Source organism: Erwinia artemisiae (genome assembly GCF_051400835.1).
GTDB lineage: Bacteria > Pseudomonadota > Gammaproteobacteria > Enterobacterales > Enterobacteriaceae > Erwinia > Erwinia aeris.
On the sequence record NZ_JBLFFM010000002.1, the window covers coordinates 547,337 to 658,875 of the forward strand.

The window sequence follows — 111,539 nt, forward strand, 5'->3', positions numbered from 1 at the left end:
CGCAGCTGATTGCGCTGGCTGGCGCGCTGCTGATGGTATTGGTTGCTAAAAAACTCCGTATTTAAATCGGGAGAAGAATATGTCGCTGGAAAGCGCGCCAGAAGAAGTAAAGCTGGCTGTTGATTTGATTATGCTGCTTGAAGAGAACCAGATCGCGCCGCAAACGGTACTGGCTGCTTTAGCTATCGTGCAACGAGATTTTGAGAAAAAGGCGCGCGGCGAAAATCCAGGCGCCCTTCCCTAGCAGGCGGCCTTGCGGAGCGCCGGGCTGTGCATGACGGTATCAAGCAGCACCTCTACCAGCTGCGGCGCATCCGAAGCCAGATCGAAGCTTTCCGGCATAAACAGCCAGTTTTCCATAATACCGGTTATATAGCCGCGCATGACCACGGCCGTTCGCCGCGTATCCAGCTCGCCCGGCAGCTGCTGCTGCGTCATGCACTGCCGCAATACATCTTCAATTTTGTCGTAACATTCCAGATATAACGTTTGCTGCATCATTTGCAACGTGGTCATTTCGCCGACAAATTCGCATTTATGAAAGATAATTTCCATCAGCGCACGCCTGCGCGTATCCCTTACCGTAGCTTCAAGGACATAAGTCAGCATGGCGCGTAAAACAGAGAGTGGATCGGATGGGTATTTTAATTGATACTCAAGCTCTATATTCTCCAGTCCGGTCTCGGACTGCGCCCATATTTCATTGAGCAAATCGGTTTTGTTTTTGAAGTGCCAGTAAATTGCGCCACGCGTTACGCCGGCAGCGGCGGCGATGTCGGCCAGAGAAGTTTTCGCTACACCATGCTCGGAAAACCTGGCGATAGCTGCGTCAAGGATATGATTTCGTGTTTCTAACGCCTGCTGTTTGGTTTTTCGTGCCATAGGGGGATGTTAACAACCAGGGTGCACTTACATACATTTGCGAATGTATGTACCATAGCACGACCATAATTTAAACGCAGCAATGGGTTTATGGATTTTGTGATCCATTGAACAATCGATATCGGACACTCGAGGTTTATTTATGAACAAAAACAGGGGGTTAACGCCTCTGGCGGCCGTTCTGATGCTTTCAGGCAGCCTGGTGCTAACGGGATGTGATAACAAAGACGCACAACAGGGCGGTCAGCAAAAAGCGCCGGAAGTGGGCGTACTTACCCTGAAAAGCGCACCGCTAACCATTACGACCGATCTTCCGGGTCGTACTTCCTCGTTCCGTGTTGCAGAAGTTCGCCCTCAGGTTTCGGGCATCATTCTCAAGCGTAATTTTGTGGAAGGCAGCGATGTAAAAGCCGGTCAGTCACTTTATCAGATTGACCCGGCGCCTTATCAGGCGACCTACGACAGCGCAAAAGGGGATTTAGCTCAGGCTCAGGCCAACGCGCAAATCGCCGCGCTGACCGTTAAACGCTATAAGCCGCTGATGGGTACCAAATATATCAGTCAGCAGGACTACGATAACGCCGTATCGACGCAGAGCCAGACCGCCGCAGCCGTACAGGTGGCAAAAGCCAGCGTAGAGACTGCCCGCATCAATCTGGCCTACACCAAAGTGATTTCGCCTATCAGCGGTCGCATTGGTAAATCTGCCGTGACCGAAGGCGCGCTGGTTCAGAGCGGCCAGACCACTGCTCTCGCCACAGTTCAGCAGCTTGATCCTATTTACGTCGACGTCACGCAATCGAGCGAAGATTTCATGCGTCTGCGTCAGGAGCTGAACTCTGGCAAGCTGCAGCAGGCCGACGGTAAGGCAAAAGTGAAACTGTTATTACCGGATGGTAGCGAATTCGCGCAAAGCGGAACATTGGAATTCTCCGATGTGACGGTGGACGAAACGACCGGTTCCATTACGCTGCGCGCCGTGTTCCCTAATCCGGATCATTCGCTGCTGCCCGGTATGTTTGTGCGCGCTCGCCTGGAAGAAGGCACCAATCCTTCCGCGCTGTTAGTGCCGCAGCAGGCCGTTACCCGCACGCCAACCGGCCAGGCTACGGCAATGGTCGTGGGCGCGGACAATAAAGTGGAATCCCGTAATTTGACCACGGAACAGGCAGTTGGCGACAAGTGGCTGGTTACGGCAGGTCTGAAAGAGGGCGACCGTGTCATCACCACCGGTGTACAGCGAGCCAAAGCGGGCGCCACTGTGACTCCGCAGGAAGTGAGTGCAGACGACGTGACCAAAACGCAGTCTGACCAACCGAAGTCTTAAACAGGAGCCGCTGATACATGGCTAAGTTCTTTATCGATCGCCCCATCTTCGCATGGGTCATCGCCATCATTATTATGCTGGTGGGCGTGCTGTCGATTCTAAAACTGCCGATTGAGCAATATCCTAATGTTGCGCCACCGGCCGTACAGATTCGCGCCACCTATCCGGGTGCCGATGCTAAAACGCTGCAGGACTCGGTAACGCAGGTTATCGAGCAGAACATGAACGGGATTGACGGCCTGATGTATATGTCGTCAAACAGCGATTCATCGGGCACGCTGCAGCTGACCCTGACCTTTGAGTCAGGTACCGATCCGGATATCGCGCAGGTTCAGGTGCAGAACAAACTGCAGCTGGCCACGCCGCTACTGCCGCAGGAAGTTCAGCAGCAGGGTATCCAGGTACAAAAATCCTCCAGCAGCTTCCTGATGGTGGCAGGTTTCGTCAACGAAGACGGCACCATGACGCAGAATGATATTGCGGACTACGTGGCGTCAAATATCAAGGATCCTATCAGCCGTACTACCGGCGTAGGCGATACCCAGATATTTGGTGCTCAGTATGCGATGCGTATCTGGATGGACCCGCACAAGCTGAATAACTATCAGCTGACGCCGGTTGACGTCATCAGCGCTATCACCGCGCAGAATGCCCAGGTGGCCGCCGGTCAGCTTGGCGGTTCGCCGCCGGTGCCGGGCCAGCAGCTTAACGCCTCTATCATTGCGCAGACCCGTCTGACCTCTACCGACGAGTTCGGCAAAATCCTGTTGAAAGTCAACACGGATGGTTCTCGCGTGCTGTTAAAAGACGTGGCGAAAATCGAGCTGGGCGGTGAAAACTACGAGGTTGTCGCGCGTTATAACGGCAAACCGGCCTCCGGTATCGGTATCAAACTGGCTACCGGCGCTAACGCGCTGGACACGGCGGCAGCGGTCAAAGCGGAGCTGGGCAAGCTGGAACCGTTCTTCCCGGCCGGCCTGAAAGTGGTTTATCCGTACGACACTACGCCGTTCGTTAAAATCTCCATCATGGAGGTGGTAAAAACCCTGATCGAAGCGATCGTGCTGGTCTTTATCGTCATGTATCTGTTCCTGCAGAACTTCCGCGCCACGCTGATCCCGACGATCGCTGTGCCGGTCGTATTGTTGGGGACCTTTGCCATTATCAGCGCCTTCGGCTATTCGATAAACACGCTAACGATGTTCGGGATGGTGCTCGCCATCGGCCTGCTGGTGGATGACGCCATCGTGGTGGTGGAGAACGTCGAACGCGTGATGGCGGAAGAAGGTCTGCCGCCTAAAGAGGCTACCCGCAAGTCCATGGGGCAGATCCAGGGCGCGCTGGTCGGTATTGCGCTGGTGCTGTCGGCAGTATTTATTCCGATGGCCTTCTTCGGCGGCTCTACCGGCGTTATCTATCGCCAGTTCTCCATCACGATTGTTTCCGCGATGGTGCTGTCGGTTATCGTAGCGCTGATCCTCACGCCTGCGCTGTGCGCAACGTTACTCAAGCCGATCAAGAAAGGCGACCACGGTAAAACCACCGGCTTTTTCGGCTGGTTTAACCGCATGTTCGACAAAAGTACCAACCACTATACCGACAGCGTTGGCCATATCATTCGCAGCACCGGCCGCTATCTGCTGATCTATCTGGTGATTGTGGTCGGCATGGCTTATATGTTCGTGAAGCTGCCAAGCGCCTTCCTGCCGGAAGAGGATCAGGGGCTGCTGCTGGCTCAGGCTTCGCTGCCTGCCGGCGCGACTCAGGGCCGTACGCAGAAGGTGCTGGACCAGGTAACGGACTACTTCCTGACCAAAGAGAAGGATAACGTGCGTTCGGTGTTTACCGTTAACGGCTTCGGCTTTGCGGGACGCGGCCAGAACACCGGTATCGCCTTCGTCAGCCTGAAGCCGTGGGACGAGCGCAGCGGGTCGGAAAACAAAGTGGAAGGCATCGCCGGTCGTGCCATGCAGGCTTTCGGCGCCATCAAAGATGCGATGGTGATCCCGTTTAACCTGCCGGCGATTATCGAACTCGGTAACGCCACCGGCTTTGACTTTGAGCTGATTGACCAGGGCAACCTGGGCCATGAAGCCCTGACCAATGCCCGTAACCAGCTGCTCGGCATGGCTGCCCAGCATCCGGATACGCTGGTAGGTATGCGTCCAAACGGTCTGGAAGATACGCCGCAGTACAAGCTGACTATCGACCAGGAAAAAGCGGAAGCGCTGGGCGTGTCTATTTCTGATATCAACACCACGCTGGGTGCGGCCTGGGGCGGCTCTTACGTCAATGACTTCATCGATCGCGGTCGTGTGAAGAAAGTTTACGTGATGGGACAAGCCGATGCTCGTATGCTGCCTGGCGATATCGATAAATGGTACGTGCGCGCCTCAAATGGCGAAATGGTGCCGTTCTCGTCCTTCGCCAGCGCGAAATGGCAGTACGGTTCACCACGTCTGGAACGCTATAACGGTCTGCCTTCTATGGAGATCCTGGGTCAGGCTGCGCCAGGCAAAAGTTCGGGCGACGCCATGAACCTGATGGAAGAGCTGGCCTCGAAGCTGCCGAAGGGCATTGGCTACGAGTGGACGGGCATGTCCTATCAGGAACGTCTCTCGGGTAACCAGGCGCCAGCGCTCTATGCTATCTCGCTGATCGTCGTGTTCCTGTGTCTGGCAGCGCTGTATGAGAGCTGGTCGATTCCGTTCTCGGTTATGCTGGTTGTGCCGCTGGGCGTTATCGGCGCCCTGCTGTTCACCACTATGCGCGGCCTGAGCAACGACGTGTACTTTGTGGTAGGCCTGTTGACCACCATCGGGCTGTCGGCGAAGAACGCCATTCTAATCGTCGAGTTCGCCAAAGATTTGATGGAGAAAGAAGGCAAAGGTCTGATAGAAGCGACGCTGGAAGCGGTACGTATGCGTCTTCGTCCTATTCTGATGACCTCGCTGGCCTTTATCCTGGGCGTACTGCCGCTGACCATCAGTACCGGCGCAGGCTCCGGTGCGCAGAACGCGGTAGGTACCGGCGTAATGGGCGGTATGGTAACGGCAACTATTCTGGCTATCTTCTTCGTGCCTGTGTTCTTCGTGGTGGTTCGCCGCCGCTTCAGCAAGCATAAAGAGGATCTGGAACCGCATCATACGGACCGTCCTCACTAAGGCATCCCGCTTGATCTTTAAGAGGCCGCTTTTGCGGCCTCTTTTTTCTTCAGGTGCCGGTAATGCCTGTTTTTGTGACCGTCTCTGGCAGCGCACGCGTCTTCTTCTTCCAATCATCTTCCCGCCATACTTTTTTGTTCTCTGTTTTCGTACCCTGCTACCTTGTTCCCTTATTCCCCTGCTCGCCTGCTCCCTTGCTCCTTTGCTCCCTTGCTCCCCTGTTCCCCTGCTCTCCTGCTCTCCTGCTCTCCTGCTCCCCTGTTCCAATGTTTTTCTGCTCCGGGGCTCTCTGTTTCTGTGTTCCGTTATCGTTGCTGGTCTGCGTGCCTCCTTTACGCTTGCATTTTAAAATCACGGCGCGCATAATTATTGTTATGTTATAACATACAAAATCAGGGGATTTTATGAAACAAGCAATCCATCCGGCTTACCGCACTGTCGCTTTTCACGACACCAGCGCCGACACCTTTTTTGTCGTCGGCTCTACCATTAAAACCGACCGCACAATCGAGCTGGACGGTAAAACGCTGCCTTATGTAACACTGGACGTCTCTTCGGCTTCCCATGCTTACTACACCGGCAAACAAAAAGAGTTTGCCAAAGAAGGCAGCGCGCACCGCTTTAACCAGCGCTTTGGCCGCTTTTTTAGTAAGTAAGGAGTGAAAATGCAGGTGCTTAACTCGCTGGCTTCGGCCAGAAAACGCCATAAAGACTGCAAGATCGTGCGTCGTCACGGCCGGGTTTTTGTGATTTGCAAAAGCAATCCGCGCTTTAAAGCGGTTCAGGGCAAAAAGAAAAAGCGCTGAGGATATGCAAGCGGCATCAAAGCCGCTTTTGCCATAAAGAATATCGTGCGCGTTCTCTTCCGGTACCGTATCCACCACGTACTCTATTTCTGTCGATTAAATGCCGGGAAAAAGCAACCGGCATGAAGTCTGCTTTTGCCATAAAAAGCGTCTGAAGAATGCGATCCGCCAGAAGGCTGCTTATGCAATAAAAAGCGCTGAGGAATGCAGTCCACAAGAAGGCTACTTTTATCTGGTCAGGAGTATTTATTCAGGCGGGCCGGTTATCGGCCCGCTTTTTTATTTCATGCTGGCCAGCATCGCCGTTACGTTATGACGAAAAGCCGCTTCCAGAGAATCAGCCGCACCGCCTTTTTCCGTCAGCGCTTCCGGGTAGAGCTCGCCACCGGGCCGAGCGCCGGTTGCCGAAGCGATCTGCTGCACCAGGCGAGGATCGGTCTGGTTTTCAATAAAATAGCTGTGGATATGCTCCTTTTTCAGCTGGGTAATCAGCCCCGCCACGTCGGCAGCGTTGGCCTCAGATTCCGTAGAGAAGCCGACTGGCGACATAAAGGTTACGCCATAGCGCTGGCCAAAATAGCCGAAGGCATCGTGACTGGTCAGCACTTTACGTTTCGCCGCCGGGATGCCCGCAAACTGGTCAGCGGCCCATTCGTCCAGCTTTTGCAGTCGGGCAATATAGGCCGCGCCGCGCCGGCGGAAGTCGTTTGCATCCTGCGGATCGGCAGTAATCAATGCGTTCATCACGTTGCTGGCATAGATTTCGCCATTTTTCATGCTGTTCCAGGCATGCGGATCGGTAACCGTTTTCCCCTCCTCCTCCATAGTGCGCGTCGTAATGCCTGCTGAAGCGATAACGACATGGCCTTTGTATTCCGAGGCTGAAATCAGGCGGTCCATCCAGCCTTCCAGCCCCAGGCCGCTGACGAATACCACATCCGCTTTAGCCAGCGCCTGGCTGTCCTGCGGCGTCGGCTCAAAGCTGTGCGGATCGCCATTCGGCCCGACAAGGCTTTTTACCTCTACATGCTCGCCGCCGACCTGCTTAACGATATCGGCCAACACCGTGAAGCTGGCTACCGTCTCCAGCGTTTTCGCCATCGCCAGCGGCGTGGCACACAGGGCGGCCAGCGCCAGCACAAGGGGTAACTTTTTCATCTTTTTTCCTTATCAACAGTAAAAAAACGCGCGCGCAATATTCCGCCGCATGGCCCTACTAAAATCGAGATAAAGAACAGCAGCGCGGCACAGAGCACCACGGCGGGCCCGGCAGGCAGCGCCAGGTAGAATGAGGCCGACAGACCGCTGAAGCTGGCGATCAGCCCCAGTATCATGGCGATGCCAATCATGCCGGGCAGTTCTTTACGCCAGAAGCGGGATGCCGCTGCGGGCAGCATCATCAGCCCCACGCACATCAGCGTGCCGAGAACCTGAAAGCCTGCCACCAGGTTGGTCACAACCAGTATCAGAAAAAGCGCGTGTACCAGCGGTGCAGCCCAGCGGCTCTGCGCGCGTAAAAAAGCAGGGTCGAAGGCATCGATCACCAGCGGACGATAAATCAACGCCAGCGCCAGCAGCGTCACTGACGCTATCGCGCTGACCAGCAGAAGCGAGGGATTATCAACGGCCAGCAACGAGCCGAACAGTACATGCAGCAGATCGACGCTGGAGCCGCGCAGTGAAACCAGGGTCACGCCCAGCGCCAGCGAGCCGAGATAAAAACCGGCAAAACTGGCGTCTTCACGCAGCGGCGTATAGCGGCTGACCGCGCCCGACAGCAGCGCTACCGACAGCCCGGCGATAATGCCGCCAATGCCCATTGCGACCAGCGAAAGGCCGGAAATCAAATAGCCGATAGCCGCGCCGGGCAGCACCGCATGGGAAAGCGCGTCGCCGACCAGGCTCATGCGACGCAGCAGCAAAAAGACGCCCAGCGGCGTGGCGCTGAGCGAAAGCGCAATGCAGGCAACCAGCGCGCGGCGCATAAAGGCGAATTCGATAAAAGGCTGTAAAAGCGTCATGCTGACTCCAACACGATCGGTTCCGGCGATTGCGTGATCCATTCCGCCTGAGTGGAGTCCAGCCGCAGGATCTGCGGGAAGGATCGCGTAACCATTGTCATATCGTGCAGCACCACGATCAGCGTGCAGCCAGCCCGATGCCGCGCCTGCAGCAGCGCCAGCAGCAGACTGGTCGTTGCCGTATCGATGCCGGTAAAAGGTTCATCAAGCAGCAGTAGCGAAGCATCCTGTACCAGTAGCCTGGCAAAAAGCACACGCTGCAGCTGTCCGCCAGAAAGCGTGCCGGGCTGCGCGGCGGCGAATTCAGCCATATTGACCTCTTCCAGCGCCGCCATAATCCGCTGCCTTTCAGGTCGACCGATAGCCCCAAACCAGCCGCAGCGTCGCCAGCAGCCCATCGCCACCAGATCGGCTACGCTGACAGGGAAATTTCTCTCAATTTCGGATTGCTGCGGTAACCATGCTGTATCCTGCGTCAGGCAGCTGAGTTGACCACTTACGGGCGGCAGCAGGCCCGCGAAGGTTTTTAGCAATGTGGATTTTCCACAGCCGTTTGCCCCCACCAGCGCGGTCATTGACCCCGGCTGGAACGTCCCGTTAAGGGACGGGGTAACGGCGCTCCCGCGATAGCCGACCCGGAGATCTGTTAGCGTAATCATGGGGATACCGCCCATCCGCTCAGCGCCAGCAAAGCCAGCACGGCGATCAGAGCAAAAAGTAAACGTGCTCGGGCTGATTGCATCAGTAATGTGGGACGAGAAGAAGCAGTAAAACTTAACATGGCAGCACTATAGTTACGTTATAACATAACAATAGCATATTACGATGATGGAAAGCGCGCTGAACTAAAATGTATCTTTTTATTTCCACAAAAAGTAATAAAAAGAGATGCGGTTATATAAAATTTCTTCACCTTAATCGGGTTTTTCTATCGCAGAAAGCGGGATCCTCTACTAAAATAATTAACAGTCAAATCATCAAGATAGTTTTTTCTCTTTTTAAGCGGCTTGATTATTTTAAAGCTAACAACAATTATCTGTATAAGCGTTTATTAACTCTGTGGAGAAAAAATGCGCAAACGTATTCCTGTCTCTTCAGCGCCTGATGAAGAAAATGAGTCCGAATGGATTAGCCTTATTCAGCGGATTATTCCCAAAATAGAAACCGAGTTAACTGGCTCACTGTTATGGTATTCACAAAATGCGCAATATGTTCCGGGAAGTGTGAAAATTATTTCAGTTGAACAAACGGCGCCGTCGGGTTACAAAATGACTTACAGTTTCTGCTGGAACGTTTTCAACGCCTGTCTTGATATCGATGCAGATGAAACGACCACCCAGTCAGTAAATTTTGAAAGCCAGCCCGATGCGCTGATATTTGATTTTATTGATACGGAACGCGCCGCAGCCGCGGATGAATTGTAATTTTTAGTAATAGTACTCAAAATACAATTTAAGAGAGTTATATTTATTAAAGCACTCGCACGAGATTCAATATCGCTTCCTGGCACCCCGCTCGCAGAAAGCCTGCGGTATACCATTTTTCACTGGCTATGGAGGGGAAAAAGATGGACGAATACTCACCGAAAAGGCATGATATTGCCCAGCTGAAATTTTTGTGTGAAAACCTGTATGATGAAAGTCTGGCCACGTTAGGCGATAGCCATCACGGCTGGGTTAACGATCCAACTTCAGCAATTAACCTGCAGCTTAATGACCTGATTGAGCATATTGCCGGGTTTACCATGAATTACAAAATTAAGCATATTGAAGACAGCGAGTTGATTAGTCAGATTGATGAATATCTTGACGATACCTTTATGCTTTTCAGCAACTACGGTATTAATGGCCAGGATCTTCAGCGCTGGCAGAAATCAGCGAAACGGCTGTTCAACGTTTTTACAGAGGAATGTGCTGTCGTTACCGCACAGACAAGCCATTCATTTTAGTAACCTTTATTTTTTCAATGGTTTAATAATGACAGATAAACTACTTACGAAAACTGATTATCTGATGCGTTTAAGACGATGCCGTTCAATTGACACGCTCGAACGCGTTATCGAAAAAAACAAATACGAATTATCTGATAATGAGCTGGCCGTATTTTATTCAGCGGCGGATCATCGGCTTGCCGAACTGACCATGAATAAGCTTTACGATAAAGTGCCGGTTTCTGTCTGGAAGTTTGTACGATAAGAGATGAAGCGGTGAGGGTTCCCCGGAGGAATTGGGTGGGGGCCCTGCCAGCTACATCCCGGCACACGCGTCACATGCTGCGGCTGCTTCCTTCCGGATCTGACCGAGTTCACAAGTTAGCGTTGCGGGAGAACCAACCGGGCCCCCATTGATTGCCCCATGTAATGGAGCGAGGGCATTATCAATGAACCCCTGGGCAATTGCAAGCCCGCGCCCGACGACCGTTGTTTTCTTGCACAACATTGCCCTTTCCCCTGCTATTATCCGCCACATCCCTCCAGCTTAAGACCGCTTTCGATTACTTTATTTGCAGTAACGGGGAGCAGAGATGACTGAACAAGACACTTTTCCACGCCGTATCTGGCAAATTGTTGCCGCTATTCCCTACGGTAAGGTGACCACCTATGGCGATATTGCCCGGCTGGCGGGTTCGCCGCGCGCCGCGCGTCAGGTTGGCGGCGTATTAAAACGGCTACCGGCAGGCAGCAAGCTTCCATGGCACAGAGTCATTAACCGGCTGGGTGAGATTTCGTTAACGGGCGGCGATCTCGATCGCCAACGCCAGGCTTTATTGGCAGAGGGCGTAGAAGTGGATCATAACGGAAAAATTGCGCTGGAGCGCTACCGCTGGCAGGGATGAACCGCCCCCGTAAAGGGGCGGAAACCATTACAGTGAAGTTGGCGCAGGCACGGTTGAGGTCGGCGTCACCAGCGTAGGTGAAGTCGAGGGTACCGCCACAGGCGCGCGTTGAGCCGTCGGTAGGGCTTTCGCCGGCACGGCCTTCAGGTTAAGCGTCTGGTCTTTTGTACCGCCGCCGTTAATAACCGGCTTAATAGAATCGGCTATTAATACGACGTTGCGATCGACAATTACCGCTGCACTCAGCAGGATCCTGGCGTTAGGCTGAATGTCCGCCGGATTGAAAGGCAGGATAAATTTGAACGGCGCCTGTTTGCCATCGGTCAGCACTACGCGCTGTGAAATCACTTTTGCCGGTGCGTCTGACAGGGAAGCATCAGAAAGCATCACGGTTAATGAAGCATCAGGCGGCAGGCGCACGTTGGCCGGAAGCGTAATGGTTCCGCTAACGTGCGGCTGGCGCAGCGTATCTGCTTCCCCCGCGACTTTGGAAGCCAGCGTCGGCGTGGGGACATATCTACCTTTATCAGCACATCCGGAAAGTGCGACCGCCAAAGCGGCGCCGGTCAATACAGGCCAAAGTTTCATTGATTTATTCTCCTTGCGATCAATGCGGGACATAAGGGACAGCAAGCCTGCCCCGTAAGCCTTAATTCTGGCACAGGTTATTGATTTTCGCCTGTAAGCCAAATAAGGAACGCGTGCGGAAGAATATTTTTCCCCGACGTTGACGGCAGCGGGTTCGGTTTCGCAAACTGAAAGGGAACCGACTATTGAGGAAGCCGCCATGAGTCAGGCACTGCACGAACTGTTAAATTTAATGAACCTGGAAAAGCTGGAAGAGGGCCTGTTTCGCGGCCAGAGCGAGGATCTCGGCCTGCGTCAGGTTTTTGGCGGTCAGGTGGTCGGCCAGGCGCTTTATGCCGCCAAGCAGACGGTCCCGGCGGAGCGCATTATCCATTCGTTCCACAGCTACTTTTTGCGGCCCGGCGACAGCCAGAAAGCCATTATTTACGACGTAGAAACCCTGCGCGACGGGCACAGCTTCAGCGCCCGCCGGGTCAGCGCCATCCAGAACGGCCAGCCTATTTTTTATATGACCGCCTCTTTCCAGGCGCCGGAAACAGGTTTTGAGCATCAGAAACCGATGCCGGACGTCGCTGGCCCGGAGTCCCTGACGACGGAAGGCGAAATCGCCAAACAGCTGTCGCATTTTATCCCTGAAAAGGCGCGTGAAAAGTTCCTGTCAGAAAAACCGTTTGAAATCCGCCCGGTTAAATTTCACAACCCGCTGAAAGGCCACGTTGATGAACCGGTGCGCCATGTCTGGCTGCGGGCTAACGGCCCCATGCCGGACGACAGGCGTATACACCAATACCTGCTGGGCTACGCCTCGGACTTTAACTTCCTGCCGGTCGCGCTCCAGCCGCACGGCAAAGGATTTCTGGAACCGGGAATGCAGGTCGCCACTATCGATCACTCGATGTGGTTTCACCGCCCTTTCGACCTGAATCAGTGGCTGCTTTATAGCGTGGAGAGCACGTCGGCATCCGGTGCCAGAGGCTTCGTACGCGGTGAGTTCTTTACTCAGGATGGGATACTGGTCGCTTCAACGGTGCAGGAAGGCGTGATGCGCCTGCGTCAGTAGCTGAAATAACAAACCCCGCAGAGCGCGGGGTTTGTTAGCGAGGGCGGCTCCTGCGAGTCGGCTTACTGGTTATAAGCGTTTTCGCCGTGGCTGTTCACATCCAGACCTTCACGTTCGTGATCCTCGGTTACGCGCAGGCCGACTGTCATATCCGCAACCTTAAAGGCGATAAAGGCGACCACGCCCGTCCAGACCACCGTAATGCCTACGCTATAGAGCTGCACCCAAATCTGATGCCCCATCGTTACGCCAGAGGCATAGCCGACGCCGCCCAGTGAAGAAGAAGCGAAAACGCCGGTCAGGATGCAGCCTACAATACCGCACACGCCGTGCACGCCGAACACGTCACAGGGATCGTCAACGCGCAGCCATCTTTTCAGCACGGTAACGCCCCACAGGCCCGCCAGACCGCCGATAATACCGATAACCAACGCGCCGCCGACGCCAACATAGCCACAGGCTGGCGTAATCGCCACCAGACCCGCGATCGCACCGGAGCAGACGCCCAGCAGCGAAGGCTTGCCGCGCAGCGCCCACTCGCCAAACGTCCAGCTCAGCATCGCGCCTGCGGTCGCCATAACGGTGTTCAGGAATGCCAGCGCCGCGATTTCGTTAGCCGCGCTCGCCGAACCGGCGTTAAAGCCGAACCAGCCGACATACAGGATCGCCGTGCCGGTGAAGACCATCGGCAGGTTGTGCGGTTTAAAGGCTTCTTTGCCAAAGCCCGCACGCTTGCCGACCAGGTAAGCGCCGACCAGACCGGCAACGGCGGCGTTGATATGCACCACGGTGCCGCCGGCAAAGTCCAGCGCGCCGTCCTGCGCCAGCAGTCCACCGGACCAGACCATGTGCGCGATGGGCAGATAGGAGAAAGTGACCCAGATAGCCACAAAGATCAGCACCGCAGAGAAACGAATACGCTCGGCCAGCGCGCCAACGATCAGGCCGACGGTAATACAGGCAAATGAAGCCTGGAACGAAACGTGAATATACTGGTAGAAGGTTCCAACCAGCGCCGTCAGCTGAATGTTTTTCAACATCGCCATGCTGAAGTCGCCAAAGAAAGCGTTGCCCGTGCTGAAGGCCAGCGAATAGCCGTAGAGCATCCAGATAACGCACACCATCGCAAAGGTCACGGAAACCTGAGTCAGCATGGACAGGACGTTTTTAGCCCGGATGAGGCCGCCGTAGAAAAGCGCAATGCCGGGTAGCGTCATAAACAGCACCAGCGCGGTGCAAATCATCATAAAGGCGTTATCGGCCTTGTCCGCCACGGCTGGCGGTGCCGCCATCGCAAGCGAGGGCAACAGGCTGAGGCTGGCGAGGCCGAAGGTAGTCATTTTTCTCATTTTATCCCATCCCATCACAATTCTTAGCCCCGAGATCAGAGTGCGGCTTCGTCCGCTTCGCCGGTGCGAATACGGATAACCCGCTGTAGTTCAGCGACAAAAATCTTGCCGTCGCCAATTTTGCCGGTATAGGCGGCCTTGCTGATAACGTCGACAACCTCGTCCAGCTGGTCGTCCGCTATCGCCACATCGATTTTAACTTTTGGCAGGAAGTTCACGCTGTATTCAGCGCCGCGATAAAGCTCGGCATGGCCTTTCTGGCGACCAAATCCCTTGACTTCGGTGACGGTCAGGCCCTGAATGCCAATGGCAGAAAGCGCCTCACGCACGTCTTCTAATTTAAACGGTTTGATTACCACGGTAACCAGCTTCATACGATCCCCTCCAGCTAAAGAAAACGGTGATTCCGCCCTGCGTTAACCAAAGCAAAGGCTGTGCCATAAATCAGAAACGTGCGTTTTAAAAGGCGCGGCGGCAGATATTGCGTACGCGTGGCGGCCTGATGATGACATTAAGCATAGAGGGAAAAAGAAAACGCACCATTAAGGTGCGTTACGCGTCGAAATTGTGCATCGCTGCTGTTTTATCAGCTCGGCCGCCTGCTTTTAGTGCAGCGAAGCGGTGTTACGTTTCTTCCAGCTCTTCGCCCGCCAGCTGGAGCTGATACATCTGCCAGTAACGGCCCTGTTTCGCCAACAGCTGCTGATGGTTGCCCTGCTCTACCGCATGGCCTCTGTGCAGCACCAGAATGGTATCCGCATCGATAATAGTAGAGAGTCGGTGAGCGATAACCACCAGCGTGGTTTGCTGACGAACGGCCTTAAGCGCTTTCTGGATCGCCTGCTCCGTGCCGGAATCAATATTCGCCGTCGCTTCATCCAGGATCAGAATTTGCGGCGAGGCGACCAGCACGCGCGCCATCGCCAGCAGCTGCTTCTGACCCACGGAAAGATTGTTACCCTGTTCGCCCAGCCGCGTATAGATACCGTCGGAGAGCGAGCGCGCCAGTTCGGCAAGCTGAACGGTTTCCAGCGCGTGCCAGACCGCCTCTTCGCTTATCGAACGCCCCAGCGCCACGTTAGCGAAAAAGGTGTCGGCCAGCACCACCGGATCCTGCTGCACCATCGCCACGCCTTCGCGCAGCACGCCGTGGCTGAGCCCGGTCAGCGGCCTGCCGTCCAGGCGAATTTCACCCTGCTTCACAGGGTAATAGCCCATCAGCAAGTTAGCGAGCGTGCTTTTCCCGCTGCCGGTATGGCCGACCAGCGCCACAAAGCTGCGCGAAGGCACGCTAAGGTTGATATCGTTGAGCACGTTGCGATCGTCGCGATAGGCGAAGCTCAGATGTTCAATCTCAATGCGCCCCGAGGCCAGCGGCCGACTATCCTGACCATAGTGCTGGCGAGGCGCGTCCATCAGTTCAAAAATGCGCTCGCCAGCCACTACCGCCTGTTGCAGCATCGACTGCTGGGTGGTCAGCTCAATCAGCGGCTCGTTTAGCCTGCCCAGGTAGTTAATAAACGCGTAAAGCACGCCAACCTCGAAGCTGCCGCTGGAGGAGAAGCCAAACAGCAGCATCAGCCCGCACAGGATCATGGCGGAAAACAGGCTGAGCAGCGGCCGGAGCAGAAAGCCATCCAGCCGTAGCGTTTCCATTCTCGCCAGATAGTGCGAGCGGCTCGCTTCGCTCATCCGCTCACCAAAGCGCGCCTGCTGACGAAACTGCTGGATCACGCTCATGCCGCTGATCACTTCATTAAAGCCGTTGTTAATATCGGCCAGATAGCTACGCACTCGCCGTACGATAGGCGTACTGTAGCGCTGATAAATCAGCATCACGGTCAGTACGGCCGGAAAAATCATTATCGCCACCAGCGCCATGCGCCAGTCGAGACTGAACATCGCCACCAGCATGGCACCGATCAGCGCCGCGCTGCGCAGCACGGTGGCTACCACGGTGACGTAGAGATCGCGCACGACTTCGGTGTCATTGGTCACGCGTGAAATAATCTGGCCAACGGGCTGGGTATCAAAAGCGCTCAGCGGCTGGCGCAGCGCGGCGTCCATGACGTCCGTACGCAGCCGCTGCACTACGCCTACCGCCGCCTCGTTAAACAGCAGCGACTGCCAGTAGTGCAGCGCGGCGGCCAGGATTTGCAGCAGGAGAAAGCTGACGGCCAGCCCGGTGACCAGACCCAGCGGCATGGAATGCTTCGCCACCATGTTATCGATAAAATAGCTGACCAGCACCGGGCCGAGCACTTCCGCCACCGCCGCTATCCACAGCAATACTATCGCCAGGCCAAGCGATTTCCGCCACGGCGAACCGTAGCGCAGCAGGCGTTTCAGCGTGGGCCAGAGCTGATTAAGATTCGCCATGCGGCACCCCTTTCGCGATTTCGTCCTCGTCCAGCGCGGCTTCCAGCTGCTGATAACGATACATATCCTGATACCAGCCGTCCTGGGCAATCAACGCCTCATGCTGCCCGCGCTGGGCCACCGTGCCCTGCTGCATCACCAGGATTTCACTGGCTTCCGTCAGGGCGGACAAACGGTGCGCGCTGATAATCACGGTTCTTCCTGCGCCCCATTTTCTTAAATTATGCAGTATCTGGTGTTCTGTACGGCCGTCGACCGCCGACAGCGCATCGTCCAGGATCAGGATTTCCGCGTTCAGCAGCAACGCCCTGGCAATAGATATACGCTGTTTCTGTCCCCCGGAAAGCATCACCCCGCGCTCTCCAACTTCGGTATCGTAGCCCTGGGGCAGCCGCAAAATATCTTCATGTACGCAGGCGAGCCGCGCGGCGCGCTCAATATCGCTCTGCTGCGCGGTAGGCCGACCCAGCGCAATATTGTTGGCGATGGTATCGGAAAAAAGAAACGGCGTCTGGCTGACGACCGCCATGCGGCTACGCCAGCTGTCCAGACGCAGCTGCGGCAGCGGAATACCGTGATAGCGGATGTCGCCCTGCGCAATATCGAAGTGCCGCTGGATCAGGCTTAACAGCGTGCTTTTCCCGGCGCCTGTCGGCCCGCACAGCCCCAGCATCTGGCCGGGCTTAAGGTTAACGTTGATATGGCGCAGCGAGGGCTGCTGCGCGCCAGGATAGCAAAATTCCCTGATAGCGATTTGCAGCTGGCCGCGATCTTCCGGCAGCGTTTTACTGCCGTCCTCAACCGCCGGCGCCTCTGCCAGCAGCGAGCGAATGCGGCTCCAGGCCGCGCTGCCGCGCTCGACGATATTGAACATCCAGGCCAGCGCCAGCATTGGCCAGATCATCAGGCCAAGGTACATGACAAAGCTGGTCAGCTGGCCCAGCGTCATCTGACCGTGCCAGACCAGCCAGCTGCCGCCGCCGATCGCCAGCAGGTTCGACAGCCCGATGGCAATATAAATAGTAGGATCGAAGCGGGCGTCAATCCGCGCCACGCGCAGGTTTTTTTGGCCCGTGTCGCGGGCGATATCGGCGAACTGTGCGGACTGATGGTCTTCCAGCCCAAAGGCTTTGATCATACGAATGCTGGTCAGGCTCTCCTGCGTTCTGTCGTTAAGCGACGAAAAGGCGGCCTGAGCATGCTTAAAACGATGATGGAGCTGGTCGCCGTAGCGTTTGATCACTATCGCCATGACCGGCATCGGCAGCAGCGCCAGCAGGGTCAGCTGCCAGCTAATCTGCGTGCTCATCACCACCAGCACCGCCAGCCCCATCACCAGCGAGTCAACCAGCGTCAGCACGCCTTCTCCGGCGGCAAACACCACGCGATCCACATCGTTGGTGGCGCGGGCGATCAAATCACCGGTACGGTGACGCAGGTAAAATTCGGGATGCTGACGGCTAAGCTGACGATAGAAGTCCTGCCGCAGCTCGACGGCAAGCTGATAGGAGGCGCCGAAAAGCAGCACGCGCCAGACGTAGCGCAGCAGATAGACCACAATAGCCGTGAGCAGCATCACGCCCACCCACATCAGCAGGCGCGAAGCACTCATCTGCTGATGGGAGACGCCGTCCACGATAGTACCGACAAGCTTCGGCGGCAGCAGCTGCAGCAGCGCAATGATAATCAGCAGAAAAACGGCGCCAAGATAGCGGCGCCATTCACGCATAAAGTACCAGCTCAACTGGCTGAAAAGTCGCACAATAAACGTCCTGGTCAGGTTCGGGCGAGCGCCGTGGTTCAGCGGCAGCGCCAATGTGTATTTATTTCTCTGGACCGCCGCCATCAGCGCGACCCGGCCGCGAATATAGCCTTCCTGTTCCGGCCATTTCAAGCGTTTCCGGCATGTCGGAGTAATGAGAGACGCGGCATCCTCCATAATTTACGGTGGCCTTGTTCCGCTATCGGGTGCCGTAAAAACAGCCTGGACCCTGTTTTATCTTTTGTATGCGCCTGCAGAAGAATAAATCTCCGTTGCCCCTGTAGTTTACAGGGAATAGCGTAAATGATTTTCCCGTAAATGCGTTACGTTCAGCCTGTTGTTACCTGAAGAAACAGCGTTTTGTTCACGAACCATTGGCACGCATGACCGTAACGACCCGAGCCGCCAGGGCGTTGCCGTCAGGTTTATAGCCATGTTGTCAGCTTCCGCGCGGGCAACACAACGCCGTGCCGGGCTTCGCCTGGCTAACCAACATGCGCGGCTCCTGCCCCTGTTTTTATGCCACGTCAGGCAGTACCATACGCCCCAACAGATTAATGAGGTAAAAAGTATGAAACGTGCAGTAGTGGTATTCAGCGGCGGACAGGATTCAACCACCTGTTTGATCCAGGCTTTGCAGCAGTATGACGAAGTGCACTGCCTGACCTTTGACTATGGTCAGCGGCATCGTGCAGAGATCGATATCGCTCGCGAGCTGGCGCAGTCGCTGGGCGCAAGAGCGCACAAAGTGCTGGACGTCACGCTGCTTAACGAGCTGGCCGTCAGTAGCCTGACCCGCGACAGCATCCCCGTTCCGGCCTGGGATCCCGACGCCAGCGGCCTGCCAAGCACTTTTGTGCCGGGACGTAATATCCTGTTCCTGACGCTGGCCTCGATTTATGCTTACCAGGTTGAGGCCGAAGCGGTAATTACCGGCGTTTGCGAAACCGACTTTTCCGGTTACCCGGACTGCCGCGACGAATTTGTTAAGGCGCTGAACCATGCCGTGGAGCTGGGTATGGCGCGTCCGGTTCGCTTTGAAACGCCGCTGATGTGGCTGAACAAAGCCGAAACCTGGGCGCTGGCGGACTACTGGCAGCAGCTGGCGCTGGTGCGCAACGACACGCTTACCTGCTATAACGGCATCAAGGGCGACGGCTGCGGCGAATGCGCTGCCTGCCATCTGCGCGCCAACGGCCTGCGCGATTACCAGATTAACAGCGCTACGGTGATGCAGGAGATGCAGCGCAAAACCGGGCTACGCTGACAGCATCTCTTCCAGCCGCTGCTTCAGCTCGCCGACGATCGGCTGCGCTTTTTGCGTGCGCAGATCGATGCAGACAAAGGTCAGCGTCGCATCGGCTATTGCTTCCCCCTCCGGCAGCAGCGTGATGGTCTGGCCGATAACGCCACTTTTCCCGCCCAGCTGCACCAGATGGCTGGCAATCGCCAGCTCGTCGCCCAGCACCGCCGGGCGACGGTAGTTAATGTTAATATTGACTACGATAAAAGCCAGCCGGTTATCATTCATCCAGCGAAAGGCGGCCAGTTTTTCCAGCCAGGCCCAGCGCGCCTCTTCCAGAAATTCTAAATAGCGCGCGTTGTTGACGTGTTGGTAAACATCCAAATGATAACCGCGAACCTTAATCGTAATCTGCATAATCTTCTCCCAAAAAAGGCCATACCGACTGGTATGACCTCTTTCAGCGTAGCAGCCCGTACGCCACGATGCGTGGGGCCGCAACGGCAAGTCGAGAAAGCGATCACAGTTTCAGTTTGGTCAGGTTCCTCTCTACCAGCGCATTACCAATACCGGGCACTTCTTTTAGCTGCTCTATCTGCGTAAAAGGGCCGTATTGCTCGCGATAGCTGATAATAGCCTGCGCCTTTTTTAGCCCTACGCCGTTCATTACGGCGCTCAGCTCTTCGGCCGTGGCGTGATTAATACTGACCGATTCGCTTTGCGGCGGTTTCTTTTCCTCGCTCGGCTGCGCGCTGGCCTGCGGCGCGCTGACGTTATCGATGGCCGGCCCGGCGTACAGCGGCGAAGCGCCGCCCAGCAGCAGGGTAAAACATAAAGCCTGTAAGGTTGTTTTCATGCTGTTCTCCTCCATGTGTTTGACAGCAACGTCAGGCTACGCCCAACCAACCGGCGCCACAAACGGCAGATGACAGAAATGGAAAAGGCCGCATAAGCGGCCTTTGGGTTTGCAATAATTTGCAGGATTTTTGCGAGGCTTATTGCGCCTGCGCGGCTGCGCCGTACTTGATCTTGCCTTCTTTGCGCAGGTTGCTCAGCAGCGCTTCGAAGGCGATCTGCGCATTGTTCTGCGTGATGCCCTGCACCATCGCTTTCTTCTGCGCTTCCGGCAGCGTGCCGCTGCGTACCTGATCCAGCGCCAGCAGCACAACGTTGCCCTGCCCGTCCTCGCTGATGCCGTACACAGGCTTGTCTTTGGTCGGCTGCGCCAGCGCGAAGGCGGACTGCGTTATCGCATCCTGACCGCTGCGCGTCAGCGTTTTCTGCTCGCTAAAGCTAAGATTAGCCGCCTTCATGGCATCCATACCCTTGCCCGCCTGCAGATCGGCCAGCAGTTTTTCCGCCTGGGCCTTCGCTTCCGCCTGCGCCTTCTGGTTTTTCAGCGTGGCTACGATTTCGGCACTGACCTCGGCCAGCGGCTTAACCGCTTCCGGCTTGTGGGCAGCGATACGCAGCACAAAAGCACGATCGCCATCAACCGTGATGATATCGGAGTTGCTGCCCGGCGCGCCGTTATCCCCCAGCAGACCACCGTTAAAGATCGCCTGCTCTACCGCTCTGAAATTCAGCTCGGCCGGTGGATTGTCGTGGCTGAACCAGTCCGTTTCCACCGCTTTTACGCCTGCCGCTTCTTCCGCGCTCGCCAGCGACTCGTTGTCGTTGCTGGCCGCGTCGCTCACTTTCTGCTGCAGCTTGTAATAAGCGTCGACGGCCGTTTCGTGTTTCACCTTAGCGGCGATGTCGTCGTGTACGGCCGCCAGCGGTTTGATCTGCTGCGGCTGAACGTCATCAAGACGAGCAACGATAAAGCCGACGGAGGATTTGATCACGCCCGACAGCTGACCTTTCTGCGTCAGGTTAGCGCTTTTCAGCTCGTCCGGCGTGGTATCCGGCTCCAGCCAGCCCATATCGCCGCCTTTACGGGCAGAGATAGGATCGATGGATTTCTCTTTCGCCAGCGCGGCAAAATCGCCACCTTTTTTCAGCGCGTCCAGAACCGCCTGCGCATCGGCTTCGGTTTTGGTTTGGATCACGCTGAAACGGCTGCGCTGCGGCTGGGTATAGTCCTGCTGATGGCTGTCGTACCAGCTTTGAATATCGCTTTCGCTCGGTGCTTTCTGCAACGAGGCCGCATCCAGCTTGATATAGCTGACGCGGAACTGCTCCGGCGCCATAAAGCTGTTTTTATTCTGCTCGTAGTAGTTTTTGACTTCTTCGTCGCTGACGTTCTGCTTCGCTGCCAGCGCCGCGACGTTAATAGTCGCTTCACGCACCAGGCGCTCCTGAGAAACCAGCGCGGCCAGCGATTCAGTTTCGCCCGGCAGCATAAAGTCTGTGCGGGTCACCGCCGCAATCAGCTGCTGCGTGGTCAGCTGCTTGCGCAGCGCCTGAGCGTACTGATCGGCAGTGAGATTCATCTGGTTAATAATCGCCAGATAACGGGCGTTATCGAATTTGCCGTTAGTCTGGAAGGCCGGCTGGTTGAAAATAGCCTGCTTGATCTGATCGTCGCTAACCGCCAGCTGCAGATCTTTCGCATACTGATCCAGCAGCGCTTCATCTACCAGCTGAGAAAGCGCCTGCTGGCGGATCTGCTGAAGATAAGCGGGATTGCTGGCCAGCTGTGAGAACTGCTCGCCCAGCATTTCCTGCTGACGCGAACGTTCGTTGCTGAACGCTCTTTCCAACTGGGCGCGACTGATTTCCTGGCCATTGACCTTAGCTGCATAATCTCCATTGCCGCCGATCAGGTAGTTGCCCACCCCGGTCAGAACAAAAGAGAGGATGATCAGACCCAGTATAATTTTGAGCACGACATGGTTCGACGCCGCGCGTAAATTGTCCATCATGGTGTGACAACACTCCGCTGTATTATGAATGTAAACCCTTGCGCTTGCTTCCCACGTTCCCGGGGCGCTCCACGCCGCTGCGTATCAGGCTCTTGCGACCGTTGAAACAAAAAAGGCACATCATAGTGTGATGTGCCTCGTATGGTACATGAGAACGTCAGGACAGTCCTCATTCCACCGAAGAAATTGCTTGCCTGACGTTAATTAACCGCGTCTTTCAGCGCCTTACCGGCGCGGAATCCCGGGACTTTGCCCGCAGGAATAGTAATTTCTTTACCGGTTTGCGGGTTGCGTCCGGTACGCTCTGCGCGCTCACGCACGGAAAATGTGCCAAACCCTACCAGCGCCACTTCGTCGCCCGCTTTAAGAGAGTCGGTTACCGCTTCCATAAAAGCATCCAGCACGCGTCCCGCCGCTGCTTTAGAGATATCAGCGTTTGCAGCAATGTTGTCGATCAACTGTGACTTATTCACTCAATCATCCCCTCTTTATTATTTACTTCGCAAACGGGCTTCCCCCCGTTACGAGCACGCATCAATTATCGTTGTTTGTCGAGTCGTAAAAGCAGGGCCTGTTCAGACCTTCACCGGCTTAACAGCCCCCTAAATTAACGGCACAAAAAAAAGCTGGCAAGTACGAATTCGTCTGCCAGCTCTGGATTTAGGGTCTTTTTGTCTTATATCACTATTTCGCCGTGGCAACCTGCATGCCGTATGGGGCATTTTGCAGGGCCAGGGTCAGCACTTCTTCGATACGCTTCACCGGGTGGATATCCAGATCGGCAATTACGTTGTCCGGAATTTCTTCCAGATCGCGCTTGTTTTCATCCGGGATCAGCACGGTTTTGATGCCGCCGCGATGCGCTGCCAGCAGCTTCTCTTTCAGGCCGCCGATAGGCAGAACCTGGCCGCGAAGCGTGATCTCGCCGGTCATCGCCACGTCGGCGCGCACCGGGTTACCGGTCAGACAGGAAACCAGCGCCGTACACATAGCGATACCCGCGCTTGGGCCATCTTTCGGCGTGGCGCCTTCCGGCACGTGCACGTGGATGTCGCGTTTTTCGTAGAAGTCGCCGTTAATGCCCAGCTTCTCTGCACGCGCGCGTACCACGGTCAGTGCCGCCTGGATGGACTCCTGCATCACCTCGCCCAGCGAGCCGGTATAGGTCAGCTTGCCTTTGCCCGGCACGCACGCGGTTTCGATGGTCAGCAGATCGCCGCCCACTTCCGTCCATGCCAAACCCGTAACCTGTCCTACGCGGTTTTCGCTGTCGGCGCGGCCATAGTCGAAACGCTGCACGCCCAGGAAATCCTTCAGGTTATCGGCATTGATTTCGATATGGGTAACGCTCTTATCCATCAGCAGCGTTTTCACTGCTTTACGGCACAGCTTAGACAGCTCACGCTCAAGGCTACGCACGCCCGCTTCACGGGTGTAATAGCGAATGATACCCACGATGGCGCTGTCGTCTACGGTCAGCTCGCTCGCTTTCAGGGCGTTACGCTCAATCTGCTTCGGCAGCAGGTGCTGTTTGGCAATATTAAGCTTTTCGTCCTCGGTATAGCCCGACAGACGGATCACTTCCATACGGTCCAGCAGCGGTGCCGGAATGTTCATGGAGTTAGACGTCGCTACAAACATCACGTCGGAAAGGTCGTAATCGACTTCCAGATAGTGATCGTTAAAAGCGATGTTCTGCTCGGGATCCAATACCTCCAGCAGGGCCGATGCCGGGTCGCCGCGCATGTCCGAGGACATTTTATCGATCTCATCCAGCAGGAACAGCGGGTTCTTCACGCCAACCTTCGCCATTTTCTGGATCAGCTTGCCCGGCATAGAACCAATATAGGTACGACGGTGCCCACGGATTTCCGCTTCGTCGCGCACGCCGCCCAGCGCCATACGGACATATTTACGGCCGGTCGCCTTAGCGATCGACTGGCCCAGCGAGGTTTTACCCACGCCCGGCGGTCCCACCAGGCACAGGATCGGCCCTTTGATTTTGCTGACGCGGCTCTGCACCGCTAAATATTCCAGGATACGGTCTTTCACGCGCTCCAGGCCAAAGTGATCGGTATCCAGCGTTTCCTGCGCCTTCACCAGATCTTTCTTCACCTTGCTGCGCGCGTTCCACGGCACCTGGACCATCCAGTCGATATAGCCGCGCACCACCGTTGCTTCCGCCGACATTGGCGACATCATCTTCAGCTTCTGCAGCTCGGCTTCGGTTTTATCGCGCGCCTCTTTTGGCATTTTCGCCGCGTCGATTTTGCGCTTCAGCGCTTCGTTTTCGTCCGGCGCGTCGTCCATTTCGCCCAGTTCTTTCTGAATCGCCTTCATCTGCTCATTCAGATAGTACTCGCGCTGGCTCTTTTCCATCTGCTTTTTCACGCGGTTACGAATGCGTTTTTCCACCTGCAGCAGATCGATTTCCGACTCCATCATCGCCATCAGATATTCCAGACGTTCATTGACGTCGGACATCTCCAGCACGGACTGTTTGTCGGCCAGCTTCAGCGGCATATGGGCCGCGACGGTATCCGCAAGACGCGCGGCGTCTTCAATGCTGTTCAGCGAGGTCAGCACTTCCGGCGGGATTTTCTTGTTCAGTTTGATATAGCCTTCAAACTGGTTAATCGCCGTGCGGACCAGCACTTCCTGCTCGCGTTCGTCAATTTCAGGCGAAACCAGATAGTCCGCCTGAGCCGTAAAATGGTCACCGTTATCGGCGAGCGTAGTGATATGCGCGCGCTGCAGCCCTTCGACCAGCACTTTTACCGTGCCGTCAGGCAGCTTCAGCATCTGTAAAATTGACGCTACGGTCCCTACAGAGAAGAGATCGTTAATGCCAGGTTCATCCGTTGAAGCCTCTTTCTGTGCGACCAGCATGATCTTTTTGTCATGATCCATGGCGGCTTCAAGGCAGCGAATCGATTTTTCACGGCCTACAAACAACGGAATTACCATGTGCGGATAAACCACTACGTCACGCAACGGCAACACAGGGATTTCAATGCGTTCAGAACGCTCAGGATTCATAGAGCTCTCTCTTAGTTTAATTTCCGCCAGGGTGAGGGGAACCGCAATCGTCAGGCATGCAGTTTTACCCACAGGTAGTTGAGTATATGGGGATGAATGTAAGACATTCAACGTTATGTGCGAGAGAAAAGTAAATGGGGGAAAAATTTCCCCCATTTGCGCTAACCGGTTGGAAAGATGTGGTTATTTATTCGCCAGATGCCTGCTGCGCCTCGCCCTTGCCGTAAATCAGCATCGGATCCGATTCGCCCGCGATAACCGACTCGTCGATCACCACTTTTTCCACGTCGTCCATCGACGGCAGGTCGTACATCGTGTCCAGCAGCGCGCCCTCCACGATTGAGCGCAGCCCGCGCGCCCCGGTTTTGCGCGACATCGCCTTGCCCGCTATCGCCTTCAGCGCCTCTTCCCGGAACTCCAGCTCCACCCCTTCCAGGCTGAACAGCGCCTGATACTGCTTGGTCAGCGCGTTCTTCGGCTCGCACAGGATCTGGATCAGCGCTTCCTCGCTCAGCTCGGTCAGCGTCGCCACCACCGGCAGACGACCGATAAACTCCGGGATCAGACCGAACTTAATCAGGTCCTCCGGCTCCACCTGCGCCAGCAGCTCGCCTTCCGTCGCCTTCTCCGCCTTGCCTTTTACCGTCGCGCCAAAGCCGATGCCCGAGCCGGTATCCACGCGCTGCGAGATAACCTTGTCCAGCCCGGCAAACGCGCCGCCGCAGATAAACAGGATTTTCGAGGTGTCCACCTGCAGAAACTCCTGCTGCGGATGCTTGCGCCCGCCCTGCGGCGGCACCGCGGCGACCGTGCCCTCAATCAGCTTCAGCAGCGCCTGCTGCACGCCCTCGCCCGACACGTCGCGCGTGATGGACGGGTTGTCCGACTTGCGGGAAATCTTGTCGATTTCATCGATATAAACGATGCCGCGCTGCGCTTTCTGCACGTCGTAGTCGCACTTCTGCAGCAGCTTCTGGATGATGTTTTCCACGTCCTCGCCCACGTAGCCCGCTTCGGTCAGCGTGGTGGCGTCGGCCATGGTAAACGGCACGTCCAGCAGGCGCGCCAGCGTTTCCGCCAGCAGCGTCTTGCCGCTGCCGGTCGGGCCAATCAGCAGGATGTTGCTTTTGCCCAGCTCGATGCCGTTGCTGGTGTCGCCGTTGCGCAGGCGCTTGTAGTGGTTGTAGACCGCCACCGCCAGCACCTTCTTCGCCCGCTCCTGGCCGATAACGTAGTCGTCCAGATGCTCGCGGATTTCGTGCGGCGTCGGCAGCGAACTGCGCTCGCGGTGGGGCGCGACTTCTTTGATCTCTTCGCGAATAATGTCGTTACATAAATCGACGCATTCGTCGCAGATATAAACTGACGGGCCGGCAATCAGCTTGCGGACTTCATGCTGGCTCTTGCCGCAAAAAGAGCAGTACAGCAGCTTCCCTGAACCGTCTTTGCGCTTATCTGTCATCAGTTAACCTCATGGCTTATCAGCGGCCCTTACAGGCTGTGTTCATTAATGGACCAGATCCTAATATAGCGCATTTCAGGGGCGTTTTGGCAGCAAAACCGGGACGCGCTGCGCCTGTCGGCCGCCGTGATTTTTTATCAGTATCCGGTAAGGCAGCGGGCGCCAGGTGATGAAAAGTAACGGGAACGGCTAATAAGCCGCTGTTTTGGCAGGCAATCATTCAGCGCCGCCACAGTTGATTTAGCTGTTGAATGGATTATGCTAAACTCTTGTCACTTATACAGATCGTTTCCTATGGAGTCTAAATAATGTCTCAGGAGCCAAAGAAAGAGAGCCCGGAAGAGAAATCCTCTCTGGCGCTTAACAAGTTACTGCAAGCCCGATCTGTGATCATTTCTGGCGAAATCGATCAGGCGCTGGCGGAGAAAGTTACCGCCCAGCTGCTGATCCTGCAGGAAATGGGCGATGAGCCGATCAAGCTGTTTATCAACAGTCAGGGCGGCCACGTCGAAGCTGGCGATACCATTCACGATATGATCAAGTTCGTGAAGCCGAAGGTACAGGTTATCGGCACCGGCTGGGTAGCCAGCGCGGGCATCACCATTTTCCTGGCGGCGGAGAAAGAAGATCGCTACACGCTGCCTAATACCCGCTTTATGATCCACCAGCCGCTGGGCGGCGTGCGCGGCAAGGTTTCCGATATCGAAATCGAAGCCAACGAGCTGCTGCGCGCGCGCGACCGTATCAACCGGCTGATCAGCAAAGCAACCGGCCAGCCGCTGGAAAAAGTGGAACAGGATACGGACAGCAACTACTGGATGGGTCCACAGCAGGCGATTGAATACGGCATCGCCAGCCATCTGATCACCCACTGGGACGAGCTGAAAGGTTAATCCCTTTTCCTTCCTTCTGAAGCCTCCTTAACCGGAGGCTGAGGTTGCTGACAAACTCCTGCCCTTTCATTAAGTCGCGTTCGGGCCGGAGAATAACACCAGAGGCAGATCGGAACACGGACACGCCGTAGATCCGTCCGTGGAGGCTCGGTTGGCGCGTCCATGCGCCAAACGGTCCGTTTGTCCGCTCAGCCTCTGCTGCTACGAAGCTGATGTTTCGCTGTAAAAAACCATTTCGTACAGAGCCTTTAATTTTCAGCAGCCTGAAGCCTCCTTAACCGGAGGCTTTTTTTATTCTGCCTCACTGCCAAATCATAAGTAAAACTAAGCATTATCCGAATCTCCCGCCCAGGAATATGTACCAGCCATAACTCCGTGTATATTCCTTGCCGTTTATGGTTAAGGAAAAGAAAATGATCCGTAAAGAAATCTACAATCTGCAGATTGTCAGGGGGCTGGCCGCGCTGTGCGTGGTGCTGGAGCATCTCTCACCCCGCGCCGTTGCTCACTTCTTCAGTGCAGGTCAGGTTGGCGTATCGATGTTCTTCTTCCTGAGCGGCTATATTATGATGCACACCTTCAGAGAGGATCAGTCAGCGGGCGCCTTTATTAAAAACAGAATAAAAAGGATCTACCCCGCCTACCTCATCCTCTCCATTCCCCTTATCCTATATACGCTCCACAAGACCGGCTCATTAACTTATCTTCTGCATAATCTCTTTCTCATCCCCTGGACGGAGTGGGACAGAGAGGCGTTGCCCTATAACTGGTCGGAATCGATGGCGAATCCGGCGGCCTGGACGCTGGTCTACGAGTTCTATTTTTATCTGCTGCTTTGCGTAGGCAAAACGTTGCTGAATAAAAAAGCCTTTGTTTTCTCCTTTACCACCGTAGCGATGCTCGCCATTCTTATTGCGACCAACATGACCTGGGGTAATGACGGCTATCTGGGCTGGCACGGCGTTACGTTCAAATCCGTGGCGGGCAACCTTGCGCTGCTGTCGTTTATCGTCGGCATGTGCGGACGGCAGCTGGGTTTCCATCACGTGAAAAAAAATCCCGCCGTATTTTTGCTGATCCCTGTCGCTATGCTGCTGCTGTGGCTGATGGCCAGACAGGGCGTAACCAATCTGCAAATCCGCGATCTGCTGGGGTCATGCCTGCCTTCCTGGACCTTTGTGCTGCTGATGGCCAACATGGAGGATTTTAAAGGCTTTGCCTACGATAAACTTCACGCTATCGGCATGTACTCCTATTCGCTCTATCTTTTCCATGCCAACTTTTATACCGCGAAGTGGATTGTCTTTAATAATCTTGCCCGTGTCGGCCTGGATTCTTCCCCGATCAAGGTGGCGGTTCTGCTGCTGTTTATCGCGCTGTCGCTGTTTATTTCAAAACATCTCTACCATTTGATTGAAAGAGGCGGCGCGTGGAAGATGCTGCGGAGCCGTAGCGTCAGAGCAGGCTGAGGGCACGACAGGCAGCAGGCTCCACATCTGGCTTTTCAGGCGGTCAATGGCTGAAGGATCGGGCCGATAAAAAAAGAGAGCCGGAAGGCTCTCTTTTTCAGGGGGGCAGGTCGTACAGAGAACTATTCGCCGGACGCCTGCTGCGCCTCGCCCTTGCCGTAAATCAGCATCGGATCCGATTCGCCCGCGATAACCGACTCGTCGATCACCACTTTTTCCACGTCGTCCATCGACGGCAGGTCGTACATCGTGTCCAGCAGCGCGCCCTCCACGATTGAGCGCAGCCCGCGCGCCCCGGTTTTGCGCGACATCGCCTTGCCCGCTATCGCCTTCAGCGCCTCTTCCCGGAACTCCAGCTCCACCCCTTCCAGGCTGAACAGCGCCTGATACTGCTTGGTCAGCGCGTTCTTCGGCTCGCACAGGATCTGGATCAGCGCTTCCTCGCTCAGCTCGGTCAGCGTCGCCACCACCGGCAGACGACCGATAAACTCCGGGATCAGACCGAACTTAATCAGGTCCTCCGGCTCCACCTGCGCCAGCAGCTCGCCTTCCGTCGCCTTCTCCGCCTTGCCTTTTACCGTCGCGCCAAAGCCGATGCCCGAGCCGGTATCCACGCGCTGCGAGATAACCTTGTCCAGCCCGGCAAACGCGCCGCCGCAGATAAACAGGATTTTCGAGGTGTCCACCTGCAGAAACTCCTGCTGCGGATGCTTGCGCCCGCCCTGCGGCGGCACCGCGGCGACCGTGCCCTCAATCAGCTTCAGCAGCGCCTGCTGCACGCCCTCGCCCGACACGTCGCGCGTGATGGACGGGTTGTCCGACTTGCGGGAAATCTTGTCGATTTCATCGATATAAACGATGCCGCGCTGCGCTTTCTGCACGTCGTAGTCGCACTTCTGCAGCAGCTTCTGGATGATGTTTTCCACGTCCTCGCCCACGTAGCCCGCTTCGGTCAGCGTGGTGGCGTCGGCCATGGTAAACGGCACGTCCAGCAGGCGCGCCAGCGTTTCCGCCAGCAGCGTCTTGCCGCTGCCGGTCGGGCCAATCAGCAGGATGTTGCTTTTGCCCAGCTCGATGCCGTTGCTGGTGTCGCCGTTGCGCAGGCGCTTGTAGTGGTTGTAGACCGCCACCGCCAGCACCTTCTTCGCCCGCTCCTGGCCGATAACGTAGTCGTCCAGATGCTCGCGGATTTCGTGCGGCGTCGGCAGCGAACTGCGCTCGCGGTGGGGCGCGACTTCTTTGATCTCTTCGCGAATAATGTCGTTACATAAATCGACGCATTCGTCGCAGATATAAACTGACGGGCCGGCAATCAGCTTGCGGACTTCATGCTGGCTCTTGCCGCAAAAAGAGCAGTACAGCAGCTTCCCTGAACCGTCTTTGCGCTTATCTGTCATTAACTTGCCCCTCTTGTTTAACGCTGACGGCCCGGGCCGTCAGTCTGCCTTTATGACGGCAGCAATCTCTTTTACCAACCAGCGCCGCTTAACCGCGCTGGTTCAAAATGGCGTCGACCAGACCGTACTCCACCGACTCGCTGGCAGAAAGGAAACGATCGCGCTGGGTGTCGCGCTCGATGGTTTCGACGCTCTGACCGGTATGTTTGGCCATCAGCTCATTCATCATCTGCTTGGTTTTGATAATTTCACGCGCGTGAATATCGATATCCGACGCCTGACCCTGGAAGCCGCCCAGCGGCTGGTGGATCATCACGCGGGAATGCGGCAGGCAGTAGCGTTTGCCTTTCGCGCCGGCGGTCAACAGGAAAGAACCCATTGAACAGGCCTGGCCCATACAGATGGTGCTGACGTCAGGTTTGATAAATTGCATGGTGTCGTAAATAGACATGCCCGCGGTAATTACGCCACCAGGAGAGTTAATATAAAGGTGGATATCTTTTTCCGGGTTTTCTGCTTCCAGAAACAGCATCTGCGCGACGATCAGGTTCGCCATATGATCCTCGACCTGGCCGGTCAGGAAGATAATGCGCTCCTTCAGCAGGCGGGAAAAGATGTCGTAAGAACGCTCTCCGCGAGAAGTTTGTTCAACCACCATTGGCACTAAAGCCATATGAGGTGCTGTTTGTTCACGTTCGCCACTGTATGACATTACCGTCTCCTGGATTTTTCATTTGGCCACACTACCAATTCTACTTGAGAGCGTTCCGGAACACTATGTCCCCAACTTTATTCACCCGAAAGCTATCGGCGATCCTAAAGCCTTACCGTAACTTTACTATCTGGGGATACACCCCCGCTAATTCAAGCATAACAACGTTTTCAGGCGGCTGCTAACCAGGAAAAGTAGCATAGTCGATAATTTGCCGCTTTAATGAGCGAATAAGGCCCATAATGTCACGCCATCCGGCGGATAAAAGAAAAAAGCCCGCGGTCATGATGACCGCGGGCTTTAATTTATCCTGAAAAATCAGACGATCAGGCCGTTTGGGTCTGGTTCATCAGTTCCTGGAAGTTTGTCGCTTTTTCGGTCACTTTGGCTTTTTCCAGCACGGCTTCCACCGCCTGTTCTTCCAGCGCCACGTTGCGCATGTTGTTCATCAGCTCGTTATTTTTGCTGTAGAACTCGATCACTTCAGCCGGATCTTCGTAGGCAGACGCCATCTCTTCGATCAGGGTCTTCACGCGATCTTCATCCGCTTTCAGCTCGTGGCTGCGGATAACTTCGCCCAGCAGCAGACCAACCACCACGCGGCGCTTAGCCTGCTCTTCGAACAGTTCGCGAGGCAGCTCAAGAGCCTGCTTCTCGTTACCGCCGAAGCGCTGTGCAGCCTGACGCTTCAGCACGTCGATTTCGCTGTCGATCAGGGCAGCCGGCACCTCGATGTCGTTAGCGCTGACCAGACCGTCGATAGCCTGAGTCTTCACACGGTTACGCACGGCGCCTTTCAGCTCGCGCTCCATGTTTTTACGCACTTCGGTACGCAGACCCGCTACGGAGCCATCTTCCACGCCGAAACGCTTGATGAACTCTTCGGTGAATTCCGGCAGCTCGCGCTCTTCAACTTTCTTCAGCACGATCTCGAACTTCGCCGCTTTCCCTTTCAGGTTTTCAGCGTGGTAGTCTTCCGGGAAGTTCACGTCGATAGTGAAGGTTTCGCCCGCTTTGTGGCCAACCACACCGTCTTCAAAGCCTGGGATCATACGACCCTGGCCCATCGCCAGTACGAAGTCGGACGCTTTGCCGCCTTCGAACTCTTCGCCGTCTACAGAGCCGGAGAAGTCGATGGTCACGCGATCTTCAGCTGCCGCTGCGCGATCGGTTTCTTTCCAGGTCGCCTGCTGCTTGCGCAGGGTATCCAGCATGGCATCGACGTCTTCGTCGGTCACGGAAACAACCGGTTTTTCAACTTCGATTGCTTCCAGGCCTTTCAGCTCGACTTCCGGATAGACTTCGAACTCTACGGAGAAAGTGAAGTCTTCGCCGGTTTTGTATTCGCCCGGCACGTAATTTGGCGCGCCAGCCGGATTGATTTTCTCTTTGATGATCGCATCAACAAAGTTGCGCTGCATCAGATCGCCCAGCACGTCCTGACGAACAGACGCGCCGTAACGCTGTGCAACCACGGTCATCGGCACTTTCCCTTTACGGAAACCGTCGATACGCACTTTTTTCGCTACGCTGACCAGCTCATTTTTCACCGCGTTTTCGATCACATCTTTAGCAACGGTAATCGTAACGCGACGGCCCAGGCCCTGAGTTGTTTCTACTGAAACTTGCATCTTATTACCTCAAAAAATCACGTGCTCGGTCAACTTCAGACTCGCTCTACCCGTCAGGGCAAAGTAAGACTAAGAACCGGGACGGCCTCTGATGTCAGAACCGCATTCCCTGTTGTCAGAAGCGTCCCGAAGACATTCGGAAAAACAGACGCAGCATTATAGCGGCAACGGCAAAGCGAGTCGAGGCTGCAACGCGCCGCCATTTTGTTAAGGTTCACGCTTTTTGCATCTGAAAGGAGTAAAAGAAAGGGTTAACGCGGTTTTTTCGACCAGAAACAACAAAGCGGCCCGCAGGCCGCTTCAGATTTTCAGAGATTGCCTCAGGCCAGCGTACCGGCACCGCGACAGTTGGGCGAAGCCGGAACCGTGTCCTGTAGCCCTACCCACTCTTTTTCGGTATAGGTATGCAGCGCCAGCGCGTGGACGCTTCCCGCCAGCTCGTCGGCCAGCACGCCATAAATGGCGCGATGCCGCATCAGAAAGCGCTGGTTAAGAAAGCTGTCGCTGACGATAACTATCTTGAAGTGACTTTCCGCCCCTGCAGGCACATTGTGACGATAGCTTTCGTCATGAACCTCCAGGTGCACGGGTGTAAATGCCGTTCTCAACTTTTCTTCTATTTGTTCGCGGATCATAACCACACTCCTCTACGACCTGATGCGCCCCATCTTATTCAATATTAGCCGGATTTCGCCGCCTGCCGATCCGTTTGCGGAAAAATATCCGCCGTTCAGGCGCGCTACTGTGCATTTTCTCGTTGGCGGCTGCAACTGTCCGCGCGCAGAAAGCGCGTCCGACCGCCCGGGTGAAAAGATAAGGTAATGAATTTGCGCGTCGCCGGGGCTTCCTCTTGCTACAGGCAATGTTATGATGACCTCGGTTTTGTCCGGACTACACCCCATAAAATCGAGAACATAAGCATGCTAAAAAAATTATTCTTCCCTCTGCTGGCGGTATTTATGCTGGCCGGCTGCGCCACCAACAGCACCACGCTGAACGTTTCGCCAGTCATCAAACTGCCGCAGCAGGATCCGAGCCTGATGGGCGTCACCGTCAGCATTAACGGTGCCGATCAGCGTAGCGATAAAGCGCTCGCCAAAGTGAACCGCGACGGCCAGCTGGTCACGCTGACCCCGTCCCGCGATCTGCGTTTCCTGCTTCAGGAAGTGCTGGAGAAACAAATGGGCGCGCGCGGCTATATGATCGGCCCGAACGGCGCGGTTGATTTGCAGATCGTGGTGAACAACCTTTATTCAGACGTTACCCAGGGCAACGTGCGCTACAGCATTACCACCAAGGCCGATATCTCTATTATTGCTACCGCAAAAAACGGCAACAAGCAGGTGAAAAACTACCGTCAGACCTACAGCGTCGAAGGCGCGTTTAACGCCACCAACGATAAGATCACCAACGCGGTCAACGCGACGCTGGGCGACGTCATCGACGATATGGCGCAGGACACCAGCATTCACGAGTTTATCAAGCAAAACGCCCGTTAATATAGCCTTGCCCGCCGCGCTGGCGGGCACTGTTTAAGGTTTGTATGCCCAGTCACTATCTGCAAATTTTCACCCGTCGTAACGCCGCCCTTCTGCTCCTGCTCGGTTTCTCTTCCGGTTTGCCGCTGGCGCTGACGTCCGGCACGTTACAGGCCTGGATGGCCGTAGAAAATGTCGACATTAAAACCATCGGCTTTTTTTCGCTGGTTGGGCAGGCGTACGTCTTTAAGTTTCTCTGGTCGCCGCTGATGGACCGCTATACGCCGCCGTTTTTAGGACGTCGGCGCGGCTGGCTGTTGGTGACCCAGCTGCTGCTGATCGTCGCTATTGCGCTGATGGGCTTTATGCAGCCGTCACGCGATCTGACGCTGCTCGCCTCGCTGGCGGTGCTGGTCGCCTTCTGTTCCGCCTCGCAGGATATTGTTTTTGACGCCTGGAAAACGGATATCCTGCCTGCCGAAGAGCGCGGCAGCGGCGCGGCAATCAGCGTGTTCGGCTACCGGCTGGCGATGCTGGTTTCCGGCGGGCTGGCGCTCTGGCTCGCCGACCGTTATCTGGGCTGGCAGGCCATCTGGTGGCTGATGGCCGCGATGATGGTGCCGGGCGTGATCGCCACGCTACTGGCGAAGGAACCGGATGAGGCAATAGTGCAGCCGCGCTCGCTGGAAGAAGCGGTGATTGCGCCGCTGCGCGATTTTTTCACCCGTAATAACGCCTGGCTGATCCTGTCGTTGATTGTCCTTTATAAGCTTGGCGACGCCTTTGCCGCCAGCCTGACCACTATCTTCCTTATTCGCGGCGTGGGCTTTGACGCAGGCGACGTGGGGCTGGTGAACAAAACGCTTGGTCTGTTCGCCACGATTATCGGCGCGCTGTTCGGCGGCGTACTGATGCAGCGGCTGAGCCTTTATCGCGCGCTGATGCTGTTTGGCATCCTACAGGCGCTGTCAAACCTGGCTTACTGGCTGCTGTCGGTGACCGACAAACACCTTTACAGCATGGCGGCGGCCGTCTTTGCAGAGAATCTGTGCGGCGGTATGGGCACGGCGGCCTTTGTCGCGCTGCTGATGACGCTGTGCAACAAGTCGTTTTCCGCCACGCAGTTCGCGCTGCTTTCTGCCCTGTCCGCCGTCGGTCGCGTCTATGTTGGGCCGGTCGCGGGCTGGTTTGTGGCAGGCTGGGGCTGGCCCGCGTTTTACGCCTTTTCCGTCGCGGCGGCGCTGCCGGGGCTGGTGCTGCTGGCGGGCTGTAAGCGCACGCTGGACAGGGCAGAGAAAACGCGCGAGTTCGCTCCCCGCGATCGTTGGCCACAGGCCTACCGCTGGGCTATCCGTCTGCTGCTGTTGGGCTGCGCGCTGGCGGGGATTGCGCTGGCGCTGCTGGCACTGGATGCCCTGGGCGTGGCGCATATCGACCATTTACTCGCAACGCTGTTTGTCGGCGCGGCGCTGCTGGGGTTGGCGGGCGTGATGCTGGGTTCGCTGCTCGATTATCTGGCGCAACGCAGCGCGCAGGACTAAGGTCATTTGCCGTCCGGCAATCGGACGGCGGTTCCTGTTGTCACCCGTCTGTACGGGCCGGGCCGGGCTTCACTCATTGATGTGCGTTTGCCATTGTCAACAACAATTGATAACCAGAGTGAATAGTGTGATAAACCTCACGTAACAAGCTCGCTCACCCGAGAAAGCGGATGCAGACCACCCCGGATTTAAGGCAAACTCAGTGCCGTCTGATTACATCGGGTTAGCATTGAAGAAGCCGGAATACATTAGCAGCGCTGTTCTGTGCACCCTTAACGGCTATTATTTATTGCCCATAGCAGAAAATAAGCTAACAGCAACGTAACAAACGCCCTTTTTTTTCGCTGTAAATAGCGGCAGTGGTGTAGGTAATTTAATCATTTTTTAACAATTCCACCGCTGCGCTTATTTTGCCTCGTCCGTTATTTCCTAAAGATTCTCGTCTTTACATTTACAATAAAACGAGAAAACACAACCGCTACGAAACTATTTTTGTTTATTTGACATAGATCAAATGCTACAGCTATGTTAAATAATTGAGTACCAATTTCGCTGTTTATAGCGACCCTGATTTCTGAAGGGGATTTTCCATCTGTTTTTGTTATATCACCCCCAAAGCCCTGCTATTATTCATATTTTGTCACCCTCCGAAACATGTGTGACAGTGTTTGCAAAAGGTGTCAACACCTCGCTGACACAAGCTGTTGCTGGTTTACAGTACTGAAACGTTCCCGTAAAATGCCGCCACACTTAAACGACAATAGAGCCCTTGTCATTGAGGTCGTTAAATGAGACTCAGGAAATACAATAAAAGTTTGGGGATTCTGTCATTAATCGCAGGCACTGTATTGTTAAGTGGCTGTGATAGTGCATTGTTGAGTCCCAAAGGACAGGTTGCAATGGAGCAACGTTCGCTGATACTGACAGCCTTCGGCTTGATGATGATCGTCGTTATTCCCGCAGTCCTGATGGCCGTGGTGTTCGCCTGGAAATATCGGGCATCGAATACCGAAGCAAAATACAGTCCAAACTGGTCACACTCGAATAAAGTGGAAGCCGTGGTATGGACTGTGCCCATCCTTATCATTCTCTTCCTTGGCGTCCTGACGTGGAAATCAACCCACGCGCTGGAACCAAGCAAACCGTTGGCTTCCAATGTGAAACCCATTGAGATTGATGTGGTGGCGCTGGACTGGAAATGGCTGTTTATCTACCCTGAACAGGGTATTGCAACCGTTAACCAGATTGCTTTCCCGGCCAACACGCCAGTGACCTTTAAGATCACTTCGAACTCCGTGATGAACTCCTTCTTCATTCCTACCCTCGGTAGCCAGATTTACGCTATGGCGGGTATGCAGACTCAGCTGAACCTGATCGCGAATGAGGCCGGCACGTTTGACGGTATCTCCTCTAACTTCAGCGGTCGCGGCTTCTCCGGCATGAAGTTCAAAGCTATCGCCACACCTGATAATGCAGCATTCGATCAGTGGGTAGCGAAAGCGAAAGAGTCTTCTAACCAGCTGATGACCATGGATGATTTCGAGAAACTGGCTGCGCCAAGCGAAAACCATCCGGTGGAGTTCTTCTCTACGGCGAATCCTGATTTGTTCAAGCAGGTTATTGGCAAATTCAAGATGAACCACGGGAATATGGCTATGTCCTCTGAGCATGAAGGCATGGACATGAACGACGCCTCTCACGCGGGAGCCGAGGAATAATACGATGTTGGGAAAATTAACCCTTGATGCTGTTCCGTACCATGAGCCGATTATCATGGTTACGGTTGCCGCCATCATTCTTGGTGGTCTGGCTGTTGCTGGAGCAATCACTTACTTCGGTAAGTGGCAATACCTGTGGACTGAATGGCTGACGTCAGTCGACCATAAAAAACTGGGTATCATGTATATCATCGTGGCTTTCGTCATGTTGCTGCGCGGCTTTGCCGATGCGGTCATGATGCGTAGCCAGCAGGTGATGGCCTCGATGGGCGATCCAGGCTTCCTGCCGCCTCATCACTACGACCAGATCTTCACCGCTCACGGCGTGATCATGATCTTCTTCGTAGCAATGCCGTTCGTTATCGGTCTGATGAACATTGCTGTTCCTTTGCAGATCGGCGCGCGCGACGTGGCCTTCCCGTTCCTGAACAACCTGAGCTTCTGGTTCACGGCTGTGGGCGTGGTGCTGGTTAACCTGTCACTGGGTGTGGGCGAGTTTGCTCAGACCGGCTGGCTGGCTTATCCACCGCTTTCCGGCGCGGAATACAGTCCGGGGGTCGGGGTCGACTACTGGATCTGGAGTCTGCAGCTCTCCGGTATCGGGACGACATTAACAGGTATTAACTTCTTCGTTACTATCCTGAGAATGCGCGCTCCGGGCATGACCATGTTCAAAATGCCTGTGTTTACCTGGGCATCCCTGTGTACTAACGTACTGATCATCGTCTCCTTCCCGGTTCTGACCGTGACGCTGGCGCTGCTGACCCTTGACCGTTATCTGGGCTTCCATTTCTTTACCAACGAAATGGGCGGCAACATGATGATGTACGTCAACCTGATTTGGGTCTGGGGACATCCGGAAGTTTATATCCTGGTTCTGCCTGTCTTCGGCGTGTTCTCCGAAGTGGTTGCAACCTTCTCGAAAAAACGCCTGTTTGGTTACACCTCGCTGGTTTGGGCAACGGTTGTTATCACCGTCCTTTCCTTCATCGTGTGGCTGCACCACTTCTTTACGATGGGTGCCGGTGCGAACGTTAACGCCTTCTTCGGTATCATGACGATGATTATCGCCATCCCGACCGGTGTTAAGATCTTCAACTGGCTGTTCACCATGTACCAGGGCCGCATTCAGATGCACTCTGCCATGCTGTGGACCGTAGGCTTCCTGGTCACCTTCTCTGTAGGTGGTATGACCGGTGTTCTGCTGGCGGTGCCGGGTGCTGACTTCGTTCTGCACAACAGTCTGTTCCTGATTGCCCACTTCCATAACGTTATTATCGGTGGTGTGGTATTCGGTTGCTTTGCTGGCGTGACTTACTGGTTCCCGAAAGCGTTCGGCTTCTGCCTGAACGAAAAATGGGGTATCCGCGCCTTCTGGTTCTGGATCATTGGTTTCTTTGTTGCCTTTATGCCGCTGTACGCGCTGGGCTTCATGGGTATGACCCGTCGTCTGAGCCAGAATATCGATCCTCAGTTCCACACTCTGCTGGTGGTTGCGGCAGTCGGTGCTGCGCTGATCGCTTGTGGCGTCCTGTGCCAGCTTACCCAGTTCTGGGTATCTGTACGTGACCGCGAGCAGCTGCGCGACCTGACCGGTGACCCGTGGGGCGGTCGTACGCTGGAGTGGGCAACCTCTTCACCACCACCGTTCTACAACTTTGCTGAAGTGCCTGTTATCCACGAGCGCGATGCGTTCTGGGAAATGAAAGAGAAAGGCGAAGCGTACAAACGTCCTGCTAAGTATGAAGAGATCCACATGCCGAAAAACAGCGGCGCGGGTCTGGTCATCGGTCTGTTCAGCATGGTGTTTGGTTTTGCCGCTATCTGGCACATCTGGTGGCTGGCTGGTCTCACCTTCCTCGGCATGATCCTTACCTGGATTATCAAGAGCTTCGACGATGACGTGGATTACTACGTTCCCGTTGCCGAGATCGAAAAAATCGAGAATCAGCACTTTGACGAAATTAGCAAAGCAGGTCTGAAAAATGTCAACTGAAACTCTGACTAAGCACCACGACGCCCATGCGGAGCATGGGCATCACGATGCAGGAGCCAATAAGCTGTTTGGCTTCTGGATCTACCTGATGAGCGACTGCATCATCTTCGCCACGCTGTTCGCGACCTATGCTGTTATGGTCAACAACACCGCTGGCGGCCCGTCAGGGAAAGATATTTTTGAATTACCGTTTGTTCTGGTTGAAACCGCCCTGCTGCTGTTCAGCTCCATTACCTACGGCTTTGCCGTTATCAGCATGGAAAAAGGGACTAAGTCTGCCGTTCTCGGCTGGCTGGGCCTGACCTTCCTGTTTGGTCTTGGCTTTATCGGGATGGAAATCTATGAGTTCCATCACCTGATTACCGAAGGCTTTGGTCCGCAGCGCAGCGGCTTCCTGTCGGCGTTCTTCACGCTGGTAGGTACGCACGGTCTGCACGTGACGTCAGGTCTGATCTGGATGCTGGTGCTGATGTATCAGGTTGCCACTAAGGGCCTGACCTCCACCAACCACACCCGCGTGATGTGCCTGAGCATGTTCTGGCACTTCCTGGACGTTGTCTGGATCTGCGTATTTACCATTGTTTATCTGCTGGGGGCCATGTAATGAGCAAGACATTAAGCGATCATGGTACCTCTCACGGTAACGTGAAGACTTATATGATCGGCTTTATTCTGTCGATCATTCTGACTGCGATTCCATTCTGGATCGTCATGGAAGGCGGCGCGTCTAAAACGACGATGCTGGCCGTGGTGGTGATTGCAGCCGTGGTACAGGTGCTGGTGCATCTTTATTACTTCCTGCACCTCAGCACGTCTACCGATCAGCGTTGGAATCTGGTGGCGATAGTGTTTTCCGCCGTCATCATTCTGATTGTCGTAGTGGGCTCTATATGGATTATGTGGAACCTCAATTACAACATGATGGTCCGTTAAAGAGTCGCCTGTGATGATTAAGCAATACCTGCAAGTAACGAAACCAGGAATTATTTTCGGGAATTTAATTTCTGTCATCGGGGGATTTCTGCTGGCTTCTAAAGGCAGCATCGACTATTCCCTGTTTCTCACCACCTTAGTCGGCGTCTCGCTGGTGGTCGCATCGGGTTGTGTTTATAACAACTTTATTGACCGCGACATCGACGTAAAAATGGAGAGAACCAGAAACCGTGTGCTGGTAAAAGGCCTCATTTCTCCGACAGTCTCTCTGGTTTATGCAACCGTTCTGGGTATTGCTGGATTCGCGTTGCTGTATCTCGGAGCAAACCCGCTGGCCATGTGGCTGGCGGTGATGGGCTTTGTGGTTTACGTCGGTATTTACAGCCTCTATATGAAGCGTAAATCCGTCTACGGCACGCTGATTGGTAGCCTTTCCGGCGCTGCGCCGCCGGTTATCGGCTACTGTGCCGTCAGCAACCAGTTCGACGCTGGCGCGCTGATCCTGTTGGCTATCTTTAGCCTGTGGCAGATGCCGCATTCCTATGCGATTGCTATCTTCCGCTTTAAAGATTACCAGGCAGCGAATATCCCGGTTCTGCCGGTGGTAAAAGGCATCTCCGTGGCGAAAAACCATATCACGCTGTATATCCTGGCGTTTATGGTTGCGACACTGATGCTGACGCTGGTGGGCTACGCGGGCTACAAATATCTGGTGGTCGCCGCCGCCGTGAGCGTATGGTGGCTGGGAATGGCGCTTTCGGGCTATAAGACGCAGAACGATCGCGTCTGGGCACGCAAGCTGTTCGTTTTCTCCATCGTCGCCATCACCGCGCTAAGCGTGATGATGTCGGTTGACTTTATGACGCCGGCCTCAAAGGATTTACTGACTTACGTCTGGTAACTTCCACCTCCTCCGAAGGGCGCGATTATCGCGCCCTTTCTTTTTGTTACCACTTCTCGTTAATAATAATTTTACCCACCTTTCCCAACGCCTTAAAATATGCTCACCAGATAAACTGAGGTAGTAATGAACGATAATAAAATGACTCCGGTCGAACTGCGTGCGACATGGGGTTTGGGAACGGTATTCTCCCTGCGTATGCTGGGCATGTTTATGGTTCTGCCCGTCCTGACCACTTACGGCATGGCATTACAGGGAGCCAGCGAAGCGCTGATAGGTCTTGCTATCGGCATCTACGGTTTGGCACAGGCCGTGTTTCAAATTCCTTTTGGTCTGCTTTCCGACCGTATCGGCCGCAAGCCGCTGATTGTCGGCGGACTACTGATTTTCGTGCTCGGCAGCGTGATTGCCGCCAGCACCAACTCTATTTGGGGTGTGATCCTGGGCCGCGCTTTACAGGGTTCCGGCGCGATTGCGGCGGCGGTAATGGCTCTGCTTTCCGACCTGACGCGCGAGCAGAACCGCACCAAAGCAATGGCCTTTATCGGTATCAGCTTCGGCGTTACCTTTGCGATTGCGATGGTGCTTGGGCCGATTGTGACCCATGCGCTTGGTCTGCATGCGCTGTTCTGGATGATTGCGCTGCTGGCGTCCAGCGGCATTGTGATCACGCTGCTGGTGGTGCCTTCTGCCTCTAACCATATGCTTAACCGCGAATCCGGCATTGTTAAGGGCAGCTTCCGCGCGGTGCTGGCCAACAGCCGCCTGGTCAAGCTGAACTTCGGCATTATGTGCCTGCATATTCTGCTGATGTCCAGCTTCGTGGCGCTGCCCGGCGAGTTCGAGCAGGCTGGCTTCCCGGCGGAGCAGCACTGGAAAGTCTATCTGGTCACCATGCTGATCGCTTTCTGCGGCGTGATCCCGTTTATTATCTATGCGGAAGTGAAGCGCCAGATGAAGCGGGTATTTATCGCCTGCGTGGCGATTATCCTGATCGCAGAAATCGTGCTCTGGGGCGCGGGCAACCACTTCTGGACGCAGGTCTTAGGCGTGCAGCTGTTCTTTATCGGCTTTAACCTGATGGAGGCGATTTTGCCTTCGCTGGTCAGTAAAGAATCGCCACCGGGCTATAAGGGCACCGCGATGGGCGTCTACTCCACCAGCCAGTTTATTGGCGTGGCGATCGGCGGTAGCCTGGGCGGCTGGCTGTATGGCCACTTCGATGCCTCCACCGTCTTTGTGGTCGGCGCTTTTATCGCCGTAGTCTGGCTGCTGGTGAGCTGCACCATGCAGGAGCCGCCGTACGTCAGCAGCCTGCGTATCGTGCTGCACGATGATATTACCGACACCGCCGCGCTGGAAAAACGCCTGAGGGCGCAGCCTGGCGTCGCCGCCGTCTTTATCGTGCCGGAAGAGCGAAGCGCCTACGTGAAGATTGACAGCAAAGTCACCAATCGCCCCGAGCTGGAAGCGCTGGTCGGCAGCTGCTGATTATCTGTTAATGGGGCCTGTCGCCCCATTATTTCCGGCCTCGCTCCCCGCCCTCCCCTCTTTGTCGCGCTGCGTAATGCCGTGATAACGCCTTTACGATGACAAAGTCTGGCGGAAGCGGTGGAATTCAGGCGGGGAAAACTGAATAAAAGGGCGATGCATCGCCCTTTTACTATTAATCGCGGAAGTTTTTAAACTGGAAAGGCTGCCCCAGGTCGCCGCCGCGCACCAGCGCCATCGCGCCCTGAAGATCGTCACGGGACTTACCGGTCACGCGCACTTCTTCACCCTGCACCTGAGACTGCACTTTCAGCTTGCTGTCTTTGATCAGCTTGACGATTTTTTTCGCCACGTCAGACGGGATGCCTTTTTTCAGTTTGACTTCCACGCTCCAGCTTTTGCCGCTGTGCTCAATCTCTTCCGGCACTTCCAGCGCGCCGCCTTCAATGCTGCGCTTGAGCAGTTTCTCGCGCAGAATATCGATCAGCTGCTTCACCTGAAAATCAGACTCGCTCAGCACCTTGATCGTTTCGTTTTTCTCGTTCAGCTCATAACTGGCCGTCACGTTGCGAAAATCGAAACGGGTGGAAATTTCACGGTTGGCGTTTTCAACGGCGTTGCGCACTTCCTGCAGGTCGATTTCAGATACGATATCGAATGATGGCATGATTTTTTCTCCTGATTCTGTTGTGACAGGCATAATACCGACTTAGCATCAGTAAAAAAACCATCGGCATGGAAAGCTATAATAAGAACAGCTCTGCCAGCGCGGCCTTCGGCCCGGCAGAATTAATCCAACCCGCTGCGGAGAGGAAGAATGAAGATTACCGTATTGGGATGCGGCGCTTTAGGGCAGATCTGGCTGGCTGCGCTGGACGCTCAGGGCAATGAGGTGCAGGGGTGGCTACGCGTACCGCAGCCTTATTGCTCGGTCAACGTGGTGGATCTTGAGGGCAACATAAGTAACAAAACCTTTATTGCCAACGACCCTGCTTTTTTAGCGGAAAGCGACCTGCTGCTGGTAACGCTGAAAGCGTGGCAGGTATCCGAAGCGGTAAAAAATTTGCGGTTTATTCTGCGTGAAGACTGCCCGATCCTGCTGCTGCATAATGGCATGGGCACGCTTGACGAGCTTAAAATGCTCACGCAGCCGCTGCTGCGCGGGATCACGACCCATGCGGCAAAGCGCGACGGCACCATGGTTATCCATGTTGCTTCCGGCATTACCCACATCGGCCCGACTTCTCCGGACGGCGCCATGCTCAGCAGGCTGGCAGAAACGCTGCAACAGGCGCTGCCGGACGTCGCCTGGCATAACAATGTCTCCTCCGCCGCCTGGCAAAAGCTGGCCGTAAACTGCGTGATCAATCCGCTGACGGTTCAGTATGACTGCACCAACGGCGAGCTGCTTAACCATCCGCAGGAGGTGGCCCTGCTCTGCGATGAAGTGGCGATGGTTATGGAGCGTGAAGGTGAACATACCTCTCGCGAGGCGCTGCTGGACTACGTGAAAGAGATTATTACCGCGACCGCCGCCAATACCTCTTCCATGCTGCAGGATATCCGCGCGCAGCGGCGTACGGAGATTGACTATATTACCGGCTACGTTATCCGTCGTGCGCGGGCGCAGGGGCTGACCACGCCGGAAAACAGCCGACTTTATGAAATGATTAAGCGTAAGGAACAAGATTATGAGCGCGAGCGTACTGGTTTGCCTGGCACCTGGCAGTGAAGAAACCGAAGCCGTTACCACTATCGATCTGCTGGTGCGCGCGGGCTTCACGCTCACTACCGCCAGCGTAACGGATGACGGCAGCAAAGAAATCCGCTGTTCGCGCGGCGTACGGCTGTTAACCGATGCCACGCTGGTTGAGGTAGCCGACAACGATTTTGCCGCCATCGTGCTGCCCGGCGGCCTGAAAGGCGCGGAAGCCTTTCGCGACAGCCCGCTGCTGGTGGAAACGGTGCGGCAGTTTCACCAGTCCGGCCGTATTGTCGCGGCGATCTGCGCAGCGGCCGGCACGGTGCTGGTGCCGCATAAGCTGTTTCCGATTGCCAATATGACCGGCTTTCCCGGCCTCAAGGAGACTATTCCCGAAAGCCAGTGGATGGATAAACGCGTGGTTTGGGATCGCCGCTTCAATCTGCTCACCAGCCAGGCGCCCGGCACCGCGATCGACTTTGCCCTGAAGCTGATCGATCTGTTGGCAGGTAAAGAGAAAGCGCATGAGGTGGCGCAGCAGCTGGTGCCGGCGGCGGGTATTTTTGACTATCGGGAATGGGTGGAATAGATCCGGCCTGCGCGACTACCCGTTTGAGCGGCGTCGCTGACGGGCAAAGGCCTGCTGGCGACAGAGAAGCAGCCAGGCCAGCGCTTTAGCCGGTAACCTGTTGCGAACAAAAGCGGAGTTAAGAGATAAAAAAGGCGCTGAAGCCAGCGCCTTTTACCTTTCCGCTTACGGACGGTAAACCTTAACGTTTTTAAAGCCCTGCTCGTGTAAATAGAGCGCCTGCAAACGGCTCATTACGCCCCGATCGCAGTAAAGCAGCCAGGTTTTGCTCTGATCGAGATCGCCGAACTGGGTGCTGAGTTTATAGAACGGCATGCCTTTTACCTCAACGCCTTCCAGCTCCAGCGGCTTGTCATCCTGCTCGTCAGGCGAGCGGATATCCAGCACCACGTCGTTGTCGCCAAACGACACCACGGTTTCGACTTCCACCACTTCCTGCTCGGTCTCTTCCGCAATCTGACGGATATCGACATTGGTGGCTTCTTCGATAGCTTTCTCCAGCACGGCAAAATCAAAGTTCTGCTCTTCCGCTTCGATTTTCGCCTTTACCGCTTTTACCGTTGGGCTTTTCGAGATCACGCCGCAATACTCCGGCATGGTGCGGGCAAAATCTTCCGTGCCGATATGGCGCGCCAGCTTGATGATGTGCTCTTTGTCATGCGAAATCAGCGGGCGCAGGATCAGCGTATCGGAAGCGTTGTCGATCAGCCGCAGGTTAGTCAGCGTCTGGCTGGAGACCTGGCCCAGCGCTTCGCCGGTCACCAGCGCCTGCACGCCGTAGCGCTCGGCGATAGTCGAGGCCGCACGCACCATCATGCGTTTCAGCACCACGCCCATCTGGCCGTCGTCCACTTTTTCCAGAATCTCGCCAACCACCGGCTCGAAGTTGATAGCCACGAAGCGCACCTTGTGCGAGCGGCCAAAACGGTTCCACAGATAATGCGCCACCTGACGCACGCCGATTTCATGCGCCGCGCCGCCAAGGTTAAAGAAGCAGTAGTGCACGCGGCAGCCGCGACGCATCAGCATATAGCTGGACACGCCGGAGTCGAAGCCGCCGGAGATCAGCGACAGCACGTCTTCCTGGCTGCCGATAGGGAAACCGCCGATGCCTTCATAGCGTCCGGTGATCAGCAGCAGGCGATCGTCTTCGATCTCCAGGTTGACCGTGACCTGCGGATGGTTCAGCTTGACCTGCGCGCTCTGGACGTGCTGATTCAGCCCGCCGCCTACATAGCGCTCAACGTCCTGCGAGCTGAACTCATGCTTGCCGCGACGCTTGACGCGTACGGAGAAGGTTTTGCCTTCGATACGCTCGCGGTTCATCGCCAGCGTCTGCTCAAAAATGTTGTGCAGATCGGTATAGCCGCGCTCTTCGACTTCCAGCACGTGATGAATACCGGGAATGCGCGACAGTTCGTCAATAATATAGCCGCGCTGGCTTTCGTTTTTGGAACGGACTTCGATATGGTCCCAGTGGCGCACCACGGCCAGCGTCTCGTCGCACTGTTTCAATACGTTACGAATGTTCGTCGTTAACATTTTGATAAAACGCAGGCGAACGGACTGGCTTTTAATGGTGATTTCAGGGAATAATTTAATGATAAACTTCATGGTGGCACGGGCTCAACGGGCAATTAAGTGCTGAAATGGAGCGCACTTAGCTGGTAAAATCAGAGAATTGCAAAGTAGCTTACGCCCTTCACATCCAGGGGAGATGAGTGTATCACATCTGCCCGGCGACTGCTTCTTCAACAGCGCCCGGAATCATTATTTTGCTAATCAATTTGAGTCGGCTACCATGAGTGACCTGACAGACTAAAACATCACCGAGCAACCGTTATTATGCCGAAAAAAGCCGAACAGCCCGCCAGTTTTGAAACCTCGCTTGCCCAGCTGGAGCAAATTGTCTCCCGTCTTGAAAGCGGCGAGCTGCCGCTGGAAGAGGCGCTCAACGAATTTGAACGCGGCGTGCAGCTGGCGCGAGCGGGCCAGCAGAAACTGCAGCAGGCGGAACAGCGTGTGCAAATCCTGCTTAACGACGACAAAAATGGCGACCTTCAGCCCTTCACGCCGGAAAACGACTGATGGATTTTAGCGCTCTTCTTACCGCGCATCACGCGCGCGTCAACCAAGCTTTACAACGCTTTATTACCGCGCTGCCCTTTCAGCAGTCTCCGCTGGTGAATGCCATGGAGTACGGCGCGCTGCTCGGCGGCAAGCGCCTGCGCCCGTTTCTGGTGTATGCTACCGGCAAAATGCTTCATGCTGACGATGCCGCGCTGGATGCGCCCGCTGCGGCGGTCGAGTGCATTCATGCCTACTCGCTGATCCATGACGATCTGCCTGCGATGGACGATGACAGCCTGCGTCGCGGCCAGCCGACCTGCCATATTAAATTCAGCGAAGATACGGCTATTTTGGCCGGTGACGCGCTACAAACGCTGGCCTTCACTATACTTGCCGATACGCCTTTGCCTGGCGTAACGGCAGAGTACCGTATTGCGATGATTTCCGAGCTGGCGCAGGCCAGCGGCGTTGCGGGCATGTGCGGCGGCCAGGCGCTGGATCTGGCGGCGGAAGGCCAGCAGGTCGGTCTGCGCGAGCTTGAGCAAATTCACCGTTATAAAACCGGCGCGCTGATCCGTTGCGCGGTTCGCCTGGGCGCTTTGACCGCCGGCGACAGAGGACGCGACGCGCTGCCCGCGCTCGATCGCTATGCCGAAGCCATCGGCCTGGCGTTTCAGGTGCAGGACGATATTCTGGATGTGGTGGGCGACACCGCCATCATCGGCAAACGGCAGGGAGCCGATCAGCAGTTAGGAAAAAGTACCTACCCGGCGTTGATGGGACTTGAGCGCGCGCGGGCAAAAGCGTGGGAGCTCTGTCAGGAGTCGCTCAGCGCACTGGAAATACTTGCCGCGCAAGGCTTTGACACAGCATCACTACAGCTGCTTGCAAGTTACATAATTGAACGCAATAAATAACTTTCACAATGAGTCTCTGATGAGTTTTGATACTGCAAAATATCCAACGCTGGCGCAGGCCGCTTCGGTACAAGAACTACGTTCGCTTCCTAAAGAGAGCCTGCCAAAACTCTGTGATGAGCTACGACAGTATTTACTCGACAGCGTCAGCCGCTCCAGCGGCCACTTTGCCTCCGGACTGGGCGTGGTAGAGCTGACCGTTGCCCTGCACTATGTCTATAACACGCCTTTTGATCATTTGATTTGGGACGTGGGTCACCAGGCCTATCCGCATAAAATTCTGACCGGCCGCCGCGATCGTATTGGCACTATCCGTCAGAAAAACGGCCTGCATCCGTTCCCATGGCGCGACGAAAGCGAATATGACGTGCTGAACGTCGGCCACTCCAGTACCTCGATCAGCGCCGGACTGGGCATGGCCGTTGCCGCAGAGAAAGAAGGCAAAGGCCGCCGCACCGCCTGCGTGATCGGCGACGGCGCCATCACGGCGGGCATGGCGTTTGAGGCGATGAACCACGCGGGCGATATCAAATCCGATCTGCTGGTCGTGCTGAACGACAACGAGATGTCGATTTCGGAAAACGTCGGCGCGCTGAACAACCGCCTGGCGCAAATCCTTTCCGGTAAAACCTACTCGAAGCTGCGCGAAGGCGGCAAAAAAGTGCTGACCGGCCTGCCGCCGATCAAAGAGCTGGTCAGACGCACCGAAGAGCATCTGAAAGGTATGGTGGTGCCCGGCACGCTGTTTGAAGAGCTGGGCTTTAACTATATTGGCCCGGTCGACGGCCACGACGTGCTGACGCTGGTGCAGACGCTGAAAAACATGCGCGATCTGAAAGGCCCGCAGTTCCTGCATATCATGACCAAAAAAGGCAAAGGCTACGCCCCTGCGGAGAAAGATCCGATTAGCTGGCACGCCGTACCGAAATTCGATCCGGCCAGCGGCCTGCTGCCGAAAGCGATCGAAGGTCTGCCGAGCTACTCGAAGATTTTCGGCCAGTGGCTGAGCGAAACCGCCGCCGATGACAACAAGCTGATGGCCGTTACGCCTGCCATGCGTGAAGGCTCCGGCATGGTCAGCTTTTCGCGCGACTATCCGGCGCAATATTTTGACGTGGCGATTGCCGAACAGCACGCCGTCACCTTTGCCGCCGGACTGGCGATTGGCGGCTATAAGCCCGTGGTCGCCATTTACTCGACGTTTTTGCAGCGCGCCTACGATCAGCTGATCCACGACGTAGCGATCCAGAAGCTGCCGGTGCTGTTTGCTATCGATCGCGGCGGCATCGTTGGCGCGGACGGTCAGACGCACCAGGGCGCTTTTGATATCTCATTCCTGCGCTGCATTCCGAATATGGTGATCATGACGCCAAGCGACGAGAACGAATGCCGTCAGATGCTCTATACCGGCTATCACTATAGCGCTGGCCCAAGCGCGGTACGCTATCCTCGCGGCACCGGAACCGGCGCGGAGCTGCAGCTGTTGCAGTCGCTGCCGCTGGGCAAAGGCGTGGTGAAACGCGAAGGCGAGAAGCTGGCAATCCTGAACTTCGGCACGCTGCTGCCGGAAGCCGCCGCCGTCGCGGAATCGCTGAACGCCACGCTGGTGGATATGCGCTTTGTGAAGCCGCTGGACGAGGCGCTGATCGTTGAGCTGGCCGCCAGCCACGAGGCGCTGATCACGCTGGAAGAAGGCGCGATTAAAGGCGGCGCGGGCAGCGGCGTGATTGAAGCGCTGATGGCGAAACGCGTGCTGGTGCCGGTGCTGAATATCGGCCTGCCGGATGAGTTTATTCCGCAGGGCACCCAGGAAGAGATCCGCCACGATTATCAGCTGGACGCCGAAGGCATCGAACAGCAGATTAAGCGCTGGCTGGCGCTGTAATACCGCACGAGGCTCCCCTTCCGGGGAGCCTGTACCTGCTATGCTTAGGCCTTTGCGCCTTTTTAACATCAGCAGGAGCACGCATGAAAACCCTTCCGTTAGGCAATACCGATCTTACCGTTTCCCGTTTGTGCCTGGGCTGTATGACCTATGGCGAACCCGATCGCGGGCGCCACGCCTGGACACTGCCTGAAGAGAGCAGCCGTCCGCTGATCAAACAGGCGCTGGACGCGGGCATTAACTTCTTCGATACCGCCAACAGCTATTCCGACGGCAGCAGTGAAGAAATCGTGGGACGTGCATTGAAAGACTACGCGCGCCGCGAAGATATCGTGCTGGCGACCAAAGTTTACTTTCCGATGAGTAATCTTGCCGGCGGCCTTTCACGCGCCAGCATTATGCAGTCCATTGATGACAGTCTGACGCGCCTGGGCACCGACTACGTGGATTTATTGCAGATCCACCGCTGGGATTACAACACGCCGCTGGAAGAGACGCTGGAGGCGCTGCACGACGTGGTGAAGGCCGGGAAAGCGCGCTATATCGGCGCGTCTTCTATGTATGCCTGGCAGTTCGCCAAGGCGCTCTACACGGCGGATCGTCACGGCTGGACAAGGTTTGTCAGCATGCAGGATCAGTACAATCTGATCCAACGTGAGGAGGAGCGCGAAATGCACCCGCTCTGCCAGGCAGAAAATATCGCCGTGCTGCCGTGGAGCCCGCTGGCGCGCGGTCGCCTGACCCGTCCGTGGGGTGAAACCACCGCGCGTACCGCTTCCGACGAATACGGCAGCACGCTGTATGCCAGAAGCGAAGAGAACGACGGCGTGATTGCGCAGCGCGTGGCGGCTATTGCCGAAGCTCGCGGTGTGAGCCGTGCACAGATAGCGCTGGCATGGCTGTTGGCAAAACCGGTGGTCACCTCGCCGATTATCGGCGCTTCACGCGCAGAGCAGCTGGCCGATCTGGTAAAAGCAGTGGATATTGAGCTGACGCAGGAAGAGATCGCGGAACTGGAAAGCGTTTATCAGCCGCATCACGTGGTGGGATTTGAATAAGCCGCGCCGCTGTTGCGCCAGGACTAAAGCATAAAGCAAAGAGGCCAGCTATGCTGGCCTCTCTTTTTTACGCGGCTTGCTACAGCGCCAGATGGTGCCCGGCATAATAGAGAATACCGGCGGAAATAATGCCGGCGACAATATCATCTATCATAATGCCCATGCCGCCATGGACGTTGCGGTCAAACCAGCGGATCGGCCACGGCTTCCACATATCCAGGATGCGGAAAATCACGAATCCGGCCAGCACCCACTGCCAGCTGTTCACCGGGATCGCCATCAGCGTGATCCACATACCGATAAACTCGTCCCAGACGATGCTGCCGTGGTCGTGCAGGCCCATATCTTTCGCGGTGCGATGGCAGAGATAAACGCCGATGCAGATGCCGAACATCACCAGCAGAGAGTAGATATCCGGCGGCAGAAACGACATCAGATACCAGAAAGGAATAGCCGCCAGCGATCCCATGGTACCGGGCACCACCGGACTTAATCCGCTGCCAAAACCGGTTGCCAGCAGGTGCCAGGGATTGCTCATCTTCAGGCGTTTTTTCGCCTCGTGCTTATCCAAAGTGATCAAATCCTTTCAGTTTGCGCTCGACGGGCCGGTTGTTTTCCAGCAGTACCAGCCCTTCTGACTGCGGCGCCAGCTGGCCTACACAGGTAAAAGGCACGCCATAATGCCCCAGCGCCACGTCCAGCGCGCCGCGATTGATTTCCGGGACGGTAAAGCAGAGTTCGTAGTCTTCACCGCCGCTCAGCGCCCAGCTGATTGCCTGCTCCGGGTCAAAATGGCTTTTCATCACCCCGGAAAGCGGCAGCGCATCCAGATGCAGACGAGCGCCGCAGCCGCTGGCTTTCAGGATATGCCCCAAATCGGAGATCAGCCCGTCGGAGATATCGATAGCGGCGCTGGCCAGGTCGCGCAGCGCCTGCCCTTGCAGAATGCGCGGCATCGGGCGCAAGTGGCGTTTGATTAAGGTTTCATGCGCGGCGGGATCGTTAATTTTGATATGGTGCTGCAACAGCGCCAGGCCTGCCGCGCTGTCGCCCAGCGTGCCGGTAACGTAAATCCAGTCGCCGGGCTTTGCGCCAGACCGCTTCAACGCCCTGCCCTGCGGCACCAGGCCGTGAATGCTCAGCGTCATGCTCAGCGGGCCGCGCGTGGTATCGCCGCCGATCAGCTGCATATTGTAATAATCCAGCAGTTCGAACAGGCTGTCGCTGAACTCTTTCAGCCAGGCTTCGTTTACCTCGGGCAGCGTCAGCGCCAGCGTCAGCCAGGCGGGATCGGCGCCCATTGCCGCCAAATCGCTGAGATTGACCGCCAGCGCTTTATAACCGAGATCGGCGGGATGGATGTCACGCAAAAAGTGTACGCCCGCTACCAGCGTATCGGTGCTGATCGCCAGCGTCTGTTTTTCGGGCAGGTTAAGCAGGGCGCAGTCATCGCCAATGCCTTTTTCCACATCACGACGAGAGCTAGTTATGCGATCAAAATAGCGCGTGATAAGTTCAAATTCGCCACATGCCATAATGCTTTCCAGCAGAAAAAAGGAAGAAGGCCGGATAAGACCGGCCTGAGAGGATTACTTCTTGTTGGGGCGGATATGCGGAGCGGCTTTATCCAGCACGCCGTTAACGAACTTGTGGCTGTCTTCAGCGCCAAACACTTTCGCCAGCTCAATCCCCTCGTTAATAGCCACTTTGTAGGGAACGTCGGAGCGCTTGCTCAGCTCGTACAGCGAAATGCGCAGAATCGCCTTCTCCACCTGACCCAGCTCTTCCAGCTGGCGGGAAAGGTAAGGCTTCATCAGGCCGTCAAGGTACGCGCTGTTGGTCGCAACGCCGCCCAGCAGCTCGCGGAAATAGCTGATATCAACGTCTTTGACGTCTTGCTCCGCCAGAAACTGGTATTCGACATCAGAGATGTCGTTCTTTGACAACTGCCAGGAGTAAAGCGCCTGGACAGCACATTCACGGGCGCGGCGACGAGCAGCAGGTTTCACAAAATTCCCCTTAAAATCAGGCTTTGATGGCTTTCAATACGTTAATCATTTCAAGTGCGGTCAGAGCGGCTTCCGCCCCTTTGTTACCCGCTTTGGTTCCGGCGCGCTCAATGGCCTGCTCGATGTTTTCCGTCGTCAGAACACCAAAGGCAACCGGAATATCGCTGTTCATAGCGACGCTGGCCAGGCCAGAACTGGCTTCGCCAGCAACATATTCGAAGTGGGCGGTGCCACCGCGGATCACGGTGCCCAGTGCCACAACCGCGTCGTATTTGCCGGCGTTCGCCAGCGCACGCGCCGTCATTGGCATTTCATAGGCGCCCGGCACCCAGATAACGGTGATGTTTTCATCTTTTACCTGGCCGATACGCTTCAGCGCATCAAGGGCACCGCTCAGCAGGCTGTCGTTGATAAAATTGTTGAAACGCGCAATAACAATGGCCACGCGCGCGTCAGGAGTAGCAACAGCAGCTTCAATAACGTTCATAATCTTCCTTTCAGGGTTTGTTATGGCCCCGCAGGGGGGCGGATTCTATCATACTCTTTAACGCTCTGCTTCCGCTTTTCTGCAGAGCGCTATCGCGGCGTCAGCGTCAGGCGCAAATCTGGCCCAACCTGACGACTATCGCTGAATATAAACGTCGGCGCTTCAGCAAGTTGTGCTAAAGCGGGCAGATGGCACAAACCGCGTGCCGCATCGCCCAATAATTTCGGCGCAAGATAAACGATCAGCTCATCAACCACGCCCGCGCTCAGCAGCGCACCGGAAAGCGCAGCGCCTGCTTCTACCCAGACGCTGTTGATCTGGCGGCGTCCCAGCAGCATCAGCAGGGAAACCAGATCGGTTTGCCCATTGAGGCGCGGCACGCAAAATTGTTGCACGTTATCCGGCCAGCTTAGCCCGTCGGGCTGCTGACGCGCCAGCCAGGTTTCCCCCGGCTGGGAAATCAGCCGATGCTGCGGCGTAACGCGATTGTGGCTGTCGATAACCACTCTGACCGGCTGGCGTAAATCCTGCTGCGCATAGATTGCGCGCACGTCCTGGTTCAGCTCGTACCAGCGCACGGTCAGCGAGGGATCGTCCGCCCGCACCGTCGCGCTGGTGGTCAGGATCGCGGCGCTTTGCGCCCGCAGGCGCTGCACGTCGCGTCGCGCCTCTGGCGAGGTGATCCACTGGCTTTCGCCGCTTGCCATTGCCGTACGGCCATCCAGCGACGCGCCCAGCTTCAGCTGCACCCAGGGAAAGCCGGTGCGCATCCGCTTCAGAAAGCCGCGATTCAGCGCTTCCGCTTCCTGCATCATCAGCCCGTGGCTGACCTCGATACCGGCCTGCTGCAAGCGGTAAAGGCCGCGCCCCGCCACTTCCGGGTTGGGATCCTGCATGGCGGCGACGACTCGGGCTACGCCTGCGGCAATCAACGCCTCACAGCATGGCGGCGTGCGGCCATGGTGGCTACAGGGCTCCAGCGTGACGTAAGCCGTCGCGCCGCGCGCCTTTTCGCCAGCCATACGCAGAGCGTGAACTTCAGCATGGGGTTCGCCTGCGCGAAAATGGTAGCCTTCGCCGACAATCTCCCCGTCGCGTACAATAACGCAGCCTACGTTCGGATTGGGCGTTGTGGTAAAGCGTCCGCGCCTGGCCAGTTCAAGCGCGCGGGCCATATAGATTTCATCCATGCCTTAATCCTGTAAGCGGGCGATCTCTTCGCCGAATTCGCGGATATCTTCAAAGCTGCGGTAAACCGAGGCGAAGCGAATATAGGCCACCTTATCCAGCTTTTTCAGCTCGTCCATCACCAGATTGCCGATCATCTTGCTGGGTACTTCCCGTTCGCCGGTGGAGCGCAGCTTGCTTTTGATATGGCTGACGGCGTTTTCAACGTCGTCCGAGCTGACCGGCCGCTTCTCCAGCGCCTTCATGATGCCGCTGCACAGCTTGTCTTCATTGAAGGGCTCACGGATATCATTGCTTTTCACCACGCGCGGCATCACCAGCTCGGCCACTTCAAAAGTGGTGAAGCGTTCATGGCACACCAGGCACTGACGGCGACGGCGCACCGAGGTTCCTTCCCCCACAAGGCGGGAATCGATAACTTTGGTATCCACAGCAGAACAGAACGGGCAATGCATGATAATTCCTGGATCCTGGAAAAGTGAACACAGTGTAGCGCGAAGTGGCGAGCAACAAAATATCGGGTTGCCCTTCTTTCCCCCGCCGTATCGCTTTGTCTGGCATCTGACCAGGTATCTCCTCGTTCTTCCGCTATAATGAGAGAACGCTCAGGCGTAACTTTTTTAAAAACAAGGATTAGCCGGAGGAAATATGGGTTTATTTAACTTTGTAAAAGAAGCTGGCGAGAAGCTGTGGGATTCCGTAAGCGGCGCTGGTGAAGACCAGAGCGCGAAGCTGAAAGAATATATCCACAAGCTGGGCCTGCCGGGCAGCGACAAGGTGGACGTTAAAGTGGATGGCGATAAGGCCAGCATCAGCGGCGACAGCATTTCGCAAGAGCTGAAGGAAAAAATCCTGGTAGCGGCCGGTAACGTAGCCGGTATCACCCACGTTGAGGATAATGTGAAGGTGGCTGAAACCGCGACCGAAGCAAAATTCTATACGGTGAAGAAAGGCGACACGCTGAGCGCTATCTCGAAAGAAGTGTATGGCGATCCGAACAAGTACAATCAAATCTTTGAGGCTAACAAGCCGATGCTCTCCGATCCGAACAAGATCTATCCGGGTCAGACCTTACGCATTCCTCAGTAGGCAATTATGGCCGGATACCTGAAAAAGGCCTCGCTGCTGCCGCTGGTTGTTTTGCTGGCAAGCTGCGCCTCACCGCAGCAGCCGCAGATCAACAAGCTGCATAACCAGGTGGGCAAGCTCAACAATGAGATGCAGCAGCTTACCGAGCAGGCAACGGCGCTGACGCGGCAGAATATGCTTAACGGCAATTCTACCCAGGGCGCCTGGCTGCTGCCGGCCACCAATACGGCCGTGCCGCTGCAAAGCCAGCTGGGCGAGGTGAAGCTGTCGCTGAGCCATATAGAAAATGAAGCCAACGGCACGCGGGCGATGCTGCATATTCGCTCTGCCGGCGACAACAATCTGCCTGCGTTCAGCGCAACGGTAGAATGGGGCGAGCTGGATCCGACTACCGGCAAACCGCTACAGGTAAACAGCCAGAGCCAGACCTTCAGCGTGGCGGCCTCGTTGCTGCCTCGTAGCGAAGTCACGGTGCCGCTGCGCCTGAGCAATCTGCCGCCGGAACAGCTGGGTTATGTCCGGGTTCACGACGTTGTGGCCCAGACGAAACCATAAAAAAAGCGCCGCAGATGCGGCGCTTTTTATTTAACAGCGGAAAGCTTAAGGCAGAATCGAAGGCTGATCGGCGCCCTCTTTCTCTACTTTCTGCTGGATCAGATGCTCGCGTTTCATCCCCAGTTTCAGCGCCAGCGCCGAGGCCACGTAGATAGATGAAATTGTCCCGATGGACACGCCGATTAGCATGGTCAGCGAGAAGCCTTCCAGCAGCGCGCCGCCAAAGATAAACAGCATCAGCACCACCACCAGCGTGGTGGCGGAGGTCATAATGGTACGGCTCAGCGTCTGCGTCAGCGAGACGTTGAAGATTTCGTAAGGCGTACCGCGACGGATCTTGCGGAAGTTCTCACGAATACGGTCCGATACCACGATGCTGTCGTTCAGCGAGTAACCGATAACCGACATCAGCGACGCAATAATGGTCAAATCAATCTCAATATGGAACAGAGAAAGAATGCCCATGGTGATAATCACGTCATGCGCCAGCGCCAGCACGGCGCCTAACGCCAGTCGCCACTCGAAGCGGAAACCGACGTAAACCAGGATGGCTATCAGCGCCACCAGCAGCGCCATGCCGCCGGTCTGCGCCAGATCGCTGCCCACGCTTGGGCCAACAAACTCAATGCGCTTCACGGTGCCGTTTTGCGCCGTCGCCTGATTGATAATGCTGACGACCTTGTTGCCCAGCTCCTGGCCCGCGTTGCCTTCGTGCGGCGACATACGCACCAGCACGTCGCGGCTGCTGCCGAAGTTCTGCACCTGCGGATCGGTAAAGCCCGCTTTCTCCAGCGCGCCGCGCAGGTTATCCAGCTCGGCCGGTTTCTCCAGGGTAATTTCAATCACCGTACCGCCGGTGAAATCCAGACCCCAGTTAAACCCTTTCAGGCCCATGATCGCAAATGAGGCGATCAGCAGCAGGCCGGAAAGAGTAAAGGCCAGCTTGTCCCAGCGCATAAAGTCATGGACTTTACGGCCGTAGTTCAGTTGTTCAACGCTATAGTCCTGTGCCACAACGCACTCCTCAAATAGACAGCTTGTTGATGCGTTTACCGCCGTACAGCAGGTTGACGATGGCGCGGGTACCGACAATAGCGGTAAACATAGAGGTCACTACACCGATAGCCGTGGTGATAGCGAAGCCTTTAATGGATCCCGTACCGACAGCATAAAGGATAATAGCCGTGATCAGCGTGGTGACGTTGGCGTCGATAATACTGGAGAACGCGCCGCTGTAGCCTTCATGGATCGCCTGCTGAACGGAGCGTCCGTTCTTCAGCTCTTCCTTGATACGTTCGTTAATCAGTACGTTAGCATCAACGGCGACCGCCAGCGTCAGCACGATACCGGCAATACCCGGCATGGTCAGCGTGGCGCCGGGCAGCAGAGACATAATCCCCACAATCAGCACCAGGTTTGCCACCAGCGCAGTGGTCGCAATCACGCCGAATTTACGGTAGTAAACCACCATAAACACGATAGAGGCGATCAGGCCCCACAGGCAGGCTTCCAGACCCTGAGTAATGTTTTGCGCGCCCATGGTTGGACCAATGGTGCGTTCTTCCACAATCTGGATTGGCGCAATCAGCGCGCCCGCACGCAGCAGCAGCGACAGCTGACGCGCTTCGTTTGGATTGCTGATGCCGGTGATGCGGAAGCTGTTGCCCAGGCGAGACTGGATATTCGCGACGTTAATCACTTCTTCCTGCTTCGCCAGGATAGCGCGACCGTTGGCGTCTTTCTTACCGCTGTCTTTGTATTCCACAAACAGCGTTGCCATCGGCTTGCCGATATTATCCTTGGTGAAGTTGGACATGATGTTGCCGCCCGCGCTGTCCAGCGAGATGTTAACCTGTGCCTGGTTGTACTCATCCATGCTCGACGTCGAGTCAGTGATGTGATCACCGGTCAGGATCACGCGCTTGTACAGCGTTACCGGCTGGCCGTCGCGGGTATTTTTCACTTCGGAATCGCCCGGTACGCGGCCGTTGGCGGCAGCGGTAGGATCGACGGAGGTGTTAACCAGACGGAATTCCAGCGTGGCGGTCGCGCCCAGGATCTCTTTAGCACGCGCGGTATCCTGAATACCCGGCAGCTCGACCACGATGCGGTCAGCGCCCTGACGCTGCACCAGCGGTTCGGCAACGCCAAGCTGGTTCACGCGATTACGCAGGATAGTAATGTTCTGCTGAACCGCATATTCGCGCGCTTCACGCAGGCGGTCATCCGACATGACCGCACGCAGCAGGTTGCTGCCGCTGGCGTTGATCACCAGATCGCGATGGCGGCCGGTCAGATAGCTGACGGCGTCGTCACGCGCCTGTGCGTCACGGAAACGAATTTCCAGACCGTAGTTATCGGTTTTACGCACGTTGGTGTAGGGAATATTTTTGTCGCGCAGATCGCTTCTGAGGTTATCGATATTCTGCTCCTGGAGCTTGCCCAGGGCGGTATCCATATCGACTTCCATCAGGAAGTGCACGCCGCCGCGCAGATCGAGACCGAGTTTCATCGGTTCTGCGGCCAGCATACTCAGCCAGCCTGGCGTGGCTGGAGCAAGGTTGAGCGCGACAACGTAGTCTTCGCCCAGCGTTTTGATGATGGCGTCACGAGCGCGCAGCTGCACGTCGCCGTTAGCGAAGCGCGCCATGATAGCGCCGTTTTCCAGCGCAATGGATTTGCTCTGGATTTTCTCTTCTTTTAAAGCATTCTGGATCTGATTCAGCGTCTGTTCACTGGCGGCGCTTCCGCGCGCGCCGGTGATCTGAACAGCCGGATCCTCACCATACAGGTTGGGAAGCGCATAGAGCAGACCGACGATAAGCACGACGATCAGCATGATGTACTTCCACAAAGGATAACGGTTTAACACGGCAGTTCCCTTAGGGAAAACAAAAAATTACAGCGCCTTCATCGTACCTTTCGGCAGAACGGCAGCCACGAAATCACGTTTGACCACAACTTCCGTCGTCTCGTTCAGCGCGATAGCTACATAGCCGGTATCCGCCACTTTGGTTACGCGTCCGACCAGGCCGCCGGTGGTCAGCACTTCGTCACCCTTGCTGATGGAATCCATCAGTTTTTTATGCTCTTTGCTACGTTTCTGCTGTGGACGCAGGATCATGAAATAGAAGATCAGACCAAAAACCACCAGCATGATGACCAGCGAATACGGGCTTCCCTGTGCTGGCGCACCCGCAGCAGCCACTGCATCAGAAATGAACAAGCTCATTAATTTTCCCTCATTGATTAATTATCAGACGTTTAACGGCGGAACCGCTTTGCCCGTCCGCGCATAAAATTCGGTAACAAAGTGCTCTAATTTACCCTCTTCAATAGCCTTGCGTAAACCAGCCATCAGGCGCTGGTAGTAGCGCAGGTTATGAATAGTGTTAAGACGCGCACCCAGTATTTCGTTGCAACGATCCAGATGATACAAATAGGCGCGGCTATAGTTGCGACAGGTGTAGCAATCACACTCCGCATCCAGCGGCGCCGTATCATCTTTATATTTCGCGTTACGGATTTTCACCACGCCGTCAGTCACGAACAGGTGGCCGTTACGGGCATTGCGGGTAGGCATCACGCAGTCAAACATATCGATACCGCGACGTACGCCTTCAACCAGATCTTCCGGTTTGCCGACGCCCATCAGATAGCGCGGTTTGTCCTCAGGGATCTGCGGACAGACGTGCTCCAGAATACGGTGCATGTCCTCTTTCGGCTCGCCGACCGCCAGGCCGCCCACAGCGTAACCATCAAAGCCGATCTCTACCAGTCCTTTTACGGAGACATCTCGTAAATCTTCGTAAACGCCGCCCTGAATAATCCCGAACAGCGCGTTTTTATTTTCAAGCGAATCAAAGCGGTCGCGGCTGCGCTGCGCCCAACGCAGCGACATCTCCATCGAGCGTTTGGCGTAATCCCAGTCGGCAGGATAAGGCGTGCATTCGTCGAAAATCATCACGATATCGGAACCGAGATCGTACTGGATCTCCATCGATTTTTCAGGATCGAGGAAGATCTTGTCGCCGTTAATCGGGTTGCGGAAATGCACGCCCGCTTCGGTGATTTTGCGAATGTCGCCCAGGCTGAACACCTGGAAACCGCCGGAGTCGGTCAGGATTGGCCCTTTCCACTGCATAAAGTCGTGCAGATCGCCATGCAGCTTCATGATCTCCTGGCCGGGACGCAGCCACAGATGGAAAGTGTTGCCGAGAATAATCTGCGCGCCGGTATCCTGCACTTCTTCCGGCGTCATGCCTTTTACGGTGCCGTAGGTGCCCACAGGCATAAAGGCCGGGGTTTCCACCACGCCGCGATCGAAAACCAGACGGCCACGGCGCGCGCGCCCATCAGTAGTATCTAATTCAAACTTCACGTTGCCTCCATCAGAGAAACAGTCTGATGCTTAAGAGTTGACCTGCGCCCCGGTCGGGCGCAGGCGTCGCAACCGGACAAAGCCGGTTATGGCATTATTTACCGACCTGCTCGTTTATCGCCTGCGGATTGCGGGTGATAAACATCGCGTCGCCATAGCTGAAGAAGCGATACTTCTCCGCCACCGCCTGCTCGTAAGCGTGCATGGTGTGACGGTAGCCCGCGAAAGCGGAAACCAGCATAATCAGCGTCGATTCCGGCAGATGGAAATTGGTGACCAGCGCATCAATAACCTGATACTCATAGCCGGGATAAATAAAAATTTTGGTGTCGTCGAAGAACGGCGCAATCAGCGCGTCTTTGGCCGCCGCCGCCGCGCTCTCCAGCGAGCGCACGGAAGTTGTGCCTACGGCGACGACACGGTTGCCGCGCGCTTTGCACGCCAGCACCGCATCCACCACTTCCTGCGGAACCTCAGCATACTCGGCGTGCATAATATGATCTTCAATGCTGTCCACGCGTACCGGCTGGAACGTGCCCGCGCCGACGTGCAGCGTAACGAAAGCGGTTTCAATCCCTTTCGCCCGCAGCGCTTCCAGCATAGGTTCGTCAAAATGCAGGCCAGCAGTAGGCGCAGCCACCGCGCCGGGACGTTCGCTGTAAACAGTCTGGTAAAGCTCGCGATCCGCGTCTTCGTCAGGACGATCGATATAAGGCGGCAGCGGCATATGGCCGACGGCGTCCAGAATATCCAGCACGGCGCGCTCGTCGTCGAAATGCAGCTCAAAGAGCGCGTCGTGACGGGCAACCATCGTCGCTTTGACGCTTTCGTCGTCGCCAAGCAGCAGCTCGGCGCCCGCTTTCGGCGCTTTAGAGGCGCGAATATGGGCCAGCACGCGATGCTCGTCCAGCATCCGTTCAACCAGCACTTCGATTTTGCCGCCGCTGGCTTTACGTCCGAAAATACGCGCCGGGATCACGCGCGTATTGTTAAAAACCAGCAGGTCGCCCGGATTGAGCAAATCCAGTAAATCGGTGAACACCCCGTGGGTCAGCGCGCCGTCCGGGCCGTTAAGGCACAGCAGACGGCATCCGCTGCGCTGGGCCTGCGGATAGTGGGCAATCAAAGATTCGGGCAACTCAAAAGAAAAATCGGCAACGCGCATGGTCATTCACAGTCAGGGAAATCAGGGCGCACATTCTAGCTGAAAACCCGCCAATTCTGAACCATTCGCCGCATCTATCGGTTAAACCGTCCGCCAACGGGCGTCGATGCGCTCTGCACGCCACTATCAACGGTATCCCGACACGTCAGAAGCCGATATACTGCCGCGATGAACTTTCTCGCTCACCTTCATCTGGCGCGGCTGGCCAACAGCTCCCTGCTCGGCAACCTGATGGCTGACTTCGTGCGCGGCAATCCGCGTGACGTCTGGCCTGATAACGTTGCCGCCGGCATTTTGCTGCACCGACGCGTTGACGTCATGACCGACGCCCTGCCGGAAGTCCGGGTCGCACGCGGTTTTTTCCGCCCCGAAACCTATCGCGTATCGCCTATCGCGCTGGACGTCATCTGGGATCACTTTTTATCCCGTCATTGGGATGAGATCGTGCCGGAAACGGCCTTACCGGATTTTTTACGTCAGGCGCGGGCGGAGATCGGCCCGCACCTTGCCACCACGCCGGAGCGTTTCCAGCATCTGAATCGCTATCTGTGGACGGATCGCTGGATGGAAAAGTATGCGGAAGTGCCCTATTTGCAAAACGTGCTGACCGGGATGGCCAGCCGCCGTCCTCGCCTGGCCGCGCTGGCAGATTGCTATCAGGATTTTGTTGATAATTATCAACAGCTCGACGCTGTTTTCCGGCAGTTTTATCCGCAGATGATGGCAAAAGCCCGCCAGCAGTTACTGTAGCCACGATTGCCGCTTGCCCTTTTGCTGAAAAAGGTTATTGTTGGCGAACACATTGAATAAAAAAGCTTTTTGATAGGTAAAGCCTATCAGAGAAATCGGCGGTTATCGCTGGTTTACAACGCTATCCCGCCCCATACTGGCGGCCGTTTCCCTTAATTTATCCTTACAGGAGTGACTATGGTTCTCGTAACTCGTCAGGCCCCTGATTTCACCGCCGCAGCCGTGCTGGGCAACGGTGAAATCGTAGAAAACTTTAACTTTAAAAAACACACCGCTGGTAAAGCCACCGTTGTGTTCTTTTGGCCAATGGACTTCACTTTTGTTTGCCCTTCTGAGCTGATCGCTTTCGACAAGCGTTATGAAGAATTCCAGAAGCGCGGCGTGGAAGTGGTCGGCGTCTCTTTCGACTCCGAGTTCGTTCACAACGCATGGCGTAAGACCCCAATCGATAAAGGCGGCATCGGCGAAGTAAAATACGCGATGGTTGCGGATATCAAACGTGAAATCCAGAAAGCCTACGGCATCGAGCATCCGGATGCAGGCGTTGCGCTGCGCGGCTCTTTCCTGATCGACAAAGCCGGTGTGGTTCGCCACCAGGTTGTTAACGATCTGCCGCTGGGCCGTAACGTTGATGAAATGCTGCGTATGGTTGACGCGCTGCAGTTCCACGAAGAGCACGGCGAAGTGTGCCCGGCTCAGTGGGAAAAAGGCAAAGAAGGCATGGGCGCTTCTCCGGACGGCGTAGCGAAATACCTGTCTGAGAACGCTGGCAAGCTGTAATATCTTTTTGCAGACTGCTGAATAGAGCTCGCTTCGGCGAGCTTTTTTTATGCGGGCAATTCAGGCGGCTTAAGCTTTTGATGCGGGCGCACCAGGTTAAATATACAGCACGCCGCGGCGGGCTGTGATAGTCTGTTTACAGGTACAGTTCAAAGAGGGAAGAGAGTGCCCAAAAAAGAGCAGGCGTATTCTTCAGAAATCTGTGCCCTCATTGGCAGAGCCGTAGCAGAGCTGCTGGAAAGCGGCGAACCGGTAGGACGACATAACATCCTGATTAGACTTCAGATCCATAGCGCACAAGCCACAGACGAAAACATGAAGGCCGCTATTCAACGCGCTTTCCGATCGATACTCGACCGCTTCCATTAACCCCTTATAGTCCCTGCACAACCCCTTTTTTCAACTGTCCCAGGCAGCAGGCTTCGGCTATGGCTTTTTGCCGATCTGCATAAGCCGCCTGGGATGTGGGTGAAGGTTATGCGTCGTCAGGCGTGCGGGCCACCACCACTTCCAGCGCCTGGCGGAAGATATCCAGCTGGACGACATCAGAGGTGTTTTCCAGCTTTTCAATCAGCTTCAGGATAATCGCTTTGTTCGTTACGTAGCCACCGGCTGCCGCAATTTCTCTGATCACGGCGCCGATAACTTTGGTTTCCTGAGCCAGTAAATCACCTTCTCCCTGAAAATGTTCAAGGATGCCCGGCTCTGAAGAGTGCTGCTGCATAGTATTCGCCTTTATAAAGGGCGGGATATCCCCACCTGAATTGACTCAATGTTTTTTGGTGCCATCCGGCGGGCCTTCGCTGGTAAAAAGGTGCGTCACGTTATCCACGTCTCGAATTTCGTGCGTATAGCGATTGTTACCAGTCTTTATATTATTTCTGACATCGATAATAGCCTGTTTGCAGGCACGGTGCCTGGCAGCGCTTTTTTCCACGGCGGCCATCGCCTGCAGCTGACGGATCAGCGCGGCGTTATTGATGGTAGCATCGGTTTTTAACAGCACCAGTACGGCCTCACCCAGCACTATATCAATCAGTTTTTCATCGTCATTTCTGTACATACCAGCTTCTCTGTATCAGTGATGTGGGCACATAAATAGCCACAGTTCCCGGAAGTAACCCTGGGAGGCAGCAGGTTTGCCAACCACCGCCGATCAAAGGGCCAGGCGGGAAAGCAGGCCGGGCCGAGCAGAAAAGTTAGGACGTCTGGTAATCATCATCCAGGCTTTGAAACTCAGTCCTCACGGCCAAACAACATGCCTATCAGCTCGTGATAATGCTTTTCCTGTTCCGCATCGGAGGCCAGTTCAAGCCGCCTCAGCAGTTTAGAACAGATCGCCTTGCGGTTAATATTTTTACCCGAACGCAGAATCTCCACCACGATCTGCCCCAACGTTTCCTGTTGAGAGGGCATCATCGCTTCACTGAAGTAGCGACTGATATCACCTTCAGTTTTCGGGTTAAATCCATCCTGACGCATACAGCCCCCTTCAGTTGGTAGGTTAAAACGTGTTTAAATAATTCTGCGCTTAAGTTAACCAGTTTCGGCAAATGTGTACAGCTATTTTGAAGTTGTACAAGCCGATTTCTTGTAGCAAAAAGTGCGGCCCGCAGTGTAATACTCTGTCAGCCTGTTTTTTGAGAGGGATATTCAGGTGTTATAGCAGGTGAAGCTGCGTTTTTCGCTCCCTACAGATTGAATAGTCACCAGGATGCTTTTGGCAGCACGAATCTTTAAGGATGTATGGATGTACAAGTTTTTCTCCGCGGTCGTGCTTTTTGCTGGCCTCACGGCTTTTTTTAGCCAGCCCGTACAGGCGGACTACGTGCTGGAAAAGGTAGTGGAAGTCAGCCGACATGGCGTTCGCCCGCCTTCGCCGGATAACCGACGAGCTATTGAAAACGGTTCGGCCCGGCGCTGGCCCGACTGGCTGACCGCAGACGGTAACCTGACCGGTCACGGCTATACGGCAGCCTGGCTGAAAGGACGTTACGAGAGCAGTTACTATCGTGAAGCGGGCCTGCTGGGCGAAGGCTGCCCGAAGGAACGGGATTTTCACCTGATAGCCAGTCCGATGCAGCGTACCCGGGCCACAGCGCAGGTGTTAGCCGAGGCGGCTTTTCCGGGCTGCGACATTGCGGCACATGTCATGGCGGCCTCGCTGTTTCAGCTTCCCAACGAGAAAGTCAGCCAGGAGCAGGCCGCGACGCATCGTCAGGAAGCGCTACGCGCGATGGGCGGCAGCCTGGCAGACGCGCAGCGGCGGCTGCAACCGCAAATCGACGCGTTAAAAAAAGCCGTCTGTCAGCCCGCCCGGCCCTGCCCTGTTTTCAGCCAGCCCTGGCAGCTTGCCACTTGGTCGAACGGCACGGTCGGCATTCAGGGACTGGATACGCTGGCTGCAATGGCGGAAACGCTGCGGCTGGAATGGAGCGAAAACAAGCCACTTAGCGAAGTGGCCTTTGGCAAGGTTAATAATCAGGCGGAACTGGCCGCGCTGCTGCCGCTGCTGAGCGCTAAATATGATTACACCAACGATTTGCCCACGCTGGCCAGCCGCGGCGCTTCAGGGCTGATGAGCCAGATTGCCAGCGCGCTGCGCGCAGGCGCGACCGGAGAGAGAGCAACCGACGCGCCGCCGGACGTGCGCTGGCTGCTCTATGTCGCTCATGATATCAATATCGCCTGGCTGCGTACCCTGTTGGATTTCCGCTGGCAGCAGGCCGATTATCCGCACGGCAATATTCCGCCCGGCGGCAGTCTGGTATTCGAACGGTGGCGATACAAGGGCGAGCGTTTTATCCGCATCTATTTTCAGGCGCAAAGCCTTGCCCAGCTGCGCGAGCTTACGCCACTCGATAAGCAGCACCCTCCGCTGCTGACCGAGCTGACGTTTCCGGGATGCAGGCAAATGGCCCCAGGCACGCTGTGTCCCTGGCAGGCCGCTATGCAGCGGATTGAACGGCATATTGACCGCGCATTAACGACGTCTGCCGCTATCAGCCAAAGGCGCGTTCTCCAAAACTAATCAACGCCACTGAGACGGTCAATCCTACATCTCTCAGCATTTAAGTACCGCTTTCGGTGCTCGATGAGCGGAGTTGTCAGCATTTAGTCAATAAAAAAGGAGCCACGGTACGACGCCGCAGCTCCTGTTTTTATGCAGGCCACAAAGCTTTTACGCAGACTGATGCTCAATAGCCTGCTGGCTTTCAATTGCCTGCTGGCCGTGAGTGATAGGGATACGGCGAGGTTTTTCGCTTTCAGGGATTTCCTGATACAGATCCACAGCAAGAATACCGTCCTGCAGTTTCGCGCCGGTGACTTTTACATGCTCCGGCACCGTATAGCTAAGACGGAAGTCGGCACGGCTGATGCCACGATGCAGCCAGCCATTTTCTGCGCTTTCCGTTTCTTTCTGCTCTTCCCTCTTACCGGAAATGGTTAGCTGTCCGCCTACCGTTTCAATAGACAGCTCGCTCTCTTTCCAGCCGGGTACGCTCACCGCCAGCGCATAGCGATCTTTATCCACACGACGAATATCATAGGCGGGCGTCGCGGCGACGGGCGTGTCGCCGGTCAGCTGGCTGAAAAACCGATCCATACGGTTGAAACGGTCTGAAAACAGCGCGTCGCTTAAGGAAGGGATCAGGGAGAAGTTGCGTACGGTCATCATCATAACCTCCTGAATACAGTCTCTATTCAAAAGCTCATTTCGGGCAGGTTCGCCGCCTGCTCGTAAGTAAAATAGGGTCGGCCGAATCTATTTCAAGCGTTGCAAATAAAATTTTTTTACCGCCTGTTTGCCATCGTCGCCCTGAGTCTGACGCATAAAAAAACCTGAGCCGGGCGTGCTGCCGGACTCAGGCTTTTTCAGGATGGCAGGCAGAAATGCTGTTCGCTTTCCGGCCTACGCCTTGATTCTTTTCTTCACCAGCGTCCAGCTGATCAGCAGCAGGGCTATCCAGCCAATACCGACGTAAAGCGATACGCGGGTATCCGGGAAGTAGCCAATCAGGCCGATAATAAAGAACAGGAACAGGATACCGACGATGGCCGTGAATATCCCGCCAGGCATGGCGAACTTCAGCTCTTTCGCCTGCGCGGGCGTCAGCGTACGGCGGAAGCCGATCTGGGCGAACAGGATCATAATCCATACCCAAACGGTGGCAAACGTCGCCAGCGAAGCGATCACCAGGAAGACTTTCTCCGGCATCAGGTAGTTCAGGTAAACCGCAATCAGCATCGCTACCATCATCACCAGCACCGTGATCCACGGGATGCCGCGACGCGAAACGGTGGCGAACATTTTAGGCGCATGGCCCTGCTCCGCCATGCCGTGCAGCATCCGGCCAACGCCGAAGACGTCGCTGTTAATCGCCGAAAGCGAAGCCGTAATCACCACAAAGTTCAGAATGGCTGCCGCAGCGGCTATGCCCATATGCTGGAAAGTGAGGACGAACGGGCTACCGTTGGTGCCAACCTGGTTCCAGGGATAGATGGACATAATCACAAACAGCGTGCCGACATAAAACACCAGGATACGCAGCGGCACCGTGTTAATCGCACGTGGGATCGACGTGGCGGGATCTTTCGCTTCACCAGCGGTAATGCCGATAATCTCAATACCGCCATAGGCAAACATCACGATTTGCAACGACAGCACCATGCCGATAACGCCGTGCGCAAAGAAGCCGCCGTTAGTCCACAAATTGCTGATGCCGGTAGGCTGGCCGCCGTTGCCGATGCCCCAGAAAATAATACCGATGCCTGCCACAATCATAATAATGATGGTGGCGACCTTGAACAGCGACAGCCAGAATTCTACCTCGCCAAACACTCTTACCGTGGCCAGGTTAATCGCGCCGATAATCAGCACCACGCTCAGCACCCACACCCAGTGCGGCACGTCGGGGAACCAGACGCCCATATAGATGCCGAAAGCGGTGACGTCGGCAATGGCGACGATCAGAATTTCAAAGCAGTAGGTCCAGCCGGTGATATAGCCAGCCAGCGGGCCAAGATAATCCTGAGCATAGCGGGAGAACGAGCTGGCCTGCGGGTTGTTCACCGACATTTCGCCCAGCGCGCGCATGATGATATAGGCGATAGCGCCGCCGATAATATAGGCGAGGATCACGCTTGGCCCGGCCATTTTCATTGCGTCAGCCGAACCGTAAAACAGACCCGTGCCGATGGCCGAACCGAGCGCCATAAAGCGGATGTGGCGGGTACTCAGTCCCTTTTTGAGCGTATTATTTTTCATCTTTCATTCTGCTTAAACTCTGTCAACTTCTCCTGCCGGAGATCGGGCAGGAGAAGGTATCACACTTTTACTGCTGGTGCGCATTCACCTGCGCGCGTCCCATAACGCGATCGCAGATGGCCACGACGACCAGTATTGCCAGCGAAGGCGGCAGCCAGGCCAGGCCCTGCTCGGCCAGCGGCAGATTGGCCGTAAATGCAGGCAACGCATCCTTAAAACCGGTGGTTTTGATAGCGTCGATAACGCCGAAAATCAGGCTCACCAGCATGGTCGGTGCGATAATACGCGTACTCTTGTTCCACCAGCGCAGCGTAAAGCTCAGCAAAATCAGCACGATGCAAGGCGGATAGATAGCCGTCAGCACGGGTATAGAGAACTGGATCAGCTGGCTCAGCCCCAGGTTGGACACCAGCATCGAGAACAGGCCCAGAATAAATACCAGCTGGCGATAGGTCAGCGGCAGATACTGCTGGAAGAACTCGGCACAGGCGCAGGTCAGGCCAACCGCCGTCACCATACAGGCAACAAAAATCAGCGCCGCCAGGAACAGGCTACCCAGGTCGCCGAAAGTATGCTGCACATAGGCGTGCAGAATAGCAGCGCCGTTGGCGTTCTGATCGACTATAGAGGCGCTGTCGGAACCCAGTTTAAACAGAGCAAGGTAAACCAGCGTCAAACCAACCCCGGCGATCAGGCCCGCGATAATGGTATAGCGCGTCAGCAGACCGGCTTCGCTGACGCCGCGAGAACGCGCCGCGTTAACGATAACGATGCCAAACACCAGCGCGCCCAGCGTATCCATCGTCAGATAGCCGTTAATAAAGCCGCTGGAGAAAGCGCCATGCTGATAAGCCTCGGTAGCCGGTGCCAGGCCGCCCGCTGGCCAGATCAGCGCGGCGATGCCCAGTACGGCCAGCGCCACGATCTTCAGCGGTGCCAGGATATGCCCGACGGTATCCAGCAGCTTGCCCGGATAAAGGGAGATACCAATGACCAGCGCGAAATAGACCAGGCTGTAAATAAACAGCGGCAGCGGGCTGTCGCCGGTCATCGGCGCAATACCCACTTCAAAAGAGACGGTCGCGGTGCGCGGCGTGGCGAACAGCGGGCCGACGGCCAGATAGCAGACGGTGGCCAGCACGATGCCCGCCGCTTTGCCAATCGGCGAGCTGAGCGCATCGATACCGCCCCCCACGCGCGCCAGCGCGACAACGGTGATAACCGGCAGGCCGACGGCGGTCAGCAAAAAGCCAAGCGCGGCGATCCAGACGTGTTCCCCGGACTGAATACCCACCATCGGCGGGAAAATAATGTTACCGGCACCCACAAACAGGGCGAATGTCATAAAGCCCAGCGCGAGGATGTCTTTAGAAGTTAAACGATTTGTCATAAGGCCCGTACTGATGTTGAGTGAAATCGCGATGTCGGTTCCGTTTCCCCGTGCGCTTTCAGCGCCCGATCTTTTGCCACGGCGGATAACTGCCTGACAGAAATACCGGCGCGTTTGCGCTATTTATGATCTTTTATACAGGGAGATAAATAAAACGGCGGTAAGTAAAACGTTTATAGCGGAGAAAGGCAATACGGGATCGAGAAAGCAGAGTGATATAGCGTAGAAATTGCTTAAGCCAGATAATCACTTCAGATTACAGGCGAGATGCCTTACATGATTTGTATTTTTTTTGAACTTCCCGGCGTTATTTTCTGCATTATTTTGCCAATGGATGCACAAAAGGCGCGTATAAACGCGCCTTTTGCATCTTTTGCCCGGCTTACCAGACCTGTTTAGCGATATCCACCACCAGGCGCAGCTTGGCCCACTGCTGCGCTTCGGTCAGGCTGTTGCCCTCTTCCGTAGAAGCAAAGCCGCACTGCGGGCTGAGGCAGATTTGATCCAGGCTGACGAACTGCGCCGCTTCCGCGATGCGCTTCTTCACCGTTTCCGGATCTTCCAATTCGCCAGTTTTGGTCGTTACCAGACCCAGTACCACCTGCTGTTTGCCCGGTTTGATAAAGCGCAGCGGCTCAAACCCGCCAGAACGCTCGTTGTCGTACTCCAGGAAGAAGGCGTCGATATTCACGGTGCCGAACAGAATTTCCGCGACCGGCTCATAGCCGCCTTCGGAAATCCAGGTCGAGCGGAAGTTACCACGGCAAACATGCAGGCCCACGGTCATATCGTCCGGCTTGCCTTCCAGCGCTTTATTCAGCACCTGAGCATAGATGTTCGCCAGCTCTTCAGGATCGTCGCCGCGCTCGCGGATTTGACGCTTTTGATCTTCCGAACACAGATAAGCCCAGACGGTATCGTCCAGCTGCAGGTAACGACAGCCGGCGTCATAAAAACCTTTAATCGCATCGCGGTAAGTCAGCGCCAGATCGTTGAAGTAATCCTTCAGATCGGGATAGACATTAGCGTCAATCACTTTACGGCCGCCGCGAAAGTGCAGCACGCTTGGGCTTGGGATAGTCATTTTAGGGATAGCGTCGCCGCTGATGCTTTTCAGGAAACGGAAATCTTCCAGCATCGGATGGTTGCCGAAGCCCAGCTTGCCGGTGACCTTTACGCCGCGGGCTTTGGTCTGCACGCCGTTGAACTGAATGCCCTGCTCCGCTTCATAGCGCTCCACGCCGTCCAGGCCGTCAAAGAAATCGAAGTGCCACCACGCGCGGCGGAACTCGCCGTCGGTGACTACTTTCAGGCCGCTGGCGCGCTGGTGCTCTACCACCTCGCGGATCGCTTTGTCTTCGATCTGGCGCAGGGCGGCGGCGTCGATTTCCCCGGCCTGAAACTGCTCGCGGGCCTGCTTGATAACGGCAGGACGCAGAAAACTTCCTACAACTTCGGCGCGGTATTGGGCTGAATCTCTTTGCATGATCGGTCACTCCTGGCCTGCGCAGCGGCGCATAATTTCATGGTGAAATAGTTACTGTTTGTTATCCTGAGACATCTGGATGTCTAAATGGCTGAATGCAAGAATGTCATGAGAAAGATTCAGCGGCAAACGAGGAAATTTCATTACCCATGAAAAAAATTCATGTTGATGGTGCTTACCCCTCCACCATTGCTCTGGCCTTTTTTAGCTGGTCGTCAGACAGCGGCAGATAGCCCGCCTGGGTGACCAGCGCCTGGCCCTGCGCCGACAGCGCCTGCCGTAAAAAAGCCTTTGTCAGCGGCTCCAGCGGCTGGCCTGGCGCTTTGTTGACATAGATATAGAGCGGACGCGCGTAGGGATAGCGGCCGCTGCGAATATTCTCTACCGAAGGCGCAATCTCGCGATCGCCGTCAAGGGCGACCGGCAGCGTTTTTACCCCGGTCATATGCGCGCCCATGCTGGCGTAGCCGATACCGTTCAGCGTGCTTGCCACCGCCTGGATCACCGCAGCGGAACCGGGATATTCGCCCACGTCGTTACGAAAATCGCCGTTGCACAGCGCCTGCTGGCGGAAGAACCCCCAGGTGCCGGAAGCGGAATTGCGGCCAAAGCGCTGCACAGGCCGCTGCGCCCATTGCTGCTGCTTAAGCTGAAGATCGCCCCAGTTGCGTACGGCAAACGTCGCGCCGCAGCGGCGGGTTACGGAGAAAATAGCGTCGAGCTGCTGAGCGTTGATGCCCTGTAGCGGATTATCCTGATTGACCACCACCACCAGCGCGTCCATCGCCACCGGCACGGCCAGCGGCGCATAGCCGTAGCGGTTCTCGAACAGCTGGCGCTCCACCGCCTGCATGGGGCGACTCATCGCGCCAAGCTGTGCGGCGCCCGCCGCCAGCGCGGTCGGCGCCGTCGACGATCCCGCAGCCTGAATCTGTACGTTAACGCCCGGATAGTGGCGGTTAAAGCTCTCCCCCCACAGCGCCATCAGCGTGCCGAGCGTATCCGAACCCACGCTGCTGAGGTTGCCCGCCAGCATCCCTTCGTTCGCGCCTGTTGCCGTGCCGCACAGCAGCAGCAGCGCCAAAAACCACTTTTTCATTTTTTTATCCGCCAGCTCAGTGAACCGCATTCTGAGCCAGTTCGTTGTTGACGATCAACCTTGCAGGCAGCGAGAAGCAGAAACAGGTTTCTTTACCCGGCTGGCTGGTAATTTCCAGACGGGCATGGTGATGGCTGAGCGCGTGTTTGACGATAGCCAGCCCTAGCCCGCTGCCGCCGGTCTGCCGCGAGCGCGCCTTATCGACGCGATAAAAACGTTCGGTCAGGCGAGGAATATGCTCGGCGGCGATGCCCGGCCCGTTGTCGCAGACCTTAAACTGCGCGCCGTGCGACGTCTTTTGCCAGCTGACGGTGATGCGCGTGCCGTCCGGCGTATGGTTGACGGCGTTATAGACGAGATTGGAAATGGCGCTGCGCAGCTGCTCATCGTTACCGAATACCCGCAGCTGCGGATCGGCGGAAAAGTGGATTTCGTGCCGCCCCTGGCTGAGCGTTTCCGCCTCGCGCTGGAGCAGCCGCAGCATCAGCGGCACATCGACTTTTTCCTGCAAATCAAGCGCGGGCGCGGCTTCGATCCGCGACAGCGTCAGCAGCTGTTTAACCAGGGCATCCATGCGGCGGGTTTGTTCCTGCATGGTATGCAGCGCCTTATTGCGCGACGGGCCTTCCAGCACCGCGTCGCTCATCATCTCCAGGTAGCCCTGAAGCACGGTAAGCGGCGTGCGCAGCTCATGGCTGACGTTGGCGAAAAAGTTGCGCCGCGCGCCTTCCAGCTGATGCATTTGCGTCACGTCGCGCGCCACCAGCAGCCACTGGCCTTCGCTATAGGGCATCACGCGGAACTCAAGATGGCGATGGCTGTTCAGCACCAGCGTCAGCGGCCGCGAGAAATCTCGCTGGCGCAGATAGAGGGTAAATTCAGGATAGCGCAGCAGGTTTAAGATATTTTGGCCGTTGTCTTCCGGCCAGCGCAGCCCCAGCAGCTGCTGCGCCAGACCGTTGCACCAGAAAATCGTGCCCTCTTCCGTGGTCAGCACCAGCGCATCCGGCAAGGATTCCGCGCCGCTGCGAAAGCGTTTAATCAGATGGCCCAGCTCCCGCCGACGACGACGGTTGCGTGCCTGCATCTGGTAAAGGCCGTAAAAAAGCGGTTCCCAGCTGCCGCGTCCGGTTGGCGGGGTGATGCTGCGATCGATCCACAGCCAGTGGGAAAGACGAAGCAGGTTAGCAAAATGCCAGCCCAGCACGGCCAGTACGGCCAGCAGCAGCCACCACGGCAGCCCGCCGACCAGCAGACCGACAATCAGCGCTGGCAGGCAGGCGAGCAGCAGCTCAAGCAGCAATCTCTTCCAGGAGAGGCGTTCCAGCACGATGAAAACTCCAGTGGGGACAATCAGTAACGCGCAGAGAAGCGGTAACCCGTTCCGCGCACTGTCTGCACCATACGATCGTGCCCGGTCAGTTCAAGTGCCTTACGCAGACGGCGAATATGCACGTCTACAGTACGATCTTCCACGTACACGTTAGTGCCCCAGACGTTATTAAGCAACTGCTCGCGGCTGTAGACGCGCTCGGGGTGCGTCATAAAGAAATGCAGCAGCTTATATTCCGTCGGCCCCATCTCCAGCGGCTGCGTTGCCGACATCACGCGGTGCGAGGAGGGATCCAGGCTCAGGCCCTGAATTTCAATCACCTCTTCCACCGCCATGGGCGAAATACGGCGCATCACCGCTTTGATGCGGGCCACCAGCTCTTTGGGCGAAAAAGGCTTGATAATATAGTCGTCCGCGCCCACTTCCAGCCCGCGCACGCGGTCTTCCTCTTCGCCGCGCGCGGTCAGCATCATCACCGGAATATCGCGGGTCATCGCCTCGCGCTTCAGATGGCGGATAAACTGAATACCGGTGCCGCCGGGCAGCATCCAGTCCAGCAGGATCAAATCGGGCCACGGCTCAATCAACAGATTAATGGCGCTGTCATAATCTTCCGCTTCTATCGGCTGATAGTCATTTTGCTCCAGCACAAAACACAACATCTCACGGATTGGGGCTTCATCTTCGACCACCAGAATGCGCTTAGCCATTATTGCTCCTGCGTTTGTGACGGAATGTCACTGGATATGCGGCGTCATTATGCGTCAGATTTATGACACTTTTATGAAAAAAGCGCCGGCTAATCATCAGTTTTATAACACTTTCAGCAGGATGGAAATGCGTAGCTGAGGTTTTTTGGCCAGGCGTTTATAATCGGCGTTTCGCTTACCTGACACTGAAGGGACGCTATGCGACTTATTCATACCGCCGACTGGCATCTGGGCCAGTTTTTTTACACCAAAAGCCGGGCGCCGGAGCATGACGCTTTTCTGACATGGCTGGTCGGACAGGTTGAGCAACATCAGGTCGATGCCGTGATCGTCGCGGGCGACGTGTTTGATACCGGCTCGCCGCCCAGCTACGCGCGCGAGCTGTACAATCGCTTTGTGGTCAGGCTGCATCAGACCGGCTGCCAGCTGATTATTCTGGCGGGCAACCACGACTCCGTCGCCATGCTGAACGAATCGCGCGAGCTGCTGGCCTGTCTGAATACGCGGGTGATTGCCGCCGCCAGCGAGGATCCGGCCGATCAGGTGCTGATGCTGAACCAGCGGGACGGTCAGCCCGGCGCGGTGCTCTGCGCTATTCCATTTTTACGTCCACGCGATATTACCGTCAGCAAAGCGGGTCAGTCGGGACGGGAAAAACAGCAGACGCTGCTGGAAGCGATTACTCACCACTATCAGCGCAGCTACGCGGCAGCGGTGCAAATACGCGGCGAGCTGCCGCTGCCCATTATTGCCACCGGCCATCTGACCACAATGGGCGTCACCAAAAGCGACGCCGTACGCGACATCTATATCGGCACGCTGGACGCTTTTCCCGCCCAGGCCTTTCCCCCTGCGGATTATATCGCGCTGGGCCATATTCACCGCGCGCAGCGCATCGCCGATACGGATCATATTCGCTACAGCGGCTCGCCCATTCCGCTCAGCTTTGACGAGCTGGGACGCGATAAAAGCGTGTTCCTGGTCGATTTCGCCGACGGCCAGCTACAGCAGGTCATGCCGCTGACGGTGCCGCTCTTTCAGCCCATGCAGATGATTAAAGGCTCGCTGGAAGAGATCGAGCGCCAGCTGCGCGAGATCCAGCCGCCGGAAACGGGGCAGAAAGTCTGGCTGGATATCGAAATCGCCACGCAAACCTGGCTCAACGACCTCCAGCGGCGTATCCAGGAACTGACGGAAAGCCTGCCGGTCGAGGTGGTGCTGCTGCGCCGCAGCCGCGAGCAGCGCGACAGCATTATCAGCCGGCAGAACAACGAAACCCTGAGCGAGCTGAGTGTGGAGGAAGTCTTTCAGCGCCGTCTGGCCGCCGAAGAAGAAGAGCCGGAGCGCATCGCGCGCGCCACGCTGCTGTTCAGCCAGACGCTGGCGGACATGGAGGAGCCATCATGAAGATCCTGACGCTAAGGTTTAAAAACCTCAACTCGTTGAAAGGCGAATGGAAAATTGACTTTACCGCCGAACCGTTCGCCAGCAACGGGCTGTTCGCCATTACCGGCCCGACCGGCGCGGGCAAAACCACGCTGCTGGATGCCATCTGCCTGGCGCTTTATCACGAAACGTCGCGGCTGGGTAAGCTGTCGCAGTCACAGAACGACCTGATGACGCGGGATACCTCAGAATGCCTGGCCGAGGTGGAGTTTGAAGTAAAAGGCGTCGCCTGGCGGGCGTTCTGGAGCCAGAACCGCGCACGCGGTGCCGTAGACGGCAATCTTCAGGCACCGCGCGTCGAGCTGGCCCGCTGCGACAATAACAAAATCGTCGCCGACAAGGTAAAAGACAAGCTGGAGATGCTGACCGAGCTGACCGGGCTGGATTTTGAGCGCTTCACCAAGTCGATGATGCTCTCGCAGGGACAGTTTGCCGCCTTTCTTAACGCCGACGCCAACAGCCGCGCCGAGCTGCTGGAGGAGCTGACCGGCACGGAAATCTACGGTCGCCTTTCCGCCAGCGTTTTTGAGCGGCATAAAAACGCCCGTGGCGCGCTGGAGAATCTGCGGGCGCAGGCCGCCGGGATGGCGCTGCTGGATAATGAACAGGTTCAACAACTTACGTTACAGTCAGCCCGGCTGCTGGCAGAGGAGCAGGCGCTCACTTCGCAGCTTCAGCATCGGCAGCAGCTGCTGCACTGGCACCAGCAGTACCAGACGGCGCTACAGGCAAAAGAAGCGGCCGTCGCCGGGCAGCAGGAGGTGGAAGCGGCCTGGCAGGAAGCGATGCCGCAGCTGAACCGGCTGCAACAGGCCGAACCGGCGGAAAAGCTGCGGCCTCAGTGGCTGCTGCGCAATCAGCATCGGCAGGATCGGCTCGCGCTCGCTGAGCAGCAGCAGCACATCAATACGCAGCGCCAGCAGGCTCAACAGCAGCTGGACGAGCTGGCCGACGAGCTGAAAAAGGCGGAGGCGGCCCGGCAGCAGCACGAAAACGACAGGCAGCAGCAGGAGACGCTGATCGCCGAACAGCTGCTGCCGCTGGATAACCGTATCGACACGCTGGCCCAACAGAACCAGGCGCTGGAAAAAGAAGTAAGCGATTACCAACTTCATCTTAACGCGCGCCAGGCCGCGCTGCATCAGGCCCAAAACCAGCACAAGGAAAACGCGGCCCGCCAGCAGGAGCAGCAGCGCTGGCAGCAGCAGCACGCCCATTTTGCCCACTGGGGAGAATCGCTGCCGCTGTGGCGCGCGCGCTTCGAACAGCGGCAGCAAAGCGAACAGGCGCTGGCCGCGCTGCGCCAGCGTATCCACGAACAGCAGCAGGCGGTCAGCCGACTACGGCAGCAGATTGCCCAGGCGGAACAGCAGGCGCAGCCGCAGCAGGCTCAGCTTGAAGCGCAGCAAAAACAGGTCGCGGAAGCCGAAGCGGCGTTAACCAGCCAGCGGCAGCAGCGTTCCGAAGAGCAGCTACAGGCCTCGCTGACCAGGCTACAGCAGCAGCGGCCGCAGCGGCAACGCCTGGCGCTGATCGCCTCGCAGTGGCCGCCGCTGATGCAGCGAAGCCAAAGCCAGCACAACGATCGCACCGCGTTGCAGCAGCAGCTCCAGCAGGCGCAGGCCGATCTGCAAAACCTGCGCAGCGGCTGGAAAGAGAAGCGGCAGCATTTGCAGGACCTGGAAAAACGCTGCGAGCTGGAGCAGCGCATCGCCGATCTGGAGCAGTATCGCGCCCGGCTGGAGCCGGAACAGCCCTGCCCGCTGTGCGGCTCCTGCCAGCATCCCGCCGTCGCCGACTATCAGGCGCTTGAGCTTTCTGAAAACCAGCAGCGCCTTGCCGCCTTAAGGCTGGAAGTCGACCAGCTGAAGGATCGCGGCACCGCCAGAGGCGAACAGGTGAAAAGCCTGCAGGCGCAGCTGGAAAAGCTGCAGCGTGAGCTGACGGAAAGCGACAGCGAAGCGGCGCGCCTGCGCGAACAGTGGCAGAGCACGGCGCAGGCGCTGGGCCTGAGCGCTTCGCCGGACGATCTGCAACAGACCAGCGACTGGCTGACCGCTCAGGAACGCCAGGAAAGCGAAACGCAGACGCAGCTGCTGGATTTGCAGCAGCGCGCCCGCCAGCTTCAGCAGCAGAAAGATCGGCTGGCGGAAATGCAGAAAGCGCTCAGCGAGATGAAGCAGCATCAGGAGCTGGCAGGTCAGCAACTGCTTACTTCTGTCAGAACGCAGGAAGAGCTGGAGCAGTCGCTCGCCCAGCAGCAGCAGCAGGCGCAGCAGCAGCATGACAGCCTGCGCGCTGCGCTGGCCGAACGGGATCTGATGCTGCCGCCGGCGGAGGAAACCGAAAACTGGCTGCATGAACGACAGAAAGAGTGGGATGCGTGGAACACTGTTGCGCAGTCGCTGACGGCTTCGGCTTCGCAGCTGACCGCGCTGGCCGCGCAGCAGCAGGCGTTGCAGGAAGAGATCGCGCGTGAACAGGCGCAGCTGATCCAGCGCGAGCAGCGCAGCCAGGCCGGTCAACAGGCGCTGGCCGTCCTGCGCGACCAGCGGCGACAGCTGTTTGGCGACAAGGTGGCGGCCGAGGTGCAGCAGCAGCTGCGCGCGCTGTCGCAGCAGCATCTTGAGCGCGGCCAGCAGCTACAGCAGCAGTGGCAGCAGCAGCAGAACCAGTTAAATACCCTGACCGGACAGCATAATTCGCTGGACGAGCAGCTGACCGTGCTGACGCACAGGCTGGAACAGGCGCAGCAGGCCTTTAGCGCGGCGCTGGAAGCCAGCGACTTCAGCAGCGAGGCGGCCTTTACGGCGGCGCTGCTGGATGAAAATCGGCTGCGGCAGCTGCAGGCGCTACAGAAAACGCACGAGCAGCGACGCCAGCAGGCAGCGATCCTGCTGGCTCAGGCAGAAAAAACCCTGACGGCGCTGCCGGAAAAGCCGCAGGATCTGCCGGAAGATCCTTCTGCGCTGCACGCCGCCGTGGAGAGCCTCTCGCAACAGCTGAAAGAAAACGCCCGTCAGCAGGGCGAGACGCGACAGCAGCTCAGCAGTGATGCGGATCGCCGCGAACAGCAAAAAAACCTGCTGGCGACCATTGAGCAGGAAACGCGCCAGGTTGAAGACTGGAGCTATCTCAATCAGCTTATCGGCTCGAAGGAAGGCGATAAGTTCCGCAAATTCGCCCAGGGCCTGACGCTGGATCATCTTGTCTGGCTGGCGAACAACCAGCTAAACCGCCTGCACGGCCGCTATTTGCTCCAGCGCAAATCGCAGGAGGCGCTGGAGCTGCAGGTCGTGGATACCTGGCAGGCGGACGCGCTGCGCGATACGCGCACCCTTTCCGGCGGCGAAAGTTTTCTGGTGAGCCTGGCGCTGGCGCTGGCGCTCTCGGATCTGGTCAGCCATAAAACGCAGATCGAATCGCTGTTTCTGGACGAAGGCTTCGGTACGCTGGATGCCGCCACCCTGGACGGCGCGCTGGATGCGCTGGATGCGCTGAACGCCAGCGGTAAAACCATTGGCGTAATCAGCCATGTGGAAGCGATGAAAGAGCGTATCCCGGTGCAGATCAAGGTGCGCAAAATCAACGGACTGGGTTACAGCCGACTGGAAGTGCCGGGCTGAATCTGCCAGTAAAGCGGCGAGCCGAAAGCCTCAACAAAATGGTCGATGACCGCCCTGACGTTAAGAGGAGGATGCCGCGTATGGGGGTAAATCGCAGCGATATGCTGCGGCTCGGTAGTGATAGCGGCAGCAAAATCCGGCAGCAGCCTGACCAGCTCGCCCGTTTGCAGTCTGTCGCCGATCAGCCAGTCCGGGTAGAGCAGCAGCCCCATGCCCCCCAGCGCGGCGACCAGCAGCGTTTCCGCATGGTTTGACGCCAGCAGCGGCGACACGGGATAGTGGATCCACTCCCTGCCCGGCTGGCGGAAAAACCAGCGGTTCGGGCCGGACGAACCGCGGTAAACCAGACAGCGGTGGCGATGCAGTTCGTCGGGATGGACAAGCGCGCCATGCTTACGCACATACTCAGGCGAAGCGGCCAGATAATAGTATTGCGTGCCGAATACGCGGGCGTGAAAAGAAGAATCGGTCAGCGCGCCGATACGAAAGATCACATCAGCCGGTTCTTTATGCGGATCGATATAGTCATCGGTTTGCATCATCTCGATGGTCAGCTGCGGATAGCGTTCGGCTAATGCCGCGAGGCCAGGCGCGACGTGCCGCTGGCCAAAGTAGATTGGCGCGTTAATCCGTACCAGACCAGAAGGCGCCAGCGTTCTTTCGTGCAGCGTTCTGCGCGCCTCCTCCATATTGCCGGTTATGCCGCGCGCATAATCGATAAATAGCCGCCCGCTTTCCGTGGGCGCTATCGCGCGGGTATTGCGATAAAAAAGCTGCTGGCCCAGCGAATCCTCCAGCTGATGGATCACGCGCGACACCTGAGAGGCGGAGATGCCCTCACGTCTGGCTACCGCCGAGAAGTTTTGCGCATCGTAAACCGCAATAAAGAGTTTTATCGCGCGCAGATTGACCGATTCCAGACCCGGCATTAATGCATTTCCTGCAAAAGTGTTTACCGCACTATAGCATTTCTATCATCTCTCGACCGCTGTAACCTTCCGCGCCTGATTAACGGGGAAATTTTGCTATGCAACTTTTATTGATTGTCTTGGTTATTGCCGGCGGTATGGGCCTGTCCGTAGAGGCAGGCCTGTTAGGGCCGCTGGGCGGAGAAGTGGGCGACCTGTGGGCAACCTTCAGTATTTTCGGTGTTGGCGCCGCGCTGACCTTTCTGCTGATGCTTTTTTTCAGCCCGCGCAACAGCCCGTCGTTTTTTGCCCAGCCCGGCTGGCAGCTGCTGGGCGGCGTACTGGGGCCGATTTACGTGGTTATCCTTACCGTTGCCACGCCGACCATCGGCGTCGCGATGACCATGATCGGCATTCTTGCCGGGCAGGTGTTTAAAAGCCTGATCATCGATCACTTCGGCCTGCTGGGCACGCCGCAAAGAAAAACGGACGGCAAGCGCCTGATCGCGCTGCTATTTATTGTCGTCGCGCTGGTATTGGTGGCAAGGGGATAAAACAATGATAACGATTTTGATGATTATTCTGGCAGTGGCTGGCGGCGCGATGCTGAGCATTCAGGCCGCGATCAACGGCCAGTTGGGCAGTAAAGTGGGCGTGTTCCGCTGCGCCTTTCTGACGTTTTCCGTCGGCGCGCTGATTACGGCTCTGCTGATCTTTTTCTTTGAACCGAAGCAGGCGGTCAGCCTGCTTGACGTGCCGAAGTGGCAGCTGCTGGGCGCGCTGTGCGGCGTTCCCTACATTGTGATTATGGTGCTGGCGGTACAGCGTATCGGGACGGCGGTCGCCACGGTGGCGGTGATCTTCGGCCAGCTAGCGATGAGTATGCTGATTGATAATTTTGGCTGGCTGGGCAACGCGGCCGTGTCGTTTTCGGCCAGTCGTCTGGGCGCCATTGTTTGTCTCGGCATCGCCCTGTTCTTTATCTACGCCAGCAACCGCAGTAAAAACGCGGCGGCCGTCGGGCGCGACTGACTAACGCCCTGCAACGTGAAAAAGCAACGGCCCGGCACGCGTGAATGCGAGCCGGGCCGTTTTGCCTTCGCCAAACGGTAAACCATCAGATTTTACCGTTTTACTTAGCCAGACGGTGAACCATCAAATTTCACCGTTTTGCTTAACCAGACGGCAAACCATCAAATTTCACCGTTTTACTTAGCCAGACGGTAAACCGTCAGATCTTCCCGGCCTTAGCGCGCGGGCCTGGCAGAAGCGCACCGTCGTCGCCAGCCGTCAGCAGGCGGGCGCTGGTAATGGCCGCGACATCATGGGCTTTATCCGAGACGTTGCTGGCGATCTGGTGCACGGCGGCGGCGATCAGCATCCCCAGCGCGGACTGATTGTTATTGCTGCTCTCATTATCGGAGGCCGTCGCCGACCCGCTCCAGATCTGCTTGCCGCTGCGTAAATCCACCAGTTTTGCCGAAGCGGTCACGCGCGTTTCGCTGTCCACGATCAGGTATTTAGTGCCGTAGGTGTTGATATCAATATACAGCGCCGCGTCGGCGTTAAAAATATCGTGCAGCTTAGTGGTGGAAACGCTGCGAATATCCGTGGCGTTGTTCAGACCGTTCTGCTTAAAGGTTTCCTCAACCACCGCCACGGGGAAAACGTAATAGCCGGATTCCGCCAGCGGCTGGGTGACCAGCGAAGTAAGGCTGTGCGCCGCCGCGATATCCGTTGTGTGGTTTTCCGCAGGCAGTACCAGAATGGAAGCGGGCTTGCTGGCGCGAAACGCGCTGTAGTCATGCGGCGTTTTTTTTGCACAGCCGGTCAGCGTGATAACGGCCAGCAGAGCGGTAAAGGCGAAAAGCTTTTTCATTATTTTGCTCCCTGCTTATTACGCATCAGGAAATCCATATAAGAAGCGGACTCAGGAAAAGCCGTTTTCTCGGCGGTAAACTGTTGGAAAGCTAAATCGGGCTGGCCAGCGTTAACATAAAGTAATCCCAGCTGCGCGTGCAGGCCCGGTGCCACCGGTTTATTTTTGGCTTTCGCCTCTTCAATCACTTTATTCAGCGTAGCGATTTCTTTTTCCGGCGCGCTGCCGTTTTGATAAAAGCTGTAAAGCGAATTCTGGTAGTCGCCCCAGTAATAGATATTTTCTTTTTTCTGCGCGCAGGCGGTTAACAGCAGTGCCGTGGCAACCGCTGCGGTATATTTTATTACTCGCATTTTTTTCTCCGTTATTTAACCGGACGCCACGCGCCTGATTCCAGACCGCTGACCAGATGATTTACCGCTTCGCGTACCGCCAGGTCCATGACCTTGCCATTAAGCGTGGAGTCGTAGCTGGCGGTGCCGCCAAAGCCGATGACTTCGCGGTTGGAGAGTGCGTATTCGCCCGCGCCCTGCACGGAGTAGACCACTTCTGAGGTCGCCACGTCGACAACGTTCAGGTTGACCTTTGCATAGGCTACCTGCGTTTTGCCGCGGCCCAGGATGCCCCACAGCTGCTGATCGCCGACTTCTTTACGACCGAATTCGGTAATATCGCCGGTGATAACGTAATCCGCGCCTTTAATCGTTTGAGTACTGTGCTTATAGCCCGCTTCGTTTTTCAGCTCATCAAGGTTGGCACGATCCAGCACGTTAAAACGACCGGTTTGTTGCAGATGAGTAATAAGAATGGTTTTAGACTGATTGCCCAGGCGATCCACGCCGTCAGAGAAAATACCGTTCATATAAGAAGAGCGGTTATCGAATTTGCCAATGGCTATCGGGCTTTTTGCGCCCTGATATACCGGCTGGCTGGCGGCAGCTACCTGCGGCGCTTCAATAGCTCGGGAGGATTCGGTGGCGCAGCCGCTAAGCAGCGCGCAGCTTAATAAAGAAAAAGCAACAAGGTTATAACGATATTTCATTCTTTTCTTTTCCATGAATAAAAAAATACATCCAGCGTCCGCGCGCAGAATACAATAATGATGCAGAAAAACACAGGAAATAATAGCGTTTGACGAACAAGCGGTATTTTACTGCCTGGCCACGACAGGGAAATAATCTGTAAATGGCCCAGGATCGCCGGAATAACCTGTCAGCCTGAGGCTAACAGGCTAAACTATCGGCTTACATCAGAAAACCTTTAGTAATCATGGGAAAAAAATGCCATCGGGAATGATTAAAAGCGGACTGACGCTGCTGGCGCTGCTGCTGACGGCCTGCCACTCTCCGCCAGAAGAGCCGCGTCCTGTACCGGCCACGCCGCAGGAGATGCAGGCATGGGCGGATAAAGTCTGTAGCGGCCGCACGGAGAATAACTGTCGCTATTTTGCTGAGATGCAGTACGGCATTCAGCGCAATTTTTACAATGCGCATCGCTATCATGGACGCACCTGTACCGTCACCGTCACCTGGCGCCAGAACGGCCGCTACGGCGTACAGAGCACCCGGGGCGATGAACAGCTCTGCCTGAAAGCATGGGGCGTGATCGGCAGCGCGGAAAACCTGCCGCCGCCGCCGCCTTCGCTGCCGACCTCAATGGTTATCGAGCTGAAGCCTGACTAGCTGGCCGGCTTCAATGGCTATCGAGCTTAAGCCGGACTAGCTGGCCTGCCGCCACTGGCGCGGGCTGACGCCAAACCAGCGCCGAAAAGCGCGCGAAAAGGCGCTGACTTCTGAATAGCCCAGCAGCAGCGCCATTTCGGACACCGGCAGCTGCCGCTGCTGTAAATACCAGGTCGCCAGCTCGCAGCGCACCTTGTCCACCAGCGCGGTAAAGCTCAGGTTCTCTTCGCGCAGGCGGCGCTGGAGCGACCAGCTCGACATGCCCATTTTTTCTGCCACCTCGGGCAGCGCCGGCTCGCCCTGCATCAGCATCAGACGCACCTGCGAACGCGCCCGATCGACCACGCTCTGGCGCGGCGTCGCGCTGTTCAGACGCCGGATCGCGTCCTGCATCACCAGCAGCAGCATCGGATCGCTTTCAGGCATCGCGCGCGCCAGATCTTTTTTAGGGATGATCATGGCATTACAGGGCTGTTCAAACCAAACCGGTGCGTCAAAGACTTTGCAGTGCTCATGCCACTGCTCGGGGCGGGGATGTTCAAAGTGCACTTCTCTTGGCGCCCAGTGCCTGCCGGCAACGTGACGGATCAGGTTCATAAACATGCCCATCGTCAGCTCGGCGTCCTGCCTGCGGCATAAAATCGCGCCGTGGCGTACCTGGTAGTCCAGTCGCCAGCAGTCGCCTTTGTCGGTCAGCCGCGTCAGGGTATCGTGCTGATGCCACGGAAAAGCGTTGACGACGTTGTGCAGCGCCTGCTCCAGCGTGGCGGAGCAAAGCCCGACATAGCCAATCAGGCCTAATGACTGCGGTTTAAACTGCCTGCCGTAGTGCAAACCGAAGTTATCAAACCCTGAGCAGCGCGCCGCTTCCTCCATTACCCGGCAGTAGTTAACCAGCCCCAGGCTCAGCGTCGGGCTGGCGAGCTGCTCCGGATCGATGCCGCTGACGCCGAAAATGCGGTCGACGTCGCCGCCTTTTTCCGTGATAAATTCACCGAGGCCGCTGGCAGCGGCGGCCAGCACGCCATGGTTACAGCCAGCATTCAGCACCGCTGCCATCTCAGGCCGTTTGATCGCTCCGCTTTCCATTATTTATCGCCTCGCTGCAGAAAACACTCTGCTTACTCAGCAATTTCTATACCAGCTGGCGGCTAAGCGCCCACCGGTAGCTCGCTGGTTTCCAGGTAGCGATGGCAGAGGCGCACCGAATGATCGGCCCACAGCGGCCCCAGGCTCAGCGCCATCGCGGTCTGCGCGTGCGAGCCGACCCAGGCCAGCAGCTGTATACGGCGCTGGATAAGCAGCGTCGGCACCAGCGCCAGCTCCGCATCGCTGATATGCGCCACCTGCTCATAGCCTTTGATCCAGTTGTCCACCCATTGCGCTGCACGAGGATGGTGCTCCACAAAGCTGATGGCTGCCGCAAGATCGTGCAGATACCAGCCCATGCCGCAGTCGTCGAAGTCAATCACCCGCGTTTCGCCTTTATGCCGCAGCAAATTGGTCAGGCGCAGATCGGCATGGATCAGGCCATAGCGGGAAGGATCTTTGCCGAATCGGGCCAGCTCTTCGCCAGCGCGGGTAATGGCCTGCTCCACCACGCCGCGATCGTCACGCCGCAAGCCCGGCGCGTCTCGCCAGTCGCCCCAGTGGCTTTGCGGGCTGACCATGGTCTGATGATCCCAGATGATGCGCTGGAAACCCGCCGGTTTTTGCCAGCTTTTGCTGTGCTGATGCAGCCGCGCGGTGATTTGGCCAAGATCCTGGAACGCGCGGGGATCGACGTCGGTGTCCGGCATCTCGCCTTCGATCCAGTCGAACAGCACCGCGTGGCGCAGGCTGCCGTCCGCCAGCCGCAAATCCTGAACGGTCTGCCCTTCCCGATCGGCAAGCGCCTGCGGCACCACGATACCCGTTTCGCGCAGCGCATCCAGCCAGCGCAGCTCGCTGAGGATATCGGCGCGCTGATGATAATTGCCGCGATGCAGGCGCAGCGCATAGCGTTTTCCGGCGGCCTCCAGCAGAAAGGTAGCGTTCTCCGAGCGGCAAAGCAGGCTGAGTTTGCCCTGTAAAGCGGCCGGATAGCGGCTCAGAGCGCGGTGGGCAAGCGCCAGCAGCGCGGCATTGGTCAGGTCGTCATATTGGCTGGTCATCAGTGTGGCTCCCGAAAGAAGTTGATACGGCCTGAACCAGCATGGCGTGACGCTTCCTCAATCGCTTGACCGCAGGTAACCCTCTTTTGACTTTAGCGTACAGCGGGCACTTTTTTTGCTTGTGAGTTGACAGCAGAGCGCAAAAATCCTTATGCCCGCGTCAAGTTTCCCCGGGACGACGGCTGCATTATCAATCAACACTTACTGGCGGGAACAGCGATATGACAAGCAAGCTAAAGCCTACTCTGGGCACGATACATTTGTGGGGCATTGCGGTAGGCCTGGTCATTTCCGGCGAATATTTCGGCTGGAGCTACGGCTGGGGCGTGGCGGGCACCATGGGTTTTCTGGTGACGACCGCCCTGATTGCCCTTATGTACACCTGCTTTATCTTCAGCTTTACCGAATTGACCACGGCGCTTCCGCACGCGGGCGGCCCTTTCGCCTACAGCCGCCGCGCCTTTGGCGAAACCGGCGGGCTGATCGCCGGTATGGCGACGCTGATTGAGTTTGTCTTCGCTCCCCCGGCCATTGCCATGGCGATCGGCGCTTACCTTAACGTGCAGTATCCGGGATTGAATCCCAAATATGCCGCGGTCGGCGCTTACCTGATTTTTATGACGCTGAATATCCTGGGCGTCAGGCTGGCGGCCATGTTTGAACTGGTGGTGACGGTGCTGGCGGTGATCGAGCTGCTGGTCTTTATGGGCGTGGTCGCACCGGGCTTCAGCCTGAGCAATTTTACCGCGCACGGCTGGGCGGGCAGCGAAAGCTTCGGCCTGCCCGCCGTCTCCGGCATTTTTGCCGCTATCCCTTTTGCCATCTGGTTTTTTCTGGCCATTGAAGGCGCGGCGATGGCGGCCGAAGAGGCCCGCGATCCCAAACGCACCATCCCTAAGGCCTATATCGCCGGGATCCTGACGCTGGTGGTGCTGGCGATTGGCGTGATGCTGCTGGCGGGCGGCGCGGGCGACTGGCGCAGGCTTTCGGACATCAACGACCCGCTGCCGCAGGCCATGAAAATGATTGTCGGCGAGCACTCTAACTGGATGCATATGCTGGTCTGGATCGGTCTTTTTGGCCTGGTCGCCAGCTTCCACGGCATTATTCTCGGCTATTCGCGCCAGTTCTTCGCGCTTTCTCGCGCGGGCTACCTGCCCGCCGGGCTGGCGAAGCTTTCCCGTTTTCAGACGCCGCACCGCGCTATTATCGCCGGCGGCGTGATTGGTATCGCCGCCATTTTTAGCGACGGCTGGATCAATCTTCAGGGCATGACGCTGACGGCGGCGATGATCACCATGGCGGTGTTTGGTGCCATCGTAATGTACCTGATGAGTATGTTAAGCCTGTTCCGTCTGCGGCGTAGCGCGCCGGATCTGGCACGCAGTTTCCGCGCGCCGGGCTACCCTGTTGTGCCCGGCATCGCGCTGCTGCTGGCGCTGGTCTGCCTGGTGGCGATGCTGTGGTTTAACCCGGTTATTGGCGGGCTGTTTGCGCTGTTAATGGCCGCTGGCTACGGCTATTTCCTGCTGACCAAAGCCCAGCGCGCCAGCGCGCCGCGCGATGCGATGCTGGTCGGAGAATAACGACAAAAGGCAATGAAACCCCGTCGCCGATTCGCTATCATGCGCGCTGACTTTGAATGAGCGCGCATGACGCGCCGGAGAGGGAAAGTACAATGCTGTGGTTTAAAAATTTGATGGTATATCGTCTGAATCGCGAGATCCCGCTGGCGGCAGACGAAATGGAAAAACAACTTGAGGCATTCTCTTTCACTCCCTGCGGCAGTCAGGACATGGCGAAAACCGGCTGGGTTGCGCCGATGGGATCCAAAAGCGATGCGCTGACCCACGTCAATAACGGACAGATCCTGATCTGCGCCCGCAAAGAGGAGAAAATCCTGCCGTCGCCAGTGATCAAACAGGCGCTGGAAGCGAAAATCAGCAAGCTGGAAGCGGAGCAGCAGCGCAAGCTGAAGAAAACGGAAAAGGATTCGTTAAAGGATGAAGTGCTGCACAGCCTGCTGCCGCGCGCCTTCAGCCGCTTCAGCCAGACCTTTGTCTGGATCGACACCGTTAACAACATGATTATGGTCGACTGCGCCAGCGCCAAAAAAGCGGAAGATACGCTGGCCCTGCTGCGTAAAAGCCTGGGGTCGCTGCCGGTGGTACCGCTAACGCTGGAAAGCCCGATTGAGCTGACGCTGACCGAATGGGTTCGCTCCGGCGATACGCCGGCGGGCTTTGCGCTGATGGATGAAGCGGAGCTGAAAGCGCTGCTGGAAGACGGCGGCGTGATTCGCTGTAAAAAGCAGGATCTGGTGTGCGATGAAATCGCTAATCATATCGAAGCGGGCAAGCTGGTAACGAAGCTGGCGCTGGACTGGCAGGAACGCGTGCAGCTGGTGCTGTCGGACGACGGATCGTTGAAACGCCTGAAGTTCGCCGATACGCTGCGTGAGCAGAATGACGACATCGACAGGGAAGACGTGGCGGCACGCTTTGATGCCGACTTTATCCTGATGACCGGCGAGCTGTCTGCACTGATAGCCAATACTATCGAAGCGCTGGGCGGCGAAGCGCAGCGTTAAGCAAAGCACGGAGGCCGGATGCCCGGCCTCTCTGCATCACGCTTTCAGATACCAGCAAAGCCAGGAAACACGAAGGCCGGATGCCCGGCCTCTCTGCATCACGCTTTCAGGTAACGGCAAAGGTAGGAAGAAGGTTCGGCTACCTGCAGGTGAAACTCGCTGTGGCCCGGCACGTTGAAAACCTGGCCCGGATCGTAGTGACGCCATTCGGTTTCGCCCGGCAGCAGCACTTTAAACGAGCCGCTGACCACGGTCATCTCTTCCGGATCGCCGGTGCTAAAAGTATACTCCCCTTCCGCCATCACGCCGACGCTGGCGCGCCCTGTGCTGGCGCTGTCAAACCCGATCGATTTCACTTTTCCTTCGAAGTACTCGCTGACGTTGAGCATGGCACTATCCTTTATCAGAGATGAAAACGGGCGGCCCGTAATCGTTACGCTACCAGCTCTGCGGCCAGTCCGGCCAGCAGCACGTTGGAGAGCAGTACAGGGATACCCAGCAGTTTTTGTAAGAAATCACGATGACGCTGCTGATAGCCCAGGCAGTCCAGCACCACAACATCGGCGCCCTGCTCCTGAAGCTGTAGCGCGGCATCAATCAGCTCGTCGTCGTGCTTTACCCAGGGATTAGCTACGGCAAAGCAAGGCCTTGAAGACAGACTTTGCCACTTATAGCCCTGCTCGCCCAGATATTCTTTTCGCGCCACCATGACGCCGACCTGATGGCCGTCGGTAATGGCGTTAACCAACGGCGGCAGCATACGGTACGCATCCAGCAGAACAGCGCTGCTGGTCTTAAGGTTTTTGTACTCGCCTGCGCAAAGAACCAGAATATTTTCAAATCCTTCCGCTTCCAGCTTGTTGATCAACTTTTGCAGGGATGCCTCGACCTTCGCGGCAGAGAGAATGACGAAAGAGCCATCCTCCATGTGCGTCATCGTCACCTTTTCGCCCGCTACCGGCCCATAACGCTGTTCGATGTCGGCCGCTGAAAGGCCGTCAAGCAATCCGAAGTGTGCGATATTCTCTTCAGGCAGGTGTTCCAGCAGCAGAGGCAGCAGATCTCTGCGAGGCGCCTTTCCTAAGGTTAAGGTAGCCAGTTTGTGGGTATTGCTTTCTGCCTCATGAAACACGTCGGACATAAAACTTCCGGAAAACAGGATATCAGTTCCGGAAAAAGACGACGGATTTGGATGGGAAAGCGGAGTGGTGAAGATCTCGGTCAATGGTCTGTCCAGTTAAAGGCAATGGAAGCGTCAGGCTTATAAACGTGCAGCGAAAATATGACGCCAGTCGCTTTCGGTCAAGCCCGGATCCCATGATACAAATATCAATACACAGCAAATTATGTTGGTAATTTGTCTTCTGCCGCAAAATTATTTTTTGCTTGAGCCAGACAGCTTGCTGTCGCAACAACAGCGGTCGTTTTGGCAGAAGATTCGCCTGAATTACAGGTGGTAGCGCTTACATTTTAACCACGCCTTGCTGTGCCCCGGTGTTTTACGGCGTCCATGCCGTCATACGTTACTCTTTTTCGATATCTTCATAACGAGCTTTAGCGTCGACCGCTTCCTGCTCGCTTTGGTGCTCACTGATTAGCGTATCCGGCTTAGGATGATCGGCACGAAGTTCGTACCAGGTGACACAATTTTCTTCCGTTCCTTTTTTTATCGGAACAATATGCGCTTCACGAGGATAGGGCGGTCTGCCAGGCATATCTTTTCCCTCCTTAAAGTATTACCGAGCTGGCCGGGATTTACCGCGCGGCCAGCTTCCGTACTTCAAGTATAGACAAAGGCTGATAATTCTCTGTCCGCTCTGCGCAACTTGGGAAAAATCGTAGGTTTAACTGGCGCGAGCCAGCGCCAGCGCGCTAATAATTTCCTCAACCACGACCTCAGGTTGCTGCATGGCATCGATAATATAGTGGGCCGCCTCATGATAAAGCTTATCGCGGGCGGCCAGCACGTCGACCATTTCATCAGCAATAGGTCGGCCCGTTAACGTGGGCCGCTGCGCCTGTTCCGGATAGGCTTCCAGCCTGGCGGCCAGTACGGCGGCATCGGCTTTCAGATAGATAACCTGGCCGTGCTCGCGCATAAACTGCCGGTTTTCCGCTGCCAGCACCATGCCGCCGCCGGTAGCAATAACCGTGCGATCGGCCGTTACCGCCTGTAAAGAAAGCGACTCGCGCTGCCGGAAGCCCTGCCATCCTTCAGCCGCAACAATTTCCGTGACGGTCAGTCCGGTGGTCTGCTGCAGATGTTTGTCCGTATCGCTGAAGGCGTAGCCCAGCGCCAGCGCCAATGCCTGGCCAACCGTGGTTTTTCCGCAGCCGCGCGCGCCGATAAGATAGAGGGGTAAGGACATGGCGAAAAATTCCTCAGCCTTGTTTACTGGCCGCTTAGCAGCAACCGGCAGTGAATAATGAGAGGCAGGCATCATACCGAGAATTCTTGTTTGTCACCAGCAGTCACTTTTTCTTTACACCCATTGCACGACAGAAACAGCACATCCCTTTGATATAAAGCAAAAATAGCATGTAAACCTCCCGTTACAGCCATTTTAGCCTGGCGGTAAGCCCGGCAACATTTCCTTACCCGAACCTCGTTTACTTTCCCCGGTTCTGCCCCAAAATAAAGGGACAGCCCGTTAATGAGGATCTCTTATGCAGAGCGAAGAACAAAAGTTAATTGAAAGCCTGTTTGGCCGACTGAAACAGGCTGAAACCCAGTCCGGCCCGCGTGATGCCGCCGCAGAAAAACTGATCCAGCAACAGCTTCAGCAGCAGCCTGGCGCGCCTTATTACATGGCGCAGGCGATCCTGATCCAGGAAGCGGCCCTGAAACAGCTGAACAATCGGGTGAGCGAATTAGAGGCGAAGCTGGCGGCCCAGCCGCAGCAAAGCAGCGGCGGCTTTCTTTCCGGCCTGTTTGGCGGCGGCCGCCAGCAGCAGCAGCAGCAGCAGCAGCAATCCTACAACGCGCCACAGCAGCAGTCTGCCTGGGGCAATGCACCACAGCAGCAGCAGCAGCCGTGGAATAACGCGCAGCAGCCCTATTCTGCGCCCGCGGCGCCTTCGGCTGGCCGAGGCTTTTTAGGCGGCGCGCTACAGACGGCGGTCGGCGTGGCGGGCGGCGTAGTGATGGCGGATATGCTGACCAGCATGTTCCACCACTCGCAGCCGGAAGAGATCGTAAACATTATTAACGAACCGGCGCTGCCGCAGGAAAGTTTCGACAATAATCTGGATACGTTTAACAACGGCACCGACGCCCCCTTCCTGAATCAGGATGCCGGACTGCCGCAGGATTACGCCAGCGACTACGATAATGATTTCGACAACGGCGGTTTTGACGACGACGACAGCTTTGTCTGAATAAGGTCGAGGCTGGTTGCATAAATGAAAGGCGGGGATTTCCCCGCCTTTTGCTATTTGCCGCGCTGCGCCTGTAGCCATTTATCCAGCTCGTTGGCGAACTGCTGACGGTCGCGCTGGTTCAGCGTCGCAGGGCCGCCGGTCTGCACGCCGCTCGCCCGCATCGTGTCCATAAAATCGCGCATGGTCAGCCGCTCTTTTATCGTCGCCTCGCTGTAGCGTTCGCCGCGCGGATTCAGCGCCACGGCCCCTTTTTCCATCACTTCCGCCGCCAGCGGAATATCTGCCGTGATCACCAGATCGCCGGGTTGCGCCCTTCGAACAATTTCATTATCCGCTACGTCAAAACCCGCCGGCACCCGCAGCGTGCGTAAGAAACGCGAGGGCGGCACGCTCAGCGACTGATTCGCCACCAGCGTCACCATTACCTGCTCGCGCTCCGCCGCACGATACAGCACTTCTTTAATTACCTTTGGACATGCATCGGCATCTACCCAGACTGGCATCGCCCTTTCCTTTATCAACACAACACTGCCTGCGATCTTGCCTGGCTTTTCAGGAATGGCAACCTGTTATTCACCGCATCTTAGCGCTGCGGGATAATACTGATCTTGCCGTTCTTCTCCAGAATAGCGAATTTGATCTGATCCAGCCGCTCCAGCCCCGCGGTGCTGCGGGCAGAATTCAGGATATCCTCTTCGGAAATGCCCGCTTTTCTGGCTCTTTCCGGCAGCAGACTGCCGTTTTCCACCAGGATTAGCGCCGTGCCGTCAATCAGCATATCCAGCCGGGGAAAACGCGCCTTCAACATGCCGAACAGGATGTCGACCACCACCAGGGTGATAATCGTCAGCGACGCGCCGGTGACCGAAAAATCGTTGCCCAGCAGCGCCTGCTGCGTCGCCTCGCTGATAATCAGCAGCAGGATCAAATCAAACGAGGTCATCTCCATCAGCGTGCGGCGTCCGGCGATTTTCAACACTACCAGCAGCAATAAATACATACTGGCAGCCCGCAAAACGGTTTCCATAATTGGCTCCTAAGGATAAATCCACTGGGTAAACTGCACGCTGGTTTTATTGTCCAGCGTCACGGTAACCGGATAGCGGCCAGGGTTCTGCGCCTGTAGGCCAATCCACACCGTCGCGCCGTCGCGATAGCGAGGAGAAGACCAGTGCAGTTCAAGAGCGTTGCCACGGCTGAACGCCTGCTGCGGCTGCGGCTGAAGCGACTGAATTTGAAAGTTGTCCATCTCCTCGCCGTTGAGCACCAGCCTGAAGTCACCGTCCTGCTGCGGCCTGATGCGGATAGTCATCGACATATCGCTCGCCAGCCGCCCGAAACGCTCGTACTCCACCTCCAGGGCGCCGTCCGCCGACTTCACCCGTTTGTTGCTCAGTATCCCTTTTGAGAAAAGCCCGCAGGCGCCCAGGATCACGATAGTAAACAGAAAAAGATAGCCAATACGCTGTATCCGCCATTCAATCCGCTGCAGGCGCATATGCTCCTGAACCGGATAGCGGCGGCTGTCCATTTCATCTTGTTTCTTTAGATTCATCTGCGGCTCCTGGTTGTCGCTTAAGCGTAGCCGAAGCTGAATTAAGCCGGGTAATGACGTAAGCTGAACGGAATGAAAAGACAAAAAAGAGGCAGAAGGATGACGAAAAAAATCGGTTTTATCGGCTGCGGTAATATGTCGAAAGCTATTATTGGCGGCCTGGTTGCCGCCGGCCAGGTGAAAGCGGAAGACATCTGGGTTTACGATCGCAAGCCCGAAACGAATCAGGCCATGCACGAGCAGTACGGCATTACGCCGGGCAGCAGCGCGGAAGAAGTCGCGAAACAGGCCGATATTTTATTCGGCGCGGTGAAGCCCAACGTTATCCTTAGCGTACTCAAGGAAATTTCCGGCTGCCTGAACAAAGATACCGTGGTGGTTTCCATCGCGGCTGGCGTCACGCTTGATTCGCTGGCGCAGGCGCTGGGGCACGATCGCAAACTGGTGCGCGTAATGCCCAATACGCCAGCGCTGGTCAATGAAGGCATGACCTCCGTGACGCCGAACGTGCTGGTGACCAAAGAAGAAGCGGATGAAATCGTGGCGATTTTTAACGGCTTCGGCAAGGCGGCGCTGGTGCCGGAATATCAAATCCACGCCGTGGTCGGCGTCAGCGGCTCTGCGCCGGCCTACGTTTTTATGTTTATCGAGGCGATGGCCGACGCGGCGGTGCTCGGCGGGATGCCAAGAGCGCAGGCCTATCAGTTTGCGGCGCAGGCGGTAAAAGGCTCCGCGCAGATGGTGCTGGAAACCGGCAAGCATCCCGGCGAGCTGAAAGATATGGTCTGCTCGCCAGGCGGCACCACCATCGAAGCGGTAAAAGTGCTGGAGGAGAAAGGATTCCGTGCGGCGGTCATGGAAGCGATGCAGCAGTGCATGAACAAGTCGGAACGGATGAGTAAAGATTGACCCACTTCAGCCCCTCATTACGGAGGGGCTGAATACGTATTCAGCCCAGCGCTTTTTGCGCCAGCGCCGCGCCTTCGGCCATGGTCATCGGCTGCTGCATCCGACGCACCAGATCGGCGGTAAAGGTATACAGCCCGCAGGAGGCGACCGCGGCCAGCTGACCTCTTTGCCCATAGAGCGCCACAAAGGTTTTTTCCTTCAGCGAACCGAACAGCCGGAAATCGTCCCACTCTTTGGCATGACCCAGATACTCGTAGCGCGTGCCGAACTGCGCCGTCCAGAAAAAGGGCACGCGATCGAACTTCTCGCCGCGACCCAGCATGTTCTTCGCCGCCACCCGGCCCTGCTGCTGTGCCACGCGCCAGTGTTCGATGCGCATGGGGCCGGAAGCGGCAGGCCAGGTGGCGATATCGCCCGCGCTCCAGACGTTGGTCGCGATTTCCAGCTCCTCGCTGGCCGTCAGGCTGCCGTCGTCGTTCAGCGGCAGATCGTGAATAAACCCGGTGCCGGGCGCGACGCCCGTTGCCAGCAGCACGGCAGTGGCGGGCACCACGCGACCGTTTTTAAGCTCGACGCCGCTGACGTGGCCTTTCTCGCCCTGCAGCGCGGCCACTTCGCCTTCGATAAACTCCACGCCGTTTTCTTCATGCAGCTCCCGAAAATAGCGCGCGATTTGCTCGCCGAACTGCTTTTTAAACGGCAGCGCATCGGGCGCGATAACCTGCACCTGCACTTTTTTGGCTCTTAGCGCAGAAGCCAGCTCCATGCTGATAAAACTGTTGCCGACGATCACCAGCTGACTGCTTTCATCCACCTCCTGCAACAGCGTCGCCGCCTGTTCAAGGCTGCGCAGCACGTGTACGCCGAACAGCGCCTTGCCGCTGAAATCGGGCCGCTGCGGGATCCCGCCGGTGGCAATCAGCAGCCGGTCATAATGCAGAGTGGAGCCATCGGCAAAGCGCAGCAGCTGCTCGCGGCTGTCCAGCTGCTCCACGTCGCCGTGCTTGCGTTCGGCATAGTGCCAGAAATCGTCATCCAGCAGAGGCGGCACCTCATCAATCGCCATCTTGCCGGACGGCACGAATTTGCTCAGCACGGTGCGATCGTAAGGTGCCTGCTGTTCGCGATCGACCAGCACCAGCCTTCCCTTAAAGCCTTCCCGACGCAGCGTCCAGGCCGCCGCCGCGCCTGCCGCGCCGGTGCCCAGGATCGCGAACACCGGCTCATCTTCTTCTTCTGCAAATTGATACAGCGGGGGAAGCGCTTCGGGATCCACCTGCACCATACCGTTCTCGACCCTGACCGGATAGCGTTGCAGATCGCTTAGCGCCAGCGGCTCGCACAGACTGCCGTCGCTGATGGCGAAATTGGCCTTATGCCAGGGACAAACCAGATAGCCGTCACGGATAGCGCCCTGCTCCAGCGGCGCGCCGGAATGCGGGCATTTGGCCTGGTAGGCCTTGATTTCATCGTCTTGCCGAATCAGCAGGATCTCCTGCTCCCCAATGGGCACCCTGACCGGTTTCAGCTGCGGTAAATCCTGCAGGACGATAGCGTTTTGATAGCTCACGACAGGCTCCTTTCTTGTTATGCTTTTGTATTATCAGACTTGATAAGCCTGGCATTAACAGGGAGATCGGCCATCTTAAAGCGAAGCATGGCGTGCGCAGGATTGGATAAGTTATTGTTATTTGTAGTAATTAAATTTTAAGCCGGATAGCGAACAAGCTATGCTGTTGGCGAGAGAGGGAAAGAAGCATACTGATAAAAAACGGGCCGGCGCATATCACGCCGACCCGTCATTTATTAGCGGCCCGGCCCCTGGGAGAAACCGCCGCGTGGGCCGCCGCCGCCCCAACCGCCGTGACCGCCACCGCCGCCCGGCGGCGGGAACAGACATCCGCTTAATGCTGTTACCAGCGCGACCACACTTACTGCCTTAATCAAACGACTCATTACTCTTTCCTCGTGGTAACAATGGCGCTGATAGTAAGCCTCGCCGCACGGGCCGACAATGCAGAAAACTCCTGTTAGCCCCTGTTTTTACCCGGCGTAACCACGCTTAACGCTTTCCTTGCGGGAAAGCGCGAAAAACCTTAAAAGGCTAAAGCCGCAAACGAGGCGTGATCAGGCCGCCGCAGCCGCTTTTCTGCGCCGCCAGACCAGCATCAGCTGCACGGTATTAATCAGCACCACGATCGCCGTGGCGGTAAAGACCCAGCGGAAACCGCCGATGGCGGAAACGCCTGAGCCAATCAGCGGCCCGACCACGTTACCCAGATACATAAACGACTGGTTATAGCCAAAAATCCGTCCGGTAATGCGGTCGCTGGAGTAGCGCAGCAGCAGCGTTTGCACCGCCGGCATCATGGCGCCTTCGGCAAACCCCAGCAGAAAACGCAGCGCACCGAGTTGTAAGGCGCTGCTTGCCCACGACATGGCGAGAAACAGCACTATCGTCAGCATTAACGCGGCAAATAAAATGCGCTGCGCGCCGATTCGGTCGCCCAGCTTGCCCAGTCGGGGCGCGGAAAAGAGCGCCGATACGCCGGGAATGGCCGCCACGACGCCGCTGATAAAGGCAATATTTTCTACGTTCGGCTCCAGCTGGCGCACAAACAGCGTAAGGATTGGACTAATTGAGCCGTTGCAAAGCTGGATAACCAGCGTGGTGATAAACAGGCTGATAATTAATCCGGGATGACTCAGCGAACGAAAAACCATGGCGCCGCTGAGCTTTTCTTCTTTGCTGATTTTGCGATGCCCGGTTTCCTTGATCAGAAACAGCGTAATCATAAAGCTGGTCAGCAGCAGGCAGGAGGTAATAAAAAATACGGCACGTAGCCCGACCCAGTCGGCCAGAAAGCCGCCCAGCAGTGGCCCCATAATCACGCCGCAGATTTGCGCGGTGGAAACCATGCTCAACGCCCAGCCGCTGCGCTCGCGCGGCACCTGCGAAGCGACCAGCGCCATGGCGTTGGGAATATAGCCGGAGGTCAGCCCCATCAACGCTCGTAACAGCAGCAGCTGCCAGACGTTGGTTACAAAAGCCTGTAAAAAAATGACTATTCCCATGCCCAGCGAAGCGCGCAGCAGCATCAGCTTACGCCCTTTACGATCGGCAAGGCTGCCCCACATTGGCGAGACAATGGCTGAAACCATAAAGGTAATGCTGAAGATTAACCCTGACCACAGCGTCAGCGCGCTGGGATCGGTGACGCCCAGCTGCTCCACGTAGAGCGGCAGAAAAGGAATAATCTGGCTGATAGCAAGGCCGGTAAACAGGCAGCCAAACCAGACCGAAATAAGGTTAACCTTCCAGGATTCCATGTTTTTTTATGCTCTGCAGGAGAATGCGAGCCATGAGTGTAACAACTCCCTGCCTGAACGCCAAAACGGTCAGACATCGTTACAGGCCATCGGCATGGTTCACAAGCGGTTGTTTTCACGGTGGGACGCTGCCCGCAAAGCGCGCTCGCCGGCGATAAATAGCAAAGCGGTAAGCCATCAATGAGCGGTGGTCAGAAGGTCAGAAGACCATAAAGGCGCCAGGCCACAACTGAAGACAAGCGATAGCTTCAGAAGGCGGATAACGGCTGGCGTGCAAAGCCAGAAACAGAAAACAGGCGGCAGAGGGTAATTCTTCTGACGCTAAACGCAAAAAACCCGCCTTATGGCGGGTTTTTGTTCTTCTGCCCGACGAGGTCGCAGCAGAAGTTTCTCTCGAATTACAGTGCAGTTACGTTAGCAGCTGCAGGGCCTTTCTGGCCGTTTTCGATAGAGAATTCAACTTTCTGACCTTCTTCCAGAGTTTTGAAACCCTGGTTCTGGATTGCAGAGAAGTGTACGAACACATCTTTGCTGCCGTCAGTTGGAGAGATAAAGCCGAAACCTTTCTCAGCGTTGAACCATTTTACTAAACCAGTCATTTTGTTAGACATTTGTCTTTCCTTCAATAAGTATAAAGCCGTTAAGGCACGAGGTTTGTCAACAGGGTAGACTTATGGGGCACTCAAGAAGGAAGTCAGGAAGAAGAGATATCTGAGATAACGCTTTAACTGAAAACTGCTTTACTAAAATTGCTCGCATACGTGTCTGTTTCAAAACCGACGGTGCATTTACTCATAACCAGCGCTGCGGCACAAGCGCTGATGACTAAAAAAAAGTAATTTAATGTCAATTCGCTGATTTTTATAAAGATAATTTTCATCTTTTTGCCGCATTCAGTTAAACCTTCACTCGCGACGCTTTTTGCTACGGCATAACGACAAAAAAATATTGCGGCGGCGGCTGGACATTCCGCTACGCCCATCCAGACTAATAAAAATCTCCACCTGGTTATTTTCCAGGCTAAATGGCAATTTATTCGGTTTGGTAAATTAGCCCGTTAAGCCTTTCCCGATCTCATTGCCGGGCTGTCGATGGCGCTTTGCAGGAGGTTTACCATGGTTCATCACGCTACCGGCGCAGGCCGGGAAATCACCGAGTATTTTAACAGCCCTGCTTTCAACGCGCCGAAAGAGAGCGAGCTGCTGGCGGCCATCATGACCGAACTGATGCGTAACGGCAGACCAACCACCAGCAAAGCGATTATCGCTACCGTTATTGCCAGGCTGGAAGGCGAGATAGATGAAACCCAACTGCAGGGCTATCGCAACTTGCTGACCCAGCTACTGGAAGAAAAACGCCCTGAACGGTAACGCCTCTGAAGCGGGAGCAGTGCGCTTACCTTATGCCTTATTTTTTTACTGATAACGCCGTGATAATGCTCGCCCAAAAAAAACCCGCACGGGGCGGGAAGCAAACGGGCATACCTGTCTGTGGCGAGATCAAAATGTCACCTTTATTAATAGCGTAAAGTACAGCGCGCCTGTTGCAGGTGTATGACAATCAGATAACCTTTCGTATCGTGAAAGAGACTGACATTTCAAATGATAAAGTGAACGGACTTCTCTTTATCAGCAACGGTCGGATCCGTTGCTCCTACTCAGGTAAAAGGACATGCTTACAGGCTTTACAACGGCGTATTACGCTCATCTGCCCCGGACGCGCAGGGTGGGACAGGCTCATGGCTAATATCAGACAGGGCTTGCGGACGATTTTTTCATTATTGCTGGCGATTGCTGTGGTGTTATGGCTGATGGACTGGCTGCGCGCACCGAAACCGCCAGAAGATTTTGCCCAACAGATTTTCCATACTATTGATGGCCGGACGATTACTATCGCCGAGCTGAGCGCAAAAAAACCGCTGCTGATTTACTTCTGGAGTGGCAACTGTAGCGTTTGTCGTTATACCACCCGCGATATCACTAACCTGAGCAACAGCGGCTATAACGTGCTGGCCATTGTGCACCATGCCGGCAACGATATTCAGATCGTCCGTCTGCTGAACGGTAAACATCTTACCCTGCCGGTCATTAACGATCCCACCGGCGCTATAGCCGCACGCTGGCAGACAGACGTGATGCCAACGCTGTTAATCGTGAAGAAAAGCAAGGTGGTGCAAAGCACCACCGGCTGGACCAGCGCCACGGGCATTCGGCTGCGCCACTGGTGGGTGAATAAGTGGTATTAGCCGCAGTAGACGCGGGTGATAGTATTCTGGCTGTCGCCCATAAAATTCAACCGGTTAAGATTAAAATCCATGGTAACCGCTGAGTTCCACGGCACCGCACGAGCCGGGTGCTCAAAGCGGAGCCCGTCAATGGCGGAAAGCGGTTTGCCAACGTACTGCTGGTAGTCGGAAGCGCCGCAGCGATCCAGTTCTGGATCCGTCGGGCCGGACGCCGCACCTTTGTGTGCGCCCGACTGACAACCCGCCAGCAGAATCGCCGCCGCAAAAGCGGCCAGTGTTTTCTTACCGATCATGATTTCTCTCCTCAGCTTGCTTTTTTTGTCGTCGCAAGGGTAGCAGATAAGCGCCAGGGTGCAAAAACGCGGTCTTTTCGCGCAGCGATTCCAGCGGAAAATGGCACGGATTGCTTTTATTTTAATCAGGAAAATCCGCTATAATTTAGGAATTATCTCAACAAAGGAGCAACTCATGGATCTGATAGTGTTCATGCTGATTGCGGCCATGATGACGCTGGTCGCGGTGAAAGTCCGTTAATCAACAGCCCGCTTTTAGCGGGCTGTTGTTATTCAACTGCGAACGATATCGCAAGGCGCGTCCAGCAGCTGCCTGAAGCGATCCAGCGGCATCGGTCGGCCCAGATAGTAGCCCTGCCCTTCCTGACAGGCGATAGCCTGAAGCTCCTGCAACTGCTCCTGCGTTTCAATCCCTTCCGCCGTTACCGTCAGCGAGAAAGCTTTCCCCAGCCCGATAATGCCTTCAACAATCGACAGCGCCTGTGGAGAGTGCGGGAAATCGCTCATATAGGATCGATCCATCTTCATGCCGTCAAACGGGAACATTTTCAGATAGCCCAACGAAGCATGGCCCGCGCCAAAATCATCCACCGTCAGCTTTACGCCCAGCGCTTTGAGCGACTGCATCACTTCCAGCGCGCTTTGCGGATTTTCGAGCGTAATGTTTTCGGTAATCTCCAGTTCAAGCCGGTGCGCTTCCAGGCCGCTGGTGGCCAACGCGCTGGCTACGCGCTGCGCCAGATTGCCGCTACGAAACTCCACCGGCGAGATATTCACCGAAACGTACATCGGCTCCGGCCAGCCCAGCGCGTCGTGGCAGGCCCGATGCAGCACCCAGTCGCTGATATCAATAATCAGCCCGGTCTCTTCCGCCAGCGAAATAAATTTATCCGGCATAATCAGGCCGTGGCTCGGATGCTCCCAGCGGATCAGCGCTTCCGCGCCGTCCAGCCGCGTGTTTCTCAGACAATAGCGCGGCTGGTAAAAGAGCTTTAGTTCGTTTCCGGCGATAGCCTTACGCAAATTGCGCTCCATCTCGCGACGCAGCACCAGCTGTTCGGCCATTTCCGCGCTGTACCACGTCCAGCGATTTCGCCCTTCCCGCTTCGACTTATAAAGCGCAATATCCGCCAGCCGCAGCAGTTCGTCGGCCTGCATCGCATCGTCAGGCGCCAGCGCAATCCCCATGCTCGCGCCGATAAAAATTTCCTGCTGACCCAGCTGGAAAGGTCGGCAAACCTCGTCCAGCAGCGCCTGGCAGCAAGCGTCAATCTCATGTTCGCCGTTCAGATCGGAAACGATAATAATAAATTCGTCGCCGCCCTGCCGCGACACCAGATCGCCGGCTTTGAGCACGCTGCGCAACCGGTGCGAGACCTCATTCAGCACGCTGTCGCCCGCCGCGTGGCCCCATGTATCATTGATCGGCTTAAAATGATCGAGATCGAGACTGATCAACACCAGCGTTTTTTCCGCCGTGGGCTGCGCCTGTAGCCTGCTCAGCAAAAACTCGCTCATATAGAGCCGGTTTGGCAGCCCGGTCAGCGCGTCGTGCTGCGACAGATAGTGAATGCGCGCCTGAGACTCGATTTCCTGAGTAATATCGGAAACCGTGCCGCGATAGCCGCTAATCTGTCCGCCCGTTTCTACGGCGTTAGCCACCAGGCTACAGATGCGCTTTTCGCCGCTGGCCGATACCGAATAGCAGCGCAGGGTATGGCGATGCCCTTCCTGCCGATGCTGAAACAGCCATTCGGAAACCGGCTGCGTATCGTGCTGCAGGATCGCGTCGATCGATTTATCCAGCAGCTTTTCCACCGCAAAGCCCGTGGCGACGGTAAAGCGCCGGGAAAGGTAGGTCAGCACGCCTTCGGCGTTGGTTTCCCAAATCCAGTCAGACGCGGTTTCGGCCACGTCGCGAAAGCGAGCCTCGCTAACGGCCAGCTCGTGCTGACTGTGGATCAGCTGCAAAAAACGCTCGTCGCAAAGCCTGGCGTTGTACATGGCGTGCCTGATAACGCGTCGCGTCACCAACGCCAGCATCACCGCTGCCAGCAGCAGCACAGGTAACAGCAGCAGCAGCAGCGCCCGTCCCGGCTGCTGCGAATCCCAGCGGATCACCACCGGCATCCCGTCGAATACCGCCTCCAGCAAAAAGGGCTCGGTAGCGGTATCCTGCGCGTTGCCCGGCACACGAGCATTCATCACGCCGACCGTACGGCCGAACTGCGCCAGCTTTTCCGGCGTGTAGCGGCTGACGAACACCATGACCGAAGGCGGCCCTGAGCGGGCTTTCAGCCCCGGCACTTTTCCTGTGGTGATCGGCGCAGCGGCTACGATAGCCGGCGTCGAACCGATAAGCGTATTCAGCGAGGTCGCGCCCTCCTCCTTTGCCAGCAGACGTGCCCTGGCGATAAGCGGCGCGGTCTGAATACCCAGCCAGCTTTCCAGCTGGAGATCGTCCAGCTGGCCGTTAACCACTGAATAGGTGGTGCGCCCTTCGCCGTCGACCACAAAGACGCCGTCATAATGGAATTCGCTGTATAAACCCGGCCCCAGGTTTTGCTGCTCAAATGCCCAGACCTTATCCATCGTCAGATGTAAATGGTTCCAGGCTTCACCCCAAAAGGCGTAATCGCGGATATTGGTCATCAACTCCTGACGAGCGTCCTGCCAGGCGTTATGCAGTAAAAAACTTTCCTGTTTAACGGCCTCTTCGTTCTGACGCCAGGCGATACCGACCACCATAAGCATGGCGAGCAGCGTCACGCCGCTCATCAACAGAATAAGCGATACGGCTATTCGTCGGGTAAAGAAGGTGGATTTCTGGCCGTAAGGCACCTGGTGGCTAAGCATGGGGGGAAAATTCATCTACTCCGAACCTTATCCTGCGGGCTGACAAACAACTCCCGTTTGCCCGCCCTGAATGCTATCTGAAAATCGCAGGTCCTTTTTCCCTTCCAGACGCGATCGTTAATGCACTATCGGCCTGGAGGCTGAACAATTTAGATGCAGCGCGCACTAATTCTGCCGCCTCGACACTCCCCTTCGCCCTTGCTACCATCGGCTGATACGCTTCCCACGCCCATGCTAATGAATAAAGAAACGGATAAAGCGACTGAGGCCCTGCTCTGTACGGGGATTTGCCTGATCTGGTACGGCATTACGCTGCTGATCGGCACGCCGCTGCTTCATCCTTTTTTAACGGAAAACGGCATTTTGATGCCGGCGCTCTGTCTGCTGGAATTTGTGGTGCTGGTGCCGCTCTGGCGCTGGTATAACCGCCATTATTCGGGCGTGCCGTCAGGCGTGCTGCGGCTCCGCCCGCTGCTCCTGTTCGGCCTGCTGCTGCTTGCCCTGATTTTTTCCCAGTCTTTTTATTTACAGCCGGAAAGCTGGACCGCCACGCAGCTAAACGGCGACGAACAGATCGAAGCCTGGCGCACGCTGGCCTTTTCGCTGGCGGTGGTGATACTGGCGCCCGTGGCTGAAGAGATTGTTTTCCGGGGCTTTTTGCTGCAGGCGCTGTTAACGATGGTGCCGGGACAGCGGCTGGCCTGTGCGCTACTCACTTCACTGATCTTTGCCGGACTCCACACCCAGTATGTTCATCTGCAAACGCTCCTGGCGCTAACGGCGCTTTCCCTGCTGCTCTGCCTGGCCCGTTTTTATTCGGGCGGCCTGAAGCTGCCCGTCGCGCTGCATATGCTGAATAACTTTATCGGCGTTGCGCCCTGGCTATGGGCTACCTTCCTGCGGTAGCAATGGTTAGTGTTTATAACCAATAGGTTTTGCTTATAACCAATTCGCATATCGATAGCCGATAATCTACTATTTATCCGATATGCAGGTAATCTACACTCGCCAACAAATTAAAACAGGGTAAGGAAACGTCATGAAACTTCTGCTTCCCGCCATTGCCGTCGCGCTGGCAGGTTCTTTTGCGGCACAGGCCGCTACGCCGCCGGATACGCTGGTTATCGCGCAGTCTATTGATGACGCCAACAGCTTCGATCCCGCGCAGGGCTTTGAGCTGACCTCGGTACAGGCGTTTACCAATCTCTATCAGCGTCTGGTACAGCCGGATCCGCAAAATCCTGTCGACCTGCAGCCAACGCTGGCCAGCGCCTGGCAGCCGGGCAGCGATAACCGCAGCCTGACTTTCACCCTACGCGACGGCGCGAAATTCTCTTCCGGCAACCCGCTGCGCCCGGAAGATGTGATCTTCTCTCTGGGACGCGTGGTCAAGCTTAACCTCGATCCCTCTTTTATCCTGACCCAGCTGGGCTGGACCAAAGAGAACGTGGACTCGCATCTGAAAAAGATCGACGACAGCCACGTGCAGATTAGCTGGACGGCTGACGTCAGCCCGACCTACGTGCTGAGCCTGCTCGCCGCGCCGGTTTCCTCCATCGTGGATGAAAAAGTGGCGATGGCTAACGCGCAAAAAAATGATTTCGGCAACAGCTGGCTGATCGCGCACTCGGCGGGCAGCGGCCCTTATCAGATCCGCAAATATATTCCGCATGAGGTGCTGCTGCTTTCCGCTAACGCTTCTTCGCCAGCGGGCGCGCCAAAGCTGAAAAACGTGCTGATTAAAAACGTGCCGGAACCGGCTGCCCGTCGCCTGCTGCTGGAACAGGGCGATGCGGATATCGCCCGCAACCTGGGCGCCGATCAGATGGCGTCGCTCAAGGGCAAAACGGACGTGAAGCCGATGGCGGTGCCGATGGCCTCGCTGTATTACATGCAGTTTAATATCGACGCCAGCCCGGCGCTGAAAAACCCGGCGTTTTGGGAAGCGTCCCGCTACCTGTTCGATTACAAGGGCATCGCGGACGATCTGCTGAAAGGCCAGTTCCAGGTGCATCAGTCGTTTCTGCCGCAGGGCTTCCTGGGCGCGCTGAACGACAATCCTTACACTTTCGATCCGGAAAAAGCTAAGGCGATCCTGGCGAAAGCGGGACTGAAAGACGTCAGCTTCAGGCTGAGCGTCAGCAACCAGCCGCCTTACCTGGATATCGCTCAGGCGTTGCAGGCCAGCTTCGCGCGCGGCGGCGTCAAGGTTCAGCTGATCCCTGGTATCAGCACCGAAGTGGCAACAGCCGTCAAAGCCCATCAGTATGAGGCCACGCTGAACGCCTGGGGAGCGGACTATTTCGATCCTAACACCAACGCTTCCGCCTTTGCCTACAACCCGGAAGACGGCAGCAAAACCCTGGCCTGGCGCTCTAACTGGCATATCCCGGAGCTGAATAAACAGACGCTGGCGGCCACGGCGGAAAGCGATAAGGAAAAGCGCATCAAACTGTATGAAAACATGCAGCGCGAAGTGCAGAAAAACTCGCCTTACGTAATCGGCTTACAGGCTCGCAACCTGATTGCGCTGCGCGCCAATCTTAAAGGCTACGTGCAGGGCATCAACCCGGATATGGTCTACTACAGCCAGGTCAGTAAGTAATGGCGCGTTTTACCGCTGAAGCCGGGTCCGCCCGGCTGTTCTGGCTGCGCGGCGGCCGCCTGGCGACCGGTCTGGTCTCGCTGGCGGTAACGCTGCTCGGCCTGCTCGCCTTCACCTTTACGCTTTCGCATCTGTCGCCGGTCGATCCTGTTTTGCAGATTGCCGGCGATCACGCCAGCGAATCAACCTATGCGCAGGTAAGAAGCGAGCTGGGTCTGGATCAGCCGCTGCTGATGCAGTTCTGGCACTATCTGACGCATCTGGCGCACGGCGATTTAGGGATTTCACGCCTGACCAATTCGCCCGTCGCCAGCGATCTGCTGCGCACCTTTCCGGCCACCATTGAGCTGGCCACCTGCTCGATGATTTTCGGTGCCTTTTTCGGCATCGTGCTGGCGCTGGTTGCCGCATGGAAACCGGGCAGCCTGGTGGATAACCTGGCGCGTCTGGTTTCGCTGCTGGGCTATTCCGTTCCGGTGTTCTGGCTGGGCCTGCTCGGCCTGCTGCTGTTTTACGCCGTGCTGCACTGGTCGGCCGGGCCGGGTCGCCTGGACGATATCTGGATCTATACGCTGGAGCCTAAAACCGGCCTGGTGCTGATCGACAGCTGGCTTTCCGGCGATCCCGAAATGTTCCGCAACGCGGTTGCCCATCTGTGGCTGCCGGTAGTGGTGCTGGGCCTGCTGGCGATGGCGGGCATTACCCGTCTGCTGCGCGCGGCGCTGCTGGAAGAGAGCAGCAAAGAGTACGTAACGCTGGCGCGGGCAAAAGGCGCCAGCCGGGGCCGCATTCTGTTGCTGCACGTTTTTCCTAACGTGCGCGGCACCCTTATCACCGTGCTGGCGCTTTCTTACGCCACGCTGCTGGAAGGATCGGTGCTGACCGAAACCGTCTTTGCCTGGCCCGGCGTGGGCCGCTATATGACTACCGCCCTGTTTGCGTCCGATACGCCAGCCATCCTCGGCTCTACGCTGCTGATCGGCGGCTGCTTTATTCTGCTGAACGCGCTGGCGGATGCGTTAACTTATCTCACCGATCCGAGAACCCGATGACGCAAAATCTTACCGATCTTGAACTCGCCGCCCCGCGCCGACGCCGTCGACCACGCGTCACGTCGCTGGCTATCGGCGGCACGCTGGTGGCTATCCTGCTGCTGGCCGCGCTGTTTGCGCCGCTATTAGCGCCTTTCGACCCCAACGCGCAGATTATCTCGGCGCGCCTGCTGCCGCCGTCTTCCGCGCACTGGCTGGGCACCGACGGCTTTGGCCGCGATCTGCTTTCCCGCGTGATTTACGGCTCTCGCCCTACGCTGCTGCTGGTATCGCTGATCCTGCTGCTGACTATCCCGGTCGGGATGCTGGTCGGCATCTGCGCGGGCTATCTTGGCGGCTGGACGGAGCGCGTGCTGATGCGCATTACCGATATTTTCCTGTCGCTGCCGAACCTGGTGATCGCGCTGGCGCTGGTGGCAATGCTTGGCCCTGGCCTGCTGAACGGCGCGCTGGCGCTGGCGTTAACCAGCTGGCCGCCTTTCGCTCGTCAGGCGCGCGCCGAAACGCTGGCGCTGCGCCGCAGCGACTATCTGGCCGCCGCCAGAATGCAGGGCATCAACGGCCTGCGCCTGATGTTCGGCCATATTCTGCCGCTCTGCCTGCCCAGCGCCGTGGTGCGCGCCGCGCTGAGCCTGGGCGGCATTATCCTTTCCGCCGCCGGCCTCGGTTTTTTGGGCATGGGCGTGCAGCCGCCGACGGCGGAATGGGGATCGATGGTCGCCGAAGGCAGCAAGGTCATCTTTGACCAGTGGTGGGTAGCCGCCGCGCCGGGCGGCGCGATCCTGTTCGCCAGCCTGGCCTTTAACCTGACGGGCGATGGCCTGCGTGACCGACTGGATACCCGAAATGCCAACTGACTCTACGCCGCTGGTTGTGGCGGACAACCTGACGATAAGCAGCGCCGCCGGTGTGGCGCTGGTCAAAAACATCAGCTTTACGCTGGGCCGCGAGCGCGTGGCGCTGGTGGGCGAATCCGGCTCCGGCAAGTCGCTGACCGCGCGCAGCCTGATGGGCCTGCTCTCCCCCGCCCTGCATTTACAGGCTTCCACCCTTAGCGTGGCGGGCGAAAATGCGCTGACGCTGAGCGAAAGCCGCTGGAGCCAGCTGCGCGGCAGCAGGCTGGCGATGGTGATGCAGGATCCGAAATATGCCCTGAATCCGATGCGCACTATTGGCTGGCAGGTGGCGGAGCCGCTGAAGCTGCACGCCCGCCTCAGCCGCGCCGAAATCAAAGAAAAAGTCTGCGAGATGCTGGATGCGGTAGGCCTGCCGCAGCCCGCGCAGCTGATGCAGCGTTATCCTCATCAGCTTTCCGGCGGCATGGGCCAGCGCGTGATGCTGGCGATTGCGCTGATTGCCGACCCACAGTTTCTGATTGCCGACGAGCCGACTTCCGCGCTGGATCACGCCATGCGCGATCAGGTGCTGGCGTTAATCCGCCGTCTGGTGGAACAACGGAATATGGGCCTGCTGCTGATCAGCCACGATTTACAGCAGGTTTCCGAACACTGCGAGCGCGTGATGGTGATGTACCAGGGCAATATTCTGGATACCCTGCCCGCCGCTAATCTGCCGCAGGCCACGCATCCCTATACCCGCACCCTGTGGTCGTGTCGCCCGAGTAAAGCCACGCAGGGCAAACCGCTGCCGACGCTGGATCGCGCCGCGCTGGAGGCTTACCGTGAGCATGATTGATTTACAGAACCTCAGCGTCGCGCACCGCCAGGGCTATGAACAGCGCACCGTGGTGCATGACGTGTCGCTTCAGGTTGCGGCGGGCGAATGCTTCGGCCTGGTCGGGCCTTCCGGCTGCGGCAAATCGTCGCTGCTGTGGGTCATGGCCGGTCTGAACCCAAACTGGCAGGGCACGATGACGCTGGCCGGCCATCAGGCGACGTCCGGCAAACCCTTTACCGGGCAGCTGCGTCGGGACGTGCAGATGGTGTTTCAGGATCCCTATGCTTCGCTGCATCCGCGCCATCGTCTGAAGCGCACGCTGGCGGAGCCGCTGAAGCTGCTGAAGGTGCGCGATATCGATGACCGTATCGAGCAGGGATTCCGCCATGTCGGGCTGGATCCGGCGCTGGCCGATCGCTATCCGCATCAGCTTTCCGGCGGCCAGCGCCAGCGCGTCGCTATCGTGCGCGCGCTGCTGCTGGAGCCGAAAATTCTGCTGCTGGACGAGCCGACCTCCGCGCTGGATATGTCGGTGCAGGCCGAAATCCTCAACCTGCTGAACAAGCTGAAGCAGCAGGATAACCTGACGATGGTGCTGGTCAGCCACGATCCGGACGTGATCGACCATATGTGCGACCGCGCGGTGAGAATGGAGCGCGGCTACATTAAATAACGGGCGATGGCTGAACGCGGTGTTCAGCCATAAGCGCTTGATCTGGCTAATCTCTTAAACTGCTAACCCTTGCCGGAATTCGCATTTCCCCGCCGCTTTTTTCCTCCTATAGTCCTGATATCTCTCTCTTCAGGATATGCCGATGCGCAAGATTGCCTCCGTTCTTTTTGCCAGCCTGTTCGCCGCGCAGGCTTACGCCGCTACGCCCGCCGACACGTTAATCGTAGCCATTCCGCTGGACGGCATTATCAGCTTCGATCCGGCGGAAAGCTTTGAAACCGTCAGCAGCAGCAGCTTGATCAACCTTTATCAGAAGCTGGTCGATGCCGATCGCAACGATCCCACTAAACTGGCGCCGCAGCTGGCGACATCCTGGCAGCCGGGCGGCAGCGAACACAGCCTGATCTTTACCCTGAAGCCGGGCGCGACCTTCGCCAGCGGCAATCCGGTCACCGCCGACGATGTTATCTGGTCGCTGAGCCGCGTGGTCAAGCTGAATAAGACGCCTTCGTTTATCCTGGCCGAGTTCGGCTGGACGCCGGAAAATATAGACCAGCAGCTGATCCGCCGCAGTGACAATCAGGTGGAAATCCGCTGGCCTGCCGCTATCGGCCGCGATCTGGCGCTGCGTCTGCTGACCGCGCCTGTGGCTTCCATCGTTGACCGCAGGCTGGCTATACAGCACGCCAGCGGCAACGATTACGGCAACGGCTGGCTGCGTACCCACTCCGCCGGCAGCGGCGCCTACGGCATTCGCAACTTCGTGCCGCAGCAGGCGCTGGTGCTGGAGGAGAACACGCACGCTGTCCCGGCGCCGAAGCTGAAAAGAGTGATCCTGAAGGGCGTGGCCGATGCCGGCTCGCGTCGTCTGCTGCTGCAACAGGGCGATGCCGATGTCGCCTATGATTTAGGGGCCGATCAGTTTGCGGCGCTGAAAAATCAGCCGGGCGTCACCGTTGCCAGCTTCCCTTCCAGCCTTGTCTACTATCTGGGTTTCAATACCCAGGATAAGCAGCAGCCCGCCCTGGGCAATCCGGCGCTGTGGCAGGCAGCGCGCTGGCTGGTGGATTATCAGGCTATTTCGCAGCAGCTGCTGAAAGGGCAATATCAGGTGCATCAGAGCTTTCTGCCGCAGGGTTTCGACGGCGCGCTGGAAAACCAGCCCTTTCATTACGATCTGGCGAAGGCTAAAGCAATTTTATCTCAGGGCGGCATCAAGCCCGGTACCCGCTTTTCATTGACCATCGTTAACCAGCCGCCTTACACCGACGTGGCGCAGGCGCTACAGGCCAGCTTTGCCAAAGCGGATATTGAGCTGGCCATTCAGCCGGTGGCGGAAGCCGAGCTGTGGGGGAAAATGCGCGGGCGGGATTTTCAGTCGATCTTTATTTACTGGGGCGCGGACTATATCGATCCCAACACCAACGCCAGCGCCTTTGCCTATAACGTGCCGGGCGGGCCGAAAACCCTGGCATGGCGACTGGGCTGGGCCATTCCGCAGCTGAGCCAGGAGACGCGGGCCGCAGCGGCCGAGAGCGACGCCCGGAAGCGCAGCGCGCTTTATCAGCAGCTGCAAACGCAGATCCAGCAGGATTCGCCTTACGTAGTGACGCTGCAGGGGCAGAAGCTGGTTGGCTTACGCAGCAACGTACAGGGGGCTCGCCAGAGCATTGGCGTGAGTATGCTGTACTACGACGCGGTAAGTAAGATTTAGGCGCGAAGCGGGCGGTTTACCGCCCGCCGGGATATCAGGAGATAGCGGAGTCGGCAGAGTGCTTGTGCTTGTCGGACTCAAAATGCGTTTTGAACTGCTCGTAAATAGA

At 56.6% G+C, this 111,539-nt stretch carries 113 protein-coding genes and 1 other RNA gene (2 of these 114 running past the window's edge); 51 read left to right on the forward strand and 63 right to left on the reverse strand.

The features are described 5' to 3' along the window. Both ACMGEE_RS07215 and rsmS read left to right on the forward strand, forming a co-directional pair. On the forward strand, window positions 1-65 hold the 3' end of the coding sequence (locus tag ACMGEE_RS07215; protein WP_253455019.1) for a GlsB/YeaQ/YmgE family stress response membrane protein. It extends 181 nt beyond the left edge of the window; the window shows 65 of its 246 coding nt (coding positions 182-246); its start codon lies off the left edge, out of view; it ends in the stop codon at window positions 63-65. A gap of 14 nt (window positions 66-79) precedes the next feature. After that, window positions 80-244 (forward strand): pleiotropic regulatory protein RsmS, encoded by a 165-nt coding sequence (gene rsmS / locus ACMGEE_RS07220; protein ID WP_253455020.1) that lies wholly within the window; start codon window positions 80-82, stop codon window positions 242-244. Here rsmS and acrR read toward each other — a convergent pair. Further along, window positions 241-882 carry a multidrug efflux transporter transcriptional repressor AcrR gene (gene acrR, locus ACMGEE_RS07225; protein WP_301252353.1) on the reverse strand — a complete coding sequence of 214 codons (642 nt, stop codon included), beginning with the start codon at window positions 880-882 and terminating at the stop codon, window positions 241-243. The two genes, rsmS and acrR, sit on opposite strands and share 4 nt — an antisense overlap. Before the next feature lie 142 nt (window positions 883-1,024). On the opposite strand from acrR, the gene ACMGEE_RS07230 reads away from it, so the two are divergent. The 4 genes from ACMGEE_RS07230 (at window position 1,025) to ykgO (ending at window position 6,179) form a co-directional block, all read left to right on the forward strand. Further along, window positions 1,025-2,209, forward strand: a complete 1,185-nt coding sequence (locus ACMGEE_RS07230; RefSeq protein ID WP_253455023.1) for an efflux RND transporter periplasmic adaptor subunit — start codon at window positions 1,025-1,027, stop codon at window positions 2,207-2,209. Window positions 2,210-2,226: 17 nt separating this feature from the next. Further along, on the forward strand, window positions 2,227-5,373 hold the full coding sequence (acrB, locus tag ACMGEE_RS07235; RefSeq protein WP_253455024.1) for a multidrug efflux RND transporter permease subunit AcrB: 3,147 nt from the start codon (window positions 2,227-2,229) through the stop codon (window positions 5,371-5,373). 404 nt (window positions 5,374-5,777) lie between these two features. Continuing rightward, complete coding sequence (locus ACMGEE_RS07240) at window positions 5,778-6,029, forward strand: type B 50S ribosomal protein L31 (RefSeq protein WP_253455026.1); 252 nt, start codon at window positions 5,778-5,780, stop codon at window positions 6,027-6,029. 9 nt (window positions 6,030-6,038) lie between these two features. Next, entirely contained in the window at window positions 6,039-6,179 is a 141-nt protein-coding gene (gene ykgO / locus ACMGEE_RS07245) for a type B 50S ribosomal protein L36 (RefSeq protein WP_125288450.1), read from the forward strand. Window positions 6,180-6,458: 279 nt separating this feature from the next. Here ykgO and ACMGEE_RS07250 read toward each other — a convergent pair whose 3' ends face one another. Genes ACMGEE_RS07250 through ACMGEE_RS07260 form a run of 3 tightly spaced genes read right to left on the reverse strand, consistent with a single transcriptional unit; the run spans window position 6,459 to window position 8,859 of the window. Beyond that, on the reverse strand, window positions 6,459-7,337 hold the full coding sequence (locus ACMGEE_RS07250) for a metal ABC transporter substrate-binding protein (RefSeq protein ID WP_436829842.1): 879 nt from the start codon (window positions 7,335-7,337) through the stop codon (window positions 6,459-6,461). Beyond that, entirely contained in the window at window positions 7,334-8,200 is an 867-nt protein-coding gene (locus ACMGEE_RS07255; RefSeq protein WP_436829843.1) for a metal ABC transporter permease, read from the reverse strand. Before ACMGEE_RS07255 ends, ACMGEE_RS07250 begins: the two co-directional genes overlap by 4 nt. Beyond that, window positions 8,197-8,859, reverse strand: coding sequence for a metal ABC transporter ATP-binding protein (locus ACMGEE_RS07260; RefSeq protein WP_301252349.1), 663 nt, complete (start codon window positions 8,857-8,859; stop codon window positions 8,197-8,199). The genes ACMGEE_RS07255 and ACMGEE_RS07260 overlap by 4 nt, the downstream gene beginning before the upstream one ends. A gap of 411 nt (window positions 8,860-9,270) precedes the next feature. On the opposite strand from ACMGEE_RS07260, the gene ACMGEE_RS07265 reads away from it, so the two are divergent. The 3 genes from ACMGEE_RS07265 to hha all read left to right on the forward strand — a co-directional run bounded on the left by ACMGEE_RS07265 (window position 9,271) and on the right by hha (window position 10,395). Further along, complete coding sequence (locus ACMGEE_RS07265) at window positions 9,271-9,624, forward strand: hypothetical protein (RefSeq protein WP_253455033.1); 354 nt, start codon at window positions 9,271-9,273, stop codon at window positions 9,622-9,624. Window positions 9,625-9,767: 143 nt separating this feature from the next. Next, window positions 9,768-10,148 carry an Hha toxicity modulator TomB gene (gene tomB / locus ACMGEE_RS07270; protein ID WP_125288630.1) on the forward strand — a complete coding sequence of 127 codons (381 nt, stop codon included), beginning with the start codon at window positions 9,768-9,770 and terminating at the stop codon, window positions 10,146-10,148. 28 nt (window positions 10,149-10,176) lie between these two features. After that, on the forward strand, window positions 10,177-10,395 hold the full coding sequence (gene hha / locus ACMGEE_RS07275; protein ID WP_125288446.1) for a hemolysin expression-modulating protein Hha: 219 nt from the start codon (window positions 10,177-10,179) through the stop codon (window positions 10,393-10,395). A 42-nt stretch (window positions 10,396-10,437) separates the two neighbouring features. Here hha and ffs read toward each other — a convergent pair. Next, window positions 10,438-10,534, reverse strand: an RNA gene (gene ffs, locus ACMGEE_RS07280) — signal recognition particle sRNA small type. A gap of 189 nt (window positions 10,535-10,723) precedes the next feature. Between ffs and ACMGEE_RS07285 the strand changes: the two genes are divergently transcribed. Next, window positions 10,724-11,035, forward strand: a complete 312-nt coding sequence (locus ACMGEE_RS07285) for an MGMT family protein (protein ID WP_394148814.1) — start codon at window positions 10,724-10,726, stop codon at window positions 11,033-11,035. Window positions 11,036-11,062: 27 nt separating this feature from the next. Here ACMGEE_RS07285 and ACMGEE_RS07290 read toward each other — a convergent pair whose 3' ends face one another. Further along, window positions 11,063-11,623, reverse strand: coding sequence for a YbaY family lipoprotein (locus ACMGEE_RS07290; RefSeq protein WP_436829844.1), 561 nt, complete (start codon window positions 11,621-11,623; stop codon window positions 11,063-11,065). A gap of 199 nt (window positions 11,624-11,822) precedes the next feature. Here ACMGEE_RS07290 and tesB point away from each other — a divergent pair, with 199 nt between their 5' ends. Next, the gene (tesB, locus tag ACMGEE_RS07295) at window positions 11,823-12,683 is read left to right on the forward strand and encodes an acyl-CoA thioesterase II (protein ID WP_301252343.1); all 861 of its coding nucleotides are present in this window, start codon (window positions 11,823-11,825) and stop codon (window positions 12,681-12,683) included. A 62-nt stretch (window positions 12,684-12,745) separates the two neighbouring features. Here tesB and amtB read toward each other — a convergent pair whose 3' ends face one another. From amtB to ACMGEE_RS07315, 4 genes are all read right to left on the reverse strand, one after another. Continuing rightward, window positions 12,746-14,047 carry an ammonium transporter AmtB gene (gene amtB, locus ACMGEE_RS07300; RefSeq protein WP_370256072.1) on the reverse strand — a complete coding sequence of 434 codons (1,302 nt, stop codon included), beginning with the start codon at window positions 14,045-14,047 and terminating at the stop codon, window positions 12,746-12,748. Between the two features lie 20 nt (window positions 14,048-14,067). Continuing rightward, window positions 14,068-14,406: a P-II family nitrogen regulator gene (gene glnK, locus ACMGEE_RS07305; protein ID WP_125288441.1), complete on the reverse strand. Its 339-nt coding sequence runs from the start codon at window positions 14,404-14,406 to the stop codon at window positions 14,068-14,070. A gap of 250 nt (window positions 14,407-14,656) precedes the next feature. After that, window positions 14,657-16,411, reverse strand: coding sequence for a SmdB family multidrug efflux ABC transporter permease/ATP-binding protein (locus tag ACMGEE_RS07310; RefSeq protein ID WP_253455041.1), 1,755 nt, complete (start codon window positions 16,409-16,411; stop codon window positions 14,657-14,659). Continuing rightward, on the reverse strand, window positions 16,398-18,173 hold the full coding sequence (locus ACMGEE_RS07315) for a SmdA family multidrug ABC transporter permease/ATP-binding protein (RefSeq protein ID WP_301252404.1): 1,776 nt from the start codon (window positions 18,171-18,173) through the stop codon (window positions 16,398-16,400). The genes ACMGEE_RS07310 and ACMGEE_RS07315 overlap by 14 nt, the downstream gene beginning before the upstream one ends. Before the next feature lie 571 nt (window positions 18,174-18,744). Between ACMGEE_RS07315 and queC the strand changes: the two genes are divergently transcribed. Beyond that, a complete protein-coding gene (queC, locus tag ACMGEE_RS07320; protein WP_301729885.1) occupies window positions 18,745-19,440 on the forward strand; it encodes a 7-cyano-7-deazaguanine synthase QueC in 696 nt (231 codons plus the stop codon). On the opposite strand, the gene ACMGEE_RS07325 is transcribed toward queC, so the two are convergent. The 6 genes from ACMGEE_RS07325 to clpX (ACMGEE_RS07350) form a co-directional block, all read right to left on the reverse strand. Continuing rightward, window positions 19,432-19,833 (reverse strand): acyl-CoA thioesterase, encoded by a 402-nt coding sequence (locus tag ACMGEE_RS07325; protein ID WP_125288629.1) that lies wholly within the window; start codon window positions 19,831-19,833, stop codon window positions 19,432-19,434. The genes queC and ACMGEE_RS07325 overlap by 9 nt on opposite strands. A gap of 103 nt (window positions 19,834-19,936) precedes the next feature. Beyond that, on the reverse strand, window positions 19,937-20,272 hold the full coding sequence (locus tag ACMGEE_RS07330; RefSeq protein ID WP_253455045.1) for a ComEA family DNA-binding protein: 336 nt from the start codon (window positions 20,270-20,272) through the stop codon (window positions 19,937-19,939). Window positions 20,273-20,411: 139 nt separating this feature from the next. After that, window positions 20,412-22,283 carry a peptidylprolyl isomerase gene (ppiD, locus tag ACMGEE_RS07335; protein ID WP_253455046.1) on the reverse strand — a complete coding sequence of 624 codons (1,872 nt, stop codon included), beginning with the start codon at window positions 22,281-22,283 and terminating at the stop codon, window positions 20,412-20,414. Between the two features lie 200 nt (window positions 22,284-22,483). After that, the gene (hupB, locus tag ACMGEE_RS07340; RefSeq protein ID WP_125288435.1) at window positions 22,484-22,756 is read right to left on the reverse strand and encodes a nucleoid-associated protein HU-beta; all 273 of its coding nucleotides are present in this window, start codon (window positions 22,754-22,756) and stop codon (window positions 22,484-22,486) included. A gap of 211 nt (window positions 22,757-22,967) precedes the next feature. Beyond that, on the reverse strand, window positions 22,968-25,322 hold the full coding sequence (lon, locus tag ACMGEE_RS07345) for an endopeptidase La (RefSeq protein ID WP_436829845.1): 2,355 nt from the start codon (window positions 25,320-25,322) through the stop codon (window positions 22,968-22,970). A gap of 187 nt (window positions 25,323-25,509) precedes the next feature. After that, window positions 25,510-26,784 carry an ATP-dependent protease ATP-binding subunit ClpX gene (clpX, locus tag ACMGEE_RS07350; protein ID WP_394148813.1) on the reverse strand — a complete coding sequence of 425 codons (1,275 nt, stop codon included), beginning with the start codon at window positions 26,782-26,784 and terminating at the stop codon, window positions 25,510-25,512. A 308-nt stretch (window positions 26,785-27,092) separates the two neighbouring features. On the opposite strand from clpX (ACMGEE_RS07350), the gene ACMGEE_RS07355 reads away from it, so the two are divergent. Both ACMGEE_RS07355 and ACMGEE_RS07360 read left to right on the forward strand, forming a co-directional pair. Continuing rightward, window positions 27,093-27,677: an ATP-dependent Clp protease proteolytic subunit gene (locus ACMGEE_RS07355; RefSeq protein WP_253455049.1), complete on the forward strand. Its 585-nt coding sequence runs from the start codon at window positions 27,093-27,095 to the stop codon at window positions 27,675-27,677. A 413-nt stretch (window positions 27,678-28,090) separates the two neighbouring features. Continuing rightward, a complete protein-coding gene (locus ACMGEE_RS07360) occupies window positions 28,091-29,146 on the forward strand; it encodes an acyltransferase family protein (protein ID WP_369896322.1) in 1,056 nt (351 codons plus the stop codon). Window positions 29,147-29,268: 122 nt separating this feature from the next. Here ACMGEE_RS07360 and clpX (ACMGEE_RS07365) read toward each other — a convergent pair whose 3' ends face one another. The 4 genes from clpX (ACMGEE_RS07365) to bolA form a co-directional block, all read right to left on the reverse strand. Continuing rightward, window positions 29,269-30,543 carry an ATP-dependent protease ATP-binding subunit ClpX gene (gene clpX, locus ACMGEE_RS07365; protein ID WP_394148813.1) on the reverse strand — a complete coding sequence of 425 codons (1,275 nt, stop codon included), beginning with the start codon at window positions 30,541-30,543 and terminating at the stop codon, window positions 29,269-29,271. A gap of 88 nt (window positions 30,544-30,631) precedes the next feature. Beyond that, window positions 30,632-31,255, reverse strand: a complete 624-nt coding sequence (gene clpP, locus ACMGEE_RS07370; RefSeq protein WP_125288429.1) for an ATP-dependent Clp endopeptidase proteolytic subunit ClpP — start codon at window positions 31,253-31,255, stop codon at window positions 30,632-30,634. 326 nt (window positions 31,256-31,581) lie between these two features. Then, window positions 31,582-32,886, reverse strand: coding sequence for a trigger factor (gene tig, locus ACMGEE_RS07375; protein WP_253455053.1), 1,305 nt, complete (start codon window positions 32,884-32,886; stop codon window positions 31,582-31,584). Window positions 32,887-33,206: 320 nt separating this feature from the next. Beyond that, window positions 33,207-33,521: a transcriptional regulator BolA gene (gene bolA / locus ACMGEE_RS07380; protein WP_253455054.1), complete on the reverse strand. Its 315-nt coding sequence runs from the start codon at window positions 33,519-33,521 to the stop codon at window positions 33,207-33,209. A gap of 285 nt (window positions 33,522-33,806) precedes the next feature. Between bolA and ACMGEE_RS07385 the strand changes: the two genes are divergently transcribed. The 8 genes from ACMGEE_RS07385 to ACMGEE_RS07420 all read left to right on the forward strand — a co-directional run bounded on the left by ACMGEE_RS07385 (window position 33,807) and on the right by ACMGEE_RS07420 (window position 42,944). Further along, entirely contained in the window at window positions 33,807-34,385 is a 579-nt protein-coding gene (locus tag ACMGEE_RS07385) for a lipoprotein (RefSeq protein WP_253455055.1), read from the forward strand. A 44-nt stretch (window positions 34,386-34,429) separates the two neighbouring features. Next, entirely contained in the window at window positions 34,430-35,905 is a 1,476-nt protein-coding gene (gene ampG / locus ACMGEE_RS07390; RefSeq protein ID WP_436829846.1) for a muropeptide MFS transporter AmpG, read from the forward strand. Window positions 35,906-36,693: 788 nt separating this feature from the next. Further along, window positions 36,694-37,623, forward strand: coding sequence for a cytochrome o ubiquinol oxidase subunit II (gene cyoA, locus ACMGEE_RS07395; RefSeq protein ID WP_125288424.1), 930 nt, complete (start codon window positions 36,694-36,696; stop codon window positions 37,621-37,623). A gap of 4 nt (window positions 37,624-37,627) precedes the next feature. Further along, window positions 37,628-39,619, forward strand: coding sequence for a cytochrome o ubiquinol oxidase subunit I (gene cyoB / locus ACMGEE_RS07400; protein ID WP_253455059.1), 1,992 nt, complete (start codon window positions 37,628-37,630; stop codon window positions 39,617-39,619). After that, window positions 39,609-40,223, forward strand: coding sequence for a cytochrome o ubiquinol oxidase subunit III (locus ACMGEE_RS07405; protein WP_253455061.1), 615 nt, complete (start codon window positions 39,609-39,611; stop codon window positions 40,221-40,223). The genes cyoB and ACMGEE_RS07405 overlap by 11 nt, the downstream gene beginning before the upstream one ends. Continuing rightward, window positions 40,223-40,552, forward strand: a complete 330-nt coding sequence (locus tag ACMGEE_RS07410; RefSeq protein ID WP_125288421.1) for a cytochrome o ubiquinol oxidase subunit IV — start codon at window positions 40,223-40,225, stop codon at window positions 40,550-40,552. The genes ACMGEE_RS07405 and ACMGEE_RS07410 overlap by 1 nt, the downstream gene beginning before the upstream one ends. Window positions 40,553-40,565: 13 nt before the next feature. Continuing rightward, a complete protein-coding gene (gene cyoE / locus ACMGEE_RS07415; protein ID WP_125288628.1) occupies window positions 40,566-41,453 on the forward strand; it encodes a heme o synthase in 888 nt (295 codons plus the stop codon). A 126-nt stretch (window positions 41,454-41,579) separates the two neighbouring features. After that, on the forward strand, window positions 41,580-42,944 hold the full coding sequence (locus tag ACMGEE_RS07420; RefSeq protein ID WP_253455063.1) for an MFS transporter: 1,365 nt from the start codon (window positions 41,580-41,582) through the stop codon (window positions 42,942-42,944). Window positions 42,945-43,119: 175 nt separating this feature from the next. Here ACMGEE_RS07420 and ACMGEE_RS07425 read toward each other — a convergent pair whose 3' ends face one another. Continuing rightward, complete coding sequence (locus ACMGEE_RS07425) at window positions 43,120-43,611, reverse strand: YajQ family cyclic di-GMP-binding protein (RefSeq protein WP_301252322.1); 492 nt, start codon at window positions 43,609-43,611, stop codon at window positions 43,120-43,122. A gap of 150 nt (window positions 43,612-43,761) precedes the next feature. On the opposite strand from ACMGEE_RS07425, the gene panE reads away from it, so the two are divergent. Continuing rightward, window positions 43,762-44,676, forward strand: coding sequence for a 2-dehydropantoate 2-reductase (gene panE / locus ACMGEE_RS07430; protein WP_369896324.1), 915 nt, complete (start codon window positions 43,762-43,764; stop codon window positions 44,674-44,676). Next, window positions 44,636-45,235 (forward strand): protein deglycase YajL, encoded by a 600-nt coding sequence (yajL, locus tag ACMGEE_RS07435; protein WP_436829847.1) that lies wholly within the window; start codon window positions 44,636-44,638, stop codon window positions 45,233-45,235. The genes panE and yajL overlap by 41 nt, the downstream gene beginning before the upstream one ends. Before the next feature lie 165 nt (window positions 45,236-45,400). Here the strand turns inward: yajL and thiI are convergent, their stop codons facing one another. Further along, window positions 45,401-46,849, reverse strand: a complete 1,449-nt coding sequence (gene thiI / locus ACMGEE_RS07440; protein ID WP_125288416.1) for a tRNA uracil 4-sulfurtransferase ThiI — start codon at window positions 46,847-46,849, stop codon at window positions 45,401-45,403. Between the two features lie 231 nt (window positions 46,850-47,080). Between thiI and xseB the strand changes: the two genes are divergently transcribed. The 4 genes from xseB to ACMGEE_RS07460 all read left to right on the forward strand — a co-directional run bounded on the left by xseB (window position 47,081) and on the right by ACMGEE_RS07460 (window position 51,165). After that, window positions 47,081-47,323, forward strand: coding sequence for an exodeoxyribonuclease VII small subunit (gene xseB, locus ACMGEE_RS07445; RefSeq protein WP_125288415.1), 243 nt, complete (start codon window positions 47,081-47,083; stop codon window positions 47,321-47,323). After that, window positions 47,323-48,222 (forward strand): (2E,6E)-farnesyl diphosphate synthase, encoded by a 900-nt coding sequence (ispA, locus tag ACMGEE_RS07450; RefSeq protein WP_301252319.1) that lies wholly within the window; start codon window positions 47,323-47,325, stop codon window positions 48,220-48,222. Before xseB ends, ispA begins: the two co-directional genes overlap by 1 nt. A gap of 19 nt (window positions 48,223-48,241) precedes the next feature. Then, complete coding sequence (dxs, locus tag ACMGEE_RS07455; protein WP_436829848.1) at window positions 48,242-50,107, forward strand: 1-deoxy-D-xylulose-5-phosphate synthase; 1,866 nt, start codon at window positions 48,242-48,244, stop codon at window positions 50,105-50,107. Between the two features lie 83 nt (window positions 50,108-50,190). Further along, window positions 50,191-51,165, forward strand: a complete 975-nt coding sequence (locus ACMGEE_RS07460) for an aldo/keto reductase (RefSeq protein WP_436829849.1) — start codon at window positions 50,191-50,193, stop codon at window positions 51,163-51,165. 79 nt (window positions 51,166-51,244) lie between these two features. Here the strand turns inward: ACMGEE_RS07460 and pgpA are convergent, their stop codons facing one another. The 6 genes from pgpA to nrdR form a co-directional block, all read right to left on the reverse strand. After that, on the reverse strand, window positions 51,245-51,736 hold the full coding sequence (pgpA, locus tag ACMGEE_RS07465; RefSeq protein ID WP_369896327.1) for a phosphatidylglycerophosphatase A: 492 nt from the start codon (window positions 51,734-51,736) through the stop codon (window positions 51,245-51,247). Beyond that, entirely contained in the window at window positions 51,729-52,700 is a 972-nt protein-coding gene (thiL, locus tag ACMGEE_RS07470) for a thiamine-phosphate kinase (RefSeq protein WP_436829850.1), read from the reverse strand. Before thiL ends, pgpA begins: the two co-directional genes overlap by 8 nt. A gap of 54 nt (window positions 52,701-52,754) precedes the next feature. Further along, window positions 52,755-53,174, reverse strand: coding sequence for a transcription antitermination factor NusB (gene nusB, locus ACMGEE_RS07475; protein ID WP_125288408.1), 420 nt, complete (start codon window positions 53,172-53,174; stop codon window positions 52,755-52,757). A 16-nt stretch (window positions 53,175-53,190) separates the two neighbouring features. Continuing rightward, window positions 53,191-53,661, reverse strand: coding sequence for a 6,7-dimethyl-8-ribityllumazine synthase (gene ribH / locus ACMGEE_RS07480; protein WP_125288407.1), 471 nt, complete (start codon window positions 53,659-53,661; stop codon window positions 53,191-53,193). A gap of 89 nt (window positions 53,662-53,750) precedes the next feature. Beyond that, entirely contained in the window at window positions 53,751-54,851 is a 1,101-nt protein-coding gene (ribD, locus tag ACMGEE_RS07485; protein ID WP_436829851.1) for a bifunctional diaminohydroxyphosphoribosylaminopyrimidine deaminase/5-amino-6-(5-phosphoribosylamino)uracil reductase RibD, read from the reverse strand. A 3-nt stretch (window positions 54,852-54,854) separates the two neighbouring features. Next, window positions 54,855-55,304, reverse strand: a complete 450-nt coding sequence (nrdR, locus tag ACMGEE_RS07490) for a transcriptional regulator NrdR (RefSeq protein WP_125288405.1) — start codon at window positions 55,302-55,304, stop codon at window positions 54,855-54,857. Window positions 55,305-55,497: 193 nt separating this feature from the next. Between nrdR and lysM the strand changes: the two genes are divergently transcribed. Further along, window positions 55,498-55,938: a peptidoglycan-binding protein LysM gene (gene lysM, locus ACMGEE_RS07495; RefSeq protein WP_125288404.1), complete on the forward strand. Its 441-nt coding sequence runs from the start codon at window positions 55,498-55,500 to the stop codon at window positions 55,936-55,938. Between the two features lie 6 nt (window positions 55,939-55,944). Next, on the forward strand, window positions 55,945-56,493 hold the full coding sequence (locus ACMGEE_RS07500) for a SadB/YajI family lipoprotein (protein WP_253455076.1): 549 nt from the start codon (window positions 55,945-55,947) through the stop codon (window positions 56,491-56,493). A 45-nt stretch (window positions 56,494-56,538) separates the two neighbouring features. On the opposite strand, the gene secF is transcribed toward ACMGEE_RS07500, so the two are convergent. The 5 genes from secF to queA form a co-directional block, all read right to left on the reverse strand. Continuing rightward, the gene (gene secF / locus ACMGEE_RS07505) at window positions 56,539-57,507 is read right to left on the reverse strand and encodes a protein translocase subunit SecF (RefSeq protein WP_125288402.1); all 969 of its coding nucleotides are present in this window, start codon (window positions 57,505-57,507) and stop codon (window positions 56,539-56,541) included. 10 nt (window positions 57,508-57,517) lie between these two features. Continuing rightward, window positions 57,518-59,365, reverse strand: a complete 1,848-nt coding sequence (gene secD / locus ACMGEE_RS07510; protein WP_301252315.1) for a protein translocase subunit SecD — start codon at window positions 59,363-59,365, stop codon at window positions 57,518-57,520. A 27-nt stretch (window positions 59,366-59,392) separates the two neighbouring features. Continuing rightward, a complete protein-coding gene (yajC, locus tag ACMGEE_RS07515; protein ID WP_125288400.1) occupies window positions 59,393-59,725 on the reverse strand; it encodes a preprotein translocase subunit YajC in 333 nt (110 codons plus the stop codon). A 24-nt stretch (window positions 59,726-59,749) separates the two neighbouring features. Further along, window positions 59,750-60,874 (reverse strand): tRNA guanosine(34) transglycosylase Tgt, encoded by a 1,125-nt coding sequence (tgt, locus tag ACMGEE_RS07520; protein WP_125288399.1) that lies wholly within the window; start codon window positions 60,872-60,874, stop codon window positions 59,750-59,752. Between the two features lie 94 nt (window positions 60,875-60,968). Continuing rightward, window positions 60,969-62,039 (reverse strand): tRNA preQ1(34) S-adenosylmethionine ribosyltransferase-isomerase QueA, encoded by a 1,071-nt coding sequence (gene queA / locus ACMGEE_RS07525; RefSeq protein WP_301252336.1) that lies wholly within the window; start codon window positions 62,037-62,039, stop codon window positions 60,969-60,971. Between the two features lie 168 nt (window positions 62,040-62,207). Here queA and ACMGEE_RS07530 point away from each other — a divergent pair, with 168 nt between their 5' ends. Both ACMGEE_RS07530 and ACMGEE_RS07535 read left to right on the forward strand, forming a co-directional pair. Beyond that, window positions 62,208-62,789 carry an ACP phosphodiesterase gene (locus tag ACMGEE_RS07530; protein WP_436829852.1) on the forward strand — a complete coding sequence of 194 codons (582 nt, stop codon included), beginning with the start codon at window positions 62,208-62,210 and terminating at the stop codon, window positions 62,787-62,789. A gap of 177 nt (window positions 62,790-62,966) precedes the next feature. Further along, entirely contained in the window at window positions 62,967-63,569 is a 603-nt protein-coding gene (locus tag ACMGEE_RS07535; RefSeq protein WP_125288397.1) for a peroxiredoxin C, read from the forward strand. 475 nt (window positions 63,570-64,044) lie between these two features. Here ACMGEE_RS07535 and ACMGEE_RS07540 read toward each other — a convergent pair whose 3' ends face one another. The 3 genes from ACMGEE_RS07540 to ycgZ form a co-directional block, all read right to left on the reverse strand. Next, window positions 64,045-64,293, reverse strand: coding sequence for a biofilm/acid-resistance regulator YmgB/AriR (locus ACMGEE_RS07540; protein WP_125288395.1), 249 nt, complete (start codon window positions 64,291-64,293; stop codon window positions 64,045-64,047). A 45-nt stretch (window positions 64,294-64,338) separates the two neighbouring features. Beyond that, window positions 64,339-64,632, reverse strand: coding sequence for a hypothetical protein (locus ACMGEE_RS07545; protein WP_253455080.1), 294 nt, complete (start codon window positions 64,630-64,632; stop codon window positions 64,339-64,341). A 173-nt stretch (window positions 64,633-64,805) separates the two neighbouring features. Then, window positions 64,806-65,051 (reverse strand): regulatory protein YcgZ, encoded by a 246-nt coding sequence (gene ycgZ / locus ACMGEE_RS07550; protein ID WP_253455081.1) that lies wholly within the window; start codon window positions 65,049-65,051, stop codon window positions 64,806-64,808. A 268-nt stretch (window positions 65,052-65,319) separates the two neighbouring features. Here ycgZ and ACMGEE_RS07555 point away from each other — a divergent pair, with 268 nt between their 5' ends. After that, window positions 65,320-66,600 (forward strand): histidine-type phosphatase, encoded by a 1,281-nt coding sequence (locus tag ACMGEE_RS07555; protein ID WP_436829853.1) that lies wholly within the window; start codon window positions 65,320-65,322, stop codon window positions 66,598-66,600. Window positions 66,601-66,750: 150 nt separating this feature from the next. On the opposite strand, the gene ACMGEE_RS07560 is transcribed toward ACMGEE_RS07555, so the two are convergent. The 7 genes from ACMGEE_RS07560 to phoB all read right to left on the reverse strand — a co-directional run bounded on the left by ACMGEE_RS07560 (window position 66,751) and on the right by phoB (window position 74,856). Further along, the gene (locus tag ACMGEE_RS07560) at window positions 66,751-67,245 is read right to left on the reverse strand and encodes an Hsp20 family protein (protein WP_436829869.1); all 495 of its coding nucleotides are present in this window, start codon (window positions 67,243-67,245) and stop codon (window positions 66,751-66,753) included. Between the two features lie 237 nt (window positions 67,246-67,482). After that, window positions 67,483-68,838 carry a proline-specific permease ProY gene (proY, locus tag ACMGEE_RS07565; RefSeq protein ID WP_436829854.1) on the reverse strand — a complete coding sequence of 452 codons (1,356 nt, stop codon included), beginning with the start codon at window positions 68,836-68,838 and terminating at the stop codon, window positions 67,483-67,485. Between the two features lie 67 nt (window positions 68,839-68,905). Beyond that, window positions 68,906-70,228 (reverse strand): branched-chain amino acid transport system II carrier protein, encoded by a 1,323-nt coding sequence (gene brnQ, locus ACMGEE_RS07570; RefSeq protein WP_253455086.1) that lies wholly within the window; start codon window positions 70,226-70,228, stop codon window positions 68,906-68,908. A gap of 382 nt (window positions 70,229-70,610) precedes the next feature. Continuing rightward, window positions 70,611-71,714, reverse strand: coding sequence for a cobalamin-independent methionine synthase II family protein (locus ACMGEE_RS07575; protein WP_253455088.1), 1,104 nt, complete (start codon window positions 71,712-71,714; stop codon window positions 70,611-70,613). A 175-nt stretch (window positions 71,715-71,889) separates the two neighbouring features. After that, window positions 71,890-72,813, reverse strand: coding sequence for a PstS family phosphate ABC transporter substrate-binding protein (locus ACMGEE_RS07580; RefSeq protein ID WP_253455089.1), 924 nt, complete (start codon window positions 72,811-72,813; stop codon window positions 71,890-71,892). Between the two features lie 16 nt (window positions 72,814-72,829). Beyond that, window positions 72,830-74,143 carry a phosphate regulon sensor histidine kinase PhoR gene (gene phoR, locus ACMGEE_RS07585; RefSeq protein WP_253455091.1) on the reverse strand — a complete coding sequence of 438 codons (1,314 nt, stop codon included), beginning with the start codon at window positions 74,141-74,143 and terminating at the stop codon, window positions 72,830-72,832. Window positions 74,144-74,166: 23 nt separating this feature from the next. Beyond that, window positions 74,167-74,856, reverse strand: coding sequence for a phosphate response regulator transcription factor PhoB (phoB, locus tag ACMGEE_RS07590; protein WP_125288383.1), 690 nt, complete (start codon window positions 74,854-74,856; stop codon window positions 74,167-74,169). Between the two features lie 198 nt (window positions 74,857-75,054). Here phoB and sbcD point away from each other — a divergent pair, with 198 nt between their 5' ends. Together sbcD and ACMGEE_RS07600 are read left to right on the forward strand one after the other, a co-directional pair. After that, window positions 75,055-76,263 (forward strand): exonuclease subunit SbcD, encoded by a 1,209-nt coding sequence (gene sbcD / locus ACMGEE_RS07595; RefSeq protein ID WP_253455092.1) that lies wholly within the window; start codon window positions 75,055-75,057, stop codon window positions 76,261-76,263. Next, window positions 76,260-79,928, forward strand: coding sequence for an SbcC/MukB-like Walker B domain-containing protein (locus ACMGEE_RS07600; protein ID WP_436829855.1), 3,669 nt, complete (start codon window positions 76,260-76,262; stop codon window positions 79,926-79,928). Before sbcD ends, ACMGEE_RS07600 begins: the two co-directional genes overlap by 4 nt. Here ACMGEE_RS07600 and ACMGEE_RS07605 read toward each other — a convergent pair. Continuing rightward, entirely contained in the window at window positions 79,901-80,857 is a 957-nt protein-coding gene (locus ACMGEE_RS07605; protein ID WP_301252292.1) for a LysR family transcriptional regulator, read from the reverse strand. The genes ACMGEE_RS07600 and ACMGEE_RS07605 overlap by 28 nt on opposite strands. 98 nt (window positions 80,858-80,955) lie before the next feature. On the opposite strand from ACMGEE_RS07605, the gene ACMGEE_RS07610 reads away from it, so the two are divergent. Both ACMGEE_RS07610 and ACMGEE_RS07615 read left to right on the forward strand, forming a co-directional pair. Further along, the gene (locus ACMGEE_RS07610) at window positions 80,956-81,390 is read left to right on the forward strand and encodes a DMT family transporter (protein WP_253455097.1); all 435 of its coding nucleotides are present in this window, start codon (window positions 80,956-80,958) and stop codon (window positions 81,388-81,390) included. 7 nt (window positions 81,391-81,397) lie between these two features. Beyond that, window positions 81,398-81,868: a DMT family transporter gene (locus ACMGEE_RS07615; protein ID WP_253461091.1), complete on the forward strand. Its 471-nt coding sequence runs from the start codon at window positions 81,398-81,400 to the stop codon at window positions 81,866-81,868. A 199-nt stretch (window positions 81,869-82,067) separates the two neighbouring features. Here the strand turns inward: ACMGEE_RS07615 and ACMGEE_RS07620 are convergent, their stop codons facing one another. From ACMGEE_RS07620 to ACMGEE_RS07630, 3 genes are read right to left on the reverse strand one after another with little or no spacing between them, the layout of a single operon-like run. After that, on the reverse strand, window positions 82,068-82,715 hold the full coding sequence (locus ACMGEE_RS07620) for a DUF799 domain-containing protein (RefSeq protein WP_301252291.1): 648 nt from the start codon (window positions 82,713-82,715) through the stop codon (window positions 82,068-82,070). Beyond that, on the reverse strand, window positions 82,715-83,068 hold the full coding sequence (locus ACMGEE_RS07625) for a DUF4810 domain-containing protein (protein ID WP_253455101.1): 354 nt from the start codon (window positions 83,066-83,068) through the stop codon (window positions 82,715-82,717). Before ACMGEE_RS07625 ends, ACMGEE_RS07620 begins: the two co-directional genes overlap by 1 nt. An 11-nt stretch (window positions 83,069-83,079) precedes the next feature. Then, window positions 83,080-83,757 (reverse strand): CsgG/HfaB family protein, encoded by a 678-nt coding sequence (locus ACMGEE_RS07630; protein ID WP_253455103.1) that lies wholly within the window; start codon window positions 83,755-83,757, stop codon window positions 83,080-83,082. A gap of 238 nt (window positions 83,758-83,995) precedes the next feature. On the opposite strand from ACMGEE_RS07630, the gene ACMGEE_RS07635 reads away from it, so the two are divergent. Continuing rightward, window positions 83,996-84,397, forward strand: a complete 402-nt coding sequence (locus tag ACMGEE_RS07635) for a cell envelope integrity TolA C-terminal domain-containing protein (RefSeq protein ID WP_253455104.1) — start codon at window positions 83,996-83,998, stop codon at window positions 84,395-84,397. Between the two features lie 36 nt (window positions 84,398-84,433). On the opposite strand, the gene qhpR is transcribed toward ACMGEE_RS07635, so the two are convergent. Both qhpR and ACMGEE_RS07645 read right to left on the reverse strand, forming a co-directional pair. Then, window positions 84,434-85,486: an AraC-like transcriptional regulator QhpR gene (qhpR, locus tag ACMGEE_RS07640; protein WP_253455105.1), complete on the reverse strand. Its 1,053-nt coding sequence runs from the start codon at window positions 85,484-85,486 to the stop codon at window positions 84,434-84,436. Between the two features lie 62 nt (window positions 85,487-85,548). Next, entirely contained in the window at window positions 85,549-86,553 is a 1,005-nt protein-coding gene (locus tag ACMGEE_RS07645; RefSeq protein ID WP_301252332.1) for a phosphotransferase enzyme family protein, read from the reverse strand. Window positions 86,554-86,771: 218 nt separating this feature from the next. Here ACMGEE_RS07645 and eat point away from each other — a divergent pair, with 218 nt between their 5' ends. Continuing rightward, on the forward strand, window positions 86,772-88,136 hold the full coding sequence (eat, locus tag ACMGEE_RS07650) for an ethanolamine permease (RefSeq protein WP_436829856.1): 1,365 nt from the start codon (window positions 86,772-86,774) through the stop codon (window positions 88,134-88,136). A 92-nt stretch (window positions 88,137-88,228) separates the two neighbouring features. Then, window positions 88,229-89,140, forward strand: coding sequence for a recombination-associated protein RdgC (gene rdgC / locus ACMGEE_RS07655; protein ID WP_253455107.1), 912 nt, complete (start codon window positions 88,229-88,231; stop codon window positions 89,138-89,140). A 98-nt stretch (window positions 89,141-89,238) separates the two neighbouring features. Here rdgC and ppnP read toward each other — a convergent pair whose 3' ends face one another. From ppnP to aroL, 4 genes are all read right to left on the reverse strand, one after another. Further along, a complete protein-coding gene (gene ppnP, locus ACMGEE_RS07660) occupies window positions 89,239-89,529 on the reverse strand; it encodes a pyrimidine/purine nucleoside phosphorylase (protein WP_253455108.1) in 291 nt (96 codons plus the stop codon). Between the two features lie 44 nt (window positions 89,530-89,573). Continuing rightward, window positions 89,574-90,281 carry an AroM family protein gene (locus tag ACMGEE_RS07665; protein ID WP_436829857.1) on the reverse strand — a complete coding sequence of 236 codons (708 nt, stop codon included), beginning with the start codon at window positions 90,279-90,281 and terminating at the stop codon, window positions 89,574-89,576. Window positions 90,282-90,663: 382 nt separating this feature from the next. After that, the gene (locus ACMGEE_RS07670; protein ID WP_125288368.1) at window positions 90,664-90,855 is read right to left on the reverse strand and encodes a YaiA family protein; all 192 of its coding nucleotides are present in this window, start codon (window positions 90,853-90,855) and stop codon (window positions 90,664-90,666) included. Window positions 90,856-90,984: 129 nt separating this feature from the next. Then, complete coding sequence (gene aroL / locus ACMGEE_RS07675) at window positions 90,985-91,509, reverse strand: shikimate kinase AroL (protein ID WP_253455110.1); 525 nt, start codon at window positions 91,507-91,509, stop codon at window positions 90,985-90,987. Between the two features lie 298 nt (window positions 91,510-91,807). On the opposite strand from aroL, the gene ACMGEE_RS07680 reads away from it, so the two are divergent. Continuing rightward, window positions 91,808-92,518: a DUF2076 domain-containing protein gene (locus ACMGEE_RS07680; RefSeq protein WP_436829858.1), complete on the forward strand. Its 711-nt coding sequence runs from the start codon at window positions 91,808-91,810 to the stop codon at window positions 92,516-92,518. 53 nt (window positions 92,519-92,571) lie between these two features. Here ACMGEE_RS07680 and ACMGEE_RS07685 read toward each other — a convergent pair whose 3' ends face one another. From ACMGEE_RS07685 to ACMGEE_RS07695, 3 genes are all read right to left on the reverse strand, one after another. Continuing rightward, complete coding sequence (locus tag ACMGEE_RS07685) at window positions 92,572-93,024, reverse strand: YaiI/YqxD family protein (protein ID WP_301252283.1); 453 nt, start codon at window positions 93,022-93,024, stop codon at window positions 92,572-92,574. 80 nt (window positions 93,025-93,104) lie between these two features. Next, a complete protein-coding gene (locus ACMGEE_RS07690) occupies window positions 93,105-93,548 on the reverse strand; it encodes a DUF421 domain-containing protein (RefSeq protein WP_253455113.1) in 444 nt (147 codons plus the stop codon). Between the two features lie 9 nt (window positions 93,549-93,557). After that, the gene (locus ACMGEE_RS07695; protein ID WP_436829859.1) at window positions 93,558-94,076 is read right to left on the reverse strand and encodes a hypothetical protein; all 519 of its coding nucleotides are present in this window, start codon (window positions 94,074-94,076) and stop codon (window positions 93,558-93,560) included. Between the two features lie 99 nt (window positions 94,077-94,175). On the opposite strand from ACMGEE_RS07695, the gene proC reads away from it, so the two are divergent. Continuing rightward, the gene (gene proC, locus ACMGEE_RS07700; protein ID WP_369896343.1) at window positions 94,176-94,985 is read left to right on the forward strand and encodes a pyrroline-5-carboxylate reductase; all 810 of its coding nucleotides are present in this window, start codon (window positions 94,176-94,178) and stop codon (window positions 94,983-94,985) included. A gap of 40 nt (window positions 94,986-95,025) precedes the next feature. Here the strand turns inward: proC and ACMGEE_RS07705 are convergent, their stop codons facing one another. The 4 genes from ACMGEE_RS07705 to cspE all read right to left on the reverse strand — a co-directional run bounded on the left by ACMGEE_RS07705 (window position 95,026) and on the right by cspE (window position 98,926). Next, entirely contained in the window at window positions 95,026-96,555 is a 1,530-nt protein-coding gene (locus ACMGEE_RS07705) for an FAD-dependent oxidoreductase (RefSeq protein WP_301252279.1), read from the reverse strand. Window positions 96,556-96,791: 236 nt separating this feature from the next. Further along, window positions 96,792-96,941, reverse strand: coding sequence for a hypothetical protein (locus tag ACMGEE_RS07710; RefSeq protein ID WP_301252278.1), 150 nt, complete (start codon window positions 96,939-96,941; stop codon window positions 96,792-96,794). Between the two features lie 171 nt (window positions 96,942-97,112). Next, window positions 97,113-98,315 (reverse strand): multidrug efflux MFS transporter, encoded by a 1,203-nt coding sequence (locus tag ACMGEE_RS07715; protein WP_301252277.1) that lies wholly within the window; start codon window positions 98,313-98,315, stop codon window positions 97,113-97,115. A 398-nt stretch (window positions 98,316-98,713) separates the two neighbouring features. Further along, on the reverse strand, window positions 98,714-98,926 hold the full coding sequence (cspE, locus tag ACMGEE_RS07720) for a transcription antiterminator/RNA stability regulator CspE (RefSeq protein WP_125288360.1): 213 nt from the start codon (window positions 98,924-98,926) through the stop codon (window positions 98,714-98,716). A 504-nt stretch (window positions 98,927-99,430) separates the two neighbouring features. Between cspE and ACMGEE_RS07725 the strand changes: the two genes are divergently transcribed. Next, window positions 99,431-99,685, forward strand: coding sequence for a biofilm development regulator YmgB/AriR family protein (locus ACMGEE_RS07725; protein WP_301252276.1), 255 nt, complete (start codon window positions 99,431-99,433; stop codon window positions 99,683-99,685). A 368-nt stretch (window positions 99,686-100,053) separates the two neighbouring features. Then, window positions 100,054-100,560, forward strand: coding sequence for a redoxin domain-containing protein (locus ACMGEE_RS07730; RefSeq protein WP_301729907.1), 507 nt, complete (start codon window positions 100,054-100,056; stop codon window positions 100,558-100,560). On the opposite strand, the gene ACMGEE_RS07735 is transcribed toward ACMGEE_RS07730, so the two are convergent. Then, window positions 100,557-100,853, reverse strand: a complete 297-nt coding sequence (locus ACMGEE_RS07735; RefSeq protein WP_253455121.1) for an I78 family peptidase inhibitor — start codon at window positions 100,851-100,853, stop codon at window positions 100,557-100,559. The genes ACMGEE_RS07730 and ACMGEE_RS07735 overlap by 4 nt on opposite strands. A 273-nt stretch (window positions 100,854-101,126) precedes the next feature. Then, a complete protein-coding gene (locus tag ACMGEE_RS07740; protein ID WP_436829860.1) occupies window positions 101,127-103,724 on the reverse strand; it encodes a bifunctional diguanylate cyclase/phosphodiesterase in 2,598 nt (865 codons plus the stop codon). A 222-nt stretch (window positions 103,725-103,946) separates the two neighbouring features. On the opposite strand from ACMGEE_RS07740, the gene ACMGEE_RS07745 reads away from it, so the two are divergent. From ACMGEE_RS07745 to ACMGEE_RS07775, 7 genes are all read left to right on the forward strand, one after another. Further along, a complete protein-coding gene (locus ACMGEE_RS07745; RefSeq protein WP_301252273.1) occupies window positions 103,947-104,615 on the forward strand; it encodes a CPBP family intramembrane glutamic endopeptidase in 669 nt (222 codons plus the stop codon). 133 nt (window positions 104,616-104,748) lie between these two features. Further along, the gene (locus ACMGEE_RS07750; RefSeq protein ID WP_253455124.1) at window positions 104,749-106,314 is read left to right on the forward strand and encodes an ABC transporter substrate-binding protein; all 1,566 of its coding nucleotides are present in this window, start codon (window positions 104,749-104,751) and stop codon (window positions 106,312-106,314) included. Then, window positions 106,314-107,366 (forward strand): ABC transporter permease, encoded by a 1,053-nt coding sequence (locus tag ACMGEE_RS07755; RefSeq protein ID WP_253455125.1) that lies wholly within the window; start codon window positions 106,314-106,316, stop codon window positions 107,364-107,366. Before ACMGEE_RS07750 ends, ACMGEE_RS07755 begins: the two co-directional genes overlap by 1 nt. Then, window positions 107,363-108,223, forward strand: coding sequence for an ABC transporter permease (locus ACMGEE_RS07760; RefSeq protein WP_253455126.1), 861 nt, complete (start codon window positions 107,363-107,365; stop codon window positions 108,221-108,223). The genes ACMGEE_RS07755 and ACMGEE_RS07760 overlap by 4 nt, the downstream gene beginning before the upstream one ends. Next, window positions 108,213-109,061: an ABC transporter ATP-binding protein gene (locus ACMGEE_RS07765; RefSeq protein WP_301252271.1), complete on the forward strand. Its 849-nt coding sequence runs from the start codon at window positions 108,213-108,215 to the stop codon at window positions 109,059-109,061. Before ACMGEE_RS07760 ends, ACMGEE_RS07765 begins: the two co-directional genes overlap by 11 nt. Then, window positions 109,054-109,716, forward strand: a complete 663-nt coding sequence (locus tag ACMGEE_RS07770) for an ABC transporter ATP-binding protein (RefSeq protein ID WP_301252330.1) — start codon at window positions 109,054-109,056, stop codon at window positions 109,714-109,716. The genes ACMGEE_RS07765 and ACMGEE_RS07770 overlap by 8 nt, the downstream gene beginning before the upstream one ends. Window positions 109,717-109,858: 142 nt before the next feature. Next, entirely contained in the window at window positions 109,859-111,430 is a 1,572-nt protein-coding gene (locus tag ACMGEE_RS07775) for an ABC transporter substrate-binding protein (RefSeq protein WP_436829861.1), read from the forward strand. Window positions 111,431-111,464: 34 nt separating this feature from the next. Here the strand turns inward: ACMGEE_RS07775 and ACMGEE_RS07780 are convergent, their stop codons facing one another. Next, a protein-coding gene (locus ACMGEE_RS07780) for a hypothetical protein (RefSeq protein ID WP_125288348.1) crosses the window boundary here: on the reverse strand, window positions 111,465-111,539 show its end. The gene runs 120 nt beyond the window's last position; 75 of the gene's 195 nt are visible here — the last part of the coding sequence; its start codon lies off the right edge, out of view; it ends in the stop codon at window positions 111,465-111,467.

Bases quoted from the DNA above. Each gene is read 5' to 3' on its own strand.
- ppiD (WP_253455046.1), bottom strand. From the start codon at position 22,283: ATGATGGACAATTTACGCGCGGCGTCGAACCATGTCGTGCTCAAAATT.
- hha (WP_125288446.1), top strand. From the start codon at position 10,177: ATGACAGATAAACTACTTACGAAAACTGATTATCTGATGCGTTTAAGA.
- ACMGEE_RS07725 (WP_301252276.1), top strand. From the start codon at position 99,431: ATGGTTCATCACGCTACCGGCGCAGGCCGGGAAATCACCGAGTATTTT.
- ACMGEE_RS07735 (WP_253455121.1), bottom strand. From the start codon at position 100,853: ATGATCGGTAAGAAAACACTGGCCGCTTTTGCGGCGGCGATTCTGCTG.
- ampG (WP_436829846.1), top strand. From the start codon at position 34,430: ATGCCCAGTCACTATCTGCAAATTTTCACCCGTCGTAACGCCGCCCTT.
- lon (WP_436829845.1), bottom strand. From the start codon at position 25,322: ATGAATCCTGAGCGTTCTGAACGCATTGAAATCCCTGTGTTGCCGTTG.
- ycgZ (WP_253455081.1), bottom strand. From the start codon at position 65,051: ATGCGTCAGGATGGATTTAACCCGAAAACTGAAGGTGATATCAGTCGC.
- cyoA (WP_125288424.1), top strand. From the start codon at position 36,694: ATGAGACTCAGGAAATACAATAAAAGTTTGGGGATTCTGTCATTAATC.
- ACMGEE_RS07630 (WP_253455103.1), bottom strand. From the start codon at position 83,757: ATGAAATATCGTTATAACCTTGTTGCTTTTTCTTTATTAAGCTGCGCG.
- eat (WP_436829856.1), top strand. From the start codon at position 86,772: ATGACAAGCAAGCTAAAGCCTACTCTGGGCACGATACATTTGTGGGGC.
- ACMGEE_RS07710 (WP_301252278.1), bottom strand. From the start codon at position 96,941: ATGAGTCGTTTGATTAAGGCAGTAAGTGTGGTCGCGCTGGTAACAGCA.
- ACMGEE_RS07260 (WP_301252349.1), bottom strand. From the start codon at position 8,859: ATGATTACGCTAACAGATCTCCGGGTCGGCTATCGCGGGAGCGCCGTT.
- glnK (WP_125288441.1), bottom strand. From the start codon at position 14,406: ATGAAGCTGGTTACCGTGGTAATCAAACCGTTTAAATTAGAAGACGTG.
- ACMGEE_RS07680 (WP_436829858.1), top strand. From the start codon at position 91,808: ATGCAGAGCGAAGAACAAAAGTTAATTGAAAGCCTGTTTGGCCGACTG.
- ACMGEE_RS07410 (WP_125288421.1), top strand. From the start codon at position 40,223: ATGAGCAAGACATTAAGCGATCATGGTACCTCTCACGGTAACGTGAAG.
- ACMGEE_RS07750 (WP_253455124.1), top strand. From the start codon at position 104,749: ATGAAACTTCTGCTTCCCGCCATTGCCGTCGCGCTGGCAGGTTCTTTT.
- ACMGEE_RS07265 (WP_253455033.1), top strand. From the start codon at position 9,271: ATGCGCAAACGTATTCCTGTCTCTTCAGCGCCTGATGAAGAAAATGAG.
- clpX (WP_394148813.1), bottom strand. From the start codon at position 30,543: ATGACAGATAAGCGCAAAGACGGTTCAGGGAAGCTGCTGTACTGCTCT.
- ACMGEE_RS07685 (WP_301252283.1), bottom strand. From the start codon at position 93,024: ATGCCAGTCTGGGTAGATGCCGATGCATGTCCAAAGGTAATTAAAGAA.
- yajL (WP_436829847.1), top strand. From the start codon at position 44,636: ATGAGCGCGAGCGTACTGGTTTGCCTGGCACCTGGCAGTGAAGAAACC.
- ACMGEE_RS07600 (WP_436829855.1), top strand. From the start codon at position 76,260: ATGAAGATCCTGACGCTAAGGTTTAAAAACCTCAACTCGTTGAAAGGC.
- ACMGEE_RS07715 (WP_301252277.1), bottom strand. From the start codon at position 98,315: ATGGAATCCTGGAAGGTTAACCTTATTTCGGTCTGGTTTGGCTGCCTG.
- sbcD (WP_253455092.1), top strand. From the start codon at position 75,055: ATGCGACTTATTCATACCGCCGACTGGCATCTGGGCCAGTTTTTTTAC.
- ACMGEE_RS07580 (WP_253455089.1), bottom strand. From the start codon at position 72,813: ATGAAAAAGTGGTTTTTGGCGCTGCTGCTGCTGTGCGGCACGGCAACA.
- ykgO (WP_125288450.1), top strand. From the start codon at position 6,039: ATGCAGGTGCTTAACTCGCTGGCTTCGGCCAGAAAACGCCATAAAGAC.
- ACMGEE_RS07250 (WP_436829842.1), bottom strand. From the start codon at position 7,337: ATGAAAAAGTTACCCCTTGTGCTGGCGCTGGCCGCCCTGTGTGCCACG.
- ACMGEE_RS07420 (WP_253455063.1), top strand. From the start codon at position 41,580: ATGAACGATAATAAAATGACTCCGGTCGAACTGCGTGCGACATGGGGT.
- ribH (WP_125288407.1), bottom strand. From the start codon at position 53,661: ATGAACGTTATTGAAGCTGCTGTTGCTACTCCTGACGCGCGCGTGGCC.
- clpX (WP_394148813.1), bottom strand. From the start codon at position 26,784: ATGACAGATAAGCGCAAAGACGGTTCAGGGAAGCTGCTGTACTGCTCT.
- ACMGEE_RS07290 (WP_436829844.1), bottom strand. From the start codon at position 11,623: ATGAAACTTTGGCCTGTATTGACCGGCGCCGCTTTGGCGGTCGCACTT.
- ACMGEE_RS07770 (WP_301252330.1), top strand. From the start codon at position 109,054: ATGATTGATTTACAGAACCTCAGCGTCGCGCACCGCCAGGGCTATGAA.
- thiL (WP_436829850.1), bottom strand. From the start codon at position 52,700: ATGGCATGTGGCGAATTTGAACTTATCACGCGCTATTTTGATCGCATA.
- ACMGEE_RS07690 (WP_253455113.1), bottom strand. From the start codon at position 93,548: ATGGAAACCGTTTTGCGGGCTGCCAGTATGTATTTATTGCTGCTGGTA.
- ACMGEE_RS07405 (WP_253455061.1), top strand. From the start codon at position 39,609: ATGTCAACTGAAACTCTGACTAAGCACCACGACGCCCATGCGGAGCAT.
- ACMGEE_RS07620 (WP_301252291.1), bottom strand. From the start codon at position 82,715: ATGAAAAAGCTTTTCGCCTTTACCGCTCTGCTGGCCGTTATCACGCTG.
- ACMGEE_RS07310 (WP_253455041.1), bottom strand. From the start codon at position 16,411: ATGGCGAATCTTAATCAGCTCTGGCCCACGCTGAAACGCCTGCTGCGC.
- cyoE (WP_125288628.1), top strand. From the start codon at position 40,566: ATGATTAAGCAATACCTGCAAGTAACGAAACCAGGAATTATTTTCGGG.
- queC (WP_301729885.1), top strand. From the start codon at position 18,745: ATGAAACGTGCAGTAGTGGTATTCAGCGGCGGACAGGATTCAACCACC.
- panE (WP_369896324.1), top strand. From the start codon at position 43,762: ATGAAGATTACCGTATTGGGATGCGGCGCTTTAGGGCAGATCTGGCTG.
- tomB (WP_125288630.1), top strand. From the start codon at position 9,768: ATGGACGAATACTCACCGAAAAGGCATGATATTGCCCAGCTGAAATTT.
- ACMGEE_RS07360 (WP_369896322.1), top strand. From the start codon at position 28,091: ATGATCCGTAAAGAAATCTACAATCTGCAGATTGTCAGGGGGCTGGCC.
- cspE (WP_125288360.1), bottom strand. From the start codon at position 98,926: ATGTCTAACAAAATGACTGGTTTAGTAAAATGGTTCAACGCTGAGAAA.
- queA (WP_301252336.1), bottom strand. From the start codon at position 62,039: ATGCGCGTTGCCGATTTTTCTTTTGAGTTGCCCGAATCTTTGATTGCC.
- ACMGEE_RS07325 (WP_125288629.1), bottom strand. From the start codon at position 19,833: ATGCAGATTACGATTAAGGTTCGCGGTTATCATTTGGATGTTTACCAA.
- ribD (WP_436829851.1), bottom strand. From the start codon at position 54,851: ATGGATGAAATCTATATGGCCCGCGCGCTTGAACTGGCCAGGCGCGGA.
- ACMGEE_RS07535 (WP_125288397.1), top strand. From the start codon at position 62,967: ATGGTTCTCGTAACTCGTCAGGCCCCTGATTTCACCGCCGCAGCCGTG.
- ACMGEE_RS07670 (WP_125288368.1), bottom strand. From the start codon at position 90,855: ATGCCTGGCAGACCGCCCTATCCTCGTGAAGCGCATATTGTTCCGATA.
- ACMGEE_RS07695 (WP_436829859.1), bottom strand. From the start codon at position 94,076: ATGAATCTAAAGAAACAAGATGAAATGGACAGCCGCCGCTATCCGGTT.
- aroL (WP_253455110.1), bottom strand. From the start codon at position 91,509: ATGTCCTTACCCCTCTATCTTATCGGCGCGCGCGGCTGCGGAAAAACC.
- ACMGEE_RS07765 (WP_301252271.1), top strand. From the start codon at position 108,213: ATGCCAACTGACTCTACGCCGCTGGTTGTGGCGGACAACCTGACGATA.
- ACMGEE_RS07330 (WP_253455045.1), bottom strand. From the start codon at position 20,272: ATGAAAACAACCTTACAGGCTTTATGTTTTACCCTGCTGCTGGGCGGC.
- ACMGEE_RS07665 (WP_436829857.1), bottom strand. From the start codon at position 90,281: ATGTCCGACGTGTTTCATGAGGCAGAAAGCAATACCCACAAACTGGCT.
- bolA (WP_253455054.1), bottom strand. From the start codon at position 33,521: ATGATCCGCGAACAAATAGAAGAAAAGTTGAGAACGGCATTTACACCC.
- xseB (WP_125288415.1), top strand. From the start codon at position 47,081: ATGCCGAAAAAAGCCGAACAGCCCGCCAGTTTTGAAACCTCGCTTGCC.
- proY (WP_436829854.1), bottom strand. From the start codon at position 68,838: ATGAAAAATAATACGCTCAAAAAGGGACTGAGTACCCGCCACATCCGC.
- yajC (WP_125288400.1), bottom strand. From the start codon at position 59,725: ATGAGCTTGTTCATTTCTGATGCAGTGGCTGCTGCGGGTGCGCCAGCA.
- ppnP (WP_253455108.1), bottom strand. From the start codon at position 89,529: ATGCTCAACGTCAGCGAGTACTTCGAAGGAAAAGTGAAATCGATCGGG.
- ACMGEE_RS07255 (WP_436829843.1), bottom strand. From the start codon at position 8,200: ATGACGCTTTTACAGCCTTTTATCGAATTCGCCTTTATGCGCCGCGCG.
- ACMGEE_RS07385 (WP_253455055.1), top strand. From the start codon at position 33,807: ATGCTAAAAAAATTATTCTTCCCTCTGCTGGCGGTATTTATGCTGGCC.
- ACMGEE_RS07230 (WP_253455023.1), top strand. From the start codon at position 1,025: ATGAACAAAAACAGGGGGTTAACGCCTCTGGCGGCCGTTCTGATGCTT.
- ACMGEE_RS07745 (WP_301252273.1), top strand. From the start codon at position 103,947: ATGAATAAAGAAACGGATAAAGCGACTGAGGCCCTGCTCTGTACGGGG.
- ACMGEE_RS07775 (WP_436829861.1), top strand. From the start codon at position 109,859: ATGCGCAAGATTGCCTCCGTTCTTTTTGCCAGCCTGTTCGCCGCGCAG.
- ACMGEE_RS07625 (WP_253455101.1), bottom strand. From the start codon at position 83,068: ATGCGAGTAATAAAATATACCGCAGCGGTTGCCACGGCACTGCTGTTA.
- tig (WP_253455053.1), bottom strand. From the start codon at position 32,886: ATGCAAGTTTCAGTAGAAACAACTCAGGGCCTGGGCCGTCGCGTTACG.
- ACMGEE_RS07755 (WP_253455125.1), top strand. From the start codon at position 106,314: ATGGCGCGTTTTACCGCTGAAGCCGGGTCCGCCCGGCTGTTCTGGCTG.
- ACMGEE_RS07555 (WP_436829853.1), top strand. From the start codon at position 65,320: ATGTACAAGTTTTTCTCCGCGGTCGTGCTTTTTGCTGGCCTCACGGCT.
- ACMGEE_RS07530 (WP_436829852.1), top strand. From the start codon at position 62,208: ATGAACTTTCTCGCTCACCTTCATCTGGCGCGGCTGGCCAACAGCTCC.
- ACMGEE_RS07605 (WP_301252292.1), bottom strand. From the start codon at position 80,857: ATGCCGGGTCTGGAATCGGTCAATCTGCGCGCGATAAAACTCTTTATT.
- nrdR (WP_125288405.1), bottom strand. From the start codon at position 55,304: ATGCATTGCCCGTTCTGTTCTGCTGTGGATACCAAAGTTATCGATTCC.
- proC (WP_369896343.1), top strand. From the start codon at position 94,176: ATGACGAAAAAAATCGGTTTTATCGGCTGCGGTAATATGTCGAAAGCT.
- phoB (WP_125288383.1), bottom strand. From the start codon at position 74,856: ATGGCTAAGCGCATTCTGGTGGTCGAAGATGAAGCCCCAATCCGTGAG.
- ispA (WP_301252319.1), top strand. From the start codon at position 47,323: ATGGATTTTAGCGCTCTTCTTACCGCGCATCACGCGCGCGTCAACCAA.
- cyoB (WP_253455059.1), top strand. From the start codon at position 37,628: ATGTTGGGAAAATTAACCCTTGATGCTGTTCCGTACCATGAGCCGATT.
- ACMGEE_RS07285 (WP_394148814.1), top strand. From the start codon at position 10,724: ATGACTGAACAAGACACTTTTCCACGCCGTATCTGGCAAATTGTTGCC.
- ACMGEE_RS07425 (WP_301252322.1), bottom strand. From the start codon at position 43,611: ATGCCATCATTCGATATCGTATCTGAAATCGACCTGCAGGAAGTGCGC.
- ACMGEE_RS07730 (WP_301729907.1), top strand. From the start codon at position 100,054: ATGGCTAATATCAGACAGGGCTTGCGGACGATTTTTTCATTATTGCTG.
- acrR (WP_301252353.1), bottom strand. From the start codon at position 882: ATGGCACGAAAAACCAAACAGCAGGCGTTAGAAACACGAAATCATATC.
- lysM (WP_125288404.1), top strand. From the start codon at position 55,498: ATGGGTTTATTTAACTTTGTAAAAGAAGCTGGCGAGAAGCTGTGGGAT.
- ACMGEE_RS07610 (WP_253455097.1), top strand. From the start codon at position 80,956: ATGCAACTTTTATTGATTGTCTTGGTTATTGCCGGCGGTATGGGCCTG.
- ACMGEE_RS07240 (WP_253455026.1), top strand. From the start codon at position 5,778: ATGAAACAAGCAATCCATCCGGCTTACCGCACTGTCGCTTTTCACGAC.
- rdgC (WP_253455107.1), top strand. From the start codon at position 88,229: ATGCTGTGGTTTAAAAATTTGATGGTATATCGTCTGAATCGCGAGATC.
- ACMGEE_RS07545 (WP_253455080.1), bottom strand. From the start codon at position 64,632: ATGTACAGAAATGACGATGAAAAACTGATTGATATAGTGCTGGGTGAG.
- thiI (WP_125288416.1), bottom strand. From the start codon at position 46,849: ATGAAGTTTATCATTAAATTATTCCCTGAAATCACCATTAAAAGCCAG.
- clpP (WP_125288429.1), bottom strand. From the start codon at position 31,255: ATGTCATACAGTGGCGAACGTGAACAAACAGCACCTCATATGGCTTTA.
- ACMGEE_RS07560 (WP_436829869.1), bottom strand. From the start codon at position 67,245: ATGACCGTACGCAACTTCTCCCTGATCCCTTCCTTAAGCGACGCGCTG.
- qhpR (WP_253455105.1), bottom strand. From the start codon at position 85,486: ATGGAAAGCGGAGCGATCAAACGGCCTGAGATGGCAGCGGTGCTGAAT.
- ACMGEE_RS07460 (WP_436829849.1), top strand. From the start codon at position 50,191: ATGAAAACCCTTCCGTTAGGCAATACCGATCTTACCGTTTCCCGTTTG.
- dxs (WP_436829848.1), top strand. From the start codon at position 48,242: ATGAGTTTTGATACTGCAAAATATCCAACGCTGGCGCAGGCCGCTTCG.
- ACMGEE_RS07760 (WP_253455126.1), top strand. From the start codon at position 107,363: ATGACGCAAAATCTTACCGATCTTGAACTCGCCGCCCCGCGCCGACGC.
- ACMGEE_RS07500 (WP_253455076.1), top strand. From the start codon at position 55,945: ATGGCCGGATACCTGAAAAAGGCCTCGCTGCTGCCGCTGGTTGTTTTG.
- rsmS (WP_253455020.1), top strand. From the start codon at position 80: ATGTCGCTGGAAAGCGCGCCAGAAGAAGTAAAGCTGGCTGTTGATTTG.
- acrB (WP_253455024.1), top strand. From the start codon at position 2,227: ATGGCTAAGTTCTTTATCGATCGCCCCATCTTCGCATGGGTCATCGCC.
- ACMGEE_RS07540 (WP_125288395.1), bottom strand. From the start codon at position 64,293: ATGCAGCAGCACTCTTCAGAGCCGGGCATCCTTGAACATTTTCAGGGA.
- ACMGEE_RS07575 (WP_253455088.1), bottom strand. From the start codon at position 71,714: ATGCAAAGAGATTCAGCCCAATACCGCGCCGAAGTTGTAGGAAGTTTT.
- ACMGEE_RS07740 (WP_436829860.1), bottom strand. From the start codon at position 103,724: ATGAATTTTCCCCCCATGCTTAGCCACCAGGTGCCTTACGGCCAGAAA.
- ACMGEE_RS07635 (WP_253455104.1), top strand. From the start codon at position 83,996: ATGCCATCGGGAATGATTAAAAGCGGACTGACGCTGCTGGCGCTGCTG.
- brnQ (WP_253455086.1), bottom strand. From the start codon at position 70,228: ATGACAAATCGTTTAACTTCTAAAGACATCCTCGCGCTGGGCTTTATG.
- amtB (WP_370256072.1), bottom strand. From the start codon at position 14,047: ATGGGATGGGATAAAATGAGAAAAATGACTACCTTCGGCCTCGCCAGC.
- ACMGEE_RS07355 (WP_253455049.1), top strand. From the start codon at position 27,093: ATGTCTCAGGAGCCAAAGAAAGAGAGCCCGGAAGAGAAATCCTCTCTG.
- tesB (WP_301252343.1), top strand. From the start codon at position 11,823: ATGAGTCAGGCACTGCACGAACTGTTAAATTTAATGAACCTGGAAAAG.